Below are 115343 nucleotides of genomic sequence, written 5' to 3' on the forward strand. Positions count from 1 at the left end.
CGTACTACCAGGTCATCAACCGCGCTTGGGGCGGCTACGGCTTTTCACCGCGTCCGAACTTTGGCACCGGCAACGGCGGTGCGCCGCCGGGTGCGCACTACCGGGGCATCGGTATCGGTATCGAACACAGTTTTTAACGACCACTTATCGAATCACAGGAGACGAACTTGAGTACGACACAACCGGGCTTCGACAGCATTGTCGAGCGAGAAAAGGGGCTGCATCGCGGCCTGAGCAGCGGGCAGTTGTCGATGATCGCCATCGGTGGCGCCATTGGCACCGGCCTTTTTCTGGGAAGCGCGTTCGCGATCGGTTTTGCCGGCCCCAGCGTGCTCGTGAGCTACGCCATCGGCGGCGTCATCGCCCTGTTGCTCATGGGTTGCCTGGCCGAAATGACGGTGGCGCATCCGACGTCGGGCTCGTTCGGCGCGTACGCCGAGCACTACATCGGGCCGCTCGCCGGGTTTCTGGTGCGCTATGCCTACTGGTCGTCCATCGTCTTCGCCGTGGGCACCGAAGTCACGGCCATCGCCGTGTACATGAAGTACTGGTTTCCGGAAGTGCCGGGCTGGTACTGGATCGTCGGCTTCTCGGCCGGGCTCATCGCGATCAACGCGGCGAGCGTCAAGGTCTTCGGCGCGGTCGAATATGCGTTCTCGATGCTCAAGATCGTGGCCATCGTGTTGTTCCTCATGCTGGGCGCCTACATCGTGTGGCACGCGCCGCAGGGCAGCGGCATTGGACTGGCGAACTACACCGCGAACGGCGGATTCTTTCCCAAGGGCGCCTGGGGCATGTGGGTGGCCGTGATCGTGTCGATTTTCAGCTATCTGAGCATCGAGATGATCGCGGTGGCCGCGGGCGAGGCGCAGGACCCGCAGCGGGCGATTACGCGCGCCTTTCGCGCCACGATGTTCCGACTGGTGTTCTTCTATCTGCTCACGCTGGCCCTGACGCTGGCGATCGTGCCCTGGAACGCCGCCGGCGAGGACGGCAGCCCCTTCGTCAAGGTGATGGCGGCCACGCACATTCCCGGTGCAGCCGGGGTCATCAATCTGGTGATCCTGGTGGCCGCGCTCTCGGCCATGAACAGCCAGCTCTACATCACCACACGCATGATGTTCAGCCTGTCGCGCGCGGGCTATGCGCCCCGTCGTTTCGGCGAAGTGAGCCGCAACGGTGTTCCTGTCGCGGCGCTCATGCTCTCGACCATCGGTATCGCGCTGGCCGTGGCGCTCAACGTGATGGCGCCGCAGGCGTCGTTCACGCTGATGATGTCGGTATCGATGTTCGGTGCGATGTTCACGTGGCTGATGATCTTCGTCACCCATCTGTATTTCCGACGCGCGCACGACGCAAAGTCCCTGACTTTTCGCATGTGGGGATATCCGTATGCGAGTCTCGCAGGCGCGCTGCTCATGCTTGCCACCCTGGTCACCACCTATTTCACCGGTGCGTTTCGCATGACGTTGGTCTACGGTGTGCCGTTCGTGGTGGCGCTCTCGGTCGTGTACGCGGTGTGGTATCGGCAGCGTGCCGCTGTCGCGACCGCCGGGGCGCACGGTTCGAGTCGCTGAGTCGGTGAGTCCATCAATGGTCGTCGGGCGGCGAAGCCGAGAGTGGCGCGGCGACGGCTTCAAGCGGTCGCCGTTGCGCTGCAACGCCCCATCGCGCGGCGACGATCGCCGCGCAAAGCATGAGCGTCGCGCCGATCAGATAGCCGATGAACACGTCGGCGCGGCGCTGCGTGTCGATGAGCCAGCCGAAGAGGGCGGGCCCGGCGACGCCGCCAAGCAGCGTGCCGACGGCATAGAACACCGCGATGGCGAGCGCCCGGATCTCGAGCGGAAAGGTCTCGCTGACGGTGAGGTACGCGGAGCTCGCGGCCGCCGAGGCAAAGAAGAAGATGACCGACCACGCCAGCGTTTGCGTGAGCGTGCTCAGCAGACCTTGCGCGAAGCCCCAGCCGCACAGCGCCAGCAGCACGCCGGCGATGGCGTACGTAAGGCTGATCATCACGCGCCGCCCCACCGCGTCGAAGAAGTGGCCGAGCACGATCGGGCCAAGGACGTTGCCGGCCGCGAACGGCAGGAGGTACCAGCCGACGCGCGCCGCGCTCACCCCATAGAAGTCGGTGAGCACCAGCGCATAGGTGAAGAAGATGGCGTTGTAACAAAAGGCCTGCGCGGTCATGAGGGTCAGGCCAACCAGCGAGCGTTGCCGATAGGTGTGAATCAACGTGTGCCAGACCTCGCGAAGCGGCGTGGCCTGCCGCACGCGAAGTCGCAGTCGTGGGCCGTCGGGGTGTGCGAGCGCGTGCCCACGCTCGCGAAGCGACCTTTCGATACCGCCGACGATCGATTCGGCGTCGGACGCGCGTCCGCGAAGGATGAGCCAGCGTGGGCTTTCGGGCACCCACATACGCATTAACAGAATGCCGAGTCCCAATGCGGCGCCGATGAAAAAACACGCGCGCCATCCCCAGTCCGGTGGCAACGTGCCGGGCGCGAGCAGCACGATCGAACCCGCGGCGCCCAGGGCCGCACCCGCCCAGAATGTGCCGTTGATGATCAGGTCCGTCCAGCCGCGTACGCGCGCCGGCGTGAACTCCTGGATCGTCGAGTTGATGGCGGTGTACTCGCCGCCGATGCCTGCGCCTGTCAGGAAACGGAATACGACAAAGCTTGCGAAGCTCCACGAAAAACCGGTGGCGGCGGTGGCGACGACATACAGCAGCAAAGTGATGAAGAAGAGCTTGCGGCGTCCGAGCCGGTCGGTGAGCCAACCGAAGCCGAGCGCACCGAGCACCGCACCGGCGATGTAGGCGCTGCCCGCGAGGCCGACTTGCGCGTTGGTAAGGGCAAGCGCGGGACTGGTTCTGAGGGCACCGGCCACTGCGCCGGCCAGCGTGACTTCAAGGCCGTCGAGCAGCCAGGTGATGCCCAGGGCGATGACGATCAGCGTATGGAATCGTCCCCATGGCAGGCGGTCGAGGCGAGCGGGCAGGTCGGTGTCGACGACGTTCGCCGCTGCGGGACGAAGGGTTCGGTGGGCGTCGGTCGCGTCTGTCGTCTCTGACATCGGGCGGTCGAGAACTCCGGAAATCCCCGTGGTTCATCAATGTTTGCCCACCATCTTACTCCGCGACCGCAAGCGCGCGTCGCGGATCACCTCTCACGACGACGCGGAGCCGAGCCGCGCCGGATCGATTTCGAGCGCGGTCCGGCGGCGAATCTCGGCGCGGGCGGCGTCGTCGACTTCGGCGTCATCGCTGCCGGCGGGCGGTGCCGGGTGAGCAACGTCGTTGCGCAGCACCGAAGCGAGCAGGGTGGTCAAGTCGCTGCGCTGCGACATCGCTTGCGGCGTGATGACGTCGCTGACCAGCCGGGCCATCTCGAAGCGCTGCACCTCGGTGGACTGGTCCGCGCTGCGGTGCACCGCGGCGCGGACCGGCAGGCCGTCCCGATAGCCGACCTGGATGTCGGTGTTTGCCGAGTCGCGCACTTTCACGTATTCATAATTCTGCGATTTCGGATCGGTCGTCAGATTCAACGGCACGCCGGCCCAGAGTGATCGGTGATAGCTCGCCGTGAGCGTCGCCTCGGCTTGTTGCGCGACCGTGCGGTTGAGCGTGTCCTTGCCGCCGATATCCGTATGCTGCGAGATCCGGTAATCGAACCCGTCGACTTCCGATGGGCGCAGCGGGTTGGATGCCGAGGTCGTTTGCGAGATCGACGCGCTGAAGTCGGCCAGACCGCTCAGCACGGACTTGTCGGCGCTGCTCAGGGCGATGCGCGGCAAGGCCGGCGCCGGCGGGTAGTGGCCGTTGAGCCCGGTGAAGGCGCCCTTGAACATTTGCATCAGCGAGGCGTCCCCGTTACCGCGTGTCCGGGCGATATCGAACCGGGCGAGCCAGGCGTCGAGCGCCGCGGCCTGTGCTTTCGGGCTGCCGACGGCCTGCATGGACTGCAGGTCGACGTTGACCTCGAATCGGCCGCTCGCGCCGTCGACGTGGACGTTACGTTGCGTCGCGTCGGCGTGGAATGCGATGGTTTGCGCAGATGTCCCGTTGGCGCCGAGCGTCGCCGACAGGTCGACGGACGAGAGTAGGGCGGTGTCGAAGCCGGTGAGCGCGCCGAAATCCACGACGGGCGGCTGCTTGGCCAGGCCATCGACGGCGCGTTGGAAGGCGTCTGCGAGCTTGCCGAGCTGATCGCGCTCGGCATCCGTCAACGTGCCCTTGGTGACGGCGACCTCGGCCGACAGCCCATCGTCGCTGCTGCCCAGACGCACGCTCACCTGTGCGCCTGAGGCGGTCTTGATCGTCAGCGCGAAGCGATTGTCCGCATCGGTCTGGAGTTGCGTGCGCTGCACCGCGAGCGCGTCGGCGGACGGTGCGACGACGGTGCTCGAGCGAAGCACGCTTTGTGAATATGCCGTGGCGCCGCCCGCGATGACATCCAGCAGCTTTCGGCCGAGACTGTCGAGACGGTTGCCCAGCGCATGGGTGCTGGCGTTGCCAGACATCAGCAACGACAGAGGATCCGAAGGCGGTGTCTGCCAATACAACGTCGCACCGTTGGCGACTGGCTGGGTATAGGTTGGCCAGTTGGCAAGGGGCGGCGCAGTCGTGAGCGTGACCCACGTGGATGCGGATGGGCCCGTCGCGACAGGTGGCGCGTCGGCGGCGCTCGCGCTGGCGGCGCGCGAGGCGATTTCCGCGCTTGCCAGCGTTACAGAACGGGAGAGGGCGTTGATGGCCGTCATCGGGGGAGGGCTGTCGTCAAAGACACCAGGTTATCCGCAAGCATCGGCAGGCGTTGCCGAAGGTCTGTAAGGACCGGTAAGGAAGCCAGCGGGTTCATGAGGAATAACGACTCCCGGACGCCAATATTTAGGGCCGCCTCTCATTTTCGGTGGGCGACTCGAATAACGACGGCCTGGCATGGCATTTTGAAACATCAAAAGTTACTTGATTGGACATGTCATGCAGTGAGCGACGATAGCGATGTTCGACCAGCACGCGGCGATAACGCCGGCGGATCCGGCGCAGAACTTCGACGTGCTGTGCCGCGAGCCGGCGCGGAGCGCGGGGCGCGGCGTGAGCCGACGCCTGTGGGCCCGATGGTGAGCCGCGCGCATTACCGTGCCGTTGCCAACTGCGCCTTGATCGCGGCCTCGGTCTTCTCGTAGTCGCCTTCGCCGAAGTGCGTGTAGACGATCTTTCCGGACCGGTCGACGAGATAGAACGCGGGCCAGTACAGGTTGCCGTAGGCCTTCCATGTGGCGTACCGGTTGTCCTGCGCGATGGGATAGGTGAGCCCGAATCGGCGGACGGCGTCACGGACATTGCCGGTGTCGCGCTCGAAGGCGTATTCGGGGGTGTGCACGCCCACCACGACCAATCCCTGGTCCGTGTACTTCCGGTGCCACTGTTGCACGTACGGGAGCGTGTGGATGCAGTTGATGCACGAGTAGGTCCAGAAATCGACCAGCACAACCTTGCCGCGAAGTTGCCGAAGCGTGAGCGGCGGGCTTTTCAGCCAGTTGTCGATGCCGGTCAGCTCCGGGGCGGCGCCGCCGGTCGTCGGGCGAGCCTGGGATGGGCCGCAGGCGGCAAGCCCGGCGATCGCAAGCGCGATGAAAGCACTTCTGAGGATGGTTAACATGACGGTGTTCTCCTGTGGGCGTGCAAGGTCGGCGAGGATCGCCGCGAAAGCGGCATCCGTCCTGGGGTGCCGGTAGTCGTATTGCATCGCCCGGGCGTATCCGCCATGTGTTCGGAACCCCTCATTTCGGCAACGTCGTGTATCCGCGCGGCGTCCGGATACACAGTGATACAAACGCGTTCGACATTTGCTCTATAAAGCATTCAGCGATCGCGCCGTCGGCGCGGGCCAACCCGGGAGTCACGAGATGTCGTCCGACCTGCTGCAAGGTTCCTGCCACTGTGGAGCCGTCCGTTTCGAAGTCAGAGCGCCCGTCGAACCGGCCGCACGCTGCAATTGCAGCCTCTGCCGTCGCAAGGGGGCGTTGATGACGCCGGCTTTTCCCGCGTCGCAACTGCATCTCCTGTCGGGCGAAGGCGACCTGGCGTGCTATCAATTCAACACGCGCGTCGCACGCCACTATTTTTGCCGGCATTGCGGCATTTACACGTTCCACGAGACCCGTACGGCACCAGGCATGTGGCGTGCGAACATCGGCTGTCTGGAGGGTATCGATCCGTATGCCATGACGGCATCGGTGGCCGATGGCCAACGGCTTTCCGTGGTGGAGGACGCATGAGACGCCTGCTTGGCATCGTCGCCTTTCTGGCGGGCGGCTTCAGCGTGGAAGCCTTGCATCCGCTGCAATGCGAGCTGGCGTCCACCCTCCGCGGCGTGACCCTGGAGCCCGAGCGCGCACGCAGGCGCGCCATGCCGGACCCGTTGGTCGCCGGCAGGGCCCGTGTGCCGACTTCCCCGTCGCTATAATCGCCCGCATGGACAAAATCGATCATGTGCTGATCGTCGACGACGATCGCGGAATTCGCGAACTGCTCGCCGACTATCTCGAGAAGAACGGCATGCGGGTCAGCGTGGCGGCGAACGGTCGGGAGATGCGCTCGGTGCTCGCCGATGGCGCCCCCGATCTCATCGTGCTCGACCTCATGCTGCCCGGCGACGACGGCCTCGTCTTGTGCCGGGAGCTGCGCGCGGGCAAGTTTCGAACCGTGCCGGTGCTCATGCTCACCGCTCGCAGCGAGGAGACCGACCGGATCGTTGGTCTGGAAATGGGCGCCGACGACTATCTCGCCAAACCGTTCGCGGTGCGCGAGTTGCTCGCCCGGATCAAGTCGGTGCTGCGCCGCACTCGCATGCTGCCACCCGGCATGCAGGTCACCGAGACCGCCGAGGTGCTCGCCTTCGGTGACTGGCGGCTCGACACCACCGCGCGGCACCTGCTCGACGTTGACGGCACGGAAGTGGCGCTCAGCGGCGCGGAGTATCGACTGCTGCGCGTGTTGCTCGATCACCCGCAACGGGTACTGACGCGGGACCAACTGCTCAATCTCACGCAAGGGCGGCAGGCCGATGCCTTCGACCGCTCCATCGACCTGCTCGTGAGCCGTTTGCGGCAGCGCCTGCGCGATGGCGCGCGCGAACCGCGTTACATCAAGACGCTGCGCAACGAAGGATATGTGTTTTGCGCGGTCGTAACGGTCGTGGCGCCGCCAGCATGACACCCGTGCCGACCGTGCCTCCCAGTCCGTCGCCGCGGGGAGCATGGCGCCAATGGCGCTGGCGCCATTGGCCACGCTCGCTGTTTGCGCGCCTCGCGCTCATCCTCGTGGTCGGGCTCACGCTTGCCCAGGCGCTGTCGTTCTGGCTCACCATGACCGAGCGCAACCGCGTCACGTCGAACATGATGAGCGTCTACATCGAGAGCGAGGTCGCCAGTTCGGTGGCGCTGCTCGATCATCTGCCGGCGAGTGAACGTGCACAGTGGCTGCCGCGTCTGGCACGTCGCAGCTACCGCTTCGAACTGGGGCCGGGCGCGAGCGGCGGCACGCCCGATGCGGGACTCGCCGCGCAGGTCGCGGCGGTGATTCGGGACGCCATCGGCGTGACCTATCCGCTGACGGTGAGCAGCGTGCCCGGTGACGCCGACCGGCTCCAGGTGCATCTGCGCCTGAGTGACGGCTCGCCGCTGACCATCGACGTGTTCCCGACGCCGACACTGCCGCTCTCCGGCTGGCTGCCCGTGGTGCTCGTCATGCAATTGCTGCTCATCGCCGGATGCTGCTGGCTGGCCGTGCGCGTGGCGACACGTCCGTTGAATGCGCTGGCGAATGCCGCCGATACGCTCGGTCCCGACTTGCGTGCCGAGCGCCTGAATGAAGAGGGACCGTCCGAAGTGGCGCGCGCCGCGAGGGCGTTCAATGCGATGCAGGATCGCATCGGCGGCTACATGACCGAGCGCATGCAGATACTCGCGGCCATCTCGCACGATTTGCAGACGCCGATCACGCGCATGCGCTTGCGCGTCGACACCATGGAAGACGAATCCTCTGCCGAGCGCCTGCAACAGGACCTGCGCGAGATGGAGTCGCTGGTCAAGGAAGGGGTGACGTATGCGCGCACGCTCCACGGCGCCGTCGAAGCGCCACGCAAGGTGGATCTCGATGCGTTGCTCGACACACTGGTGTGCGACTACGCGGACGCCGGTCAACCCGTTGCCTTGACGGGAACAGTCGGGCATCCGGTGGTCACGCGCCCGCAGGCGTTGCGCCGCATCGTGGGCAATCTGATCGACAACGCGCTGAAGTACGGGGGCGATGCCAATCTGTCGGTCGTGCGATGCGACGAGGGCATCGACATCGTGGTGACCGATCACGGCCCAGGCATTCCGGAGGACAAACTCGAAGCGGTGTTCGCGCCGTTCGTGCGGCTGGAGACCTCGCGCAATCGTCACACCGGTGGGACCGGATTGGGGCTTGCGATCGCGAAGCAGCTCGCACAGGCGATGGACGCGCGACTGACACTGCGCAACCGCGACGGTGGCGGGCTCGAAGCCCGCCTTCGCCTGATGTGACGTCGTCGACCGCGATTCATGGCAATTCACCGCCAGTTGCGACGATTTGCAGCGCATCGCGGTGCTTCAGGCCGCTTTACCGCTCGAGTCCCGCGCGGTGCTTCTGGTATTGAATGGCCGACACGATCGCCATGCGGCGAATCGGCTCGGGCGGCAGCCACGTCGGTCGCTCGAAGCCCAGCGCATCCGTGAGTTCGGGCGACTTCAGGCCGCAAGCCATCTCGCCGAGCAGTTTGCCGAACATGCTGCCCTTGAGCACGCCCGCGCCGTTGCAACCCAGCGAGGCGAACAGGTCCTTGCGGATCTCGCCGAAGTACAGCGCGCCGTTACGGGTCAGCGCCGTTACGCCGCCCCACACATATTCGAACCGATGTGACGCGAGGTGTGGATAGCGGCGCTGATAGGCGTCGCGCAGCATGGCGCTCACCTCAGCCAGCGGCCGTTCCTTCTCGTATGAATAGGCGCTGCGTACGACAAAGCGCCCACCGAGCGTCTTGCGCAGCGTCGTGCCAAGCCGGTTCGCGGGGATGACGCCCCATTCGCTGGCCGGGCCGAGCCTGGCCAGTTCGTCGGCCGGCAGTACCGGCGTCATTGCCGCGTACGTGTAGATCGTGAAGACGCGGTCGCGGGCCAGGCCGAGTTTTCGCGCGAAGCCGTTGTTTGCCACGATCACCTGTCCCGCCCGGAGACGCGCCGTAGCCGTGGTCACCGTGTACGGTCCGGTGCCGTCGAGCGAGACAACCGGTTCGTTTTCCCACAGGCGAACATTGGCGGGCAGGCTGTCCGCCAGCCCGCGCACCAGGGCGGCCGGCTGTACGAAAACATTATTGTCGGAGTGATATCCGTAGCCGTAGTAGCGCGTGCCGATCTCGCTTTGCAGGGCGTCTCGCGAGAGCTCGCGATACGACACCCCCCATTCACGGTATTGCGCCAGCGTGTCGCGAAGCCGCTTCTCCCCGTCGGGGGTGGCCGCCGCGTGATACTTTCCGACCGGGTTCCATCCGCAATCGATGCCATGCGTGGTGACCAGATCGTGAAGCCACTTCAACCCGATGTCATAGAGGCGAATCTGCTTGCGCGCCACTTCGACCGGACTGCCGTGCCCCCCCATGCCGGTGTTGTGCGGCAAGTTGATCAGGAAGCCCGAGTTGCGTCCCGCCGAGCCGTTGCCTACGGTGGTGGCGTCGATCACAAGCACCGTGGCTTCGGGGCGTAATTCGGCAATGCGCCGCGCCGCGGCCAGTCCGGTGAAGCCGGCGCCGATCACGATGACATCGTAGCTTCGCACCGATGGCGGGTGCGTGTGCGGCACGCGCGCGGGCAAGAGGGCATTCCAGCCGGCGCCCGCCTGATAGGCGGGGAATGTGCCCCGCCCGGGGCGGGGCGGGAGAGAGGGCGTAACTTGATTGGGCATGACGATAGAAGGGCGGGGGCTTTGCCGAAACGTGCCTCGGGAAAATTACGCGGCCTGGCTTTCCAGACTGCGCATGACCTCGGTTTGCACGGTGTTCCAGATTTGCGATTTGAGTTCGTTGTAGCGTGCCGAGAGCTGGACTTGCGCGTCGCGCGGCATTGGCAGGTCGTTCGGCAGGTCGCAGGCCACGCGGCCAGGCCGTGCGCTCATGATGACCATACGCGTCGAGAGCATCAGGGCCTCGTCGATCGAGTGCGTAATGAAGACGATCGTCTTGCCGCTCTTTTGATAGATCTGCAGCAGTTCCTCCTGCAACACCTGGCGCGTCATCGCGTCGAGTGCGGCAAACGGTTCGTCGAGCAGTATCACGTCCGGGTCGTTGGCGAGCACGCGCGCGATCGACACCCGCTGGCGCATGCCGCCCGAAAGCGCCTTCGGATAGCGGTCCTCGAAACCCTTCAGGCCGACCATATCGATGTAGCGGCGCGCGGTTGCATAGCGCGTGGCCTTGTCCACACCTTTCATCTTCAGGCCGAACGCCACGTTGTCGAGCACACTCAGCCACGGGAAAAGCGCGTACTGCTGGAAGACCATGCCGCAGTGCGGGTCGATGCCCTTGACCTCGCGACCGTTCACGAGAATCTTGCCCGTGGTGGGTTCGTCGAAGCCTGTGATGAGATTGAGCAGCGTCGACTTGCCACAGCCCGAGGCGCCGAGCAACACCACGAATTCGCCGCGGGCGATATTCATGTCCACCCGCTCGAGCGCCTGAAAGTCGCCGTAACGCTTGGACACGCCGTCGATGGCGATCATCGCCGCGGCGTTCGTGGCGAGATCCGTGGAAGCGGCGTTCTGGCCGCCAGCGTGAGAATCCATGCGATCGTTCATGCTTGCCACCTCAACACCTTGCGCTCGATGGCGCGAAATACGATATCCGTCACCAGCACGGTGACACTGATCATCACCATGCCGAGCACCACGACTTCTGTCTGGAAGAACTCCTTGCCGTTCATGATGAGGAAGCCGAGACCTTCGCGTGCAGCGACGAGTTCGGCGGAAATCACGCACGTCCAGGACAGGCCGAGAATGATCTTCAGACCCGACAGGATCTGCGGCAGACTCGCGGGAAGAATCACTTCGCGCATCACCTGCCAGTTGCTGGCACCCAGATTCTTCGCGGCGCGAATGAGCAGCGGGTCCACGTTGCGCGTGGCTTCGATCACATACACCAATGCGGGGGCGAATGTCCCCATGAACACGATGCTGTACTTCTGCGTCTCGGAAATGCCGAACCACAGCAGTGAGAGCGGAATCCAGCTCATCGACGGCAGCGGACGCAGGAACGACAGGATCGGATCGAATGCCGCGCGGGCGTAGCTCGACGTGCCCAGCACGATACCCAGCGGAATGGCCACGATCGTGGCGGCGATGAAACCCGTCATCACGCGGCGGGTCGAGGCGAGCACATTCGAGAGCAGCGAGCCGTCTGCCATCATGGACACGATGCGCTCCGCAACGGCAGACGGCGGCGGCAGGAACAGCGGGTCGATGACCCCGGTGCGGCAGGCCATCTCCCATACCATCAGGAACACGACCACGGACGCGAATCCCACACCCAGCAGCGTGGCGCGGGACGGTTGGCGATGATTCACAATCAGACTCCTCAGGCGAGCGCCGGCGCGTCGTCAACGCGTGATCGGACGAACCGGCGCACAGGGGGCTTACAGGTACGACGTGTTGATCCACTGGCGCACGGCCGGGGCCTTGTCGATCTGCTTGTACGTCACGAGCATTTCCGCGAGGCGTTGCAGGCCGTCAACATAGCTGCCCGGCGACTTGAGCAGTTGCGACTGCTGCGCGAGCGAATACCATTCCGCGCCCTTGATCGTCTCGATCTGATCGAGCGCCGACATCCCCGTGAGACCGATCAGCGTGCGGGCGGCCTCGTCCGGCTTGCCGTGCAGCGTCTGGCAGGCGTCGAAATACACCTTCAGATACTTGCGCACCACGTCGGCGTTCTTCTCGGCCCAGGCATTGCGCACGATCAATACGTCCGGGCCCGGCGTCACGTTGTACTTCTTGTAGAGCGAGAACTGCGTGTCATCGGCCAGCAGCTTCATGCCGGACATGGCGCGAATGCGGTTGAATTGAGGTGTCCAGGCCGCGGCGGCGTCGATCTGCCCCGACTGAATCGCGCCGGGCAACTCCGGTGCGGGCACGTTGAGCACCGTCACATCGTTGGACAGGCCGGCATTGCCCAGCAGATCCAGCACCAGCAGGTGCGCGCTCGACGCAAAGGTCACGCCCAGCTTCTTGCCCTTGAGGTCCTGCAGCGAATTCACGCCGTCGCGCACGAACAGACCTTCCACGCGACCGAAGCTCTCCGGTACGGCCACGATCGAAAAGTGCTTCGAGCCGCGGGCCATCAGCGCGAGTGCCGACACGATGCCGGTGCAGGCAATGTCGATGCCGCCAGAGAGCACCGCGCTCATGCGTGCCGACGACGTGCCGAACGCCTGCCATTGCTGATCGATGCCGGCCGCCGCGAAGGCGCCCGACTTCATCGCCAGATACGCCGGATAGTGGCCCAGCCATGCCGATCCGCCGTACTGCACTGTCGTGGCGTCCGCGGCCAGGGCCGAGCCCGGCAGCGCCAGGGTACCGGTTGCCGCGGCGGCCGATATGGCCGCGCCGGTGTGAAGGAACTTGCGTCGAGAGAGGTTCATGCGTGTCTCCTTTAATGGGTCTGTGTTATTCGCGTTGAACGGATGGCGCGCTTCGGGCGAACGTTGCCCGGCCCCGCGCCCGGGGCGTTGACGGCAAGGCATTGCCGGCGATCAGCAAAGCGCCAGTCGTTCCCCCAGCCAGGGCATCAGCCGGCGCAGTTCCGGAAACGCCTCTTGCGCGAGCGCGAGACGGCCGGCGAGGAAACATTGCGACGCCATCTCCGAAACCTCACCTTCGCGCGAGACCTGATAGATCGTGCGCGAGAGGGCGGGGCCGGGCAGGGGCAACGCGGCGAGTTGGGGCAGCGAGGCGCGCCCCTGCAGCAGGCAGAGCGGCGTGGCGATCGTGAAACCCAGATCGGCGGCGACCATCGACATCACAATGTCCGACGTATCGATCTCGAGATGCATGCGGGGCGAATGACCGGTGCGGCGCAGGTGGCGTTCGATCACCGCCCCGAAGTGAGACCGGCCCGAAAAGCGGATCAGCGGCAACGAGCGGATCAACTCGCTCAGATCGGCCTGGGCCAGATCTGCGGCCCGCGCCTTCGGGAGTACCACGATGAACGGTTCCGTGAAAATCGGGCGGCGCACCAGTCGCTCCATGTCGTGCATCGGGTCGCTCGTCACGATCAGGTCGAGTTGGCGTGCCAGCAGGGCTTGCGCGTGGCCGTTGGCCAGTCCGGACCAGAGGAGCAATTCGCTGGTGCTGCCGGACATCTGGCGAACGATGGACGGTCCGACCGTGGCGGCGAACGAGTCGATCATGCCCACGCGCACGGCGGCACGGCTGGCCACGTCGGCGTCTTGCACCTGAGCGATCAGCCGATCCATGTCGTCGACGATCTGACGCGCGTGGCGAGAGAGCGCGAGTCCGGCAGGGGTCAGCTTCAGTGGGCGTCGGGAGCGGTCGAGCACGCGCGTGCCGACGGTCTGCTCAATCTGGGCGATGGCCTGGGAGATCGCGGACTGCGTGATGCCCAGCGTCGTGGCGGCGCCGGACAGGGAGCCTGCCGAAGCGACGGCCTCGAAGATCCGCAACGATCTGACGTCGAGGTCTGCGCGCTTTTTCATCGGCGTGTCTCCAGGGCTGCGGTGAGGTGTCGAAGGACCGGGAAGGCCGAGCCTGTTTCACCGCGATGATCGGTATAAGAATTTCTGAGAATTGTAGGTATATGGGGGGTAAAACAGAAAACAAATTAAGAAAAACTAATACTTTGTATTAGGGCGCGAGAATGCGAAGGGAACAAATTGCCTGGACGGGGCGGCGTCAGACTGAGGGGGTGGGAATGGGGCGAGCGTTCGCGGTGTGTCGTACGTGTCTGACGGGAAGGCCGGAGGGTAGGGAGAGAACTGGACCTGCGCGGGCGCGTTGGCGGATGGCGGCTCGCCGATCGGCTCGAGCCGCCGAAAGGCGATTTCGATCGCCTGACGTGGCGTCGTGCCGCGGCGTCACGCCGAGGCGGGATCGCGCCACTCGCCGTTGCGAACCGTGCGCGACGGCAGCGCGCCGCCGAGCCAGTACGTGAGTTCCGCCGGTCGTTCGATCTCCCATGCCACGAAATCCGCTGACTTCCCGGCCTCGATCGTGCCATGCGTCTCCAGCATGCCGAGCGCCTTCGCCGCGTTGCGCGTAACGCCGGCCAGCGCCTCCTCGGGAGTCAGGCCGAACAGCGTGCAAGCCATGTTGAGCATCAGGCGCAGCGACAGCGCGGGCGACGTTCCCGGATTCAGGTCCGACGCCACCGCGATGTCCACGCCATGCCGGCGCAGCAGGTCAACCGGCGGGCGGCGCGTCTCCTGCAACATGTGGAAGGCACCGGGCAACAGCACCGCCACCGTGCCGGCGCGTCCCATCGCGGCGGCGTCTTCCGGCGTCATATACTCCAGATGATCGGCCGACAGCGCCCCGAGTTCGGCTGCCATGCTCGAGCCGCCCAGCGGCGACAACTGCTCGGCGTGCAGCTTCACCGGCAACTTCAGCTTCTGTGCACGCAACAGTACGCGCATGACCTGTGCCGGCGTGAACGCGATCGTCTCGCAAAACGCATCCACCGCGTCCACCAGCCGCTCCTCGGCCAACGTCGGCAAAATCTCCGAGCAGACATAATTCACGTACTCGTCCGCCTTGCCGGCAAACTCCATCGGGACCGTGTGGGCGGCCAGGCAGGTTGTCTTTACCGTCACGGGCAGCGATTCGCCCAGGCGCCGCGCCACGCGCAGCATCTTGCGCTCGCTGTTCAGATCCAGGCCGTAGCCCGACTTGATCTCGACCGTCGTCACGCCGTCGCGCATCAACGCCAGCAGGCGCTTGCGGGCCGAGACGAAGAGCGCGTCCTCGGTGGCGTCGCGCGTATGGCGCACCGTGTGCCGGATTCCGCCGCCTGCCGCCGATATCTCGGCGTAGCTCACGCCTTGCAGGCGTTGTTCGAACTCCTGGCTGCGGTTGCCGCCAAAGACCAGGTGCGTGTGGCAGTCAATCAACCCGGGGGTGACCCACGCGCCTTGCAGGTCGATGCAAAGATCCGAGCCCGAGGCCGATCGCTCGCCGCGCGGACCCACCCACTCGATGTGCTTGCCTCGCGTGACGATCACGGCGTCTTCGATGGCGTTGTAGCGACCGTCGCGCATGGTCGCGACGTGACAGTGCTTCCAGTAGGTACGTTTCATAAGAGACTCATTCCATGCGCATCTGGCTGCGCAGTTGCGCTTGCTTGGGTTTGACACCGAACTGGTAGGCGAGCGACATCAACAGGATCCAGCCCGCGCCGACGTACAGTGCGACGCGCGTGTCGTCCCGATAGCCCAGCACGCCGATCACGAACAACATGAAGGCGATGGCCAGCGCAGGGCCGACCGGCCAAAGCGGGACCTTGAACTTCAGGGCGGCGACTTCCCGCGCAGGCAGACGCCGACGCATGGCGACCTGCGAGAGCAGGATCATCAGCCAGACCCATACCGTGGCGAACGTGGCGATCGATGCAATGATCAGGAACACGCCTTCCGGAATCAGGTAATTGAGGACGACGCCGCCGAGCAATGCGGCCGTCATGACGAGCACCGTGACCCACGGAACGCCGTGGCGCGACGTCGCCGAAAAGGCCGCGGGCGCCTGTCCTTGCCCGGCCATGCCGAACATCATGCGGCCCGCGCCGAAAATGTTGCTGTTGATGGCCGAGATCGCCGCGGAGATCACGATCACGTTCAGAATCGCGGCTGCCGAGCGGATTCCGAGTCCGGAGAAGATCTGCACGAACGGACTTCCCTGGCTGCCGATGCCGGTCCAGGGAAAGATCGCCATCAGCACGCACATCGTGAGCACGTAGAACAGCAGGATGCGCGCCGGCACGGCGTTGATGGCACGCGGGATCACCGTCTCGGGATTCCTCGCCTCGCCGCCCGTGATGCCGATGATCTCGATACCGCCGTACGCGAACATCACCACCGCCAGCGATGCGACGAGACCGCCCCAGCCGTTGGGCAGAAAGCCGCCGTGCGACCAAAGATTACTCAGCGCCGGTGCGTGCTCGCCATGCAATTGAACACCCGCGAACAGAATCACGCTGCCGCCGACGATCATCGCCGCGATCGCGAGAATCTTCACCAGCGCCAGCCAGAACTCCATCTCGCCGTAGACCTTCACGTTGCACAGGTTCAGGCCACAGATCAGCATCACGATGCCGAGCACCCAGAGCCACTGCGGTACGTCCGGAAACCAGAAGCCCATGTAGATGCCGAACGCCGTCACGTCCGCCAGGCAGACGATCACCATCTCGAGGATGTACGTCCAGCCGGTGAGAAACCCCGCCAGCGGGCCGAGATTGTCGCGGGCATAGCGCCCGAAGGAGCCGGATACCGGCTCCCGTACGGCCATCTCCCCGAGGGCGCGCATGACCATGTAGACGGCGGCGCCGCCGAGGATGTACGCGAGGATGACCGCGGGACCGGCGAGTTGGATGGCGGACGCCGAGCCGTAGAACAGGCCCGTACCGATGGCGGAGCCGAGCGCCAGGAAGCGGATGTGCCGCGCGCTCAGATTGCGTTGCAGGTTTTTCAAGCTGTCTCCTGAAAGCATGATTCGCCGGCCCGCGAGCGCGAGCGGCAGAGGAAGTCGGTGTGTCGGGGCGGTGCTCGTGACACCCGGTGCACGACCGCCGCACGAAAGACACCCGTGCGCCATGAGGCCGGAGCGCGAATCGCTGTTCGTTTCGCCCCGGCAGGGCGGAATCAAACGCGACTCAAAGGCTTGGCAACGTACCGGCCGGCAGGAGTGGACTCAGTTGACGCCGGGCGATCAATTCGCTCGCGCCTTCGATGTCCGGCGCGAAATAACGGTCCTTATCGTAGAACGGAACCGACTGCCGCAGCAGGGCGCGCGCGCGCTCGAGCACCGGCGTCGTGCGCACGCCTTCGCGGAAGTCCAGCCCCTGACAGGCGCCGAGCCATTCGATCGCGACGATGCCCTTGACGTTATCGGCCATCTCCCAAAGCCGCTTGCCGGCGTTGGGCGCCATCGATACGTGGTCTTCCTGGTTGGCCGAGGTCGGGAGACTGTCGACGCTCGCCGGATGCGCCAGGGCCTTGTTGTCCGACGCCAGGGCGGCCGCCGTGACCTGCGCGATCATGAAGCCCGAGTTCACGCCCCCGTTGGCCACGAGAAACGCGGGCAACTGCGACATGTGCTTGTCCATCATCAGCGAGATGCGGCGCTCGCTTAGCGAGCCGATTTCGGCCAGCGCCAGCGCGAGATTGTCCGCCGCCATGGCGACCGGTTCTGCATGGAAATTGCCCCCGGAGATCACGTCGCCCTGTTCCCAGAACACGAGCGGATTGTCCGAGACGGCGTTGGCCTCGACGGCGAGCACCTCGGCCGCCTGACGGATCTGCGTGAGGCACGCGCCCATGACTTGGGGCTGGCAGCGCAGCGAGTACGGGTCCTGAACCTTGTCGCAGTTGGCGTGCGATTGACCGACTTCGCTCGTCTCGCCGAGCAGATATCGATAAAGCGCCGCCGCGTCGATCTGGCCGCGCTGACCGCGGGCGTCATGAATTCGAGCATCGAACGGCGCACGCGAGCCGAGCATGGCTTCGACGGTCAGGGCGCCACAGACGCTGGCCGCCGCGAACAGATCTTCCGCTTCGAAGAGGCCACGCAGCGCGTAGGCCGTGGAGACCTGCGTGCCGTTCAGGAGCGCGAGGCCCTCCTTGGCCGCCAGTGTGAGCGGCGCCAGTCCGGCCACGGCGAGCGCTTCGCGCGCGCTCATCCATTGGCCGCGATGACGTGCCTGTCCTTCGCCGAGCAACAGCAGCGACATGTGGGCAAGCGGGGCGAGGTCTCCCGAGGCACCGACCGAGCCCTTGAGCGGAATGCGAGGGTACACCTGCGCGTTCACCAGCGCGACGAGGGCGTCGATCACCTTGCTGCGGATGCCGGAAAAGCCGCGTGCAAGGCTGTTGATCTTGAGCACCATGATCAGGCGCACGAGCGCGTCGTCGAGCGGGGCGCCAACGCCGGCCGCGTGCGAGAGCACCAGCGAGCGCTGCAGGTTCTCCAGGTCTTCGTGGGCGATGCGGGTCGACGCGAGCAGTCCGAACCCGGTATTGATGCCGTAAGCGGTGCGGCCTTCGCTCACGATGTTCTCGACGCAGGCCACGCTCCGGTCGATGGCAGCATAAGCCGATTCGTCGAGCGCGAGGGTGGTCGGGTTCTGATAGACGTCGCGCAGTTGCGCCAGCGTGAGCGCACCGGGCGTCACAAAGAGTTTTGCCATGGACGGAATTCCTTGATTCGGCATAGTCGGGGATGTCTTGCTATTGGGCTGTCGTGGTGCGCGCTCACCTGGCGGCGTTCAGCATCGGCAGGTTCAGGCCCTGATCGCGAGCGCAGTCGATGGCGATGTCGTATCCGGCGTCGGCGTGGCGCATCACGCCGGTTGCCGGATCGTTATGCAGCACGCGGGCGATGCGCGCGGCGGCGGCGTCGGTGCCGTCACACACGATGACCACGCCGGAATGCTGCGAAAAGCCCATGCCCACGCCGCCGCCGTGATGCAGCGAGACCCACGTCGCGCCGCTGGCCGTGTTGAGCAGGGCGTTGAGCAACGGCCAGTCCGAGACGGCATCGGAGCCATCGCGCATGGCTTCCGTTTCGCGATTCGGGCTGGCGACCGAGCCGGAGTCGAGGTGATCGCGGCCGATCACGACCGGGGCCGACAATTCTCCCGAGCGTACCATCTCATTGAACGCCAGTCCGAGCTTCGCCCGCAGGCCGAGACCGACCCAGCAGATGCGCGCCGGAAGGCCCTGGAAGCGGATGCGCTCGCGCGCCATGTCGAGCCAGCGGTGCAGATGGGCGTCGTCGGGAATCAGTTCCTTGACCTTGGCATCGGTCTTGTAGATGTCTTGCGGATCGCCGGAGAGGGCCGCCCAGCGAAACGGTCCCACGCCCCGGCAGAACAGCGGCCGGATATATGCCGGCACGAAGCCCGGGAAGTCGAACGCGTTGGCGACGCCTTCCTCCTTGGCCATCTGCCGGATGTTGTTCCCGTAGTCGAACGTGGGCACGCCCATGGCCTGGAACGCGAGCATGGCTTTCACGTGCACGGCCATCGATTGCCTCGCCGCCCTGACGACTTCGGCGGGGCTGGAGCGCGCGCGTTCCCGGTACTGGTCCCACGTCCAGCCGATCGGCAGGTAGCCGTTGAGCGGATCGTGCGCACTGGTCTGGTCGGTCACCATGTCCGGGCGAACGCCGCGGCGCACCAGCTCGGGCAGGATTTCGGCGGCGTTGCCGCACAGGGCGATCGAGACGGCCTGGCCGGCGGCGGTGTACTTCGCAATGCGTGCGAGTGCGTCGTCGAGATCGGCCGCTTGCTCATCGACATAGCGCGTGCGCAGACGGAAGTCGATGCGACTCTGCTGGCACTCGACGTTCAGCGAGCACGCACCGGCCAGCGTGGCGGCGAGCGGTTGCGCGCCGCCCATGCCGCCGAGCCCGGCGGTGAGCACCCAGCGACCCTTCAAATTGCCGCCGTAATGCTGACGGCCGGCTTCGACGAACGTCTCGTAGGTGCCTTGCACGATGCCCTGGCTGCCGATGTAGATCCACGAGCCGGCGGTCATCTGGCCGTACATGGCGAGCCCCTTGGCGTCGAGCTCGTTGAAATGCTCCCAGTTGGCCCAGTGGGGGACCAGGTTCGAGTTGGCGATGAGCACTCGCGGGGCGTCGGCATGCGTCTTGAAGACGCCGACCGGTTTGCCCGACTGGACCAGCAGCGTTTCGTCGTCGCCCAGCGTCTTGAGCGTTTCGACGATCTTGTCGTAACACTCCCAGTTGCGCGCCGCGCGGCCGATGCCGCCATAGACCACCAGCGCGTTTGGATTTTCGGCAACGTCCGGGTCGAGATTGTTCATCAACATGCGCAGCGGCGCTTCGGTGAGCCAGCTGCGGGCATTGAGTTCGGTGCCGCGCGGGGCGCGGATGGTGACGTCGCGATATCGGGTGAATTGGCTCACGGCATTCCTCAGGGTCTGAGCGTTGAATGACTTGTACAGTATTGTATATACAAGTTAGCGTGAACTAGGGTTTTCACGAGGGACGCCCGGGGGGAGGGCGCCTTAGACCGTGTCGCCGAAGCGGCCTTCGAGACGGTGGCGCGAGCCGGGGTGAAGCAGCCGGGCGACGGAGACGACACGCTTGCCCGTCCACGTACGGCGGCGGATAAGCAGGCACGGTTCGGTGCGCGCGATCTGCAGCATGTGTGCTTCTTCAGGCGTGGCGGTCACGGCTTCGACGACGTGCTCGCCTGACGTCAGCGGCGAAATGCGCTGCAAGTAGGCATTCGGCGTGAGTTGGGTGAAATCCTGCGCGAGGTAATTCGAGGCGAGGGCGGGATTGACGAAGCGATCCTCGATCTGCACGGGAACGTTGTCCTGGTAATGGACGATGACCGAGTGAAACAGCTTTTCGCGTTCGTGCAGACCCATCGCAAGCGCCCGTTCCGGCCCGGCCAGTTCCTCGCGCAGCAGCTTGACCTCAGCGCGGTGCCGGTGGCCGAGTCCGGAGATTTCGTCCGCAATGTTGTTGACGGCGAGCAGCGGCGAGTGCGATTTGGGCTCGGCCACGAACGTGCCCACGCCCTGCATGCGCACGAGACGTCCTTCGGCGGTGAGTTCGCGCAGTGCCCGGTTGACCGTCATGCGGCTCACACCACAGAGATCGACGAGTTCGTTCTCGGAAGGCACGCGATGGTGCGGCGGCCAGGCGCCACTGTCGATCTGGCGGCAAATGAACTGCTTGAGTTGCAGATACCGGGGCGCGGGCCCTTGCTCATTGAGCGCTTCGACGGTGGGCTGGGCGGTTTGACGTGACACCTTGAGGAACTCTCCGGACACGGGCGTGCAGGTGGAAAGCCTGAAGGATAAGCCAATCGTCTGCCGGAGACGAGAAAAAACCGACCCGCGCGCTGCCGCCGCCGCAAGTGTTGTCACCAGCCGTGCAGGCGCGGCCAGACTGCGATGTCGCGCTCGGGGTCCAGCGCGTGGTACTCGGGAAATTGTGCGCCGGTCGCGCAGGCGTGATTGGGCATGACGCGCAGCAGTGTGCCGATGGGAAAGCGGCCCACGATGTCGTCGTCCGGTTCGCCCTCCCGCGCCAGGATACCGTGCTCCTGGTTCGCGCCTTCTAACCGGTAGCCGGCCACCGGGCTGCCGTCGATGCGGCACACCTGGCCGTAGCCGAAGTCATGTTTTTGCTTTTGCGTTCCGCGATCCCGGCTCATCGCCATCCAGCCGGCGTCAACGATGGCCCAGCCCTTGTCAGGTTGATGGCCGATGACGGTGGTGAGCACGCTGAGCGCGAGGTCGTCCGTCGTGCAGACCCCGACGTTGTGCATCACGAGATCGAAGAACACGTACACGCCCGCGCGCACCTCCGTCACGCCGTCGAGATGTACGGCGGCAAGCGCGGTGGGCGTGGAGCCCACGCTCACGACCGGGCAAGGCAAACCCGCGTCGCGCAGGCGCGTTGCGGCCAGCACGCAGCCGGCGCGTTCCTGCTCGGCGATGGCGGCCAGCGCGTCGGGTGTGTCGAAGTCGTAGCTGGAGCCCGCGTGTGTCATGACGCCGCCGAGTGTGGCGCCGCCGTCGTGGATGACGCGCGCGACCTCAAGGAGTGCCGGCGCGTCGGGGCGAATGCCCGAACGGTGCCCGTCGGTGTCGACCTCGATCCACACCTCGAAGGTTTCACCGAATTGCGCGCCGAACGCCGAAATGGCCCGGGCGGATGTCACGCAGTCCGTGACGATCTTCAGGTCGCAGCCCCGGCGCCGCAACGCGAGCGCGGCGGGCAGTTTGCGCTCGACCATCGCGACCGCATACAGGATGTCGGTCACGCCCGCCTCGAAGAAACACGCGGCTTCCTTGAGCGTCGAGACCGTGATGCCCGAGGCGCCGGCTTGCATCTGCGCGCGAGCCACGTCCACGCACTTGCTGGTCTTGACGTGCGGGCGGAAACGCACCCCGAGGTTGTCCATGCGCGACTGCATGCGCTGGATATTGCGCCGCATGCGCGGCACGTCGATGATGGCGGCCGGGGTCTCCAGCGATTGCAGCGTTTGCCATGAGCGGGGTGGCACTTGGTGGATCGGTGACATGTCGGCAGTCCTCAGGCGGTCGTGTGAAAGTGGCGCAGCCAGTCGAGCGCCGGGGCAAGCGAGGGCGCTTCGCGCTCCGGCGAGGGCGCTCCCTCGGGGCGTGCAAGACCGACGCGGTTATGCCAGAACGTGCGCAAGCCGACAGCGGCTGTGCCAAACAGGTCGTAGCCCGAACCGGCGACAAAGGCGGCATCGGCGGCGGGCACGCCGAGCCTGTCGAGCGCCATGCGATACGGGCGCGGGTCGGGTTTGTAGAAGCCGGCTTCTTCCGATGTCACCACCGCGTCCCAGTCCACCCCAAGCAATGCCGCGGCCTGATGGCCCAGCGTCGCTGAGCAATTCGTGACCACCGCCAGCTTGCAGTGTGGGCGCAGCGCCGCAAGCAGCTCCCGCGCACCGTCCCAGACCGGAAGCGTGCACCATTCGTCGGACAGCGCCTGCGGGGCGGACGACGGCAGGCCGACCTGATCCGCCGCCATTCGCACCAGTTGCTCATAGCTCACGTAGGCGCCGCAACCGTAGGTTCGCCGCAGGTATTCGGCGCGCCAGGCGCGGCCGGCGTTCTCGCTACCGGCTGCGCGGTTCCACACCGTCCACGAGTCGAGCAAGGCCGTCAGCAGGTCGAACAGCACGGCGCGGGGCCAGGCCGGAACTTGCCGTGCGGGGGTGTCGGACATGGGCGTCTCCTTGAAGGGGCAACGTATGGCGCGGCGGTGTGCCGCCAAGCCGATGATCGGCAGTGTAGGAACGATTGGGGGGGGCGTGGTTAAATGACGCGACATCCAACATTAAGCTCAGGTGAATGATCCAGATCGAGGACCTGCGTCTGATTGAGGCGCTGGCGCAGGCGCCGTCACTCAGCGCGGCCGCCCGGATGCTCAACGTCACGCCCCCGGCACTGTCGGCGCGGCTTCGCAAGCTCGAGTCGACGCTGGGGCTGGCGCTGGCCTCGCGAACTTCGCGGCAGTTGACGCTGACGGCCGAAGGCGAGCGTCTCGCCCGCGAGGGGGCGGCGCTGCTTGCACAGCTCGACGCGTTGCCCGAGTCGTTTCGACGCGAGGACAAACGTTTGACCGGCACGTTGCGCATTGCGGCCCCGTTCGGTTATGGGCGGCATCATGTGGCGCCCGTCCTGGCGCGGTTTGCCGCGTTGCATCCGGAGTTGCAGCTCGAACTGGATCTGCGCGAGACGCCGTGGCCGGACAGGCGCGATTCCGATGCGGTCATCCATGTGGGCGCGGTAAGGGACTCGTCGTGGATCGCGCGGTCGCTGTCGCCAAATGAGCGATGGGTATGTGCGAGCCCCGAATATCTGAAGCGACATGGCACGCCGACGGATCCGCGCGACCTGTTGCAGCATCGCTGCATCTGCATTCGGGAGAACGACGAAGACGTGACGCTATGGCGTTTTCGACTCCGTATGGCGGACGGCGCCGCGCCGGCGACCCGGCGTTCCGCTTCGCGCGAGAGCGTGCGGGTGTCGGCGGCTTATACGTGCAACGACGGCAGCGTGGCCCGCGAGTGGGCGGAACAGGGCATGGGCCTTGTGCTGCGCTCCGAGTGGGACACGCGCGACGCCGTGGCGGCGGGCAGGTTGACGCGCGTGTTGTCCGACTGGGCGTTTGACAGCGCCCCGGTCACGCTCCTCGTCCCGATCCGGCGCGGGCGAACTACGCGGTTGCAGGCGCTCATGGCATTTCTGGAACAGTCGCTCGGTATCTCCGCGCCGCAGCGCCAGGGCAGGCGGCGCACGCCCTGAATGCCATCATGGGCACACTGCAGGCCGCCTTCGAGTGAGGCGTTCGCGCGCGCAAACGTTCAAGGGGCCGGTGCCGACAATGCGCGTTCGATCGCCTGCCCGAGCAGCGACACACCGAGATCGATTTCCTCGTCGCTCACGGTGAGCGGTGGCGCGATACGGAACACGCCTCCCATGCCGGGCAACTGCACGATGTTCATGCTCAGCCCGAGGTTCATGCATTCGCGCGTGATTCGTGCACCCAACCCGTCGGCAGGGGCCTTGCTCACCCGATCTTTCACGATCTCCATGCCGAGCAGCAAGCCGCGGCCGCGCACGTCTCCCACGCAGTCGAAGCGCTCCATCAAGCCCAGCAGACCGTTTCGAAGCCGCTCGCCCATGAGGTTGGCCCGCGCGACCAGGCCGTCGCGCGCCACCACGTCAAGGACTCGCAGGCCGACGGCAGCCGGCAGCGGGTCGGAGACGTGCGTGGTGTAGAAGAGATAGCCGCGTTCGTGTGCGCGCTCCTCGATTTCGGCGGAGGTCACCACCGCGGCCAGCGGCAGACCGGCGCCCAACGTCTTCGACAGCGTGAGGATGTCCGGCGTCACGCCATCGCGCTCGAATGCGAACATCGTGCCCGTGCGGCCGATGCCGGTCTGCGCTTCGTCCAGGATCAGCAACATGCCGCGCGCCTCGCACTTGCGCTTGAGCGCCGCAAGGTAGCCCGGCGGCAGTTCGATGATGCCGCCCGAGCTGAGGATAGGCTCGGCGATGAAGGCCGCGAGATTGCCGCTGGACTGCCGGTCGATCAGGTCGAACGCGTAGTCCAGCTCCGCCAGATAGTCGTAATCTCCCCCGGTGCCAAAGCGCGGCCGGTACGTAAATGGCGCCGGAATCGCAAATGATCCGGCCGCGGCGGGACCCACGCCCTTGCGCCCGGCGCTGTAGGTCGCCGATGCGGCGGCACCGGTCATGCCGTGCCACGACTGCGCGAAGCCCACGATTTCGTATTTTCCCGTAACGAGCTTGGCCATGCGAATGGCGGCCTCGTTCGACTCCGCGCCGGTACTCAGCAGCAGGACCCGGTCCAGGCCGGCCGGCGTGATATCCGCAAGCCGCGTGGCCAGATCCACCACCGGGCGGGACAACATGCCGCTGAACAGATGGTCGAGCTTGCCGATGGATTCGGTCACCACGGACACGATGTCGGGATGGCTGTGGCCAAGCACGGCGCTCATTTGACCCGACGTGAAGTCGAGGATTGCGCGGCCGTCGGCATCGTAGACGAAGCTGCCTTGCGCGCGTTCGATGATCATCGGCTCGAACGTACCGCCATACCGGATCAGATGTTGCCGGGCATTGCGCCAGAAGTCGGCATCCAGGTTTTTCGTCACGCGGGAATCTCCAAGGAATGGGAAAAGCAGGGCATTCACCGCTTGCAGTCTAGGCATCGCTCTGATTTCATAAAAGCGAATAATGCTTAATCAAGATAGAAGTGAGGCTAATATCGTGAGCGTGTGTCTCGAGATCGATCTGTTGCGCTCGTTCGTCGCGATCGCCCAAGCCGGGTCGCTCAGCCGCGCGGCGCAGCGGGTGGCCCGTACCCAATCGGCGCTGAGTCAGCAAATGAAGCGATTGGAGGAAGTCGTCGACCAACCATTGTTCCAGCGCACTGGACGGGGCGTGGTCGTCACGAATTCCGGCGAACGTCTGCTCGGACATGCCGAGCGGATCTTGCGCGCGCACGACGAGGCCATCGCGGACATGTCCGGCGGTGGTCTGAGCGGCACGCTGCGCTTCGGCTGTCCCGACGACTATGCGGCCGCTTTCCTGCCGCCACTGCTGCGCGATTTCGCTGTCATGCATCCGCAGGCACAGGTCGAAGTCATTTGCGAGCCGACGCCGCGATTGCAGGCGCAATTGGCGCGACACGCGCTCGATCTTGCGCTGATTTCCGTGCCGGAGGGGGTGGACGAGAGTCACGTGATCCGGCGTGAACCGCTCGTATGGATCGGCAGCCCGGGGCTGGAAACGGTGCTCGCCAACCGCGACGCGCCGCTGCCGCTGGCATTGTCGGATCCCGACACGCTCGACCACATGGCGGCGTGCGAGGCGCTCACGCGTGCGGGACGCGCTTATCGGCTCGCCTATGCGAGCAGCAACCTCGCGGGCCTGACGGCACTCGCGCGCTCCGGACAGGCGGTCGCGGTCATGACCCAGACGGCGGTCCCGGCGGACTTACGCATTGTTACAGGTGATACGCTGCCGCTATTGCCCTCGGTCGGGATTACGGTAAAGTTCGATCGCGCGCGCCCAAACCACCTGAGCATGGCGTTCGCCGAGCACATTCGGCAAACGCTGGCGGCGGTGTAAGCGGCAAGGTGTTCGGATTCGCCCGTTCCCGGCGAATTTGACGCACAATGGCGCGTTGCGTCGAGACGCGGGCAGAAGCATCCGCGTTGTTCAACAAGAAGCCGGGTACCGTGCCGTCGGCGCGTCCAAGGCACGGAAACCCGGGGTTATTCAGCTTATTTGTATCGAGGTCGATATGTTGGCGCGTTTCGTGGCGTTTTTGCTGGTGGTCGGTTCGCTGCTGTCACTGGCAGGTTGCAATACCGTCGACGGCGTGGGGCAGGATATTTCGGGCGCCGCGCGCACCGTCAAGCGCGCCCTGTGATGGCGCCTTCGGCCGGGCGGTACGACCGCCCGGCGTTGCACTTCAACTTCACGCCCGCGCCAGGGCGCCGTTGACGCTGAGCGATTTGCCGTGGGGCAACCGGTGTTCGTCGAACAAGAACGACTTCAGCACACGCGGTTCGAAGACAAGGCAATACGTCGATCCACCATACTGGAAATAGCCCAGCTCCTCTCCCTTGCTCACGTGCTGTGCGCGCTCCACGCCGAGCATGCACGATGACACGTCCCCCATGCCGACGAACAGGCATCCCAGCGTGCCGAGTGCGGGATCATCTGCCTTGATCACCACGATCGCTCGTGTGGCCGTTGCCGTGAGATAGCCCTGCGAGTCGTTGAGCCCCGCCTGATCCTCCCCCTGTGATTCGCTTTCGGAAAAGTACGTGCCCGGCACCCGATAGGCCGCGACGACGGCACCATCGACCGGAGCGTGCCAGCGGTGGTAGTCGTATGCGCTCAGGTAAGCCTGGTACACCGTGCCACCGGCAAACGGCGCGGCCAGCGCCTTGTGCGAGGCGCCGAACATGTCGAGAAGGGAGTACGGCTGCGACTTGATCCAGAACGTGTCGCGCATGCGTACGTCGTGCCGCACGTGGTAGGGGGTGCTTTCGCACGCGTTCACGATGACCCGGGAATCGTCGGCTGCGGCCACCGGCCGAGCGCCGGGCCTGAACCGGCGCGTGAAGAAATCGTTCCATGAAGCGAAACCGCCATACGGCTGGGCGAGATCCATTTCGAACTGGTCCAGACCCAGCCGGGCATTTGCCGCCTCGCAGAACCATCCGTCCGGTGCACGTGTGTTGAGAAAAGTGCGCGAGTCGGGGCCGCTCAGGAAACGGCACCAGGCAACGAGCACGTCGCGCAGACATCGGTTGAGTTCCGGGTCGCGAAACAACGCGTATCCCGACGGCACGCACATGACCCAGTCGAGCAGCGCATTGAGCGGGCATACGATGAGACTCTCGTGATCGAAGGACGGGGCAATGGTGATGACGTAGTCGATCGTCTGCATCAGCGTCTCGACATCGTCGTAGCCGAGGCGGTGTCCGTCGCGCAGCGCCTGGGAAATCGCCAGATTCAGATCCATTCGACGAACCGGGTCGTCCATCACGCAGGAACGGAGTCGAGCGACCGGCGGGCTCAACGGCTCGGTCAGGGCGCGATGCCGGGCCTTGCGCACGAGCGACGCACGCAGTTCGGCGATGGCGTCCTCGTTCTCGGTGATCCACGCGCCAAGCCGATGGCGCGAACGTAAGCCTGGCGTGCGTGTTGACGGCAGTCGCGAATTCGTCCTCATGACCGGAATGTCCTCGTCGTTGTCGGCGGATTCATTTCAGGCGTCGGCGCGCGCGCGGTTGTCGCGGTGCCATGTCGGACGCTTCGTCGAGCGGCGCGCCGGGGTCCTCGTCCTCCCGATCCGGCAGGATGTCGTTGTTCGGTCGAAGGTTGGCGTCGCCGTCGGCACTGGCGCGCTCTCCAGTGCCCGCGCGATCGGTATCGCTATCGAGCGCGTCTTCGCCCAGCGTCTCGGCGTGCTGGTCGAGCTCGCCGTTGTCGACAGCGGTGCGGCGCACATGCTGGACGTCGCTGCCGGAATCCGAGGAGTCGCTTGGGCCGAGCGAGCCGGTATTGCCGGGATCGGTGGGTTTCGCGCCTGGCCGACGCTGAAGGTTGAGATCGAGATCGGGGTCGAGGGTGCTGCGCGCCATGAGCTTGCCTCCGGTTAGTGGGCCACATGCGTGGCGGACCGTTGGGTTCATGCAATTTTCGTGCACACCGTTGCGCTGCGCGCAAGGGGGCCGTGGCGCGCGACCCTTGGGGCAGATCGTACAAATCGTTGTAGATAGCGCATGGACCCGTCGGCGCGCGCCGCGCGGGCATGACCGAAGAGATGTTCGGCGAACGGCTCGCCGTGGTCGGCATGGCCAACGAGACGAACCGGCTGGCCGTGGGTTATCGGGTGCCGATCGATCCCGCGTTTGAATAGCGCCTGTATCCGCAAAGCCTTGCGCGAACGGCTGGCGGAGCCGACAGGCGGCGACATGGATTGCGCCATGCCGGTCGCGGATTGTCCCCGCGGCTCATTCCGCCCAGACCCAGCATTCGTTGCGATTCTTGTCGTACTGCACGTCATGTCCGCGGTACTCGATGGCGCATGCCGTGCCGCGAAAGCGAACCTCAGAGCGCGAATGTGCCACCATCCAGCTCTCTTCCTTTTCCCCCGCGCCGATGTCTGCCGCGCGATCCGTGGGCTTGCATCCCTTTCCCTCACACCAATGCGCCTGGACGCTTTGGCCGCAGGTATTGACGATGTTGTACCAGTACATGTCCTTCACGTCGTGATCGAGCCTGACGTCGTTCACCCTCAGGCAGTTCGGATACTGCGTGAGCACCAGGCGCTTCTTGCCGCTGCCATTGTCGCGTTCGGCGATCGACCGCGATACGATCGCGTCGAACTTTGATTTGTGGTCCGTCGCGATGGTTTGCGGACTCCAACCCAACGCTCGGAGGCTGGCCGTGAGGGCTTCGGACAGACAGTGGTCGGCCAGTTCGTCATTTGTTTGGACAAGCTCCGCGCGCACCGCTCGCGCGTTGTTCGAGCTGATAATCCGATACTCCTTCTCCCAGTAGGCTCGCGCGGCAATGGCGCTCTGTTCGGGGGTGAAATTCGGATTGGTACGGGAAATCGAATTGCGCAGCGAGTCTTCGCAGTTGTACCCGTTACTGGTGACGAGTGCCTCGGGCTGCGCCGCGACGGGCGTTTGATAGGTCGGCTCCGGACGTTGAGGCGCCGGTGCCTCGTACGAAGTGTCCGATGGCGTGGCGGTATTTTGCTGGCTGGACAACGCGTTGAGCGTGTTGATCAGGATCTGCGCATTGACGTTGTTGGTGCTGGCGTTCGCACCGGTCCTGCCAGGGCTTTGGGTGGGCGATGAGCGTGCGGTGGCACCCGTTACGAGGCCGCCGGCCGCGAGAGCGACCGACGATACGGCGAGTGCAATGGCGAACATCGCCGTTGCGGCGAACTTTGGCGACGTGAGCATCGCACCTCCCATTTGATGTTGTTGTTTCGACGCTGCGACCCCGCACGCATCGGTCGGCAGCATTACATCACGGACACGGCCGGATTCCATCCATCAAATGAGGGATTTCGCTTCAAAAGATGTGGGGCCGCCTGGCGCGCCGAAGGTTCGTCAGCGGCTGGCGAGAATCTCACGGGCTTTGGCAATGACTGGTGCGTCGATCATCTTGCCATCGAGCGCCACGGCGGCGCCACCGCTTGCCCGGGCGGCGGCCACCACGCGCTCGGCCCACGCGCACTCGTCGTCGCGCCATGCGAACGCGGCATGAATCGCCGGCACCTGCCGCGGATGGATGCACAGCTTGCCGCGAAATCCGAGAGCGCGAGCGCGGCGCGCGTCCGCTTCGATTTCCGGGGCGGCGTCCAGCGCGGTGCTAATGCCGTCGACGGGGGCGTCGATCCCCGCGAGGCGCGACGCGAGCGTCAGTTGCGAGCGGAAGAAAAGCAATTCGTCGCCATCGCCCTCGATCCCGATGTCCAGCTGAAAGTCGATGGTGCCGAACATCAGGCAGCGCACGCGCGGTGCGCGGGCAATTTCGTCGAGCGCCGCGAATGCCTGCGCCGTTTCGATCAGCGGCACCAGTTGCAGGCCGGGCGATGCACCCCCAGCCGCACGGGCCAGGGTGGCCGCGGTTTCCGCTTTCGGCACGACCAGGCCGTCGAGCGGTTCCAGGCCGTTCAGGGCGGCGACATCGTCGTCGAACCAGGGCGTGGACGCCGCATTGATGCGTACGTACGTCGGCACGCTTGCATCACGCCGGGGCTCCTTGAGCCATCGACACACCGCCTCGCGTGCCGTGGACTTGTCGGCGGGTGGCACGGCATCCTCGAGGTCGAGGATGATCGCATGCGCGCCGCTGGTGCGTGCCTTCTCGAAGCGCTCGGGGCGGTTGCCGGGAACGAAAAGCCAACTGCGAATGACGGGGCGGTTCGCCATGGCTTACACCGCCTTCGCTGCACGCAGCGCTTCGATCTGTGAAGTCGTCCGACCGAGCTCAGCCAGGATGGCGTCGGTGTGTTGGCCGAGCGCGGGGATCGGATCCATGCGTGGAGCGAAGTCCGGGCCGGCGCTAGGCATGCCCGGGGGAATGGGCGCCCTGATCGTGCCCTCGGGGGTCTGCACGTTGGCCCAGCGCTCGCGCGCATCGAGTTGTGCGTGTTGCCACACGTCGTGCATGTCGTTCAGGTTGGCGTTCGCAACACCCACGGCGTCGAGTCGGCTCACCAGTTGAGGGGCGTCGAGCTGTATGAAGACCTCGCGAATGATGGCGCGCAGGGCGTCGCGGTTCTCAAGGCGCCGAGGATTCGACGAGAAGCGCGGATCATCGGCCAGCGCCGGGCGCTCGAGCACGCGGTCGCAGAATGTTTTCCACTCCCGCTCGTTCTGCAGCCCGAGCATGACGGTCTTGCCGTCGCCCGTTTCGAACGGACCATAGGGAAAAATCGTGGCATGCGCCGCGCCGGCACGGGGCGGCGGCGGCTGATCGTCCACTGCATAGTAAAGGGGAAAGCCCATCCACTCGACCATGCATTCGAGCATGGAGATGTCGATGCGGCTGCCCCGGCCGGTCTTGCCACGGGCAATGAGCGCCGACAGGATGTTCGTGTAGGCATACATGCCGGCGGCGATGTCGGCGATGGAGCAGCCGGCCTTGGCAGACGCCTCCGGCGAGCCGGTCACGGACAGGAAGCCCGACTCGCTCTGGATGAGCAGGTCGTAGGCCTTTTTGTCGCGGTAGGGCCCGTCCGGCCCGTAGCCGGAAATGCCACAGACGATGATTTGCGGATAGCGGGCCGACAGAACGTCGTAGCTCAGACCGAGCCGATCCGCCGCGCCGGGGGCGAGGTTCTGCACGAGCACGTCGGCGTCGGCGAGCAGATCGTGCAGCACCGATTGCGCGGCATCCTGCTTCAGGTCCAGCGTCAGGCTTTCCTTCGAACGGTTGGTCCACACGAAGTGCGACGACATGCCGTTCACGCGCGTGTCGTAGGCGCGGGCGAAGTCGCCGACGCCGGGGCGCTCGATCTTGATCACGCGTGCGCCGAGGTCGGCCAGCTGGCGGGTGCAGAACGGCGCCGCGATGGCGTGTTCGAGTGCGATGACCTTGATGCCGTCCAAGGGCCTCATGAAAGAAATCTCCGAATTGCGTAGGCGCGGATTGCGCGCGTGGTAACGAGGGGGATGCGTCCTTGTCAGACGATCTTCGTCAGGACGATCAGGGCCAGCGTGATCGTGATGGCGCCACCGATGCGGGTCGCGATTTGCGCGAACGGCATCAGCCGCATGCGGTTGGCCGCCGTGAGAATGGCCACGTCGCCGGTGCCGCCCATGCCGCTGTGCGTGCCCACGACGATGGCGGCGTCGATCGGGTGCATGTTCATGCGCCGTGCCACGACGAAGGCGGTTGCCATGAGCGTCACGACTGTCGCGACGATGGTCACCAGCGTGGGCACGTTGAACGAGTCCACGACCTTCTGCCAGGGCGTGATCACGACGCCGATGGCGAACAACAGCGGATAGGTCACGGCGGTGGCGAAGAACTTGTAGACGACGCCCGCGCCAGCTTCGAGCTTCGGCGAGAAGACGAAGCCGATCTTGGCGGCGACGGCAAGCACCAGCATCATCACCGGGCCGGGCAGGCCGAGCGTGTTCTGCGCGAGCATGCCGACGAAGTACAGGCATACGGCAATCATGCCGGCGGCGGCGATGTCGGTGGCGTCGACCGGTGCGCCGGGCTTCGCATGGGGGTGGTGCGGGTCGTGCGCCCCGATGTCATCGTCGCCCGATCGCATGAGCTGGCCGTTGCCGGTCAACGCGGGATAGCGTTTGCCGATCGCGTTGAGCACGCCCGAGAAGACGATGGCGCACACGTTGCCCAGCATGACGGCCGGCAGCGCCTGGGCGAGCAGATCGCCGGGGCTTTGGTGCATGACTTCCGAGTAGCCGAGGGTCAGGGGGATCACGCCCTCGCCCAGACCGCCTGACATCACCGGAATCACGACGAAGAACACCGTGTGGAAGAGCCCCATCCCCAGCAGCGTGCCTACCGCGGTGCCCACAATGCCGGCGAGGACAGAGCCCACCGCGAGCGGCACGAAAATCCGCAGGAAGCCGCCGATCAGGACCTTGCGGTCCATGCTCAGGATACTGCCGACGATGATGCCCGGAATGAACAGGTACAGGAAGTTGCTCTGCTTCCAGAAGCTGACGATGGGGGCGACCATCGACGGCGGCAGGGCATGCGTGAAGACGAGGTAGGAGGGCAGGAATGTCACCAGGATGACCGGCCCCCCAATGCTTCGAAACACGGGAATGCGCTGGCCGATCTCCATGCAGGTAAAGCTGCACACGGCGAGTAGCGCAATGATGGGCGAGAGTTCGGCCGAGAGCTTGCCGGTGGTGAGTACCGTGATGATGATCGCCGCGATCAGCACCAGATGCACCGGCAGCGGCACGATGCCCACGCGCATGTCCATGAGCCGCCACCAGGCGTCGCGCAGCGGGTGATGCGCGCGCGACGTGGGCGTGTTTGCGTCAACGCCCGCGCTGCCGCGCGCGGTCGTGGCAGAAAGACCGTCTCGCATTCTGTTGTCTCCGTGTAGGGATTCGAATTGATTTGATGACGCGACTATAGGCCCGCACCCGTCGGGGGAGGAAATATGGATTTTGGATGTGGGTATAGGGTGAAACTATCGCTTCTGGGCGGATTCGATTCCCGATAGGCGGGAATCGCCCATGTGGGCGGATCGATCCGCGAAATGCCCGAGTTTTGCCGGTGGCGATATAGGGGTACGCTATGGCTTTCCGAAACTGGAGCGCGTCGCCAATCGGCGGCGCGGGTCGTCATGGACGTGAGGCAGCTTCGAAATTTTGTCGCGATCGTCGACAGTGGAAGCGTATCGAAGGCCGCGGATCGCCTGCACATCGCGCAGCCGTCGTTGAGTGCGCAACTGCGCGGGCTGGAGGAGGAGCTGCAGACGCAATTGCTTTTGCGCAGTGCCCAGGGCGTCACACCGACCGAGGCGGGCAAGGCGTTGTATCGACATGCGCGCGTGGTGATGCGTCAGATGGAGCAGATTCGCCAGGAAGTGCGTGAAGGCGGTGGCAGCGAATCGGGGCCGGTGGCCGTGGGATTCCCCACGACGATTGCCGCGATTCTGGCGGTGCCGTTGTTCACGCGGGTACGCGAACAGTATCCGGGTATCCGGCTCCAGATTTTCGAGAGCATGAGCGGTTACATCGGCGAATTGCTCGCGAACGGACGTCTCGATCTGGCCATGCTGTTTCGCGACTCGGAGACGCGCGGCATTTCGGTGATGCCGTTGTTCGACGAAGCGCTGTATGTGCTCGGCGGGCATCGCGTTTGCCCGGCGATCTACGAGGGCGACCCGCAGCGCCCATGTGCGTTGTCCGCGCTGGCCAACGTGCCGATCGTGGCGCCGAGCGGCACGAACGGTCTTCGCCTGCTCATCGAACGAAGCTTCGCACAGGCCGACGTGGAGTTGAACATCGTGGCTGACATCGACTCGTTGCCGACGCTCATCGACATCGCGCGTTCGGGCGATGCCTGCTCGATCCTGCCGGCGTCGGCGCTTGCGTCGCGAGATCCGGCGTTGCGCCCGCCGTCCCGGCGAATCGTCTCGCCGCCGTTGCAACGCCCGGCCAGCGTGTGCTGGTCGAACTCACTTCCCGTGGGGTCCGCCACACTGGCCGTGCGTCAATGCATCGCCGACCTGATCCGCGAACTCCAGGCCGACGGACACTGGACCGGGATTGCGCTCCGGCCGGCAGAGCGCCACGTCGCCACCGGCATGGCGTCGGACCCGCCGGCGTCGGGTCGCGCCCGATAACCACGTCGCGACTGTTGGCTTGGAAACCCGCTATCCTTCTGGCAACGACGCGATTTGCGTCCCCCCTTAGTTCGCCATGTCCGGTCACGACGTCGTTATCCGGGCATTCGCTTTTCAGGAGTTCGTTCAGTGGCTGCGTTCGACATCGACGATATCGTGACTTCCCTGCATTCGGCGCGTTTGCGTTGGCGCGACGGCCAGCGGCGCCTGCTGGAATCGGGGGGGCGCGACCTGCCTTCGCGCGAGCGCCTTGCCGGCATCGTCGTGCAACTCAAGGGCGTGCTGTTTCCCATGCGCCTCGGGCCGCTGGATCTGCATCAGCAGGGCGAAAACTATTACGTCGGCCACACACTCACCAGCGCGCTGAACGGCCTGGCCGAGCAGGCGCGTCTCGAATGGCGCTACAAGTCGCGTCACGACACCGCCATCACCAGCGACCTGATCGAAGCGCGCACGCATTCGGCGATCCAGCAATTCGCCGCCAAACTCCCGGAAATTCGGGAATTGCTCGACGCCGACGTGCTGGCCGCCTATCAAGGCGACCCGGCCGCCGGCAGCGTGGACGAAGTGCTGATCTGCTACCCCGGCATTCACGCGATGATTCACCACCGGATCGCGCACGAGCTTTACCGGCTCGAACTGCCGCTGCTCGCCCGCATCATCGCCGAGCAGGCGCACTCCGACACCGGCATCGACATTCATCCCGGCGCCCGGATCGGTGCGGGCTTCTTCATCGATCACGGCACGGGTGTCGTGATTGGCGAGACGGCCATCCTCGGACAGCGGGTTCGGGTGTATCAGGCCGTCACGCTGGGCGCCAAGCGCTTTCCGGCCGACGACGAGGGCAACCCGCGCAAGGGGCTGCCGCGCCACCCGATCGTCGAGGACAACGTCGTCATCTACGCAGGCGCGACGATTCTCGGGCGCGTCACCATCGGTCAGGGGTCGGTCATTGGCGGTAACGTCTGGCTGACGCAGGACGTGCCGCCGTACAGCAACATCACGCAGGCGCGATCGCGCACCGAAGCCGGTTCGCCGCCGGTGTCCGGGTGCGACAACGACGCCGCCTGATGCGCACTATGCCGTGTCAGCCCGCAGGGGCTCGCTCGAGTCGCCGCGTCGTGGCGTGAGGGACGACGGTGGCGCAACGGCCACCCGCTCGCGCACGTCGGGCGATGCCAGACACGTTGCCACCGCTTCGAATCCCGGTGCCCCCGGATACGGCGCGACACGCACCGGCACGCTGTGATTGGCCGGACACAGCAAGATGGCTTCGTGCGGCCCGACGGCCGTCAGATCCAGAATGGCGGACGAGCGCGTCATGATGAACAGGGGATGGGCGCGCGTCGCGCGGGCTTGTTGGCGCAAGTAGCGGATCAACGCTTCCTGAGTCGCTTGCGTCAGGTTCTGCTCGATCATGTCGATGACCAGCGCTCCGTTGCGCTCGGCCGTGAGCGAGGCGAGAAGCACGGTCAATGCGTCTGACGCGTGGGCGCCTTCGTCGCGGAGCCACGCCATCGCGCGATCGACCCTGTCCTGCCAGGCGGTGTCCTGCGACAGTGCGCCAAGGAGGGTGGCGCGGCATTCGCTCAGGCGGTCGAGCCCGAGAAAGATGCCGTTCGGCAATGCCTGTGCAAGGTGTATCGCGAGCCGGGTCTTGCCACTGCCAAGCGATCCGATCAGGTAGTTCAGCGCTCGAATGTCCTGCATTTCGAACCATTCGCCGCCCCACGGCCACGGTAACGCAAATGCCACGCTCGGCGCGGCTCGCTCGATGAGATGCCCCAATTCGCCGGCGGCCGGCATCTTGCCCACCGCAAGTCCGGCGCGCAGGGTGCGCACGCGTTCGAGCCGCTGGAGTCGCTCCCGAATGTCCCGATCCAGCGCGTTTTCATGTGCCGAGAGCGCGCATGCGAGTGTCTGCGGATCGCCGCCAAGCACACGCGCCGCGTCGGCGAGACTCAGTCCAAGCGCGCGCAAGGCGACAACCTCGGACGCACGTGCCATCGCGTCGACCCCGTAGATGCGATAGCCGGCCGGTGTCCGTCCGGGCGTGACGAGACGATGCTGCTCGTATAGTCGGAGCGCCTTGGTGGAGACGCCCAACCTCCGTGCGGCTTCGGACGCTGTCAATGGCCGAGAGGGTGTCTTCATCGATGACCTCATGGTGTGAGCCAGGTTGACGCCATCGTCAGGCCGGCCCTGGGGGACAGGTCAACCGCGAACCACCTTAGCGAACATATCAACGTCTGTCGAATTAATTAACCGACCGGTCGGTTTTGTCATGTTAGGCTGTCAGCGCTTCCCTCGATAACAATTACGGAGACGTTGATGACTTTGATTTCTCGTTGGCCCGACGCGGTGAATTCGACCGGCATGCCTACCATGAACAAGCGGGTTCTGGCGGGCGTGGCTGCCTCGCTGGTGAGCGTGACGCTGGTCATGCCGGTGACGGGCATGGCAGCAACCGGGGGAGGTGCCGCCGGCACGACGGCGTCGTCGCCAGCGACGCAAAAGACGCCCGGTCGCGTGGAGGTGACGATCAAGCGCGACGAGTTTGGCGTACCCCACATCTACGCATCGACGACCTACGCGCTGTTTTACGGTTACGGTTACGCGATCGCGCAGGACCGCCTGTTCCAGATGGAAATGGCGCGACGCAGCACGCAGGGCACCGTGGCCGAAGTGCTCGGCGAGAAGTTCGTCGATTTCGACAAGTCGATTCGCGGAAATTACTGGCCGGCGTCCATTCGCCGCCAACTGGCCGACCTGCCGCAACGCGAGCGCGACATTCTCGATGGCTATGCCGCGGGGATGAACGCGTGGATCGCACAGATTCGCGCGCAACCCGACAAGCGCATGCCCAAACAATTCAACGATTACGGGTTCCAGCCGCCGAACTGGGACGCGTTCGACGTGGCGATGGTTTTCGTCGGCACCATGGCCAATCGTTTTTCGGACGCGACGAGCGAGATCGACAATCTCGCGCTGGTCACCGCGCTCAAGGACAAGTACGGCGCCGAGAAGGGCATGGCCCTGTTCAACGAACTGAAGTGGATCAGCAATCCCGATTCCCCCTCTACGGTGCCGGCATCCGAGGGCGTGTATCCGGTGAAGGTCGGCCCGGAAAGCGGCGCGCCCATGCAGCCGCTTGCCCGCTATGATGGTCCGGCGCCGATGTTCGCGCGTCTGGCGCGCGGCAGCGACGGCGCCTTGCTGCATCAGGACGCGCAGACCAATGCCGCAACCATGCTGGCGCAATTTGCCGACGCCGGGCAGCCAGGTCTGGCAGGCTTTCCGACCACGAGCAACATGTGGATCGTCGGCAAGGCGAAGGCGCGCGACGCGCGCGCCATCATGCTCAACGGCCCGCAGTTCGGATGGTTCGCCCCCGCGTACACCTATGGCATCGGCCTGCACGGCGCGGGCTTCGATCTTGTCGGCAACACGCCGTTCGGATACCCCTGCATCCTGTTCGGCCATAACGGCAAGATCTCGTGGGGCTCGACGGCGGGCTTCGGCGACGACATCGACATCTATGCGGAAAAACTCGATCCGGCCAATCCCAACCGCTATTTCCACAACGGTCGATGGCACGACATGGAAAAGCGCGTGGAGATCATTCGCGTGAAGGGTGGGGCACCCGTGGTGCAGGAGGTCTTTCGCACGGTACACGGCATCGTCATGCAGCGCGACGCCAGGCGCCCGGTGGCCTACGCCAAGGCGCGCGCCTGGGACGGCCTGGAGGTTCAGTCGCTGCTTGCCTGGACGCATCAGGCGCAGGCGCACGACTGGAAGTCCTGGACTGCGCAGGCGGCGCGTCATGCCCTGACGATCAACTGGTACTACGCCGACGTGGCGGGCAACATCGGTTACGTTCACACTGGCGCCTATCCGGCTCGCCGGCCGGGGCACGATCCGCGTTTGCCAGTGCCGGGCACGGGCGAGTGGGACTGGAAGGGATTGTTGCCGTTCTCGACGAATCCCAAGGTCTACAACCCCAAACAGGGCTGGATCGCCAACTGGAACAATTCGCCGCAGAAGGGCTACCCGGCGAGCGATCTGTTCGCCTTCGTCTGGGGCGGGGCCGATCGCGTGGTCGAGATCGACTCGCGCGTCGAGGCGCACGACAAGCTCGGCGTCGACGACATGTGGCAGATCCTGAAAGATACGAGCTCGGTCGATGTCAATCGGCGCCACTTCCTGCCGTTCATCGAACGCGCCACCGCAGGGCTGCCGGCGAGCGATGCGCGACGCCAGCTCGCCTTGCAACTGTCCGAATGGAATGGCCTGAGCCTCGATCCGAAACACAAGGGCCACTACGATACGGCTGGCCCGGCCATCATGGATGCCTGGCTGAGCGCCATGCTCAGGCGCACGCTCGGACAGGTGGTGCCCGCGCCTTATGACAAGTGGTTCCTCGCGAGCGGTTACGCCGCGCCGCAAGACGGGCCGACCGGATCGCTCAACATCGGCAACGGTAGCAAGGTGCTTTACGAAGCGCTGCTCGGCGAGCACGCCGGCGTGCCGCAGACGTTCGACATCTTCGGCGGCCAACGTCGTGACGACGTGGTGCTGGCGGCGCTCGACGACACGGTCGCCGCGCTCAGGGCGAAGCTCGGGCCCGACATGTCGGCCTGGCGCGCGCCGACCGTGCCGCTCACGTTCCGCGCCAACAACTTCTTCGGTGTGCCGCAGGCCAATGCCGACGAAGCCGTGCGCACGCCCGTCTACATGAATCGCGGCACCGAGAATGATTTGATCGTGTTCGGTCCGACCGGGGGGAAGCCAGGGAGCCAGGGCAAGCCCGGGAAGGGCGCCGTGACCCGGAGCGACGTGCTGGCGTACGACGTGGTGGCGCCGGGACAAAGTGGCTTCGTCGCGCCGGACGGCACACGCTCCCCCCACTACGCCGATCAGGTGGAGATGTACACGACGTTCGGGCGCAAGCCCCTGTGGCACGACGCCGATGACGTGAACCGGGCGGCCACGTCCGTCGAGCGCCTGCACATCGAGCGAGGGGCTTACGCGCAATGACCGGGCGCGGCGGCGGCAAGGGCGCCGCCGCGATCCGGCAAGCGTTCGGCAGTCCACGACGGGCAAGCTGGCCCGTCAGGCAAGCCCCGTCGCGCCCGCCAGCGCGCACATCGCCACCACGGCGAGCGGCGGGGCTTTCCACCGGACCAGCAGCGCGAACGCGACCGCCGCCACGGCGAAATCGGCGGCGCCATGCACGGCGCTCGTCCATACGGGCGAGTACAACGCCGAAGCCAGAATCCCGACCACGGCGGCATTCACGCCCGCGAGCATCGCGGCCGTCGACGCGCGCTGCCGCAATGCCTGCCAATGCGGCAGCGCGGCAACGACGAGCAACAGCCCGGGCAGGAAGATCGCCATCGTCGCGAGCGTGGCACCCAGCACGGAATGCGCGGGGCCGCCCGAGAGCCAGCCGAGATAGGCGGCAAACGTGAATAGTGGCCCGGGAACGGCCTGCGCCGCACCGTAACCCGCGAGAAAGTCGTTCGGCGACACCCATCCCGTGGTCACCGTCTGCGCCTGGAGCAGCGGCAACACGACATGCCCGCCCCGAACACCAGCGCCCCGGAACGGTAAAACCCGTCGAAGATCGCGAGCATGCGCCCGCCCACGAACTGTTGCAGGGCCGGCAGCCCGGCCAGCAGGGCGCAGAAAAGCAGGAGCGCGCCAGCGCCGCTTGCTCGCGAGATGCGAAATTCGATCGTGGCGGGCAATGGCAGTGGCGCGGTCAGCTCGCGCGAGCGTAGCAACCAGAGCCCCAGCAACGCCCCGAGGCCGATGACCATTAGTTGCGCGTAGACCGTTGTCGTCAGGGCGAGCACGACGAGGGCGGCCAGGGCGATGCCCGCCCGGCGCGTGTCGGGGCAGAGGCGTCGCGCCATATCCCAGACCGCTTGTGCCACGACGGCCACGGCGACGAGTTTGAGTCCATGCAACACGCCGTTGCCGATGGGCCCGCCGAGATGCGGCGCCACGATCGCGAACGCGAGCAGCAGCAATACCGATGGCAGCGTGAATCCACACCACGCCGCGAGGCCACCCAGCCAGCCCGCGCGCAGCAACCCGATGGAGAAGCCGACCTGGCTGCTCGCCGGCCCCGGCAGGAACTGGCACAAACCGACCAGGTCGCCAAAGGCGGCATCGTCCAGCCAGCGGCGTCGTTCCACGAATTCACGGCGGAAGTAGCCGATGTGCGCGACCGGCCCGCCAAAGCTCGTCAGGCCGAGCGTGATGAAGACGCGCAAGACCTCCCAGGCGTGGCGCGTCCTGGCAGCCGGATCGCCGGCAACGGTTTCGATATTCGATTTCAAGGTGACCAACGCGTATTCGGCGGAAGACGAAATTCCGTAAGCATAGCCCTTGTGCAGTGACGTGGGCGTGAAGCCTTGCCGGCATGCCGGCTCACACGCGTTTGCCGCGGTTCCCGGGCAGGACACCTGATCCGTTTTCCCCTATATTGGTCCCTCCCGCGCCGATCCCCTTGAAGGATCGTGCGCGCGAAGCCCGAGCGCCCGGTTGCCGCGCGCCGGTGCGCATGTGGGGCAACAGAACCGCAAGACATTCTCAGGAGCGATGAGCGCATGACGGTGTCCGAATCCGCCGCGCGCGGGCGAGCCATCGGGCTCGGCAGTGCCGCGCGCGACCTTTACCGCGCGTTGTGGCGCCATGCGCGGGGCGTACGAAGTCACTTGCTGGGCGCCGCCGGCCTGCTGTCGCTCGCCCAGGTGTTGCGGCTTACGATGCCGTGGCTCGCGGCGCAGGCCATCAATGCGCTTCAGCAGGGCAACATGTCGACGGCGGGTCGTTGGATCGGCTATCTCGTCGGCATCTATCTGCTGTCGTGGCTGTTGCATGGCCCCGGGCGGATTCTCGAGCGCAACGTGGGCGTACGTGTGCGTGTGCGGCTCGCGGATCAACTGTATGCGCGCATCGCCGCCGCACCGCTGGCATGGCGTGACGGCCGCCACTCCGGCGAGCTTCAGCATCGTGTGGTGCAGGCGAGCCGCGCGCTGTCCGACTTCGCGCAGAACCAGTTCGGCTATCTGCAAAGCGCATTCAACTTCGTCGGGCCGCTGATCGCGCTGGCTTTGCTCTCGCGCACGAGCGGTGCGATTGCGGTGACCGGCTATGTCGTCATCGCCGTCATCATTCTTCGATTCGACCGCGTGCTGATGCAACTCGCCCGTGCGGAGAACGATGCCGAGCGGCGATATGCCGCCGCGCTGCTCGACTTCGTCGGAAATGCGGGTACCGTGATTGGCCTGCGTCTGCAGGCGGCATCGCGCAGGGTGCTTGGGCGCCGCATGGAGGCGGTCATGGCGCCGCTGCGGCGTACCGTCACGGTCAACGAGGGCAAGTGGTTCGCCGTCGACATCCTCGGCATGGGGCTGACCTGGATTCTCGTGATCGTCTACGTGCTGCAATCGCGTGAGCCGGGGCAGGCAGTCATGCTCGGCACCGTGTTCATGATCTATCAGTACGCGCAACAGGCCGCCACGGTCGTCGGGGCAATGGCGTCGAACTTCCAGAGTTTCGCGCGCATGCATACCGACTACGGCAGCGCCGAACCGATCTGGGATGCGCCGGGCGATCCGGACGCCGCGGTGTCCGCCATCACGCCGGACTCGCCATGGGACACGCTGTCGCTGCGCGGCGTGACGTGGCGATACAGCGACGACGCGCGTGGCGGACTGCATGGCGTCGACCTGACGTTGCGCCGCGGTGCACGCGTCGCCCTTATCGGCCCCAGCGGCGGTGGAAAGAGCACTTTGCTGCGCACGCTGGCGGGCCTGTATCTCCCCCAGCACGGCACGCTGATGCGCGACGGCAAGGCGATCGACTTCGCGGCGTTGCGCGCGCTGGCCACCCTGATTCCGCAGGAGGCGGAAGTGTTCGAGGCGAGCGTTGAAGAAAACCTCACGTTCGGCGAGGCGGCCGATGCGAAGTCACTGCACGACGCCGTGCACGCCGGTGCTTTCGACGAGGTGCTCGCCGGCTTGCCGGACGGCCTCGCGAGCGCACTCAACGAGCGCGGCGGCAACCTCTCCGGCGGACAGCGGCAGCGGCTCGCGCTCGCGCGCGGCGCGCTGGCGGCGCAAGGCAGTTCGCTGCTGTTGCTCGACGAGCCGACGAGTGCCCTCGATCCCGCCGCTGAGGCCCGTGTGTTCGAGCGCATGTATGAGGCGTTTCCGAGCGCATGTATCGTGGCCTCGGTACACCGGCCGAGCCTTCTGTCGCGCTTCGACATCATCGTGGTGATGGAGAGCGGGCGCGTCGTGGACGCCGGTCCCCGCGACGATGTGTTGTCGCGCCGCACATAGCACCGTAACCCGTTGCCGCGTGTGGCGATGTCCGCAAACGCGAAATTTCACGTCAGAAAAATACCGACGCCTTCAATTCAACGCTCGTATCGATCCAATGCATCGTGCGCAATAGGCATCGTCGTGAGTTGCACACGAATGCGTTGTGATTGTGCGGATATAGCGGTGCGAAATTGAAGACGGTGCGGCAGGTGCCCATGGGCGTGACGAGGCTCGCACGCCATGTCGCAATACCTCCGAAAGCCAGGCGGGGCGGGGCTTTGCATACGTAGCAGTACGTGAAATATCGACACTTGTTGAGCAAGCGCAAACCTTCGGTTGGACGCGCTTTACATGACATTGGCGAAAGGCAATAATCGCTCCGTACTCGAAGACCCGACTGCGCAGTCGTTACCAAAAAAGTCAGCGGGAACCGCCCCCCGAAACATTGGAAACGTTGGCGTTCCTGCTTTCGCTCGCCCGCCGGTGCCCGCGTGTACCGGCCTAAAGCCAGGGAAACGCCATGAGTCACTTCGTTGACCGCCTTCGTTTTTTCACTTCGTCGCGGCCGCAGTTCTCCGAGGGGCACGGTGCCACGACAGACGAAGACCGACGCTGGGAAGACGCTTATCGTCAACGTTGGCAATTCGACAAGATCGTGCGCTCCACGCACGGCGTGAATTGCACCGGGTCCTGCTCCTGGAAGGTGTATGTCAAAGGGGGCATCGTCACCTGGGAAACTCAGCAGACCGACTATCCCCGCACCCGTCCCGACATGCCGAACCACGAGCCGCGTGGCTGCTCGCGCGGCGCGTCGTACTCGTGGTACCTCTACAGTGCCAACCGGCTCAAATACCCGCTCGTGCGCAGTGCGCTCGTGTCGCGCTGGCGCGAAGCGCGCAAGTCGCTCGCGCCGGTCGACGCGTGGGCATCGATCGTCCAGGACGACACCGCACGCCGCGCGTATCAGGCGCGTCGCGGCCTGGGCGGATTCGTGCGCGCTTCCTGGGACGAGGTCAACGAGATCGTGGCGGCGGCGAACGTCTACACGGTCAAGCGTTACGGCCCCGACCGCGTCACCGGCTTTTCGCCGATTCCCGCCATGTCGATGGTGTCCTACGCCGCCGGGGCACGCTATCTCTCGCTCATCGGTGGCGTGTGCCTGAGCTTTTACGACTGGTATTGCGATTTGCCGCCGGCCTCGCCGCAAACCTGGGGCGAGCAGACGGACGTGCCCGAGTCGGCCGACTGGTACAACTCGACATTCATCGTGATGTGGGGCTCGAACGTGCCGCAAACGCGCACGCCTGACGCGCACTTCATGACGGAGGTGCGCTACAAGGGCACGAAGATCGTGTCGATATTCCCGGACTATGCGGAAGGGGCGAAGTTCGGCGACCTGTGGCTGCATCCGAAGCAGGGCACCGACGCCGCGCTGGCGCTTGCGATGGGACACGTGATCCTCAACGAGTTCCACCTGGCCGGCAAGAGCGATTACTTCATCGACTACTGCCGTCGCTTCACCGACATGCCGTGCCTGGTGCGCATGGTGCCGCATGGCGACGGCTACGTGCCCGAGCGCCAGTTGCGCGCGGCTGACTTCGACGGCGCGCTGGGCCAGCCACACAACGCCGACTGGAAGACAGTCGTGATCGACGACCTGAGCGGCGATTTCGTGGCGCCGGTCGGGTCGATCGGCTATCGCTGGTCGCAGGGCGACGCGCCGAACCAGGGCAAGTGGAACCTGCGCGAGGAGGGCCCGGACGGCCAGGCCATCAAGCCCAGGCTGTCGCTGGTCGAGGGCCACGATGAGGTCGTGCCCGTGCTGTTTCCGTACTTCGGCAATCAACCGCACGCGCACTTTACCTGCACGGCGCATGCATCGACACAGCGTCGCAATGTGGGCGTGCGTCGCGTGAAGACGAATGACGGGGAGGTGCTCGTCGCCACCGTCTACGATTTGTTCATCGCCAACTATGGGCTCGACCAGGGGCTGGGCGGCGAGCACATTGCGCACACCTACGACGACGATGTGCCGTATACGCCGGCGTGGCAGGAAGCGATTACCGGTGTGAAGCGCGAGGACGTGATTTCGGTCGCCCGCCAGTTCGCCGAGAATGCGCACAAGACGCAGGGCAAGTCGATGGTCATCATCGGCGCCGGGATCAACCATTGGTTCCACATGGACATGTCGTACCGCGCCATCATCAACATGCTGGTGATGTGCGGATGCATCGGCAAGTCGGGCGGGGGCTGGTCGCATTACGTGGGGCAGGAGAAGCTGCGTCCGCAAACCGGCTGGACGCCGCTCGCATTCGGTCTGGACTGGCACCGCCCGCCGCGCCAGATGAACGCGACATCGTACTTTTACGCCCATACGGATCAGTGGCGCTATGACAACAGCGACCCGTCCGGGCTGCTCTCGCCGCTGGCCGACAAGACGCCGTTCCACGGCCGGCCCATCGACTACAACGTGCGCGCCGAGCGCATGGGGTGGCTGCCCACGGCGCCGCAGTTGCAGACCAATCCGCTCGACGTGGGCCGCTCGCTCCCCGACCCGGCGAACGCCGCTCAGCATGTGGCCAACGCGCTGAAGGACGGGTCGCTGCGCATGTCGTGTACCGATCCCGATCATCCCGACAACTTTCCTCGCAACCTGTTCGTATGGCGCTCGAACCTGCTGGGCTCATCGGGCAAGGGGCATGAGTACTTCCTGAAGCATTTGCTGGGCACCACACACGGCGTGCAGGGCGAGGACATCGGCAAGCAGCACGGTGCGCGCCCCGAGGAAGTGAAATGGCGCGACGAGGCGCCCAAGGGCAAGCTCGACCTGCTCGTGACGCTGGACTTCCGGATGTCGACGACCTGCATGTACTCCGACATCGTGCTGCCGACCGCCACGTGGTACGAGAAGGACGATCTGAATACGTCCGATATGCATCCGTTCATTCACCCGTTGTCGGCCGCCGTCGATCCTGCGTGGCAGGCGCGTAGCGACTGGGACATCTTCAAGGGCATCGCCAGGCGCTTCTCGGAACTTTGCGAAGGTCACCTGGGCGAGGAGACCGACGTCGTGCTCGCGCCGATCGCCCACGACGCGCCGGGCGAGTTGGCCCAACCGTATGACGTGAAGGACTGGGGCGCGGGGCAATGCGAACCGGTGCCGGGCAAGACCGCCCAGGGCGTGGTGGTCGTCAAGCGCGACTATCCGAACACGTACAAGAAGTTCACCTCGCTCGGGCCGCTGATGGACAAGATCGGCAACGGCGGCAAGGGGATCAACTGGCAGACCCACGAAGAGGTCGACCTGCTGGGACAACTCAACTACAAGGTGGAAGCGCCGGGGGTGTCGCAGGGGCGTCCGCGTATCGATTCGGCGCTCGATGCGGCTGAGGTCATCCTTACGCTCGCGCCCGAAACCAACGGCGAGGTCGCCGTACGTGCGTGGCAGGCGCTGTCCAAGGCGACCGGCCTGCCGCACGATCATCTGGCACAGGCACGCGCCGACGAGAAGATCCGGTTCCGCGACATTCAGGCACAGCCGCGCAAGATCATCTCGTCGCCGACGTGGAGCGGGATCGAGTCGGAACACGTCTCGTACAACGCAGGCTACGTCAACGTGCACGAGCTGGTGCCCTGGCGCACGCTCAGCGGACGCCAGCAGTTGTATCAGGATCATCCGTGGATGCGGGCGTTCGGCGAGTCGCTGTGTGTCTACAAGCCGCCCATCGATACCGGCAGCTACGCGCACATGCTCAACCAGCGCAGCAACGGCAATCGGGAGAAGGTGCTCAACTTCCTCACGCCGCACCAGAAGTGGGGCATCCACAGCACCTACACCGACAATCTGTTGATGCTGACCATGTCGCGCGGAGGTCCGATCGTGTGGATGTCCGAGGACGACGCGCGCGAGCTCGACATCGTCGACAACGACTGGATCGAATGTTTCAACGCGAACGGCGCGCTGTGTGCCCGCGCGGTGGTCAGCCAGCGTATCCCGAGCGGGGCGGTGATGATGTACCACGCTCAGGAGAAGATCGTGAACACCCCCGGCTCGGAAATCACCGGCACGCGTGGCGGGATTCACAACTCGGTGACCCGCATCAGCGTGAAGCCGACGCACATGATCGGCGGCTACGCCCAGCTTTCGTATGGATTCAACTACTACGGCACCGTCGGCTCGAACCGCGACGAGTTCCTGGTAGTGCGCAAGATGAGTCGTATCGACTGGCTCGACGATACCGCCGACCAGGTGCTTGTGCCCCCGACCGGAGAACGCCAATGAAAGTGCGCGCACAGATTGCGATGGTGCTGAATCTGGACAAGTGCATCGGTTGTCATACCTGTTCGATCACATGCAAGAACGTGTGGACGAGCCGCGAAGGCATGGAGTACGCGTGGTTCAACAACGTGGAGACCAAACCGGGCATCGGCTATCCCAAGGACTGGGAGAACCAGAAGCGCTGGCGCGGTGGCTGGACGCGCAAGGCCAACGGCAAGCTCGAACCGCTGCAGGGAGGCAAGCTGAAGTTGCTGGCCAGCATTTTCGCCAACCCGCACCTGCCGGAAATCGACGATTACTACGAGCCGTTCACGTATGACTACGCGCACCTGCAGACCGCCTCCGACGCGAAGGCCATGCCGGTTGCCCGCCCGCGTTCGCTGGTGACCGGCGAGCGCATGGAGAAGATCGAGTGGGGGCCGAACTGGGAAGAGATTCTCGGCGGCGAGTTCGCCAAGCGCTCTCAGGACTACAACTTCGAGGCCGTGCAGAAGGACATCTACGGGCAGTTCGAGAACACCTTCATGATGTACTTGCCACGCCTGTGCGAGCACTGCCTGAACCCGGCGTGCGTCGCGTCGTGCCCATCGGGCTCGATCTACAAGCGAGAGGAAGACGGCATCGTGCTCGTCGACCAGGACAAGTGCCGCGGTTGGCGCATGTGCGTCTCGGGCTGTCCGTACAAGAAGATTTATTACAACTGGCACAGCGGCAAGGCGGAGAAGTGCATCTTCTGCTATCCGCGCATCGAGGCCGGGCAACCGACCGTGTGTTCGGAGACCTGCGTCGGCCGGATTCGCTATCTCGGCGTGCTGCTTTACGACGCGGACCGGATCAGCGAGGCCGCGGGCGTTGCCGACGAGAAGGATCTCTACGAGGCGCAGTTGTCGGTGTTCCTCGACCCGAACGATCCGGCCGTCATTGCACAGGCGCGCCTCGACGGCGTGCCGGAAGCGTGGATCGAAGGCGCGAAGGCCTCGCCGGTGTACAAGATGGCGGTCGACTGGCGCATCGCATTCCCGCTGCATCCGGAATATCGCACGCTGCCCATGGTCTGGTACGTCCCGCCGCTCTCGCCGATCAACGCGGCCGCCAACAGCGGCGATCTGGGCATGAACGGCTCGCTGCCCGACGTCGGGTCGCTGCGCATTCCGCTGCGATACCTCGCCAACCTGCTGACGGCCGGCGATGAAGCGCCGGTCAAGCTTGCGCTCGAGCGCCTGCTCGCCATGCGGGCGTTCATGCGCGCACGCCACGTCGATGGCGTTCAGGCCGACGATGTGCTGCGCCAGACGGGACTGAGCGTGGCGCAGGTGGAGTCGATGTATCGGTATCTTGCGATTGCCAACTACGAGGATCGGTTCGTCATTCCGACGGCACATCGCGAGTACGCGGAAAACGCATTCGAGCTGCACTCGGAGTGCGGTTTCTCGTTCGGCAACGGGTGCTCGCCGGGACACGACACGGGCAATCTTTTCAACCCGGTCAAGAAGCACCAGCGGACCATCCCGATCCAGGAGATTTGACATGGCCGCATCCGACATCACACCCGGCGTGCCGTGCCGGTTGCTGGGCGCGCTGCTGCATTACCCGGGCGAAGAGGTGAGCGAGGCGCTTGCGGAGATCGAAAGCACGCTGTTCGACACAGCGCGCATCGATGGCCCCGCACGCCGGGAGCTGGCGGTCTTTTTCGCCTATTGGCGCGAGCGCGACCTGCTCACGCTCCAGGAGAACTACGTTGCGCAGTTCGACCGGGGCCGTGTGACATCGCTCTACCTGTTCGAGCACGTCTACGGCGAGTCGCGCGACCGTGGGCAGGCGATGGTGGACCTCATGCAGACGTACGAGCGCAGCGGCATCTATCTTGCGCCCGGTGAGCTGCCCGACTATCTGCCGGCGTTTCTCGAGTACGTCTCGGTGTTGCCGGCATCCGAAGGCGTGGCGCGCCTGAAGGACATCGAGCATTTGTTGCAGGCGATCGACGCCGGGCTTGCGAAGCGGGGCTCGCCATACGCGGGGCTCACGCGGGCGCTGCTGTGCCTTGCGGGGGCGGCGGCACAGCGCCAGACGCAGGCGACTTCCGCCCACGTGGACGATGCCGCACTGATTCCCGAGGCGAAGGACTACGAGGCCATCGACGCCACCTATCAGGACGCCCCGGTGCGCTTCATGGGCGCGGGGCATCCCGGCGCCCAGGGCAGCACGGTGGGCGAACCGATCCAGTTCCACGCGCGCCGTCCCGGGCGCTGAGTCCGGAAAGCAAGGAGTGTGACCATGCAAGCTTTCTTTCATCAGTTCGTGTTCGGCATCTATCCGTACATCTGTCTGACGGTGTTGCTCGTGGGCAGCCTGATTCGCTTCGACCGCGAGCAGTACTCGTGGAAGAGCGACTCGTCGCAGTTGCTCAAGCACGGCATGCTGCGTCTGGGCAGCAACATGTTCCACTGGGGCATTCTGGTGGTCGTGGCCGGACACTTCGTCGGTTTCCTCGCGCCGCACTGGCTGGTTTCGCCGTTCCTTTCCGCTTCGCAGCACCAGTTGCTGGCAATGGTCGGCGGCGGGGCGGCGGGCGTTGTGGCGATCATCGGTCTGACGATTCTCATCGTCCGGCGCATCGGCACCCCGCGCGTGCGCGCCACCAGCCGCGCCTGGGACATCGTGATCGTATTCATGCTCTGGTTCCAGCTCGCCCTCGGGCTGGGCACGGTACTGCTCTCGATGCGGCACATGGACGGCGCCATGTTCGAGCAACTGACCGACTACGTGAAGGGCATCGTCACGTTCCAGCCAGGCGTTGCCGCGCTGCTCGAAGGCGTGCCGCTGACGTATCGCGTGCACATCGCGCTGGGCTTCACGATCTTCCTCGTGTCGCCGTTCACGCGCATGGTCCATATCTGGAGCGGCCTGGCGTCGGTCGTGTATCTCATTCGCCCGTATCAATTGGTGCGCAAGCGCTGAGCGCGCCGTGCGCGACAGGTCATCACACCAGGAACGCTGACCATGCAAACTGTGACGACAGATGCCCGCGCGCCGCTGCGCGTGAACGGCGTCGAGATACTTCCGCAGGCCATCGACGAGGCCATCGCCGAGCTGGCCGATGCGTCTCCGGCCGTGGGCGAAGATTCGCCATCCGGTGTCGAGCAGACCGCTCGCTACGCGCTGGCCATTCGCGAACTGCTTCGCCAACGCGCACTCGAGCTGGACCTGACGTTCGACCCCGGGCGGCCCGAGGCCATGGCCGATGCGGTCTTCGCCAGGGACGTCGTGACGCCAGTGGCGAGCGTCGAGGAATCGCGCCGCTATTACGAACAACACCCGGAGCGCTTCACGAGCGGCGAACTCGTCCACGCCAGCCACATCCTGTTCGGCGTGACGGGACGTGCGCCGCTCGCGCTGATACGTGCCAAGGCGGAAGAGACCCTGAACGACATACTGAAGGCGCCCGATCGGTTCGAGGCCATGGCGCGCGAACGGTCGAACTGTCCATCGGGACAGGTTGGCGGCAGCCTCGGACAGCTCGAACGCGACAGCGTCGTGCCCGAGTTCGCGCAAGGCATCTTCGGCACGGACGAGACTGGCGTACTGCCGCGCCTCATCAAAACGCGCTTCGGATTTCATCTGGTGCGCATCGATCACCGGGTGCCCGGCACACGGATTCCGTTCGAGGCGGTGCAGGACGACATCGCCACGATGCTCACGGAGCAGGTGCGCCTGCGCGCGACGCGACAGTACGTGCTGCTGCTGGCCTCGCAGGCGGCGCTCGAAGGTGTGACGTTCGCGCCGGCCGATGGGCCGCTGGTCCAATAAAGGAGACGGCATGGACACTGCACGCGTTGCCGCTGCACCCACGCTCACCGAGGGCTCGCCTGCGCCGGGGGCGCGCGCCTATTCGGTACTGTTCGCCAGCACGCTGGCGTTTCTCGTGTGCTTCGTGGTCTGGATGATGTTCGGGGTGTTGGGCATCCAACTGCGCGAGGACCTCGGGCTCAACAGCACGGAGTTCGGCCTGCTCACGGCGACCCCCGTGCTCACGGGCGCCGTGATGCGTCTGCCGCTCGGCATCTGGACCGATCGCTTCGGCGGCCGCATCGTGATGACCGTATTGCTCGTCGCATGTGCGATTCCGGTATTCATCGTGAGCTACGCCACGCAATTGTGGCAGTTCCTCGTCATCGGGCTGTTCCTGGGGTGTGTCGGGGCGTCGTTCGCGGTGGGCACGCCCTATGTCGCCCGGTTCTTCCCCCCGGCCCGGCGCGGCTTCGCGATGGGCTTCTTCGGTGCCGGTACCGTGGGCGCCGCCGTCAATCTGTTCATCACGCCGAGTCTGCAGGCGGCTTACGGCTGGCGCATGGTGCCGCGCATCTACGCGCTCGCGCTGATCGTGACCGCGGTGATCTTCTGGCTGGCGTCCGCCCCCGACCCTGGCGCAGGGAAGAAGGGGGGCTCGATTCTGGCATCGTTCAAGGTGTTGGGGAACGTGCGTGTCTGGCGGCTGTGTCAGTACTACTCGATCACCTTCGGCGGCTTCACCGCGCTTTCGCTGTGGATTCCGCAGTACCTGAAGGCCGAATACGGCATGACCGTGGTGATGGCCGCCGCCGTGGCGGCGGGCTTCTCGCTGCCCGGATCGGTGTTGCGCGCGGTGGGCGGCGTGCTTGCGGACAAGTTCGGGGCGCACGCCGTGACCTGGTGGTGTTTGTGGGTCGCGTGGATCTGCCTGTTCCTGCTGTCCTACCCGAAGACCGACTTCGTTATTTATACGATCGATGGACCGCAGACTTTCCACATCAGTGTGACGGTCGTGGCATTCGTGCTGCTCGCGTTCGTTCTCGGCGCCGTGTTCGCATTCGGCATGGCCTCCACGTTCAAGTACGTCGCCGACGAGTTTCCCGAGAACCTTGGCGTGGTAACCGGCATCGTCGGCCTGGCGGGCGGGCTGGGCGGGTTCCTGTTGCCGATTCTGTTCGGTGCGCTGCTCGACATTCTCAAGATCCGGTCGAGCTGCTTCATGCTGATGTACGGCATTGTCTGGGTCTCGCTGATCGTGATCTATCTGTCGGAAGTGCGGCGTGCCCGGGTGATGTGAAGCGTCGCGCGGGGCGGGCCGGTTACCCGGGGGGCAAAGAAAATCTTTGCGCAAGCCCTCGGCGCAGGCTATCGTGGCGCTGGAGGCCGGTTGGCGGGGGCTACGGCCGGGAGCGGTTTAAAGGTTTGCTTTGAACGGCCGTTTACCAAATCAATTACTCGTTGGGCGTTCATGTCGATTCCGGCCGTTTTTCTCAGCATCGCCATTTTGTCCTGTGTCATGGGCGTGGCGGTGCTGGGTTCATTGTTCAAGGCGGAGGTGCCGGGCATCCGCCTGTGGTGTGTCGCGAGCGGGCTGCTTGCGCTGGTTGCGGCGCTGCTGCTGACCAGCAAGAGCAATGCCGTGGTGGTGGTGGCGACCGGTCTGCTGATGGTCGCCTCGATGCTGGGCTTGCGCGGCTTTCGTCAGTTCCTGAGGGCGCGTGTGGCCGTGCCCGCCGAATATGTCGCGTTCGGCGTCATCCTCGGCATGCTGGTTTACTGGACGTTCGTCTCACCGCACGTCAACGCCCGCAGCGCGATGGTGTCGGCCTTCATTGCCTACGTCCGCTTCCAGATCGGTTGGGAGGTCCTGAAGTTCCGACCGGCGGGACGCCCCAAATATGCCTACTATTTCGTCTCGATCGCGGCCATCTCGGGCGCGGTGATCCACGCAATTCGGGCGCTCGCCTATGCGTTCGGTCTGGCAAACGAAACCGAGTTTCTTCAGCCGACCCCCCTGAACATCGTATTTCTCGGCATGGCCACGTTGACCTTGCCCTGTCTGTCCGTGGGCATGGTGTTGCTCGCGCACGACAGGCTGGCCGACCGCATGGAGCGTCTCGCAACGTTCGACGACCTGACCGGTGTGCTGGCACGCCGCGCGTTCATTGCGCGCGCCGAGGCGGTCGCGGCGGCGGCGGCGGCCGGCGGCCCGACGTTTTCCCTTGCCATTCTGGATATCGACAATTTCAAGAGCATCAATGACCGATACGGACATGCCGCGGGCGATTGCGCGCTGGCGCACGTGGCGTCGGTGATCTCCAGGGCCGTGCGCGACACCGACATCGTTGGCCGCATCGGCGGCGAGGAGTTTGCGCTGCTGTTGCCCTCGGAAACGAAGGAGGAGGCCGGTCGGGTGGTCGACCGGCTACGTGCGATAGTCGCCGCGTCAGGCACCTGTGTGCCCGGCCGCGAGGCGGTGGCGACCCTCAGCGCCGGCGTCGACGCATTCGTCGAGGGCGACACGCTTGCGACCGTCATGGGGCGTGCCGATGCGGCACTGTATGCCGCGAAGGCCAACGGCAGGAATTGTGTGGTGGTCGCGCCGGCGCACATCCTGACGGATCATCAGGACGCCGACGACCCCGACTGGCATTCCCAGCAACTGGCCTGAGCGGTCGGCGAGCGCTGCCCGCGACGCACTCGACGTCAGCGAGTCACAGATCGCCTGGACCCGACCCACGGGGCGACGCCGCATCGACGCAGCACACGATGGCATCGACGCCGTCGTCATCGCGACTCAGATAGACGTGTCCCACGCCGCTGTCGAAATAGAGGCTGTCACCGGGCGAGAGATCGAACCGCTCGCCGGTTTCGAATTGCAGACGCAACCGGCCCGACAGCACGAACACGAACTCCTCGCCGCCGTGGCGAATGTAATCGGGAAAGTCCTCGAGGCGGCGCGCCCTGATATGCGCCCGCATGGGCACCATGCGCTTGTGCGGCAGATCGCTGGCGATCATGCCGTAGCGATAATTCGGTGTCTCGTAGTTGGGTTGCGTGCCGGCGGCGGTGAACGACGGCGCCGTTGCCGAGTTCGGCTTCACGTGGCCTGCGCCGAAGATCGACGCATAGTCGAGTTCCAGTGCACGCCCCAGCGCACCGAACTTGTCGTAGGTGAGGGCGATGTCGCCCCGCTCCGCCTTGGAGATGGTCGACACCGCGATGCCCGACTGCTCGCTCAGGTCTCGCAACGTCCATCCCCGCGCCTTGCGAGCTTCGCGCAAACGCCGTCCCACCTCGCCGTGGCCGACTGGTGTGCTGCCGGCTTTTCGCGGCGATTTCGCGAGCGAGCGCTTTCGGGGAGACGAATCGGCCATGGGGTGTCGTGCCAGGAAAGATGTCAAAAATTCTCGTATACGAGAAACTTGGTTCTCATATATGATAATTGCGTTGCGCGAGCATACCTGACGCGTCACCCATTCGTGAAGGGGTTTCCATGAAATTCGATGTTCTGGTGCTGGGCGGCGGCATCGTGGGGGTGTCGACGGCCGTCCATCTGCGACAACGTGGGCTGAGCGTGGCGCTCGTCGACCGTCAGGCACCGGGGCGCGAAACGTCGTATGGCAATGCAGGGCTGATTCAGCGCGAAGGCGTCTATCCGTATGCTTTTCCTCGCGACGTTCCGACCTTGCTGCGATACGCCCGCAATCGTTCACCGGATGTTCGGTATCACCCTTCGGCGCTGCCCACGATTGCGCCATTCCTCGCCCGATACTGGTTTCATTCCGCGCCGGTCCGGCACGCCGCCATTGCCCGGCATTACAGCACCCTGATCGAGCATTGTGTTTCCGAGCATCGTGCATTGATCGAACGCGCAGGGGCGGGGGGGTGGCTCCGGGAGGGCGGTTGGCTGAAGATTTTTCATCGCCAGGGGGCGTGGGAAGCGGCGCAACGAGAAGCCGAGCGCTGGCAGCGGGAGTATGGCGTGCCGTTCGTGTCGCTCGACGCCCGGCAACTGCAGCGCGACGAGCCGTCGCTCAGTGCGTCGCTCGTGGGCGCCTTGCGCTACACGGCGTCGGATTCGGTGAGCGACCCGGGGGCGCTGGTTCAGGCGTACGCGGCATATTTTCAGTCGCTCGGTGGGCACGTGCTGATTGGCGATGCGACCACGCTCGCGCCACAGTGGACGGTGAAAACCGGCGAAGGCGAAATTGAAGGGCGTCATGCCGTGGTCGCGATGGGGCCCTGGTCGGATACGGTGACGCGGCCGCTCGGCTATCGGTTGCCGCTCGCCGTGAAACGGGGCTACCACATGCATTACGCCTCGCAGCCCGGCGCGAAGCTGAACCAGCCGGTGCTCGACGCCGAAAACGGCTTTCTCATCACCCCGATGACGCGCGGCATTCGGTTGACCACGGGCGTCGAACTGGCGCTGCGCGACAGCCCTCGCACGCCTGTGCAACTCGACGCCGTCGAGCCGATGGCGCGCGCGCTTTATCCCCTCGCACAGCGTGTCGACGACACCCCTTGGATGGGGGCTCGCCCGTGTACGCCCGACATGATGCCGGTGATCGGCCCGGCGCCCCACCATCGCGATTTGTGGTTCGCTTTCGGCCACGCGCATCATGGGCTGACGCTGGGTCCGATTACGGGGCGCCTGATCGCGGAGATGATCACCGGCGCGCCGCCGTGCGTCGATCCCGGGCCGTTCAGCGCCGCGCGATTCTGACATCCCGCGACGCACGGTCCTCAGGCCAGCGTCCTAGGTCGACGCGCGCTTGCGGGGCGTCGGCGCCGCAAGTCTTTCTGCTTCCGATGGGAAATGAGGGGCCTAGCGCTTGCGCAATCGCAGTTGTGGCCCGCCTAAGCAGAAACCCTGAGTCGCAATCGACTTGACAGCGACAATTTGTCCATCGATGGTATACAGAATACTGAAAAAGAGTGTTCCATCATGACAAACCCCACAGTCGAGATGCTCGGCGACGACATCGGGTCGCCGAAGTCGTCAGATACGACACCGTGGCAATACGCTACGGTGAGCGCCGCACAGGCGGCGCTGCGGCGCCGGGAAGTCACATCGGAGTCGCTGGTGGCGGCGTGTGAAGCGGCCTGGCGCAGGTCCAATCCGGCGCTCAACGCCATTGTGGTGAGCGACTTCGCGCGAGCTCGCGAGACGGCGAGTCGACGCGATGCCGAATTGCGCGCGGGACTCGTTCGCGGCCCGCTGCATGGTGTGCCGTTCACGATCAAGGAGTCGTTCGACGTGAAGGACTGGCCGACCACGGTAGGCGATCCGGCGTTCGCGAACAATATCGCGGGCCGGCACGCCAGCGTGGTACAGCGACTGACCGACGCCGGCGCGGTGCTGTTGGGCAAGACCAATGTGCCGTTGTGGCTGCGCGACTGGCAGAGCTACAACGAGGTCTATGGCACCACGCGCAATCCGCACGACCTGCTGCGTACGCCTGGCGGATCGTCGGGAGGCAGCGCCGCGGCGGTCTCGAGCGGGATGGCGTTCTTCGATGTGGGATCCGACATCGGATCCTCGATCCGTAATCCCGCGCATTACTGCGGCATCTTCTCTCACAAGAGCACGCACGGGCTCGTGCCGCTCGACGGCCACGGGCTGCCGGGCGGTGTGACGTTCCCCGACATCAATGTGGCGGGGCCGCTCGCGCGGAGCGCGGCGGATCTCGAGGCGGTGCTGTCGGCCATTGCCGGACCGTCGGCCGAGGCAGCCTGCGCGGTACGTTTCGAATTGCCGCGCTGCCACGCCACCGATCTGCGCGAGATCCGTTTCGGCATCCTGCCGAATCATCCGATTGCCGAGGTCGACGCCGAGGTGGAGCAATGCCTGGTGAGCCTCGGGCAGGACCTGGAACGGCGGGGTGCGCGGGTGCTGTGGAACGCACGGCCATCGCTCGACGCCGCGGAGTTGATGCGCGTCTACACGCTGATGTTGCGGGCGTCGACCTGCGGCTACCTTGGTGACGACGCCTTCGCGTCGGCGATCGCAGCAGCGCAGCAGACGCCGGCCGACGACACGCGTTACGCGTCGCTCCAATACGTGGGCGCGGTCATGCGACACCGCGATTGGCTGCGTCTGCAACCGTTGCGCGAGCGCTTCGCGGCGGCCTGGCGCGAGTTGTTCGAGCGCGTCGATGTGCTGCTGTGTCCCGTGGCGGCAACGCCCGCGTTCGTGCTCAACGAGGCGGGAGCGCCGTGGCAGCGCACGCTGGACGTCAACGGGCGGGCGCAGCCGCTGACGACGCAGCTTTTCTGGGCCGGCCACTCCGGCTTGTGCGGCTTGCCCTCCAGCGTCGCCCCCGCAGGGCGCACGGCGCAAGGGCTCCCCGTGGGCGTTCAGATCGTGGCGCCGCTGTATCACGATCTGCGCTCGATCCACGTAGCCAGATTGCTCGAAGCCGCCGGCTACGCCTTCGTTCCACCCGCCTGACCTTTTTTCACAACACCCACGACCCACCAAGGAGGACACCTTCATGTCCTGGCTCAATTCGCTATCGAGAAACGAGAAGTGCGCCTTCGCCGGCACGTTCATCGGCCATACGGTCGATGTGTACGACTTCATGATCTATTCCTTCCTCATACCGGTGCTGCTCACGAGCTGGAACATGAGCAAGGCCACCGCGGGCAGCATCGTGACTTACACGCTGATCGCCTCGCTGGTGGGCGCCATCGGCGCGGGCCTGCTGGCCGACCGCTACGGGCGCGTGCGTATCCTGAGATGGACCATCGCCATCTTCGCACTGGCCTGCTTCGGTTGCGGCCTGACCAATTCGCCCACGCAACTGGCCGTGATGCGCATCATCCAGGGCCTGGGGTTCGGCGGTGAATCATCGCTGTGCATGGTGCTGGTCATGGAGACGATCCGCAATCCAGCCCACCGCGGCAAGTTCTCGGGCTTCACCGCAAGCAGTTATTCGTTCGGATGGGCGCTGGCCGCGCTCGCATACAGCGCGATCTTCAGTTGGCTGCCCCCCGAAACGGCATGGCGCGTCTGCCTGTTCGTCGGCGTGGCGCCGGCGCTGATGGTCGTCTGGCTGCGTCGCAATCTGGAAGAGCCCGAAGCGTTCACGCGCACGATGTCGGAACGGCGTCAGACGAGCCCGCTCAAGACGATGCGCGGCGTATTCAGCGGACACCTCGCGGCCCGCACGCTGTGGTGCAGCCTGCTCTCGGGCGGCATGCTCGGCTCCTACTACGCGATCGCCACCTGGATGCCGACCTGGCTCAAGACGGAACGCGGATTGTCGGTGACGGGCACGGGCCTGTGGCTGGCGATTACCATCGGCGGCTCGCTCGTCGGCTACGCCGTGGGCTCCTGGGCGACCGACAGGCTCGGCCGGCGGCCCACTTACATTCTGTTTGCCATCGGCGCATTCGCGATGAGCATCGCATATATGCTGGTGCCGGCGCCCATGCCGGTGATGATGGTGCTCGGCTTCCTGATGGGCGTACTGATGCAGGGCACGTTCGCCGGCGTGGCCGCCACGATCTCAGAGACGTATCCACACGAAGTGCGCGCCACGGGCTATGGGGTGGCCTACAACACAGGCCGGGTCATCGGCTCGGTGTTTCCTTTCATGGCCGGCTGGCTGGCGAGCGGTCATACCACGCTCACGCTCGCCATCCCGATCGTTGCGGCCGTGGGCTATGGACTGGTCATTGTCGCCGCCCTGATGTTGCCCGAGACGAACGGCATCCCGCTCGACGCCATTGATCCCGTGAACGTCGGCGAAGGTGCTTCGCAGGGTGCCCACGCGTCGGTCCCTGGCGCGATCGGCCGGGCGGCGGACTGAAATCACCGTCTGTCGCATCGTATGCTTCGCAGCGTTTCTTCCGTTATCTGAGATCCGAGGCGCGGGCCGTCCCGCACGGGCAATTTTGTTGTATTGGCATTTTCGGAAAAACTGTATACAGTGTACCGAAATAACCTATCTATCCGCTTCGGGCGCCGCTTGGGGCTCGCAGCGGGTCATCCACTCAAAATCAAGGAGCAAGTCATGGCTGAACTGATGGACCGCGAAACCTTCCGCGCGGCACTCGAGGACGCAATCAAGGGCAAGAGCGCGAACAAGGCGCCGTTCAGCGTCGCGTGGGCGAGCGGCAAGCTCACGCGCGCGCATCTCGCACGCTGGGCGGAAAACCACTATCACTACGTGGGGCCTTTCGCCGACTACCTCGGCTACCTGTATGCCCGCACGCCGGACCACATGACCGAGGCCAAGGACTTCCTGCTGGCGAACATGTACGAAGAGGAGATCGGCGGCGATCGCCATACCGACCTGTTGATCCGCTTTGCCGAGGCGTGCGGCACGACCCGCGAGCGCGTCGTCGACCCGGACAATATGTCGCCGACCACGCGCGGGCTGCAAAGCTGGTGCTACGCGGTGGCCATGCGTGAAGATCCGGTCGTGGCAGTCGCCGGACTCGTGGTCGGCCTGGAGTCGCAAGTGCCGTCGATCTATCGCAAGCAGACGCCGACGCTTCGCGACAAGTACCAGTTCACCGACGAGGAAGTCGAGTTCTTCGATCTGCACATCGTCTCGGATGAGATCCACGGCGAGCGTGGCTATCAGATCGTGCTGGAGAACGCGAACACGCCGGAGTTGCAACAGCGCTGCCTCAAGATCTGCGAGATCGGCGCGCAAATGCGGTTGCTGTACACGACCGCGCTCTACTACGACTACGTGGCGAACGAAGTGTCGTTGCCCGAGCTTGGGCTCGCCGCCTGAGCGGTGTCCTGCCGCGCCGTCGCTCGCCGGCGGCGCGGGTGTCGAAGACCGCATGACTTCCTGCAGGACACTGCCTTCATGACGACTGTTCCCACATTCCTGAACTACATCGACGGCGAGTGGTGCGCGAGCCGATCGGGCGCGACCTTCGCGAATCTGAATCCCGCCGACACGCGCGACGTCGTTGGCCACTTCCAGGCGTCGGACGCCGCCGATGCGAAAGCCGCGGTGCTCGCGGCCGCCAAGGCGTTTGACGCCTGGAAACGCCTCTCCATGAGCGCACGCGCGAAAATCCTGATCGATGCCGCCGCTTATCTCGAGCGTCACGCCCAGCCATTCGGCGAGGAGCTCACGCGCGAGGAGGGCAAGCAAAAGGCACTTGCGAAGGACGAATTCCTGCGCGCGGCGCAGACGCTGCGGTACTACGCCGTCGAAGCGCAGTCGTATGGCGGCGAGACATTTCCGAACGACGATGCCGGAATGACCGTATATACGCAGCGCGAGCCGCTGGGTGTCGTCACGGTGATCTCGCCCTGGAACTTCCCTGTCTCGATACCGGCGCGCAAGATCGCGCCGGCCCTGGTGTGTGGCAACACGGTGGTATTCAAGCCTGCCTCGGATGCGCCGCTGAGCGGCTTGCGCCTGACTGAAGCGTTTGTCGAAGCCGGCATTCCGAAAGGCGTGCTGAATTTCGTCACCGGCAGCGCCTCCGCAGTGGGCCCGACGCTCGTCGGCGCGCGCGAAGTTCGGGCCATTTCCTTTACCGGTTCGACGACCGCCGGCGAGCAGATTCACCGGGCGGCGTCGATGTCGACGCGCACGCAGATGGAACTCGGCGGCAAGAATCCGTTGATCGTGCTCGATGCGCGAGATATCGATCGCGCGGTCGACCTGACCGTCAAGGGCGGATTCTCGCTGACGGGCCAGGCATGCACGGGGACCAGCCGCGTGTTGGTCGCCCGCGACATCCGCGCCGTCTTCGTCGAGCGACTGGCGGCGAAGACCGCGACGCTCAAGGTCGGCAATGGCATGGACACGGGCACCGACATCGGCCCGCTGGCCACCGCGGGACAACTGCAAACGGTGCTCGAATACATCGAGATCGGAAAGCGGGAGGCCACGCTCGTGTGCGGCGGCGAGCGGCTCTCGCATGGACCCTTCGCCAACGGCTTTTTCGTCACGCCGGCGATTTTCTGCGATGTGCCGCGCAATGCCCGCATCGCAAGGGAAGAAATCTTCGGCCCCGTGATCGCCGTGATCGACGTCGACGACTACGCGGACGCGATTTCCGTGGCGAACGACAGCGACTACGGCCTCGCGGCTTCGCTTGTCACGCAGGACGCAAGCCTGATGCACCGGTTCGCCAGCGACATCGAGGCCGGTACGGTCAAGATCAATCGCACGACGACGGGCAATCTCGTGAACGCACCGTTCGGCGGTCTCAAGCAATCGAGTACGGCCACGTTCCGGGAGTCCGGTCGTGACGGCCTCGAGTTTTACCTCCAGATCAAGACGGTGTATCGCGGCGTTTGACGCCCGGTCCGCCAACAACTCATCTCATACGCCATGAAACCCTTTTTCAAGCTCGAACTCGCCGAGGCCCGTCAAATGATCGCCGCGGCCATCGCCCGCTCTCAGGAAATCGGTGTCCTCGAATCGATCTGCGTGGTCGATGAAGGCGGATTTCCGCTCGCCCTCGAACGCATGGATGGCGGGCGTATCACCGGACCGCAGATTGCCTGGAACAAGGCGTTCACCGCCGCGGGGCACAAGCGCTCCACGCACCTGTTCACCACGCCGCCCAATGGTCCTGCGCTGCCGGGCAACGAAGCCTTCGGCATTCAATGGAGCTTCGAGGGACGCTTTGCCGCGTTTGTCGGGGGGTTCCCGATCGTGGTCGATGGCCAGGTCGTCGGCGGCATCGGTCTGTCGGGGGGCAATGGCGAGCAGGACACCAAGGCCGGTCTTGCCGGGCTCGCGGCGTTGCAGACGCTGCTGCGCGAGAGCGGACGCGAAGTCCTGGTGCAGCCCGACATCAAGCTCTGACGGAGGGCGGCCCGTGAGCTATCGAATCACATGGATCGAGGCCCAGTGCAGCTTCGAGGCAACGCCCGACGAATCCGTGCTCGATGCCGCACGACGCGCAGGCGTCGTGTTGCCCTCGGCGTGTGAGTTCGGCGGCTGCGGGACGTGCCGCGTGAAGCTCTCGCAGGGGCGGGTGCGCTACGAGGCCATGCCGGACGCGTTGTCACAGGAGGAGGCGGACGCAGGCTACGCGTTGCTGTGCCAGGCACGGGCATGCTCGGACCTGCTGCTCAGCACGGAACGCGTGCTTGACGCCCCGGCGCCGGTGCGCCGTCGCCAAGTGCGCGTGGTGCGTACGCAAGCGTTGAGCCCGGACGTCACGCGCCTGGTGCTCGCGTTCGATGACGGCGAGCCCTGGGTATTTCGCCCCGGGCAATACCTCAACGTGTTGACCGGCGATGCCGGCCCGCGCAGTTTCTCGATGGCCTGTCTGCCGGATCAACGCGCTGGCGAGGTCGAACTGCACATCCGGCGGATCGACGGTGGGCATTTCACTCACATGCGTTTGAGCCGCCTGCATCCCGGCGACCGGCTCGAAGTGGAGGCGCCAATGGGCGGCTTCGGCTATCACGAGGAGGATTACCGCCCGGTTGTGATGGTGGCGACCGGCACGGGCATCGCCCCGCTGCGTAGCATGCTCGGGCAGATGCTGGCGAGCGCAGACGCGCCGCCCGTCGAGTTGTACTGGGGCGGGCGCACCCACGCGTCGCTCTACTTGCATGACGAACTGACGGCGCTCGCGAGCCGGCATGACGATTTTCGCTATGTTCCGGTCCTCTCCCGGCCCGAAGGCGTGTGGAACGGCGTGCGCGGCTATGTACAGGATGCCGTGCTCGCCGACCATCCCGACCTGTCCGAACATGCGCTTTACCTCTGCGGCTCGCCGGTCATGATTGCGGATGCGCGTCGTGCGTTTCTCGCGAATGGCGCCAGCGTGCGTTACCTTTATGCCGACAGTTTTACGTTCCAGCATCACATGCCGGTGGTCGCGGCGGCCTGACGCGGGATCGCCTCGCGACGGGACGTGGGACGTGGGGCGATTTAACGGGCCGGATCGGTTGAGGGGGCGGGGTTCGCCCCCGCTTCCTTCTGCCGTGTATGGCCGCTCAGCGCGCGCGCTCGATGTGAGTGCGGTAGGCGAGGGCGGCCAGCGCCACGTCCTGCAAACCGAAGCCCACGGCCTTGTAGACGATGATGTCGTCGCGATGCCGGCGGCCCGTCGTCAGGCCCTCCATCACGTCGCCCAACTCGGCAACGTCGTGCCAGTTCACCAGCCCCGGCGCGGCCATCAGTAAGTCGCCTGCCTCCTCGCGCGCCTGATCGCGCAACTCCACCACGATTCGTGCGGCGCGGGCCAACGTTGCATCGTCTGTCTCGCGTGTGTGCGGCAGGCTCGAGCCGATGGCGGCGACAAATGCGCCCGGCGACAGCGCGCGACCGTCGAACAGCGGAGTGCTCGCCCGTGTCGCGGTGACAATGATGTCGGCGCCATCGAGTGCCTCGTCGGTCGATACGGCGCTTGCCGTGACGCCCATCGCGCGGTATGCCTCGTCGACTGAGGCAGCCAGTGCGACGTCGCCTTCGATGCCGACGATGCGCAACGCTTGCACGCCGGCGAACCGGGCCAGTGCATGCGCGTGCGCCGCGCCTTGGACACCCGAGCCGAAAATCGCGGCCGTGCGCGCACCGGGCCGCGCCAGCGCGCGCACCGCGAGTATGGTCGTCGCGGCCGTGCGCAAGCGCGTGATCGCATTCGCGTCCAGCGTGGCAAGGCAGGCGCCGTCCGACGCGCGGAACAACACGATCACGAAATTGAACTGGCCGCGAAGGGTGGTGTAGACCTTGGCGCCGGCAACGTCCGCGCCGGGCAGTACGGCACCGAGCGTAGAGAGCTTCGTGCCCTGGGCTTCGGTGCGAACGCGGCGCTGGACCGCCGCCGCGCCGCGTGCGAGTTCGCGAAACGCGCTCTCCAGCGCGGCAATGGCTTGCGGGAAGTCAATCAGGTTGTCGATCTGTGCGTCGGTCAGATGGATCATCGGAGTCGGGAGAGTCAAGAGTGAATAACGAGTATACGGTATACGATTGATTCAATTTCCTCAAATCTCATGGCGGAGGAGGCGCATCAATTCGGGGGTTGTCGCGTGATCCACGACAGAATTTTCTTAAATTATTTATTTTGGTATACAGTATCTACTAATGCGCTACACTCTTGCAAAGACCGCGCTTCGCAGCGCGCAGCGGTCGTCCTGGTGAAAGGAGGATGCATGCCAGTCGTCGTATTTCGCAGTAACGGGCAGACGTATCGGGAAGAGGTGAAGGTCAATACCAATCTCGTCGTCCGCGCAGGTATCAAGCAGTTTCCGTTTCCGCATTTGCGCTACGAGTGCGGCATGGGCAAGTGCGCACGGTGCGCTTGTCGGGTGCTCGCCGGCGGCGAGCATCTGCCGGCCCCGAACTGGAAAGAGAAGAAGCAACTGGGAGAGCGGCTTGACGCCGGGTATCGGCTGGCGTGCCAGTTGTGGATCGAACACGACATCGAGCTTGCGCAGGACGAAGCGCCGGCGACGCTCTGACATCCGGGCAGCGAGGAAAACGCATGTATATCGTACTTACCAGCCGCCCGGGGCAGTACCGCAGCGAACCGACTCCGGGCATCACCCCGGTCGAGACACATGACTACTTCTACGGCGCGCGCCACGTGGCGGCGTTTGTCGTGGCCAAACTCGACGGTACGTCGCGCGTGCGCATTGTCGATGAGGCCGACCCGGACCGCGCGAATCTCGTGCCAACGAAGTTTTTCGAATCCTTCGACAGCGTGTCCGAGGCCGTCGCATCGCTCGAAGCGCTGGTCGGGCGCGATCACGCACAAGCGCGGCTCAGCCGCCGAGACAAGGAGACCTCCCATAGCACCATGGTTCAGATCACGTTCATCACTAACGGCGGCAAGACGGTGGAGGCGGCACCCAACAGTAATCTGCTTCGCGTTTCGCTTCGGGAGAAGGGCGGCATTCCCTTCAAGTGCGGCGGCGGGCTGTGCGGCACTTGCCGTTGTCGCGTGGAAGCCGGACGCGAGCATACCGACGACGTGAAGCCCAAAGAGCGCCGTCATCTCAGTCCGGAGGACCTCGCGAACGGTTACCGAATGGCCTGTCAGACGTTCGTCAATGGCGATGTGAGCGTGTCATGGTGAGCGAATCCTGCGTCATGGGCGCGCCGTTCGGCGCATTGTCGCCGGACTGGCAACGTCGGATGCTGGCGCTCGGCCCACGCTGGAACGACGACATCATCGCCCACCGCAAGGCGGTCATCGATTGTTACACGCCGATATTGGCGGTCGCGCCCAAGAGTCCGCACGTGGAGCGCAACGTGGCATACGGCGGGCATGCCCGTCAGGTGCTCGACATTTTCGCGCCGGTCGCCGCGTCCCCGGGCACGCCTGCGCCGGCCTTGCGCGAAGCGGTCGTGTTCGTGCACGGCGGCGCGTTCGTGCGAGGCAACAAGAGCGTCAATGGCGAGATTTACGATAACGTGTGCCACTGGTTCGCACGGCAGGGAAAGCTTGCCATCAACGTCGAATACCGTCTGGCCGACGAAGCACCGTGGCCGGGCGGGGCGCGGGACGTGGCGCAGGCGATTGCTTGGGTGCGCGAACACGCCGACGAACTGCAAATCGACACGTCGCGGATTTTTCTCATCGGCCATTCGGCAGGCGGTACCCACGCGGCCAGTTGTCTGTTCGATCCTGCGCTGAGCGGGGCGTGCGGCGGCAACGGGCATGGTGTTGCAGGACTGATTCTCGTGAGCGCTCGCCTGTTTGCCGATGTCGACCCACGCAATCCGAATGCGGCGCCCGTGCGTGCGTATTTCGGCGCCGATGAGACCCGGTATGTCGAGCGCTCACCGCTGACCCACGCGGCGCGCGACCCGGTGCCGACGATGATCGCCATTGCCGAGTATGAAAACCGCTTCCTCGACGAGTACGGTGCGGCGCTCTTCCTGACGTTGTCGCGCGCGCGTGGCGTGGCGCCACGCTTCGTGCAGATGCGCGGGCACAATCACACGTCGATCGTCGCGCATTTCAACTCCGGAGAGGATTGGCTCGGACAGGAGATGCTCGCCTTCATGGCATCGGTGCCGCGTTGATTCCGGGCGGCGAAAGTGGCCGCCAAATCGTGTACAGTCTACAAAAAGCCGTCGCTGCTATAAAATGCGGCGTTTGTCGTGGCGCCACGGGCCTTGGAATGACCGTCCGTCGGCGCGGAACTGTCGGTTTTTGGAGATTGGAATTATGGTGCGGGGAGCCACAGGCGCAAACGGTCGCGAGCCGATCATGCACCAACAGCTGTCGGACCTGGTGATTGCCCGACTGCGCGAGTCGATCACGTCGGGGGTATACAAGCCCGGGGACCGTCTCGTGGAGGGGCGAATTGCCCAGGAGCTCGATGTATCGCGCGTGCCGGTGCGCGAGGCGCTGCGCGCGCTTGCCGTCGAGGGGCTGGTGGAAGTGCGGCCCCGCCACGGCGCCGTCGTCGCGTCGTTCGATCCGGCAACGGCGCGCGAACTGGTGCAGATTCGCGCCACGCTCGAAGGGCTCAATGCGCGTCTGGCTGCCGAACATTGCACGCCGGAGTTGGTCCGGCGCATCGAAAAAGTGCTGCAGGAAGGCAACGCCAAGGTCGCCGCGGGCGAGACGTCCGGCCTGCTCGAGCTGAACGCCCGCTTTCACGACTTGCTCTATTCGGCCGGCGCCAATGCGATGCTCGCCGAGCTCATGCGCTCGATGCGGGACCGCTCCCGCATGTTGTTCGTCAATGCCAGCGACGAGGAAGTGCGCATTACGTGGGAAGAGCACGCCGCGATCTTGAGAGCCGTTCAATCCGGCGATGCGGCGTTTGCCGCGTTGCTCGCCGAGCGCCACGTCACCCGCGCCGCACAGTACTATCTCGACAATATCGCACGCTGACACGCTCACACGCGTGCGTTCGGAATCCCTACATCATCGAGAGAATTTCCACGGCCGGCGGCACATTCGCGCCGCCACGGCGACAATCGTGTCAACGGGACTGGCGATTGGCGCCGGACTCCGAAGCGTCGGTCAAGCGGCGGGCCCGGGCGCGCTCCGCCTACCACCGAATATGGTAAGAAGTCCAGTCGGCTCGTCCTTGACCAATGCGTGTCAACGGCGATAGCATCGATTCCGCTTGCTGGTGCTACCTGTTTTCCCTACATAAATGGTTCAGCGCACTGCCGGATGGCGCTCGCGCGGAGTCTTCATTTTCGACGGGTATCATCGCGATCGATGTGGGCAGTCGATTCGTTAGGACTGTTACCGACGTACGTTCCCGTCGAAAGAGGGGCGCGAGCCATTGGCTACCGGCGAACTCGCCCGATGCCAGCGCACAATGGTCGCATTGCGTGGGGGTGCCCGGCCGTCCCGAAAAACAACCAATAATTCTGACTCCCCGGGGATGTTCGTGAAAAGTGTGCGGGCGAAATGTTGAAGATAAGGGTTTGGGCCATTTGCCTGGGGCTGGTGCTCTGCGGCCCCGTCACGGCTGTGCAGGCCGTGCGTGACCGTCTCGAGCTCGACGTGTCGTGTGACGGCTGCAAGCAGGTGGGCCGCAAGGGCGCCAACGCCGACGTGCGCCGCATCGTCCACTTCTCGCGCACGGCGTTGCTCTCGCTGCCCATGCATACGATCGACACGTCAACGCTCTGGACCACTTCGGCCCGCTGGGAGGGGCCTCGTCTGGCGGATGTCCTCGCCCGGGCCGGTTTCAAGGGCCGAACGCTTCGCGTCTACAGCTACGATGGTTCGGTGCAGGACATCCCCATTGCCTTTGTTCATCGCTATGAGCCGATTCTCGCGTACCGTGAGAATGGCGTAGAGCTGTCCCTTCGCAACTTCGGTCCGCTGTTTCTGATCTTCCCGCGCGACCAGCATCCCGATGTACTCGCCTCCGAAGTCGGCTCGCGCCGTTTCGTCTATCAGATCAAGCATATCGAGGTTCGATGATGGCTTCGGACGGCGTGTCACGACGCATTCGGATCTTCATATACACGCTGCTCTTCGTGCAGCTCGTCGGCTTGTGGGCGTTCTCCGGCTACCTTTTCATTGCGTCCCGCACCCAGTCGGAGTCTGCCGGGCCCGTAGGCGCGGAGGCCAGTTTCGCCTCGGTCATCGGTACGGAGCAGGCCGTCGACCGCACGCAGATCGACATGCTCAAGGTCGCCAACGGGCTCGCGAGCGCCGACGACATCGACGCCTCGCTACAGATACTCGAGTCTCGAATCGCGCAGATTTCGGGGCGCGGCGCCATGTCGCGCTTCATGGAATATCCGCAGTATGTCGCGAGTGTCGACAAGGTCAAGACCATATATGCCGAAATCGAGGCCATGCGCAACCAGGCGGGCAACGCCGATACCTGGATCACGCCGGGGATTGCGAAATTCGACGAGATGCGCACGCCACTCTCGGAACTCGAGATGGTCGTCGGTGAAATCAACGCCCGTCGGCGCGACGAGGTCCGCGAAGACTACGAGCATCGCCGCAGCATGCTCATGGGGTCGAGCATCGGCGCGACGATTGTGCTGCTCACGCTCGCCTACCTGTTTGCGTCGAACGCGCGCAAGTTGCGCGATGTCAGCGCGAAGCAGAAAGAAGCGCTGCAACGGGAGACGGCCGCCGCATTGTCCGCCGCGAACGCCGTGAATGCGCGCAACGCCTTCCTGGGCATGATCGGGCACGAGCTGCGCACACCATTGCAGAGCATCATGGCGGCCACGGATGTACTCGTTGAACGCAACTTCACCGGCACGGACAAGCTGCTTATCGACCAGTTGGCACGCGCGGCCAACGTGCTTGAGGCGCAGATGAAGGATCTGACGGATTTCTCGCGGATGGAGGCGGGACAACTCGCGCTGCGCAAACGCATCTTCAATCCCTATGGGGTTCTGAATGCCGCGGTGGAGTCGGTTTCCGAGCGGGCGCGTCGCAAATCGCTGGCGCTTCGTCTGGAGTTCGACGACTGGCAGGTCAAGGTGCTTTCGGACCCATTCCGGATTCAGCAGATCGTCACCAACCTGCTCGACAATGCCATCAAGTATGCCGACCGCGGCAGCGTTACCCTACGGGCGAGTCTCGAGCGGCTCCCCGGGATCGACCGTCTCAGCGTCGACGTGATCGATACGGGGCGCGGCATCGACCGCGTGAGCCAGGAGCAGATCTTCCAACCCTTCACGCAGATCGACACACCGGAGAGCAAGCGCGTCGACGGCATCGGCATGGGACTCACGATCGTTCGCGGCCTCGTCGAACTGCTTGGCGCGAAGCTCTCGCTGGAGAGCGAAGTCGGCAAGGGGTCGAAGTTTACCGTTGTGTTCGATCTGGAGCATGTCACCAGCGAGATGGAGACGCCTGGCACAGAGCCGGGCGCGACGGCCGTCACCGCGCCTTTGGAGGCGGCCGCCATGGCCGGCTCGCCGGCCATGGCAACGGCGCGCACTTCGGGGGCGCCGGCCGCGGTGGAGGCCGAGCCGGACGTCAGCGCGGTGGTGGTGCCTGCCGGCCAGACGCCACGCCGCGTGCTGGTGATCGACGATCAGGCCGACGTGCGACATACCATCGAGATGCTGCTTCGCGTGAACGGCATCGAGTGTGAGAGCGTATCCAACGCTCGCGAGGCGTATCGCCTCGTCGAACGTACCCCGTACGATGCCATCATGCTCGACCTGAACATGCCCGAGGTCGACGGCGTGTCGGCCGCCATGGAAATTCGTCGCATGGGCGGCATCAACGCGGATGTGCCGCTCATTGCCTTCAGCGCCCAGGCACCGGAGGTCATTCCCGCGCATCACCTCAGTCTGTTCGAGCATTACCTCATGAAGCCCGTGCGCGGCGATATTCTGCGCGTGGTGCTCGAGAGCATCTGGGCGACCCGCGGCGTCGGGCTGTAGCGCCCGTGGCGCCGCACAAGGGCGCGTAGAAGGGCGAGAGGAAGGGCGCGCTCAGCGCTGCGCCAGGCGCTTGTTGAGCTCGGCGACGAGCAGCGGCAATCGCGCGGGCTTCTCCAGCACGTCGACGTCGAACGCGGTAATCGCACGGGCGATATCGGACTCGTTGACGTTGCCGGCCTGCATCTGTCCGGTCAGGATGAAAACCGGGGCGTCGGGGTTGTCGGAGGTGCGAATCTCCGAGAGCGCGGTCTCCGCTGTCTCGTGATCGAGCATCCAGTCGACGACGTAGGCGTCGAACACCGTCTGTTTCAGTGCTTCGCGAAATGCCGCGGCGCTGTAAAACGCGCGGGCGTCATATCCTTTGCTGTTGAGATACATGCACACCGTGTCGGCCGTGCGTAATCCGCCTTGCGCGTCGCTGCCGCCATCGTCGTCCACCACCGCCACGGTGAGGCGCGTCGGCACGAGCGACTTCGGTCGGATCTCGATCAGCTCCACCACGAACTTCTTGCCACGCGGCGCCATGTCCGACGGATAGAGGCGCCAGCTCCCCGCCGTCGACATCGCGACATACTCGGACCCCTGACCGGTCAGGATCTCCGGCCCTATCCACGCCTGGCACGGCACCAGGTGGTTGCCGAAGTCGAGCAGCGCAGGCACGCCCTGCGCGTGTTCGGATGTCTCGGGGTCGAGCAGTGCGGTAATGGAAGCGTTGAATGCGGCCGCCACGTCGCGCAGCTCGCCGTAAGTCCAGTTGCTCTGTCCGCGCATTTTCCGATGCGCCTGCGCGGGACTCAGGCCGAGCGTCTTCGCGAGCGCGCCCGTCTGCTTCGATTTAGGGATGGCGTGACGTTCCATCAATTGGCCCACCCGCTGGGCCATCAACAGGTTGTCGTCCGAACTTTGCATGTGCGTTATGTCGTCCTGAATGAAGGGGAGGCGTTCCGCGTGCGGCCACGCACCTCACAACGGTTGTCTCCGGGTCTTGTGTACTTCGTGGAACCGGCGCCTAACGCTAGCGCAAGTCCGAGCTATCAGAAATGATGGGGTTGTTTCAATGTGTTACAAAAATGAAAGCGAAAAGCGATTGAAAGACAAAATTCGCTTCGTATAATCTCGCAAAACGCAATTCAGTTTGCATTAAACGAGAAAATTTAGGACTTCTCTCTCTCATTTGATGCCAAGGTGTAGCGTGTCGCTGCCGGTGGACGCCGGTGCCGTGATACGCGAATCCGTTGACCGGGGCAATCCCGGCCGTCTTTTTCCAGAAACCGAAATATGTTGTAACGCGAGGCTCTGCGCCCGGTCGCGTGGGGCCTTCTTTTGCCCGTAGCACCCTGCCGTACTTCTTACCAACGAGGAGCGTATCATGCTGCAACCCAAGACTGTTCGCAAATTTCGTCCCCGTCACCAGCGTGGTCAAGGGATGACCGAATACATCATTATCGTCGCGCTGATTGCCGTGGCCGCCATTGGCGTCTACGCCGCTTTCGGCAAGACCATCCGCAACCAGACAGCCGGTCTGGCGCTGGAAATGGCGGGCGACTCGAACTCCAAGAAAGCCATCAAGAATGCGGGTGACGCTGCCCAGGATTCCAGCAGCAAGGCGAATCAGCAGAAGAACCTGAGCAACTACGCCGACGGTAACCAGTAACGACCACTGGGCCGGCACGGCGGAGGATGCATCATGGACGTTCGATTCCGACGGCAGGGTCGCCGCGCTCGCGAGCGCGGCCAGGCACTGCCACTCGCAGCGGTACTGATGGCGGCCGGGGCTGCCGCCATGTATCTGGCGTTCAATGCATCGCAGCTGGTGCATGCAAAGACGAAACTCCAGGACACGGCCGACGCTGCAGCGTACAGCGTCGGCGTGCTCCAGGCGCGCGATCTCAATTTCGCCGCCTATACCAATCGGGCAATGATCGCCAATCAGGTGGCCACTGCCCAGATGATCAGTATCAAGTCGTGGATCGATGAGGTCGACGGCACCTATAAGAACGATCACTGGTTCGACACGCTGATCCAGAGCACGGTCACGCCGAACCAGCTTTGGACCATTCCCAAGAAGACGCTCGGCAGAGAAGTCAGCCTCGCCAAGCGCGTGCTTGACCGGGCGACCACGATCGCCACGCTGGGACTGGACCAGCTCGAGTCCGTGCTGAGTCTCGAGCAGTCCGCATATCACGGCGCCATTGCGCTACAGATTCCGCTCGTGGCCGAAGAGATCGCGCAGGCCAACGAGCCGAACACGCACGTCAGCAAGACCTATTTCGCAACACGTGGCGCGTTGTCGCTCTCGTCGGCGCTAGGTTTCCTGTCCAAGAACACACCGCAAGGCAAGACCGGCAAGGACCGCTTCGCCGACGTGCTGACGGACAAGGCCACGCTCGACGAGTTCGTCAAGCAGCGCGGCGTCAACATCCGCACGCCCATGGTGCCTGTCGGCATGGTGCAGGGTTGTCCCGAGAGCTTCGTGACCGCCACCAACTGGCACGCCGGGGGAACGCAACTCCGTCAGGACAAGAAGGGATGGGAAGGGCTTGACGCCACCGACGTGAATGGGGTGTGGATCTGTGTGGTCGAGGTCTTTCCGATCATCATTCCGCTCAAGTGGACGGCCGGTTCGGGCGGCGCGGCCAACGGTCCGGGAGGACGCTATTCCGGGCGCACCGGTTATGGCGGCTACAAGGATTACGGCGGCTCGCTGACCAATATGCTGACGACGCTCGCCGCCAATTCCCAGTACAAGTCGGGGCCGGGCAAGTCGCTCTCGCGCAGCGGCGGCCTCCAGCCGTATCTGGAACTCAAGACGCAATCGACGCCGGCGAACGGCGCCGACTTCAATCGCGCCCCGACGCTCGTCATAGAGGCGCAGCGCGCGTCGCCGTCGATCAATACAACGGACCGGCTCCAGATCGCGCAAGGCTCGCTGGCCGTGTCCGACGGCACCGCGTCCCAACAGATGCGAGCGATGTCCAGCGCCAGCGCCTACTTCATTCGCCCGGGCGACAGTGGTGGCGTGGCCGGCGCGCTGCGCAATGCCGCGAACTGGCGGCGTGGCGACAACAAATGGGAGTACCCCAGCGTGTTCAATCCCTATTGGCAGTCGTCGCTCGTGGAGACGAGCACGCTCGCGCTCACGGCTGGCGATGCGGCCCAGGCTTCGGGGGCGCCATGACGCACCGCCAGCTCAGTCCCAGGCGCGTGCGGCGCGCCATGCCCCGCGCGCAACGTGGCCAGGCGATGGCCGAGACGGTCGTCATCGTCGGCAGCGCGCTGCTCTTCGCATTCTGGGCGATCAACATGATCGGCCATCTGTCGGATGTGCGCGACCGCACCGAAGCGGCGGCGCGCTATGCCGCGTGGGAGCGAACCGTCTACTACGACGACAACGGCTGGGCGCCGAAGTACGGCAACGCCGCCACCAAGTCCGACGCCGCGATTCGAAGCGAGATTGCGCAACGCGTGCTGGGCCGTGGCACGAAGATCGACCGGGCCGACGGCACTCGCAATCAGCTGCCGTCGTCGGAAGAGCCCATGTGGCGAGACATCGCGGGCAACACGATCCTGCAGAAGTATGGCGACCTGCAGGTCTCGCACACCGTGGGCGGCACCGGCACGGTTGCCGACAAGGCCCTCAATGCGCTCGGCTCGCTCAGTGGCATTGGCGCCGGGTTCGACCTGCCGACGAAGAACCAGCAAAGCGCCAGCGTCTCGCTGCGCGTGGCCGGAGACAGCCCAAGCCTGGTGGCGCTCTGGCCCAACTGGGCCGGCGTGACGTTCAGCGACAAGCACGTCCTCCTGACTAACACCTGGACCCCCGACGGCAGCAACAACGCCAAATCGGTCATCGCGGGCGCAGTGCCGACCGCCAAGGGGGCCGTGCTCGATTACGCCCTGGACGTGCTCGCCCCGGCGGCGATCGATATCACCACCCTCGACCTCGGACGCATCCAGCCCGACGTCGTACCTGCCGACCGCCTGGGGAACAAATGAAACGTGTCTTTGCAGTGATTGCGCTCGGTCTGGCCTGCATCGGCACACCGGCGTGGGCGGACAGTGCTTGCGACGACGTGCCGGTCAAGGCGAAACAGGTGTCGTGGGCCGGCGAGGACATGGTCGTGAATGGCCTGAAGATGCGGGCCGCGGTCATGACTTTTTCCGAGCCCGTGAGTGCCGTGCGCGAGGCCTTTCTCGCGTACTGGCGCGCACGCAATGCGTCGATGCGCGCCGCGGACGACGGCGAGACCCTCACGCTCTCGGCCATCGACGGACAGTGCAGCTACACGCTGCAGGTGCTCTCGAACGCCCAGGCGGACTACGCGGGCATCTTCAGCGTGGCGCATCTGGATCCGGAAGCGGCCAGGACGCCCCGCGTACTCCAGCCATCGAATTACCCGTTGCCCGAAGGGCGGGTCGTATTCGACATGCAGTCGCAGGACGGCGGCAACGTTGCGCGCACCGTCCAGCTGGCGTTGACGGCGGTCTCGGCGCGCCAGGCGATGGGACGTTACGCGCAGACGCTGCGTCAGCGTGGTTGGCGAACCCTGGCCGCGGGCGCATCGAGCTATCGGCGAGCGAACCCGCAGGGATACGCGCTTGCCATGCAGAAGGATGGCTACCGCCTCGACGCGTCGTTTACCGACGCTACGGGCAAAACCATGGTGATCGTCAATGTTGCCTTTACCAACGGATAAGTCGCGCCGGGCACGGCGCGCGGGCCTCAAGTCGCAACGCGGACAGGCCTATGTGGAGTACGTCGTGGTCGTGTTGCTGGTGGTGGTCGTCTTGCTCGCGGGCAATGGCTCCGTCATGACGCAACTGCTCGCGGCGTTCAAGTCGTTCTATTCGGCGTTTTCGTACGCCCTTTCGCTGCCCTGACACACGGGCAGGGCGATCAACCGACTGATGGATAAACAGAAATGATGTTCAAGAGAATCAAGACACAGGCGTTGATTCACAATCCGTGGGTCATGCTCGGGGTGGCGGTATTCGCGGCGGCGCTGCTGACCTTGTGGATATACAAGTACATGTCCGGCCGCGAAGCCGCGATGCGTCAGTCGCTCATGGAATCGATGAACGCGAACACCCGCGTTTCGGTGCTCGTGCCGACGTCGGACCTGAAAGCCGGCGCGACCGTGACCACGGGCAATTTCGCCGCGCGTCAGGTGCCTGTCGACTTTGTCTACGACGACACCGTGCGTGCCGACGAATTCGACGCCGTCGAGAACCAGACGCTCGTGCGCGCGGTGCATCGAGGTTCGCCGATTCGCCGGGCGGACATTTCCGCCATGCAGGCGCGGGACTTCTCCGACATGCTCAAGGCGGGCACGCGCGCCCTGACCATCGACATCGACGCGACGAACTCGGCGGACAACATGCTCAAGCCGGGCAACCACATCGACCTGTTCCTGATCGCCAATCCGCCGTCGAGCGCGCCGGGCACGAGCAACGGCGGATCGGGCGGCAATGCGCAATCCGCCCAGCTGCTGCTCTCCGATCTCACGGTGCTGGCTACCGGTCGCGACGTGCGCCCGCGCGACTACGGCGAGCAGATGTCGCGTGATCGCAGCGAAGACGCGCCCAGCGACGAATACGGCAGCCTGACCTTGCAGGTCACGCCGGAGCAGGCCGGCAAGATCGCGCTGGCGCAGAAGATCGGCAGCCTGCGCGCGGTGCTGCGCAACCGCTCCGACAAGGCCGCCACGCCCGATGTGGTGGTGCATCAGTCGGCGCTGTTCGGCGACGCGGGCGCCGACGGCATCCAGTACATCATCGGCGGATCGCACGACAGTTCCGTGTCGGTGCGTCCCGAACTGGCGATGCCCGGGATGCGCACACCGATCGCCGACGCGGCTGCGCCCCGCCCGGCACTCACGCCGAGCGATGCGCAGCGTCGGGTCATGGAGCAGGTTCAGTCCGCACTGGCAGGGCGACGGGGGCAGTAACGCGCCAGTCAGGCACACGGGGGCACACGCATTCGCCCAAGGCGCGGCGCGCATGAGACGACACGACCGCGCGCCCACTCAAACGTAAGAATACGACACGCACGACAATGAAAACCGAACTTCAGGGAGTGCCTTCGCGAGCGAAGCGAGGGGTTTGCTTGTTCACCGCGGTGAGCTTCGCATGGCTGAACATGACGACCCCGGTCCTCGCGCAGCAGGCGCCCGCCGCCGCACAAAAGGCACCGGGCCAGCAGACGCCGGCCACGGCGCCGAAAGCTCCCGCACAGCAACTCGCCGCTCGCAGCGCGTCGGTCAACGACGCTGCGGCCGTGATCTACGAAAACCGTAACGCCCGCTCGGCCGCGAGCGCGCCCATGTTCATGTACAAGGGCGAAGTGCGCGTGATCCCGATCGAGGGCAAGGTCAAGCGTGTGGCCGTCGGGAACGGCGACCTCATCAATGCTTCCGTCGTCGACCATCAGTTGCTGCTGCTGGCGCAGGCCCCGGGAGAGACGTCGCTGGTCGTATGGACCGACCAGGGCATGGCGATCAACACGAAGGTCTCCGTCTCCACGCTCGATCGCAACGCCACGCTCGCGCGGCTGCAACGCTCGCTCGGCTTCGTCGAAGGACTTAGCATCGACGCAAATGGCGGTCATTTCATCGTCCACGGCAAGGTTCACGCGGAGCAGGCCAAGATGCTCTCGAATGCGCTCGACGGCCTGCCGGACGTGATCAACCTGATCGAGACCGACGAGGGCTCGTCGCTCAAGAAGACGGTGCACTTCAAGGTCGACATCCTCGAGATATCGAAGACCGCCGAGCGTAATCTCGGCATCAAATGGGACTCGCAGATCAACGGCCCGCAGGGATCGCTCGCCGGCAACGCCGTGCGCACCGGCCGCTATCGTCCGTTCCCCGATACCGGCACCGCAGTCTTCGACAATGCACCGAGCTCCGCCGGCGGCTCCGTGGGCGGCGCCTTCCTCGGCATTGCCACGAGCATCACGTCGAAGATCAACATTCTTGCGGCGAACGGCGACGCGTTCGTGCTCGCCCAGCCCGAACTGAACTCGCGCAGCGGCGGCAAGGCGACGTTCCTGTCCGGCGGCGAAGTGCCGATTCCGGTGTCGGCGGGCTTCGGCGCGCAGGACGTCATCTACAAGGAATACGGCATCCGCCTGGAGATCGCGCCGACGGTCGATGCGACGAACACGATCAGCGCCGATCTCATGACCGAAATCAGCCAGATCGATCCGTCGATGAACGTCAACGGCTACCCGGCATTCCTGACACGCCGATCGACGACACAGGTCTCGGTGCGCCCGGGCGAGACGTTCGCTATCGCGGGTCTGGTCAATGCCGACGCGTCGAAGGCAGTCGACAAGGTGCCGGCGCTCGGCGACATTCCGATTCTCGGCCACCTGTTCAAGTCGACCGACTTCCGCAACAACAAGAGCGATCTCGTCTTCCTCGTCACGCCGTACGTGGTCGATGCGAGCAGCCCGACGAACACGAGCCTGATCAATCGCGGCGCGGACGTGGACGCGAACTACCGCCACTCGTTCGGCGATCCGAGCCCGCTGCCCGAAGCAAACGCGCGGCGCGAGGAAGAGGTCCGCGAGCAGAACGCTCCGACGCCGCAACTGCCGAAGGCCGATCCCCAGGACCGTCCTTGAAGCTTGTCGATATCACGGCGACCCGCCAACGTCTGGAGATGGCCATGAGCACCGAGAACGAAGTGCTTCCTTTGAAAATCCGTGTGCATGACCGCGCGGGCAAGGAGGCCGAGTACACCTTCGCCGGGCGCGCGTCGCTCGGCAAGGACCCCGGCTGCGATGTCGTCCTCAAGGGACTGCTCATCGGCAAGACGCAGGCCACGCTCGAACCGCGCAACGGTCATTGGTACATCGAGGATCAGGGCGGACTGGCCTCGACGCTCGTCAACGGCGAGCAGATCACGTCGTATGGCCCGCTCACGAGTGGCGACCGCATCGAGATCGGCGCGTTCCGGATCAGCGTGCACAGCGATACCGTCCACCGGCAACCGGCCACGGTGCAGCCAACGGTGCGCGCCGATGCCAGCAACGATGCTCTCCAGGCCGGGCAGGGCAGGGTCCAGGTGGCCCCCGCGGTTGCGTTGCGCGAAGAGGCGCCGAAGGTCGTCAACGGGCTGAACCCCGTGCGTGCCGACGCCACCGACGGCGCACCGAAATCGTCGCAGGGGCGGCAAGCGTCGAGTGGCGGTGGCGCTGCGGTCCCGGTTCGCGCGGGACAGGTGAGCGCACCGGCCGCGCCATCCGACGCCGCGTCGCGACACCATGACGCGACAGTCCGCCCGGAGCCCGTGCGCGCCGCGCCAATCACGCTCACGCCGTCGCGCCCCGCGTCGCCGCCGCCAGCCGCACCCGCGGTCGTTCAGGCCCAGCCGCCGGCCGCACATCCCGACGCGGCCGGACTGAACTCGCCGGAGGGCATCGAACTGCGCAAGACCGCGCACGACCGCCTGATCGCGGCGATGGATCTGCGTCGTGTCAACGTGGCCCGCATGAGCGAAGCCGAGCTCTCCGAGACGGTCGGCTCGCTGCTGCGCTCGGTGCTCGCCGCCGACCCGATCTTCAAGACGACCAGGATTTCGCACGATGCGCTCTTCAAGAGCATCTTCGACGAAGTGATCGGCCTTGGGCCGCTCGAGTCGTTGCTGGCCGACGATTCGATCACGGAAATCATGGTCAATCGCTACAACGAAATCTTCATCGAGCGCGGCGGTCGCCTGAGTCGCACCGAGACGACGTTTACCGACGATCAGGCCGTGCTCGGCGCTATCGAGCGTATCGTCGCGCCGCTCGGGCGCCGTATCGACGAGAGTTCACCGATGGTCGATGCGCGCCTGAAAGACGGTTCGCGTGTGAATGCGGTGATTCCGCCGCTCGCGCTCAAAGGGCCGAACATCACGATCCGAAAGTTCGCCAAGCAGAAGCTGCAGGGCGACGATCTGGTACGTTTCGGCTCCATCTCGCCTGCGATGATCGCATTCCTGCGCGTGGCCGTGGAGCAGCGCGCGAACATCGTGATTTCCGGGGGGACGGGCTCGGGCAAGACAACCCTGCTCAACGTGCTGTCGAACTTCATTCCCGACAATGAGCGCATCGTGACGGTCGAGGACGCGGCCGAACTCAAGCTGGTGCAGAGCAATCTGGTGTCGCTCGAGGCGCGCCCGGCGAACATGGAAGGCAAGGGTGCGATCCACATTCGCGATCTCGTCAAGAACACGCTGCGTATGCGACCGGACCGGATCGTCGTGGGCGAATGCCGCGGCGGCGAGGCACTCGACATGTTGCAGGCCATGAATACCGGGCACGACGGCTCGCTCACCACGGCACACGCCAACTCGCCGCGCGACTGCCTGTCGCGACTCGAAGTGATGACGCTCATGGCGGGGCTGGATCTGCCGGTGAACGCGATTCGCGAACAGATCGTGTCGGCTGTGGACCTGATCGTTCAGCAAACGCGTTTCTCGTGCGGCACGCGGCGCGTGACGCACGTCACGGAAGTGAGCGGCATCGAGTCTGGCACCGTGCAGTTGCAGGATGTGTTCGTGTTCAAGCAATCCGGCTACGGCGAAGACGGCCGGGTCCAGGGGACGTTCCATTCGACCGGCTACGTGCCGGACTTCTATCAGGATCTGATTCGGCGCGGCATTCCGGTCGATACGTCGATCTTCGCCGATTGAGGCGGGCGGGGTGCGCCGGCACCCGCCCCGGGACTTGCATCAAGGAATATCGTCATGATGACCGCAGTGGTACTGGCTTCGTCATTCATCGTGCTCACGCTAGTGGGGTGGGCGCTCATCTTTCAGGGCAAGACGTGGTTCGTGCGTCGCTCCGCGCGCGTGGCGGACGAAGTCGGCACGGGGCTCGCCGACCTCTTCATTTTCATCAACACCAGCCAGGTAGCCATGCTCAGCGCGGTGGCGGTGGTGGCCATCCCGCTGGTGGTGTTCGCGATTTCGGGCAACGTCGTGCTCACTGTCGTAACCATTCCGTTGAGCCTGCTGGCCCCGCGCTTTCTGGTGCGCCGGATGCAGCGAAAGCGCCTGCTCGCCATCGAGAAGCAGTTGCCTGACGCATTGCTGATGGTGTCCGGCGCGCTGCGCGCCGGCGCGAGCTTCCCGGTCGCGCTCGAGAGCGCCGCTCAGGAGGTGCCGCCGCCGATCTCGCAGGAGCTCGCGCTCCTCATTCGCGAGGTGCGGCTCGGGGTGGACATGGCCGATGCCCTCCAGCACATGGAGAAACGCCTGCCAATGCAGGACTTCCTGATGGCGACGGCCGCGATCTCGATCGCGCGCGAAGTCGGCGGCAATCTCGCCGAGACGCTCGAGACGGTGGCGCGCACCCTGCGCGACAAGCAGCAGATGGAAGGCAAGATTCGCTCGCTCACGGCCCAGGGCAAGGCGCAAGGCCTGGTGATGACGCTGCTGCCCGTATTCCTGATCGTGGTGCTCGCGCAGATGGAGCCGGTCGCCATGGCGCCGTTGTTCGACAAACCCATCGGCTGGGCCACGCTCACCGTGATCTTCATCATGGAATTGCTCGGCTACCGCTCCATCAGCAAGATCACCAATATCGACGTCTAAGCCATGTTCATCGCCATCGCCTTCATTCTCTCGCTCGGGCTGATCATCGTCGTGGGCGTGATCGTGCGCTCGCTCACCACCCTCAGCGGCAGCGTTCCGAGCGAGGACCGTGAATTTCTCGATCCACTGTCGCGCCCACTTCGCATGCTCTGGCCGCTGGTGCGATTCGCCGAGCACCACTTCGGCAAGTACTACCCCGCGAAGCTCGTCGAGCGCACGCAGAATCAGTTGCAATTGACGGGGCGAAGCTTCCTGATGTCGGCCACGCAGTTTCTGTCGCTGTCGATCGTCGTGATGCTGATCGCGCTTGTGCTGGGCTCGCTCGTCAACCACTGGCTGGAGCTCAACACGATCCTGTTGCCGCTGGCCGCGGCCGTGCTGGGTTTCTTGCTGCCTCGGATGTGGTTGCGCGACATTCGTGCCCGGACCGTCAAGCAAGTGACGCGTCAGTTGCCGGTCTACCTCGACTTCCTGACGCTCTCGATCGAGGCGGGCCTGAACATCAACGGTGCCATGACGCAGGCGGTGAGCAAGGGGCCGGCCGGCGCGCTCAAGCGCGAGTTCGAGCACGTGCTGCGCGACCTGAAATCCGGTTTGACGCGCGCCGACGCCCTGCGGCGAATGGATAACCGGTTGCAGGTCAAGGAAGTGACAAACTTCGTGGGTGCCGTGGTACAGGCCGAGCGCATGGGAGGCGGGCTCGCAACCACGCTGCGATTCCAGTCGGAGCAGCGTCGTACCGAGCGCTTCCAGCGCGCCGAGAAGCAGGCGATGGAGGCGCCGGTGAAATTGATCTTCCCGCTGGTGATCTTCATCTTTCCCGTGACGTTCATCGTGCTGGGCTTCCCGATCGTCATGAAGTTCATGCAGGAGGGCCTGTTGTGAAAGCTGTCAGCCTGTATCTCGGCGCGCAACCGCTGGCGCTGGCGGCGCAACTGACGACACGGGCGCACGAGCGCATGCGGGGCTGGCTGGGCAAGCGTCACGTGGCCCCGGGCGATGCGCTGTTGATCTCGCCATGCAACGCCGTGCACACATGCTTCATGCGAACGCCCATCGACGTGGTGTTCATCGACAGGCAAGGGCGGGTGCTGGCCGTGCACGCCAACGTGGGCGCCTGGCGCTATCGCATGCACTGGCGCGCGCGCATGGCGCTGGAGCTCGCGCCAGGGCGCAGTCGTGCGCTCGGCATCGAGCGCGGCAAGGCGCTCAGCGTGCGCCCCATCGGATCTTAAGGAGAACGGAATGCGAGCCAGGCGTCGGCCCAACGCGCGCAACGGCAATGCGCCCATGTCAGGCGCAACCCGCGCCCAGCGGGGACAGGCCGCCACGGAGTTCATTATCGTGGCGCCCATCGTCCTGTTGCTTTGTCTTGGATTGATACAATTTGGTCTGCTATATCAGGCAAAGAGTACGCTAAACTACGCGGCACTCATGGCAGCACGCGCCGGCGCCGTCAATCATGGCACCAAGAGCGCGATGCTCTCCGGGCTCGCGCGCGGACTGGCGCCGTTGTTTACCCATCAGACGGGGCTCAGCGCTCAACAGATGGCGATCCTGAGCGCGCAGACCGAGGCGCGCAACCCGGGCATTACGAAACTGACCGTGGTCAGCCCGACGGCGGCCGCTTTCTCCGACTTTGCCCGCACGAACTATTACGCCGGCAAGACGGTTCGCGAGATTCCGAACGACACGTTGATGTATCGGGACAACACGCCCGGCAACGGATCGCGTATCTCGATCCAGGATGCCAATCTGCTGAAGATCAGTGTGCAGTACTGCTATGAGTTGTACGTGCCGTTCATCAACCGGGTGATCTATTCGCTGGTCAACGGCACAAGCGATATTTTTTCGACCGGTTCGGTCGATGGTTCGCTCGATTTCAGTACCGACGGCAATAGCTGTCGCGCGTATTCGGCGATCTCGGGCGGATATCGCATACCGATTCAGGCCGAAGCGGTGGTGCGCATGCAGTCGCCGTTTCGTGGAGGGTGAGGGATGCGGCTGCGTGAAGGATTCGTGACACATGTCGTCGTCATGCTGGTCGCCGCATACGGCTCCGGGGCGGCGACGAGCGCCGACGCGGCATCGGTCGTGTCGACGCGCAAGGAAGGCGGCGTCGAGATCATTTCCTCCCGGAGCGTGCCGACGATTGCGCCGATGCCGGTCGCGCCCGGCGTGCCCGCGTCGTCCGCCGCGGCGTCCGCATCACCGAACGTGGGGCAGCCCGCACCTGCGCAGATGGCGCCTTCCGCGACGCCGGCCGGTTCGCCGGGCACGGTGGTGACGGTCGAGCCCGACGCGGCGATACCCGAGGGGCGCGAGGCGATGAAGGGCCTGAAGGCAACGAAGCCCTCAGGGCCGAAGACCCGCATCGACGAGACCGCGATTCGTGGCGACCACCGGTTGCGTGCCAATCTGCTCACGCGCAACGGCACGCCCAACGAGGAGGCGGACAACGAAGCGCACCGGCTGGTGCGGGAGCATCGCGCGAAGGTCGAGGCCGACCTCAAGGCGACGCTCATGGCATATGACGAAGGCAAGCGCAACGGCGCCAGCCGTGAGAAGTTGAACAAGTTACAGGAACGTATTCGCGCGGATCTGGATCTCGTGTCCACGTTGTCCCGCGCGGAACAAAACTAGGAGCCAGTCTGCAGTGATGCATTCGAATTCCCGCCCGGCGCGCAAAGCGCTCGCATGCACGATCCTCGCGCTGGGATGCGCGCTGGCGCTCGCCGGTTGCCACAAGAAAGCGCCCGAGAAAACCTCGGAGCCGTCACTCGATTCGAACGCCGCCTCCGCGCCGGCCTCGCCGCAGTCCAGCGCATCGAGTGCGCTGGGTGCCACGCCTGCCGCGGCGGCGCCGGCCACGCGTGAGGCCGGCGATGTCAATGTCGCATCGCTGCCTCAGGGCGCCTTCGCGCTGAACCAGAAAAGCGACGACGACGCCTGGTTCCGTCTGCTCAATGACGTCCCCGATTCGACCGGCATTCAGGACAGCCGGAATCCGTACACGATCTCGATCGCGCTGCCCGGCAACGCCACCATTCACGCCTTTCGCTTCGTGGCGAGCAATCAGGTCAAGGTCACGCCGAACCACCTGAAGGTCGAGACGTCGGGGGCCTCGGCCGACGGCCCGTGGACCGTTGCATATGATCAGGATGTGCCGGGCGCTGCCGATATCGCGCCGGGCAAGGTCATCGAGGCGGAGATGGCGGCGCCCGTCACGGCCCGCTGGCTGCGTTTGACGCTGTCGTCGCCGCCGGGGGCCGCGCCCTATGGCATCGGCCTCACGCAGTTCGCCGCACTCGGAAAGTTCGACAATGCCGAAGCCTCGGTGCGCAATGTCGCCGGGCTATATCACTTTCCGCTGAATTTCGGCTCTGACGGTTACGTGCTGCTCAAGCAACAAGGCGCCGGTATCGACGGCTGCTATTTCGAAGCCGTGCGCGGCGGCGGCAACGGCGTGCGCATCGGCAAGCTGCTGGGTACGATCTCCGGCGGCATCGAGCACGGCGGCGTGCTGCGCTTTACCCGGACCGAAGCCGACAGCAACACGGTCACGCCGGGCATCATGACGTTCGAGCCCAATGGCAAGCACGTCTATACGGCGCTCATGCTGGGCGACACGCGGGACTTCGATCACGTCAAGGAAGTCGGTGGCAATCGCATCGGCGACAGCGCGCTGGAGTGCAAGGTCGGCAATGCGTCGCCCGCCGAAGCGCAGCTCGAGAAGACGGGCAAGCTGGCGCTCTACGGCGTGAACTTCGATCTCGACAAGGCGACCTTGCGTGCCGATGCGAAGCCGGTGCTCGACAATGTGGCCGGCATTCTCAAGGCACACCCGGACTGGAAGATCGAGATCGGCGGCCATACCGACTCGACCGGTTCATCGGGACACAATCAGACGCTCTCGACGCAACGCGCCGAGGCCGTGCAGCAATACCTGACGGCGGCGGGCGTGAAGGCCGATGGATTGAGTGCGAAGGGGTACGGCGACACGCGCCCGATGGCACCGAACAGCAGTGAGCTCGGCCGGTCCCAGAACCGTCGCGTGGAACTGGTTCGGCAATGAGGCGAGATAACCCGCGACGTTGGCACGATGCTCTGCGGATGGCGGGCGTGGCCTGGCTGCTCTCGCTCCCGGCATTGGCAACCGCGGGAGGGGTCGTTTATATTGTCGGCGGTTCGGGCGCAGGCGCGGGGGCGCCAGCCCGGAACGTGACGAAAGCCGTAACGGCGAGCGGCATGGCCGGAACTGCCACGCCTGCGGGAAGGGCACGCGGGGTACTCTTGAGCGGTGCGGCATTGCAAACCGGATCTTCGGCGTCGAACGGCATCTTCGTTGCGCCGTCTTCCGCGCGCAATGCCTGCGAGGGTTGCGATTACCGTGCGTTTTCCGCATTGATCGGCGCGGCCGCCAACGCAACGCGCATCGATCCCGCGCTGGTCGCGGCGGTGATCGACGTGGAATCGGGTTTCGATCGTTCCGCGCGCTCGCATGCCGGTGCCGGCGGGTTGATGCAACTCATGCCGGGCACCGCAACGAGCCTCGGGGTGGCGGATGTCACGGACCCGATGCAGAACGTGGTGGGCGGCACGCGGTATCTTGCCCAGTTGCTCGACCGGTTCGGTGGCAACGTACCTTATGCGTTGGCGGCGTACAACGCCGGGCAGGGGGCGGTGATCCGCCACGGCGGCATTCCGCCTTACGCCGAAACTCGGGCGTACGTCCCGAAGGTGCTGGCGCGCTACCAGCATTACACCCGTTTGAACGCGGAAGGTAGCACGGAGATGCCCCGTGCGCAGAACGCAATGAGAGCGCCGACAAGTGCGCTCCGTAAATTCCAACCAGATGACGGATCGGCTTTCCGGGGTGAACGAGCGCACGCGCAATTGATCGATTACCGCCGCTGACGCAACGCGCCGGCGGCGTAACGAAATTTGCCGTGCATGCCCACCATTTTGGAGAACGTTCGACATGAGTTCGACAACCCGTCTTCGACGCAAGGCACTACTGGGCCTCTGTCTCGGCACGCTCGCATCGGCCGCCTGGGCAGGCGCATGCGACGCCCCATGGATGCATGAGGGTGGCGGCTTCACGCTCAGCGCGCAACCCGGCGCGCGCGCCACGCGCACCACGCGCACCACGCGCTTCACGCTCACTCAATTCAAGAAGGACAACGGCGACCGATGCAGCGGCAAGCTCACGGCGCGCACTTCGATGACCGTGGGCGGGCGCAACTTCGACAGCGAAAGCGCAGTCGATCTGAGCATCGACCACGGCAAGGTCCAGGCGCGCGGCACGACGGGCAGCAAGCTCCCGGGCGACAAGCACGGCAAGGGGGTGGACTCGCTGGCCGGATCGACGTCCGTCGAAGGCAGCGGGCTGATGAACTACATCGGCCAGGTCTCCGCGCCCGGCCAGCGCCTGCCTGCCATGAAGATGACGCACAACATCAACGCGCAGATGGCCGCCATGGGCGCCAACATGGGCCAGGTGCGCATCCCGCAAATGACCACGCAGACCTCGGAACGCTCGGTAGGTGCCTCCGAAACGCTTCAGACGGCGGGCGGGCGCCTGTCGTGCTGGCCGATCAGCTATGAGCGGTCGACTGACACCGGCAACGTTCAAATGCCCGGCATGACGCGCCGGGGCAACACCACGACACGTATCGTCGACCATTTCTGTCCCGCGACGGGACTGGTGATGCGCCAGGACATCGAGCAGGGCGGCGAACGCTCGTCGCTGGTCGTCACCGATATTCACTAACCCACGACGGAGTCTCATGACGATGATGCAAAAGACGACCGCGCGCGCATGGCTCGCAGCGGCGGCCTCTGCCCTGGCAATGGCGGCACAGATGGCGCACGCGCAAACCGCGGAACAGACGAAAAAGCTGGTCGCGACGGGCGTACAATTCGCGGCGAGCGACGCGCACGTATCGATGGCGCTTTGCGGCGCCGATGCCAAACGCGTTGAGGAAATGAAGGCGAATGCCAAGCGCGAATTCGCCGACGACCCGAATTTCGAAGCCGACTGGGCTCGCGGCTGGCAAGCGGCTCAGCGTACGATCACGGGAGCCAACGAAGTCAAGGCCAAGAACCCGTCGGAGTACGCCAGTACGCGTGAGGACATCTGTCGCGACGCGATGGCACCCAAGTCCTGAGACGGAGGTCGGCGCGGTCGCGCATCGCGAGCGCGCGTCAGACGACGGGCAGCGCCAGCGGCCCGACAAGCAGCGAGACCACGCCGGCGATGGCAAGAAATGGACCGAAGGGGAAGGGATTCTCCCGGTCCATTTTTTTGAGCGCGATCAGGGCGAGGGTCGTGACTGCCGCGACGACCGACGAAACCAGGATCATCTCCAGCAGATGGCCGGTACCAAGCCAGGCGCCCAGCGCCGCGAGCAGCTTGAAGTCGCCGAATCCCATGCCTTCCTTTCGTGCCAGCAGGCGAAACGCCCAGTACAGGACCCAGAGCACGCCGTAACCCGCTGCCGCGCCGAGCACGGCCGATGCGAGCGGAGCGAACGTGCCTTGCACGTTGACGAGCAGGCCTGCCCAGAGCAATGGCAATGTCAACACGTCTGGGAGCAACTGGTGCTCCAGATCGATCATGGCCAGTGCCACGAGCAGGACACATAATCCCGCCGCCGCCGCCCCCTTGAAGTTGATACCGAATACCGCCAACGACGCGCCAATCAGAGCGATGCACATCACGATCACCCACCAGAGCCTCGCAGTGCCCAGCGAGGCGCGCAGCGTGATCGGCGGCGCCGGAGCGAGCACCGGTGTCTGCACCGACGTGTGCCCGAAAGTGCCGAGGTAGTCCTCAACGTCCGCGTGAAGGCGTCGCTCGACGGCCCAGGGAACGTGACGAATGAGCGCGTCGGCGCTCAGACCGGCCACCAGGCCGGTTGGAATGGCGATGAAGGGGATCGAAAATTCCACGCGAGCGTGTCTGCGATTGAGTGAATGGGGGGGAGGAGCACGCCTGGCATCGAGATCCGCGGGGGCGCAATGTGCCGTGTTCAAGCCAAATGCGTGTCGATCGGAATACCGGACTTCAACGTGAGCGTCACGGGCGTGCGCTCTGCAATCTCGGCCAGGCGTGCCTTGCCGGCGTCGTCCAGCCCTTCGATCGCCAGTGTGCGCTCGATTCGACGCTCGTCGCCGCCGACGATGCGTAACGACACGTCAAGCGACGTCAACGGCCAGCCTTTACGCTGCGCATACATCTTGAGCGTGATCGCGGTGCAGGCGCCGAGGCTGGCAAGCAGCAGGTCGTACGGTGCAGGACCGACGCCCTGGCCACCGAGTGCCGGTGGCTCGTCGGCCGTCAGGGAATGACCACCGACGACGATGTCGGTGCGGTATGGCGTCGATCCGATGTGGGCAGTGCCGTGCGTCATGGGGTGGGTTTCCTTGGGCGGAGAGAGCGGGAGAATCCGAGACCGTATGCGACATTGTAAGAGCCGTCGCACGAATCATCGCAGAAGTAATCATCTGAAATCTACCTGCCCCCGCCCGTTACGGATCGTTACCCGATTTCCCTGGCTTCGCGCAAGCCGATTTCCTATAGTCTCGACAGTGGCAGCCAGCGTTTTCCGGCGCTGCCGTGCGGCCCCGAAGGGGCATACGATTCCCCACTTGCAGGAAGGTGTTCCATGGATGTTCAGCAACTTGTTTCCGAATTTCTGGCCTCGGAGCATGGCGATCAGGCGACCCAGGCGCTTGCGGCCCAGGGCATTAGCGGCGATGACGCCCAGCAGATGTTGAGCGAGGCGACGCAAGCCGCTCACGCCAATGCGGAAGAGCAGGGGGCGGGCCTGATGGGCGAGCATGCCGGAAAGAGTTTCTTCGCCGCGTTCGCCGCCGGTCTCGTGCGTGGTGACGGCTTCCTCAAGTCGCTGGGGGAAGGCGGCGAAGGCGTGTTGACGGGCCGCGTTGCCGAGTCGCTTGCCGCCCGCATGGGGATCGACCCGGCGACGGCATCCACTGTCGCCGCGGCGGCCACCCCCTATATCGTGTCGTTCCTCAAGGAGAAGTTCGCCTGAGCCGAACATCGGCTAGCGCTCTCGGCGTCATCCGGGAGCATGATGCAAAAAGGGCTGCCATATGTCGCCATATGCAGCCCTTTTCGCATGCCCCCGGCTCTGCTCAGCCCGGCGACGCGCGCCAGATCTGTTTGCGGTTGGCCAGCAGCGGAATGACCCCGATGGCGATGCCGCCCATGCCCACGACATTGGTCACCCAGTCGAATGTCGGAATACTGTAGAGCGCAATGAAGAAAAGGAACAGGCCGCTGGCCACCGGCCAGATCACGTGGGTCACGGCTGTCCACGGCCCCTTCGTGATCGTCTTGCGGTAGTACCACCCGCAGGCAAGCCCGGTCAGCCCCAGGTAGAAACAGATCTGGAAACCAATGGCGGTGATCGAATCCTGCAGGATCACGTTGATCGTCGGCAGGTACGAGGACATCAGCAACAGCGCCATGCCCGCGACCCAGATGAAGAAGATGGCAATGTGGGGCGTTTGCCAGCGCGCGTGCAGGCGCGCATAGCGGTGGTGGAGCGCGCCGTCGCGGCTCTTGGCGAACAGCGTGCGCGTGAACTGCAGGACCTGCGTCTCGACCGTGCCCACGGTGCTCAGCAGCACCGCGACAATGGCCACGTAGCCCCACGTTTGACCAAAGAGCTTTTCCGAAATGGCGAAGATGATATTCGTGTTGTAGTGCTGGATCTCGGCGTCGGACAGGCCAAGCAGCGTGATGACGATGAAGACGAGGAAAAACACCATGAGGAAAACCATCGACCAGAAGGCCGCGCGCCCGGGGGTGCGGTTCGAGTCTCGCGTCTCCTCGCTGAGGTTCATCGTCACGTCCCAGCCGTAGAAGAAGAAAATCGCCACCAGCGCGCCGTTGGCGAACTGCGCGGGCGTGAACGCCAACGGCGAGAACCAGTGCAGTTCGAACGGATGTTGGGGGGCGTGCGGGAAGACCAGGAAGCTCGCCACGATAATCGCCAGCAGGATCACGCCTTCGACGATCGTCATGAGCACCTGCACATAACTGGTGAGCTTGATTCCCTTGACGACCACGGCACTCACGACGGTGAGCCACGCGGCGGCGATCAGCGTCACGTAATGGACGTTGTTCATCATCGGCCGATCGAAGATGAGCAGCGTGGCGTTGGCCGCCGGAATCATCGCGGACACCATGAACACGCAGCAAAGCACCAGCAACGCCCACCCGGCAAAGAAGCCGAGCGTGCGGCCGAATACCATGCTGACCCATGAGTAGGAGGTGCCGGCACTCGCCACGGCGCGGTTCATATTGATGAACGCGAAGGCGATACCGAACATGATGAGCCCGCACACCAGAATACTTGCGGCAGAGAGCGTGCCGGACGTGCCGATGATGGTCGACGTCGTGATCTCGATGCTGTAGGCCGGCGCCGTGCCGGCAATGCCCATGATCACTGACTCCACGAGGCCCAGCGAATTGGCGTTGAGCTTGACGGGCTGATCCATGGGTGTTCGACTCGGCGTAGTTGACGATGGCTCCTTTTACTCTCACCTGAACCCGCACGCAAGTAGGGACTTGCCAGACTATCGACGCTTTCTCCACGCGGCCCCGTTCAACGGCGCGGGGCGCACGCCGGCGTGCGGGCGAGGCGGGTCAGCGCCCCCGGATCATCGCGAGAATCGCCGTCGAAAGATCGCTGCCGGATTCTCCGACACGGTCGACGGCGTCGAAATGGTGGCCGTCACGCTGGCGCACGACCTTGACGTCGAGCCCATGATCGTCGAGCCGCGTCTGGAATTGCGCCTGAAGCCGGTGAAATTCGTCGGATTCGTCGCCACCCACACTGAGAATATAAGGCAGCGGCACGGGGGGAAGATGATGGATGGGACTGAAGTCGGCCACTTCGGACGGATCGAGCCGAACCGCCTGGTTCAGGTAGCACAGGCGGATCGGCTCGAGGTCGTAGAGCCCGCTGATGGCACACGCCCCCTTGATCAGGTTCGCGGGGGCATCGTAGACCGTCCAGTCGGTGCCGGTCAGCACCGCTGTGAGATGCCCGCCCGCCGAACTGCCGCATACGTACAGCGCATCGCGGTCGATGCCGAGCGCGGTCGCGTTGCGATACAGGTGCAGTAGCGCCTGGCGATTGTCCTCGACGATGTCGCCCATGCGCACGTTCGGTGCAAGGCGATAGTTCACCACGGCGAAGTTGATGTCGTTGGCCTGATACAGGCCTGCGAGCGCGCTGAAATCGGACTTGTCGAGCGACTGCCAGTACCCGCCGTGAATGAACACCAGCGTTGGCCTCCCGGTGCGCTGCGCGGGGAACAGGTCGTAGGTCTGCTTCGCGTCGTCGCCATAGGCGACATCTTCCCTGAACGTCGTGGCGCGGCGGAAGGTTTCCCCCGTGCGAGCCCAACGCGAGAATATCTCGAGATGATCGGGAATTCCTGCGCGTACGTTGTACTGAAGGTCGAGCGCCTCTTGATCAAACGAACGGTAAACCGGCATGCTAGCCTCACTCATCGAAATGGAAGTCGAATTCGCGCCGCGTGGTGGCGACGCAATGTCCGAATCTAAGAGAGGTGCGCCCCAGCCGCGCGCGAACAAGTGTCAATCGATGCCGAGGTTACGCCATGTTTGGAAAAAGTGAGAACCGGGACGACTATCAGCGAATTCCGCGCCCGGTGGGCGGCATGGCGCGCGACTTGCCCGATCGGTTCTTCATCGACGATCACGAGCACGTGCGTGGGCAACTGATCTACGCAAGCTCAGGCTCCATCGTTGTCACCACGTCCAAGGGGACGTGGGTCGTGCCGCCGCTTCGTGCCGTCTGGGTGCCGCCCGGCGTTCGCCATTGCATGCAGGCCGTCGGCGCCATCGAAATGCGGACGCTGTACTTCGACCCGGCGCACTCGCCGCTTGCGACGGGCGACTGCTGTGTCGTGTCGGTCTCGGCGCTGCTGCGCGAGCTCATCGCGGCGGTCACGCGCATGCCGCTCGATTACGCGCTCACAGGCCGCGATGCCGCCGTCGTGGATCTGTTGTTTCACGAGATTCGACCCGTGGGCGTCGAGCCGTTGCATCTGCCGATGCCGTCGGACGAGCGCATTGCGCGCATCTGCCGGTGGATCCTCGCCAATCCGGCGGAAGAGACTTCCGTGGCGGCCTGGAGCAAAGTCGTCGGAGCTAGCGAGCGGACCATCATCCGCCTGTTTCCCGAGCAGACGGGCATGACCTTCACACGCTGGCGGCAACAGGCCCGGCTGCTCGAGGCGGTGCAGATGCTCAGCGCCAATCGCCCGGTCACCGACATTGCCTCGTCGCTGGGCTATGACAGCACCAGCGCTTTCAGCGCCATGTTCCGAAAGGCGCTCGGCTGCACGCCGACGGAATTCTTCCGCATCGACGCCGCCTGACGCCAATCGGCGTCGGCGCGACAAACGTCGGCGTTGGCGCGACATTTTCCGTAGACCGGATCGCCCAGAATGAATGGCCGCCGTTGCGGCGCCATTCAGGAGATCCCATGAACGTCTACGAACGCATCACCGCCGCCGGGCTCGAGCTGCCGAAACTCACGCTCGCACCGGCCCCTTTCAAACCCTTCAAGCTGCATGGCGATACGCTGATCGTCTCGGGACAACTGCCGGTGCGCGACGGTGCGCCGGTCTGCGTTGGCAAGGTGCCGTCGGACGTCTGCGTCGACGACGCGCGACTCGCCGCGCGCCTGTGCGTCATGAACGTGCTGGGCTGGGCCCACGTGGCAACAGACGGCCGGCTCGAGCGCGTCGCAGGCGTGTTGCGGGTGGGGGGCTTCGTCGCGACCTCGGAAGGCTTTGCCGACGCGCCGTCGGTCATCAATGCCGCGTCGGATCTGCTGACGCACATTTTTGGGCACGCGGGCGAGCACGCGCGCATTGCCATCGGGGTGGCCAGCCTGCCGCTGAATGCCCCCGTCGAAGTCGAAGCGACCTTCGCGCTGGCGTCATGAAGACACGCACGGGGTTTGCCGACGTGCTGGTCGGCATGCAGTACGGCGACGAAGGAAAGGCCAAGATCGTCGACCGGATCGCCGGCGACTATGACATCGTGGCGCGCTTCAACGGTGGCGCGAACGCCGGGCATACGGTGCAAACGCCGCAAGGACAGGCACGGCTTGCGCAGATCCCCTCCGGCGTGTTTCATCCGGGCCTCTCGCTCTACATCGGCTCCGGATGCGTCGTGAACCTGATAAAACTGGCCGATGAAATCGCATCGCTCCGGGACGCGGGGACACGCATCGACGGGCGGCTTTACGTCAATGAACGCTGTGCGGTCATCCAGCCGATGCACCTCGACTTCGACGCCAGGCACGGTGCGGGCATCGGAACGACGGGCAACGGCATTGGCCCGTGCTATGCCGACCTGGCACTGCGATGGCACCGCGGGATGCGCTCGGTCGTGCAGGTTCGCGATCTCGTGGCCGATGACGCCGGCGCCTTCGAGCAGATGCTTCGATACGCGGCGCAGTTCGACGACGCACCGGCCGCACGCGCCGCCACGGCAGACAGGCTCGCGCGCATGCGCGCCGCCTGGCGAACATTGCGGGAGACGATTGTCGTGACCGACACGCTCTGGCTGACGCACCGGGTCAAAGCCGGGGCGCGCGTGTTGTTCGAAGGGGCGCAGTCGGTCATGCTCGATGTCGCGGGAGGTGAACAGCCCTACGTCACATCGAGCCATACGGCGCCGGCGTTCGCATTCGTGGGGGGCGACCTGTCCAACCGTTATCACCGCAAAACGATCGGCGTGGCAAAAGCGATCGTCTCGCGTGTGGGCGAGGGGCCGTTTCCCACCGAATTCGGCGGCGAGCGCTCCGCCCGGTACTGCGCGGACGCGGCGCTACGCGGCACGGGCTGGCGCGAGGAGCGCGACCGCTTCGACGCGGCGTCGATGCTCGCGTCGGAAGACGACTTCGACATGGGAATCGGGCTGCGCATGCTGACCGGCGAATACGGCACGGGCAGCGGGCGGCCACGGCGCCTGGGGTACCTCGACCTTGCGGCGCTCGCGAACGCGGTTGAGCGCCATGCGGTGGACGAGCTCTATCTGAACAAATGCGATTGTCTTTCGTGGTTTGCGAAGACGCATGCGGGAGAGGTGCCGGTCCTGGGCATCGCCCTATCCGAGGGCGGCCGAAGTGTCCCCGCGATTCGCCGTTTCACGGCGTTCGAAGCATTGCCGCGAAATGTCCGCCGCCCGGAAGATCTGCCGGGCGCACTCCAGGCACTGCTGCAAGCCGTGGAACAAGCCACGTCATGCCGCATTGCCGGGATCGGCCTGGGCCCGGGCCGCGACCAATTGCTCACCCTTTCAGAAGGAGACGGCGCTCATGACGCCTGACTATCTCGATCCCGAAATGCGCCGCACCGATCTCGCGTGGACCGACTGGCCCGCCATCGAAGCGTTCCTGCGCGACGAACTGATCTGCCGGGTGGCAGTCAACGACTCACCGCATCCGTATGTCGTCCCGCAGAGCTTCACGTTTGCCGGCGATGCCTTCCTGATTCACTGTTCGCGCTTCGGAAAATTCGCAAAATTGCTCGCCGAGAATCCCCGCGTTACCCTGGTGGTCGACCGTCCGGTCGCGTTGCTCAAAGCGCCAAAAGGGCAGAACACGAGCCTGGAGTATTACAGCGTCATTGCGCGATGCAAGGCGATCATGCGCGAGCAAACGCAAGACGTCATTTCGCATCAGAATGCCGCGCTCGATAAATTCCGGCCGGAGAAGGATTACACGCCGATCGAGTCCGGTGCGGCGAATCAGATCGTGGCCATCCGCTGCGAAATCGAACGGCTGAGCGCCAAGAAGCGCATCCTCGCCGACGGCCAGTATTCGCCGCCGGGACAGCCTCAGGCGCCGTACATGCGCTTTCCCTTCGAGCGCGGCGCGTCACTGTCCGGCCTCGCAGACGACGCGTTTGATCCGGACCGATTTCGTCCTGCGAAGTAGCCGTATGCGAGCGCTCCGATGAATCGGTCCGCAGGGGCTCGGCATGCACATGGTCGGGGCGGCATACCCCTTGCCATCGTGCAGCGGGCCGCCGGATTGCTGATAAGATCGCCCGCATGGATTTACTGGCCGCCATGCGCATCTTTGTTCGGGTTGTCGAGCGGGGCAGCATGTCCGGTGCGGCACGCGATCTCGGCATCGGACAGCCCGCCGTCAGCGAACGCATTGAACGACTGGAACAGTACCTCGGGGTACAGTTGCTTCGTCGCAACTCGCGCGCGCTCGCCTGCACGGATGAAGGGCTGTTGTTTCATACGAGGTGCCAGCATGTGCTGGACGCTGCCGAGGAGGCTTGCGCGGCCGTCGCCAAAGGTGCGGACGGGATCTTCGGCACGGTGCGCATTGCGGCGCCGCAATGCTTCGGGGGCGTCGTGCTTCCCCGGGCGCTCCTGCGCATCCGGGAGCTGCACCCGCGATTGTGCATCGAGCTCGTCCTGAACGATCTCGTGGTCGACCCGGTGACCGAGGGCGTGGACATGTCGCTACGGCTGGGGGCTACGGGCGAGGGAAACTTCATAGCGCACCCCCTCGGCCACGTGCGTCGAATGCTGGTATGCGCGCCGGACTACCTCGCCCGCCATGGCGACATCGCGTCCCCCAGGGATCTGGCAAACCATCCGTTCATTCACGTCAAAGGGCAGTTCAATAACGAGCACCTGCCGCTGATCGGTGCACGACAAAGCGAAATGCTCGTCCCCATTCGCCCGTGCATCGTCGTCAGTCACTGGCGGCCGATGTACGAAATGTTGCTGGCCGGCGCCGGGGTGGGAGTGGTTCAGGAACCTGCTTGCGCGGACGCCCTTGCCGTCGGCCGTCTCGTTCGGCTGCTTCCATCGCACGCCGTGCCCGCCGTTGAACTCAATGCTCTCGTCCCCGCCGCGCGGCCCGTGCCATTGAAAACGCAAGCGGTCGTGGCGATCCTCAAGGCGCACTTGCCCGGGGCTGCCGCGCTGGGAACCGGCCCGTTAACCGGGCCGGGCCAGCCCATCTGAGCCGGGCGCAACGCTCGCGCCGCACCAGCGCCGACCGGCGTTTTCAACGATCTCTTGGTTTTTCCAATACGTGTCATCGGTCGCGTCGGCCAGCCACGCCTTCCGCTTCGACACTAGCCTCATGTTGGCCAACGCCTTCCGTCTGGTGCCCATCCGAACAAGGGTGCAGGGGGGCAATTTCACATCAACGATGGGGATCGAGAACGATGGGAAAACCAATCAAGATTGTGAGAAGCGAGCGGTTCGGAGCGCATGGGACGGCCGCCAAGCAAATCACTTACCGGGAAGTGCCCGCGCGCAGCACTCGTCATCGTTTGCTGCACGCTGTCCTGGGGACCGCTGCGTTCGGCTGGCTCGCAGCGTCGTCCTGCGTCCAGGCCACCACTTATACCACTTACTGCCCGTCAGTTACGCCCGGTGCAGGCCCGGACGGCATCGTTCGAGGCGATTCCGCCAAACCTGTCGACGGCACGGGCATTTGGTCGAACGTGATCGGATGCTCGGCCAGTGCCAGCGGCAAACTGGGCGTTCAGGTGATGGGCCCATTTTCGACTGCCACGGGTAACGGTGCCGTTGTGATCGGGTTCAGCACGACCGGCGCGCAACGGGCTACGGCCGTGGGGATGGCGGCGCGCGCCACTGGCATGGGGTCGACGGCACTCGGGCAATGGGCGAGCGCGACCGGCACCGGAAGCATCGCGATCGGTGGAAGCGACGCCTCCAACACGGCGGCGGCGGGTGCACAGGCCCCGGGCACGAATGCGATTGCGATCGGCGGGGAGTCTCGTGCGGCCGGTGCCAGCGCCATCGCGCTGGGCAGAAATGCCATCGCCACCAATGCGGGTGACGTGGCCCTCGGTGCTGGCGCCAGGACCGCCGTGGCCGTCGGCACGAGCGGCACGACGCTCGGTGGCAAGACATACACGTTCGCGGGCGCAACACCATCGGGCACGGTCAGCGTCGGCGATACCGGCAAGGAGCGGACCATCACCAACGTCGCAGCCGGTCGGGTCGACGGCACCAGCACCGATGCGATCAACGGCTCGCAATTGTTCGCGACATATCAGGCGCTGCTGTCTGCGTCACCCGCCGCAGGCGCCGTCGAGTACGACAAGACGCCTGAGGGCACCATCAACTTCAGTCGCGTGACGATGAATCCGGCCGGATCCCCCACGACCGTTACCAATGTCGCGCCCGGCAAACTGAGTCCCTCGAGTACCGATGTCGTTAACGGGGCGCAGCTCTACGAGACTAACCAGAATCTGCGAAACATTGCCGGCGATGCAGGACAAGCCGGCACAGACGCCAACGGTGTCGGTATTCGCTATGTGCGCACAAACGACACGGGGCTCGATCGCAAGGACGCGTCGGCACGGGGGCAGGGCAGCACCGCAGTCGGGTACAACGCCCTGGCGGGTGCGGCGAGCGCCCTCGCCGTCGGAAGGGAGGCTCAGGCGACCGGTGCGCAAGCGATTAGCCTGGGCAATGGCAGTGTCGTAAGCGGTGCGCAGGCGGTGAGCCTGGGGGGATCGAACATCGTCAGCGGCGATGGCGCAATCGCGATCGGGAGTCGGAATGTCCTGGTACCGGCGAACGTCCTCGCACTGGGTAACGGCATCGCGGTACGCGACGCGACTCTTGCCGGCGCGGTCGTCCTGGGCAACGGATCGACCGCGACCGCTGCGGTGCCGATTCAGGGGCTCGTCGTCGACGGGATGGTCCATTCGTTTGCGGGCGGCCACCCGGCGCCCGGCGATGTGCTGAGCATCGGCAGTGTCACCGCGCCGCGCCAGATCCAGAACGTCGCGGCTGGCCGCCTGACGCAGGACAGCATCGACGCGGTCAATGGGTCGCAGCTGTACGTGACCAATCAACTGGTGCGGGCGCTTGACGAGGCTGTGAAAAATATCGGCGAAGGCGGCAATCGCGCCAAGTACTTCAATGCGAATGGCGGCGTGGCTCCGCCGCTTCCCGATTCACTTGCCGCGGGTCCCGGCAGCGTGGCCGCCGGGCCGATGGCGCTCGCCAAAGGCGTCGATTCCACCGCCGTCGGCAACGGTGCAATTGCCGGCGAGGATGGCGACGTTGCGCTGGGCGCGGGTGCCCTCGCGGCCCAGGGCAGACAACGCTATGTCGGTGACTATTCCGGCGCGATGAACGACACCGTGGGCTCGGTCGCGGTGGGCGCCGCGGGCGCGGAGCGGACCATCAGTCATACCGCCGACGGCCGCTTCGATACCGACGCGGTGAACAAGCGGCAACTGGACGGCGCCGTCAGTCGAGCCGTCGCGCTGGCCATCGGCCTTACCAATCAGACGCTGGTCAAGAGCAGCAACTCGCCCGTCAGCCCGGCCCCCCCCTCACGCGGCGCGACGGCAGCCTGAACGAGATTCGGCACGATATCGCGCATCGCATGGATGGCAACGGCGAGATGTTCAAGATCAATCCGGGCAAGACGATCCAGCCGCCAACCAGGGCGTCCGGCGAAAACTCGATGGCCGTTGGCACCGGCGCCGAGGCGTCCGGCGAGAACAGCGTCGCTGTCGGCAATGGCGCAAAGGCGAGCGGCAACCATTCGACGGCGCTGGGCAATGGAAGTCGCGCGTCGGCGACGCAATCCGTTGCGCTCGGCGCGGGCTCGGTGGCGACCCGCGACAACACGGTTTCGATAGGCATCGCAGGCGGGGAGCGGCAAATCGCCAACGTTCGGCCGGGAACCGCCGGAACGGATGCCGTCAACGTCAACCAGCTTCGCGCCATTCACCGCGACTTCAGTCAGCAACTCGCCGGCGTGCGAGGGGACATGCAGCATCTGGAGGGAGAACTCAGCGCCGGCATTGCGGCCGCGATGGCCATGGCAGGACTGCCTCAGGCAACCGAACCAGGCAAACACATGTTCAGTTTCAGCGGCGCCACCTGGCGGGGAGAAGGCGGTCTGGCGATGGCATTGTCGTCGGTTTCCGCGGATGGCCGGTGGGTGCTGAAGGGCGTGGCGAACACGTCATCGCGCGGGGACGTTGGCGCGTCGGTGGGCGTGGGCTTCCTGTGGTGAGTCGCATTGGGAGACGGCGCTCGTATTAATCCGTGTTCACTTTTGGGGGCACCCAAAAATAGCATCTTGGCGTAACTTCGATTGCGCACGACATTTTCCAGCGCGCCCCTCCGCTTTTGGCGTCCGATATTGATGTAGGCGGTGCCGATCCCGGGACCGACCGACGAACAAAACGGCTCGGACCGAAACGGAGGAGGGCGTATGAAAATGAATTCGATTGAAGTAGGCCGCATCACGGCAGCGCAGCGCCTGGAGCGACTGCCGGTATGCGGGTACCACCGATGGTTGTTTCTCGTGATTGCGCTGGCGTTCTTCTTCGACAACATCGATCTGGCAACGATGACATTCGTGCTGGGCTCGATCAAGACGGAATTCGGGTTGTCGAACGTGCATGCGGGGATGATCGGCAGCGCGAGTTTCGTCGGCATGGCGATCGGCGCGGTGTGCTCGGGCATGGCCGCCGATCGTTTCGGGCGCAAGCCGGTGTTCCAGATCAGCATGGTGGTATGGGGGGCGGGCAGCCTGCTGTGCGCGAGCGCTTCCGGCCCGGTCGAACTGGGCGTGTTCCGGCTGCTGCTTGGCGTTGGCATGGGCATGGAATTGCCGCTTGCCCAGACGCTGCTGTCGGAGTTCATTCCGACCGCGCGTCGCGGCAAGTACCTGGCGCTGATGGACGGCAATTGGCCACTCGCGTTCATCACGGCCGGGTTGCTCTCGTATGCGGTACTGGCACACCACAACTGGCGTGTTCTGTTCGCGCTGGAAGCCATTCCCGCCTTGTTCCTGTTCGTGATTCGGCGGTACGTGCCGGAATCGCCGCGATGGCTGGAGTCGCAGGGACGCCATGCGCAGGCCGACGCCGTCGTGGGCGCGGTCGAGACTTCGGTGATGCGCCGTCTCAAGCTCGATGTGCTGCCGCCGATCTCTCCTGCCAGCCCCGACGCCCAGACGCAGGCGCGGGGCATGCGGGTCATCTGGTCGCCGAGCTACCGGCGGCGCACGGTGGTCGTGGGCACGCTCTGGTTCTTCGCGTTGCTGGGATTTTACGGACTGAATACGTGGCTCGGCGCACTTCAGCAGGCGGCGGGCGCCGTGGTGACGCAATCCGTGCTCTTCACGGTGTACATCTCGCTGGGCGGCATTCCCGGATTTCTCGCCGCCGCCTGGGCCGTGGAGCGTCTCGGACGAAAAGCGACCTGTGTCGGGACGCTCGTGGGCGGCGCGTGTGCGACGTATGCGTTCGGTCAGGTCCTGGTGACCGGTGCGGCGCCCTGGTCGGTCTATGCGGCAGGCGCGAGCATGCAGTTCTTCGCGTTCGGCATGTGGGCGGTCCTTTACGCCTACACGCCGGAGCTGTTTCCCTCGCGAGCTCGCGCCACCGGTTGCGGGTATGCGTCGTTCTGCGGACGCATCGGGGCGCTGCTCGGGCCTACGCTCGTGGGCGCGCTCGTGACCTGGTCGACAAGCGGCATGGTGTTTGCCTTCGGCGCCGCGTGTTTCGGCGTCGCCGCCGTGTGCGTCTGGTGCTTTGGCGTGGAAACGCGGGGCGTTCAGTTGGAGGCGGTGTCGCAGTGATACCGCACGCGTCGCGCGCCGTTATCTGATCTCGCCCGCGATGCGCGTCGCACCGGTCGCCCGCCCACCAGAGCTCATCATCCGTCCCGGCAAGGCGGGCACTCCATGCCCCAACGGAAGTGGCCGCTTCGCAGCAGGATCGGCGCGCCCTGACAGAGCTTGAGATAACGCGCCGTCATTTTCTCGATCGACGGGCGGTGGGCGCGGAAGGCAACCATCAGGTCTTCGGCATTGATGGACTTGGCGTCGCAGTGGTCTTCGAGCGCCTCGGCAGAAATGGCACACACGATCCGCTTGCCGTCGCAGTCGACGGCAAACTCGATGGTCATGTCGTCGGCGTTGTAGACGGCGGCGACGCGGGGGAACTCAATCTTCACGGCCAGGCTCCTGTGGCGGGGGACGATGCGCCGACGCGAGGCCCGCGTCGGACAGGCTCACCTGCTCCATGAACTCCACGACATGGCACGGCCAATCGAAGCGTTCGGCGATGCGTCTGCGCAAACTGTCGGACGCCGCCGGCTCCCCGTGATTGACAAAAATGTGACGCACAGGCCGGTCGAACTTCGCGAGCCAGTTGAGCGTCTCGGCATAGTCGGCATGCGCCGACAGTGTATCGAGCTGTACGACTTCGGCCGTCACATGAACATACTCACCGAAGATCTTCACCTCGCTTGCGCCGTCGACCAACGTCGATCCGCGTGTGCCGGGCGCCTGGAATCCGGTAAACAGGATGGTGTTGCGCCAGTTGCCCGCCATCGCCTTGAGATGGTGCAACACCCGGCCGCCCGTGGCCATGCCGCTTCCCGCGATGATGACCGACGGCATGGCCCGCGTATCGAGCCACTTCGATTGGTCGACGCTCGTGACAAAGGTGGCCGCGCCACACATTTGCGCGCATTGCGCCTGGTCCAGTCGCTGGTCAGCCAGATGCGCCGAATAGACGCGGGTCACGTCGATCGCCATCGGGCTGTCGAGAAACACCGGTATGTCCGGGATCTCGCCGGCCGCCTTCAGTCGGGCGATCCAGTACATGAGGCTTTGCACCCGGCCCACGGCGAACGCCGGCACGATCACGGTGCCACCGCGTGCGAACGTCCGGTGCAGAATCTCGGCGAGTTGTCCACCAGGATCGGTGCGGTCGTGCAGACGATCGCCGTAAGTGGACTCCAGCACCAGATAGTCGGGCGTCTCCGGATTCGCCGGCGCCGGCATGATCGGGTCGTCGGCCCGGCCAAGGTCGCCCGAGAAAAGGATCTTTGTCGCGCCGACGTCGAACTGCGCCATGGCCGCGCCGAGAATATGACCCGCGTGGCGGAAGGTGACCTCGATGTCGGGGGAAACGGCGAACGGCGTGTCGAATGCCCTCGGCTTGAGCAGCCCGATGGCCCGCCTGGCATCGGCAGTCGTGAAGAGCGGAAGGGCGGGGTGATGCTTCGATTTGCCGTGCCGATTCAGAAAGTCGGCCTGCTCCTCTTCCAGATGGGCACTGTCGAGCAACATGATCTCGCACAGATCGCGCGTGGCCGCCGTGCAGTACACCGGGCCCTGGAATCCATAGCGAGCCAGCACCGGCAGGTATCCGCTGTGATCGATGTGGGCGTGAGTGAGCACGACGGCATCGAGACGATGCAGATCGAATGCCGGCGGCGCCCAATTGCGCGCTCGAAGGTTCTTGATGCCCTGAAACGCGCCGCAATCGACCAGCAACTGCTTGCCCGCCGCCGAAAGCAGGGTTTTCGATCCCGTGACCGTTCCGGCCGCGCCCAGAAAACTCATCTGCATGGGAACACCTCCGACAGGGACCGGAGCGAATATCGTCTCCGGCACTGAGAGCATAGCCGTCCTGGAGCGAATCGCCCGGTCACGCGCGGCGCGACGTTGATGTGAGTCAATGCCGCGTCGCGTGCCGACACACGGCGGGTGCGCGTGGCGCTACTGTCTAATCGCCAGCGTAACGTCAGCACAACGCCGGGTGAATCACGTCACCGGCGAGCGTCACGCGTATTCACTGAACTCTTCCTGTGAGGACGACGCAATGTCTCATCGAATCCTGCTTGCCACGGACGGCAGCGAGACCTCATGGCACGCCCTGCACGAAGCGATCCGGTTTGCCATGCCAGACGATGTCGTGCGAGTGGTCAACGTCATCGACGATCCGTTCACCCATTACCAGGCGGCGTTTGCCGCCTACATCGACCTTGAAGCGATTCGGGAGGGTCTGATCGCCGAGGGCCAACTCACCCTGGCCGACAGTTACAGGAAACTGCACGACGAAGGCCTGCAGGCCGACACGCGTTCGATCGATCTGCGCACCTGGGGCGGCACGGTCGCCGATGCCATTTTGCGTGAAGCCCAGCGATGGCAAGCCGATCTGCTGATCCTGGGCACGCACGGGCGCAGGGGCTTTCGGCGTCTGATGATCGGCAGTGTCGCCGAGCAGGTGCTGCGCCGCGCGCATCGCCCCGTCATGCTGGTCACGGGAGCGGATGGCGCGACGCCACGCGCGGCGGGCCTGCCGACGGTCACCGAGGAGGGCGGACATCATGTATGAACGAATCCTGGTCGCTATTGACGGCAGTCCGACCGCTGACGCCGCGTTCGATTACGCATTGACCATGGCAAAGGCACGCCGGGCGCGGCTGCACGTGCTGTTCGTGGTGGACATTCCCGTTGCCTATGTCACTGACGCCGATCCGTTTCCCTTTATCGAAGCGCTCCGGATGCAAGGGGAGAGCATGCGTGAACTGGCCACGAAGCGGCTCAACGAGGAAGGCGTGAGCGGGGACGTGGAGATTCGCGACCTGCTGCCGCTGGGCGGAGACGTGGCGGTGCAGATCAACGCCGCCGCCGACGAGTGGCAAGCCGACCTGATCGTGATCGGCACGCACGGTCGACGGGGCTTCCGACGATTGGCGCTGGGCAGCGTTGCGGAAAACTGCGCACGGCAGGCGCACCGTCCGGTGCTTCTGATCCCACCCACAGGTGTCGAGTCTCCCGAAGTCCCCGGAAATGCGCTATAGACGCCACCTGTCGAACGCGTCGGCCAGAGGCGCCACGCCGCGTGTAGAATCGTTTTCATGGACGCCCGGGCACGGGCGTACGTGGGTATTGCACATGCAATACATCGAACGGGGTATACGACAGAAAGGCGGGCAAATGACTCGCATCATCGTTGCGGACGATCACACGCTGGTACGGGCAGGATTGCAACGCATCCTGGCCGGCAATGAGGCGCTGGAAATTGTGGGCGAAGCATCGAACGGCGCCGAGGCGATGTCGCTGCTTCAGACCACGCCATGCGATGTGCTGCTGCTCGATCTTTCGATGCCCGGGCGCAGCGGCGTCGACCTGATCGCCCACATCAAGGCCACGTTCCCCCGGCTCGCCGTGCTCGTGTTGACCATGCACGGCGAAGAGCAGTATGCGGTGAGGGCGCTCAAGGCCGGCGCCGCGGGTTACCTGACCAAGGAGAGCGCGCCGGCGGAACTGGTGAGCGCCGTGCGCAAGGTGCATGACGGCGGGGTGTACCTGAGCCCATCGATGGCCGAACGAATCGCCAGGGATCTGGCGAGCACGATCGACGAAGGCCCGAGCTTCCGGCGCCTGTCCGACCGGGAATTCGATGTCTTCCTGATGCTCGCACGCGGCCTGTCGCTTTCAGACATCGCGGACAGCCTGTGCGTGAGCGCCAAGACCGTGAGCACCTACAAGGCCCGCGTCCTCCAGAAGCTCCAGCTCAGAAGTCAGACGGAACTGGTGCATTACGCGATCCGGCACGATCTGCTTCGCGACAATCCCTGAACGCACCGTTTGTAGTCCAATGCCTACAAGCTGTCATCGCGGCTGACACGACGTCGCGCCACGCGCTTATTTTTTTTCTGCCTGCTCTCTCCAATACTTCAAGCGTGATGACTTGACTTGAGGCCGTTGCGACGGAGTTGCCATGTACGCCCCATCTTCCCTTTCGAACCTTTCGCCCATCTCCCCGATTTCGCCGTTCGCACCCGGTCCCCGCGAGCCGGCCGAACCCGCCGAAATCGCTGCGCGAACCATCCGGATCCATCGCGCCTTCGATGACGTCGATGCCAGCGCCCCCCGTTGCAGCACTTGCCTGCTTCGGCAGTTCTGCCTGGCCGAAGGCCTCTCCGACGAGTCGGCCCGCCGGCTTGACTGCGTGACGCGGGTGCGCCGCACAGTCCGGCGCGGCGAGGTGCTGTTTCGACCGGGCGACACGCTGGAGTACATATACGCGGTGCGTGCAGGTTCGTTCAAGACCGTGCTGACGCACCCCGACGGGCGCGAACAGGTCACGGGCTACCTGATGGGCGGCGAGCTGCTCGGCCTGGCCGGGATTGCCGGCGGCCGGTATGTCTCCGAGGCCGTTGCCCTCGAAGACAGCCAGGTATGCGCCATCCAGTTCGCCGAGCTGGAATCGATCGGCACGCAGGCGCCTGCCGTACAGCACCAGCTTCACCGCCTTATCGCCGCCGGCATCGTACGGGAACAGCAGCAGTTGCTGCGCCTGGGCACCGCCCGCGGCGAGGCCCGACTGGCGAGCTTTTTGCTGGATGTGTCCGCCCGGCTGGCCGCGCGGGGCTACTCGCCGAACGCCTTCCTGCTGCGCATGACGCGTGAAGAGATCGGCAGTTTCCTCGGGCTGCAACTGGAGACCGTCAGCCGGATGCTCTCCCGAATGCAGGCACAGAACGCGCTTCGCGTTCGCCAGCGCGAGATTACGCTGCTCGATATCCGGCAGTTGACCCTCATGGCGAACGCAACGCAGTCCTGACGGCGGAACGGGACGGGCCGCGTATGCGGCACGAGACATAAGCACACGTACGGTACGTACGAGACTTGGCGAGGCGCGGCCGCGCGAACCGGTATGCGAGCGATGCAACTCTCCAGGACAGACCACACGTTGCGGCTGGTGGACATCCCGGTCCCCACGCCAAGTCCCACCCAGGTCCTCATCCGGGTGAGCGTGTGTGGCGTGTGCCGTACCGATCTGCACGTCGTCGACGGCGACCTTCCCGACGTTCCCGACAAGATCATCCCGGGGCATGAGATCGTCGGCACGGTCACGGCGCTGGGGGATCGCGTGCAGGATTTTCGGATTGGCGACCGTGTCGGTGTCCCGTGGCTCGGGGCGACGTGCGGGTCCTGCCGGTTCTGCCTGAGCGGGCGCGAGAATCTGTGCGACGACGCACGCTTCACCGGCTACACCCTTAACGGCGGCTATGCGGAGTACGCGGTAGCCGAGTCCCGGTTCACGTTCCGTCTGCCTGATCGCTACGATGACGCCACCGCGGCGCCGCTGTTATGCGCCGGCCTGATCGGCTATCGCTCGCTTTCGATGACCGGCGATGCCCGCCGGCTCGGCATTTATGGATTCGGCGCGGCGGCGCACCTGATCGCGCAGATTGCCAGCGCGCAGTCCCGCGAGGTCTACGCCTTCACACGCCCCGGCGACGTACAGGGGCAGGCGTTTGCACTGGCCCACGGCGCCGACTGGGCCGGGCCGAGCGATGCGCCGGCGCCGCGGTTGCTCGATGCCGCCATCCTCTTCGCCCCTGTCGGCGAACTGGTTCCCCAGGCGCTCGCTTCGATGGACAAGGCAGGCGTCGTCGTCTGCGCAGGCATCCACATGAGCGATATTCCGTCGTTTCCGTACCGTCTGATCTGGGGGGAACGTCAGGTTCGCTCGGTGGCGAATCTGACCCGAGACGACGGGCTCGAATTTCTCAAACTTGCCGACACGATCGGGCTGAAGGTGACAACGCGCGAATACCCGCTGGAGCGGGCCGGCGAGGCGCTCGACGATCTACGCCGAGGTGCATTCTCCGGCGCGGCGGTGTTGCGGGTCGGGGCGTCGTGAGACCGGGACAGGCACGTTCGTTTGTCTCTTCGGGCCTGGCAAAGCGGGGGATGCCCTCAAACCGGCGGGGCGCCGGGTGAGGGCGGCTTCTCCAGCGGAATCACGGAGGTAACGACGGTGCCGCCCTCGGAAGGACTGCGGACTTCGAGCGATCCGCCGAGCAGGCGAGCTCGCTCGCGCATGCTGATCAGTCCCAGCGCGTCGGGCTTGGGCCGGGTGGGAGGCAGGCCCCGGCCATTGTCGGAGATGCGCAGCCGGCATTCCCGATCGCAGGACAGTTCGATCGTGATGGACGTCGCTCGCGCGTGTTTTGCCACGTTGTTCATCGCTTCCTGAACGATTCGGAACAACGCCGTCGCCACGGCAGGCGGAACGGGCGGCAGGCCCCGCGCGCCCGTGACATCGACGGCGACGCCGTAACGCCGCGCGAAATCCTGTGCGTACCACTCGATCGCCGGACCGAGCCCGAGATCGTCGAGCATCGGCGGGCGCAGCTCGGCGGCCATCTGTCGCACGGCGCTGATCATCCCGTCGATCGCCAGCTCGATGCGTTTCACATCGGCGCTTGCCGGGGCATGGCCGTCGAGCGTGCGCTTGAGCATTGCGGCGTCCATTTTCAGCGCGGTGAGCCGCTGGCCAAGATCGTCGTGGAGTTCTCGCGCGATGCGCAGCTTTTCGTCCTCACGCACTTCAAGCAAGCGGGCGTTGAGCTTTTCCAGTTCGATCCGGGAGTTCTGCAGGGCGTTCGCCATCTGGCGCTGTTCGGTCACGTCGCGCAGCACCACCGTGTAGAACTTCCCGGCCGCGTCGGCGCTCTGGGAAATGGACGCCTCCATCGGAAACTCCTCGCCGTCGGAGCGCAGCCCCCACAGCGGCCTGCCGCGCCCCATGAGGCGCTCCGATACGCCGGTCGCCCCGAATCGCTCGATGTGCCTGAAGTGAGCATCGCGGAACCGCTCCGGGATGAAACGCCCCAGCGGCTCGCCAATGGCTTCCATGGCGCTGCACCGGAAAACGCTCTCGGCCGTCGGGTTGAAGATTTGGATGCGCTGCCATTCGTCGATGGTAATGATCGCCTCGCGCACCGACTGGATGACGCTGAACAGCCGGCCGTCGGAGCGCCGCTTGTCGAGTCCCTCACGCTCGGCCACCGCCCGGGCATGCCGTCGTGACATCAGCGCGACCGCCCAGGCGAACAGCGTGGCGGCACTCATGATGATGCCGAAAACGAGCGCCCAACTGGCCATGCCCGCGCCTCGCAATGCGGCAAATTCGCCGGATGCCGTGTAGGTGAGGTCCAGACCCGCCCTGTTGGCGTAAGGCAGGTGCGTCGTCGCGCGATAGGTGGCGGACGGCCGCGGCTCAGTCGGCGGGCGAGGGGCCAGACTGTCGAATACCGGCTGGGGCTGATCCGTCGCCCCGGCCGCGGCAATGGTCAGCGTCAGGTCGTGCAGGAGCGGGCCGATCGACGCGTGCACCAGCATGTCGATGTCGGCGATGGCGTAGGCGCATGACGGCGGCGCGCTGGCGTTGGCGAGGAAAACGAGATACGTGCGCCCGGTCGACGGCGACTGGCGCGAGAACATGCGCTCCCCCGCGCCGGCCCCACCCGACAGATCCAATGCCGGTATCGCGCCTCCCATGGGGGAATACGCGGCCACCCGACGGATGCGGTCGCCGCTGCGCTCGCACTCGCCCACGCTGACCAGGCCGGGCAGGCGCTCCGCGAGCCGCATACGCTGTGCGTACGTCGTCAATATCGTGTCGGTGGGCGCGGGCAAGTCCGCCAGATAATCCGATGCCCCATGGACCGCGTCGCGGTAGGCGCTCAACGCGCTCGCGAGCTTGTCGGTGGCGGTGCTGGTCCGTTGCGAGAAGCGTGCGTCGACATTGCTGTGCAATACGGAGCGCACCGTCAGCCAGTTAGCGGTCGCAACGCCTACGCAAAGCAGGCACACGGCAGCGAATAGCAGTCCGTCGGATTGTCGAATGGATCGAAGCATGCCAAGCAGCGTTTTGGCCATCATGTCGCCCGAATTCGATGCAACGGCATCGGATGGTGCCGTTGTATCACCGTTTGTCCGAATTTCCCATACGCGTCATTCCGCAAATCGTCCCGCCGGTGCAACAGCGGGCAATCCGTGGTCCATCCTCCGGGCAGTGGGCGCCGCTTCGACGCGACGCCTCGGGGGCGGCCTTGATCCGCGTCAATCGACATGCGCCAACGCCGTACTAGGCTGGAAACAGATCCTCTCGCCCTGGAGTGACGCCATGACCTATCGGACCTTGCTGGTACACGTCGACAACAGCGCGCGCTGCCGCGCACGCGTCGAACTCGCGGCGGACTTTGCCTTTCGGTTGCCCGCGCACCTCACGGGGATCTACCTGCCGTTCCATCCACCCGGATTTCCCGATGTCACGGGTCTGGCCGGGGCAGGCCTGCCGCCGCCGCCCGTTCCCCTGAGCGATCCCGAACGCCTTGCGAACGCCGAACGGATGTTCATGGACGTCTGTCGTCGTCAGGCGCTGAGTCCCGAGTGGCTCACCCCGAAATACGATGAGATCCGCGAGATGCGCACGCACGCGCGCTACGCGGACCTCGTGATCATGGGGCAGGAGGACGTCACCGATCCGGAATCCTCGCCGACTGTGGGCTTCGTCGCTTCGGTCGTGCTCGGTGGCGGCAGGCCTGTCCTGATCGTGCCTTACGCCGGCAAGCTCCCCAAGGCGTTCAACACCGTGCTGCTCGCCTGGGATGGCGGACGTGAAGCAGCTCGCGCGGCCGTCGACGCCATGCCGTTTCTGCGCGCGGCCAAGCGTGTCGATGTCATGCATGTGAGCCGCGGCGATCGCGCCGACGGACTCGGTCCGATTCCCGGACTGGACATCGGCATGTTCTTCGCCCGTCATGGCGTTCAGGTCAATGTCACACCGGAGCGCGGCGCCAACGACGTCGCCGTGGCCGAGGCACTGCTCTCGCGCGCCGCGGACATGAACACCGACTTGATCGTGATGGGGGGATACGGTCACTCGCGCATGCAGGAATGGGTGCTGGGCGGCGTGACCCGCACCATGCTCGAGAGCATGACCGTGCCCGTTCTGATGTCGCATTGAATCCGTCTTGCAAGGAGCCATGCCATGAAAGCGCTCGTATTTCACGGTCCCCAACAGATATCGCTCGAAGATCGGCCCATGCCGGAAATCCAGGACCCGACCGACGCCATCGTGCGCGTTCTGAAAACGACGATATGCGGCACCGACCTGCACATCCTGAAGGGCGACGTGCCGACGGTCGAGCCGGGCCGGATCCTGGGCCACGAAGGGGTCGGGGAGGTCGTGCAAACGGGCAACGCCGTCACAGCCTTCAAGCCCGGCGACCGGGTGTTGATCTCATGCATCTCGTCGTGCGGCAAGTGCGCGGCCTGCCGGCGCGGCATGTATTCGCATTGCGCCGCCGGAGGATGGATTCTCGGCAATCGCATCGACGGCACCCAGGCCGAATACGTCAGAACCCCGCACGCCGACACCAGCCTTTACCACGCGCCGGACGGCGTGGACGACGACGCGCTGGTCATGCTGAGCGACATTCTGCCCACGGGCTTCGAATGTGGCGTGCTCAACGGCAAGGTGCAACCGGGCAGCAGCGTGGCCATCGTCGGGGCGGGACCGATCGGGCTCGCCGCGTTGCTCACGGCGCAGTTCTTCAGCCCGGCCCAGATCATCGTCGTCGATCCCGACCTCGCGCGGCTGGAGGTGGCCACCCGATTCGGCGCCACCTCCGTGATCTCGCCCACAAGGGAAGATGCGGCCGAGGCCGTCAGGCGTCTGACCGGCGGGCAGGGCGTCGACACGGCCATCGAGGCGGTGGGCGTACCCGCGACATTCGAACTTTGCGAGGCGATCGTCGCCGCCGGGGGCATCATCGCCAACGTGGGCGTGCACGGCCGCAAGGTCGACCTGCATCTCGAATCGCTGTGGGACAGGAACATCAGCATCACGACCCGTCTGGTCGATACCGCGGCAACGCCGATGCTGCTCAAGACCGTGGCCTCGGGGCGTCTGACGCCGGGTGCACTGATCACTCACCACTTCTCGCTTGCCGATATCCTGAATGCCTACCGGACGTTCGGCGATGCGGCCAATACACATGCGTTGAAGGTCATCATCGCGCCATAGTGCCGTGCAGGGTCGGTCGGAGGCGCGCAGGAGCGCAGGGACGTTCCCCGACGCGCCGCCGGCGGTCGGGGCTCATTGCACCTCATGGCGTCTCAGGCAGGCTGTCGAGCAGGTCGCGAACGGCGTCGGCCAACAGCGGGGTCACATCGATCGCGTTCGTGGCGTGCGCGACCGAATTGCAGGTCACGACACGACCGGCGCCCGCGGCAATGAGTTCGTCGACGCTCACGCCGTCGAACAGACCGTGCACCGCAACGCATACGGGACTTCCGAACCCCGCTTTCACTAGCGCGCCGACGGTAGCCAGCATGGTTTGGCCGCTGGCGAGAATGTCATCGACGATCACCGGGTTCCGGTGCGCGAACTTCGCCGGCACGTGCAGGCTCACGTCCACTTTCCTGTCCGCCTCGCGTGTCTTGCGGGCCACGACCGACGGGGCACCGATGCGGCTGGCGATCTGGGCGATCCAGGCCTCGCTTTCCTCGTCGGGGCCCACGATCAGCGGATCGGCTACGTTTTGCACGATCCAGCTGGCCGTGGCGGCAACACTGTGCGGCGCACGCACCGGGATCGGGTAGACGACCGACAGCGAGGGGAGCCTGTGCAGGTGAGGCTCGATCGTCACCAATCCGTCGAACTGCGCGCCGAGCAATCGGCCGAAACTGTAGGCGGAGATCGATTCGCCCGCATGAAAGCGGGCGTCCTGTCGCAGATAGCACAGGTACGGCGCGACGAGAATGACGTGCCGCGCGCCGAGGTCTCGCGCCGTGTCCGCCGCGAAGATCAAGGGCAGCAGCTTCGCGTCCGGCCGGTTCAGCGAGCACACGATGACGATGGCTTTTCCGCTCAGCGGTCCCTCCATCGACACCATCTGTTCCCCGTCGGGGAAGCGATGGACCTCGAGCCGCTGCATGGGAGACTCGATCTGCGCGGCAAGCGAGCGGGCCAGCGTCTCGTTGCCGGGCAACGCGTAGAGCGCGACGTCTTTCATGATTCCCTCACTGCGACAATGCCGGGGAAGCGGCAGGCGTATTCGAATGCGTATTCGAGCTCGCCACGGCTTTCGGCGTAAATGGTGAAGAGCGGCTGGCCGGTTGCGACCATGGCGCCGATCGGCGCCTCGTAGACGACCCCGGCGCGCGCGGCTGTCGGCGCGCCGGCGAGCTTTGCCAGGCGCGACAGATGCCGGTTGTCGACGGCGGTGACGGTACCGTTGTGTCGAGCGGTCACCGGCCGGCTGTGGCGTCCGACGACCGGCTCACGCATGCCGCCCTGCGCTTCGCAGATCCGCTGGAACTGCTGCCAGGCGAGCCCGCTGGTCAGCGTGCGACGGGCGCTGACCAGTCCGTCGCCGGGTAGGGCCTTGCCGCCGATTTCGAGCAATCGGCCGGAAATCTCGAGGCTCTTGTTCATCAAGTCGGACGGCGCACGGCTGAGGTTCTGAAGCACCGCGAGCACGTCGCGTGCCTCGAGGCTCGGCCCGATGCCCCGGCCGACCGGTTGTTCGCCCTGACAGACGTAGGTGTCGATCTCGAGCCCCAGGGCGCGGCCGATTGCGCGCAGGCGCTCGGAAAAGAGCGCGCTCGCGTAACGCGTGCGGATTTTCGCGGTCTCGCCGACCGGAATGTCGATCAGGGCATGGGTCGCGCCGACAGCCAGCTTCTTCGACAGGATCGACGCCATCATCTGGGCCTCGCTGTCGAGATCGAGCGGGCGCTCCACCTGAATCAGAATGTCGTCGGCGGGACTCAGGCCCGCGGCGCCCCCGAACACGATGCAGCCCCCCACCTTGTCGACGACCTGGCGCATCTCCTGCGCGCTGAGGTCGACTGGCGCGAGCGTCTCCATCGTATCGGCCGTGCCGGCGGGCGAAGTGATGGCGCGAGACGATGTCTTGGGCATGACCAGTCCCTGCGAGGTCACGATCGCCACGACGATCGGGGTCGTCCGGTTGCCAGGCAGTCCGCCGATGCTGTGTTTGTCTATGACCGTATCGGCTTGCCATTGCAGCGTTTTTCCGGTGGCCACCATCGCGCGCGTGAGCGCGATGATCTCGTCGTCGTCGAGCCGGTTGCCGGTGCAGGCGGTCAAAAACGCGGAAATGTGAATCGACGAGTAACGGCCCGCCGCAATATCGCCGATCACTTCGTCAAGTGCGGCGGGGGTGAACGCCTCGCCGAACATCCGGCCCCGGACGTGCCGAAACGATTCGACCGGTGGCATATGCCGCACCCGAACCCATTCGCCTTCGTCCACTTCCAATGCCAGCAGGGCCGCCTCGCTCAAACCGATTTCGTCGAGCTCCAGCCAGTCGCCGATGACCGTCTGAAGCGTGGCAACGACGGTCACGTCGCGGAAATCCAGTTGCAGGCGGGTCTGGGCCGCAAATCCTTCGGAGCGACAGATCAGGCTGTCGCGACGAAGGTACGCCACCGCTTCGCGCAGCGTATCGACCTGCATGCGTCTCGCACGCAGGCGGCGTCCGGTCAGCGGCGCGCCGTCTTTCGATGCCGCATCACGATCCTCGGCGGCAGCGCGATGCGCATGGACCGCGACGTCGGGCGTTCGTTCAAAGTCGTCTGGCACGGTGAGTGGTCCTTGCAAGTGACGGAGGAGGGCGCCCGGCAGGCATCCTTCGATACGATGCCCGACACGTGCCTGTCTGCAAGACTAGTTCCGATTCCGCGTGGGGCCCGCGTTGTTCGTTCCGGGCTTGATGCGTATCAAGCCCCGCAGCGCGCGGCGAAACATTCAGGGAGACAGTGCACGGCAATCCGGGACAACCTCGCGGACGTTGAGATATGTCAAACACGGCTATGCGCGGCGGCGCTAAGGTGGAGTCGTCGTCGGTGCGGGTTGGCCGATGCGTCGATTGCCCGATATTGCCGTGTGGTTGGCACTTGCGCCCGGATACGGCCCCGTTCAGGGCGCAAGCAAGTTGGGTCTGTGCCCGCTACGGCGGGCATTTTTTTACTTCGGACAGGCGCGCGAGACGCGACGTTGACATGGCGCAAACGGCCCGCACGGGGTGCCATTATGCTGAAACCTGCCGCACCACGATTGCGCTTCGCCCGCCAGAAGGCAGAAGGCGCCTCGCCTTCGTCCCGTGTGACCGGCACTTGTCATGGGAGTCGTGAAGATGGCTACGGAACCGAATCCAATGCTAGGCCTGTGCAAGGCACAGATGCTTGCGCTGGTCGAAGCCCATCGGCACTGGGTTGAAGATCTGCTGTGCCTGCGACAGGTGCAGTTGCGCACCGACGAAGGCTTGCTAGAAGCCGACAGGACTTTCGGCGCGGAATTGGCGAGCGCCCCGGATTTCAACGCGGTTCTGAACAGCCAGCTCGCCTTCATCAACCGACAACTGGCGATGCAGCATCGCATTTGGCAGGGGTGGATGCAGATCGGCGCACGTGGCCCCGCGGTGTGGGCCGAACAGTACCAAGGTGCGCAAATGGCGTGGCAACATGTGTTCTCCGACTCGGCGGCCACCACGTCCTCCGCCTCGGCCGAGAGCGGTTGGCAGGCCTGGGGCGATGTCACCCGATCGGCGATGGACGCCCTGAGCGCCATGTCGAGCGAGGCCAATCGGGCCGTAGCGCAGCAGTTGGCCTGGCTTCAGGGTTCCGCGGCAGCCGGCCGGGCGAAGGTGAAGCCGGCCAGGGCCGGGCGCGCGGCGAATAGCGAAGGATGATGTCAATCATGCGTTCGAGCCCGCCGCGAGCGTCGGCCACGGCGGTCGGCATAAGGAGGTTTTCGTGAGCCACGTCCAAAACGATTTGCTGCGGGTATGGTCGGTCGACGAACACGGGTTTCCCGAACGGGCGGCGGCGCGGGACAAACTGCGGTTCTGCCTCCAATATGCGATCCTTGCGCCCTCCACGCACAATACCCAGCCCTGGCGTTTCGTATTGGGCGACGACACCGTGCTGGTATGCGCCGATCGCGCACGCGGATTGCCGGTGAGCGACACCTACGATCGCGAACTGATTATCAGTTGCGGCGCGGCCCTGTTCAATCTGCGAGTCGCGCTCAGCCATTTCGGCTGCCCGTATGTGATTCGGGTATTGCCGACATCCGCCGAGCCCGACGTACTTGCCAGCGTTCAACTGTCCGAAGACGGGTTCGTCGACAAGGACATTGCGCCGCTGTTCGGCGCGATTCCCGAGCGCGTCACGAATCGTCAGGTGTTCGACGACGGGCCGATATCGCCGGTCGTGTTCGATCGGTTACATGCCGCGGCGCAAGCCGAGGGTGCCCGGCTCGGCCTTGTCACCGCGCACGGCGAACGCCTGCATCTGGCCGAACTCATCGATCAGGCGGACCGGATTCAACTTGGCGATCCTCGCTTTCGCCGCGAACTGGCGTCCTGGATCAGCGCGTCGCGTCGGGACGACGGCATGGCCGGCTACTCGGCCAATGCCGGCCACTTGCTCGACTTCGCGGCGCCAATCGTGACTTCCGTCATTCGCACGTTCGACATCGGTGGGGGTATCGCAGCCAGCCATCACCGACTTGCCGAAGGCTCGCCGTTGCTCCTGTGCCTGTCGACCGCCGCGGATCACCAGGAAAGCTGGTTGAGTGCGGGGCAGGCGATGCAGCGCGTCCTGCTGACACTGACCGCCAGCGGCCTTTGCGCCTCGTTTCTCAACCAGCCGATCGAAGTGGACGATTTGCGTCGCACGATTGCCCAAGCGATGGGCACGATGGATTATCCTCAGCTACTGCTGCGCGCTGGGCGCGGCCCCGATGTGGCACATACGCCTCGCCGAACACTCGCCTCGGTCGTTTCCTGATCGCGGCGCCCGACGAGCCGTCGCACGATGCCGCCCGACGTTCAACACTCACACCAAACGACACACGCGGACATGGGAATCGACCTGGGCGATCGACGGTCGCCGACCTTGCGCGAGGCTCTGCGCAAAAGACTCCGGGAGCATCCTCTCGCCCGGGTTGGGCCGGGACTGATTACCGGCGTGGCCGACGACGACCCCAGCGGCGTCGTAACCTATTCGCAGGCGGGCGCGCAGTATGGCTTCAACATGCTGTGGACGATGCCGCTGGCG

General features: G+C 65.0%; 104 protein-coding genes and 2 pseudogenes (2 of these 106 running past the window's edge). 70 read left to right on the top strand and 36 right to left on the bottom strand.

The window, feature by feature from the left end:
* Window positions 1-171 carry the final stretch of a porin gene (locus LV28_RS35510; protein WP_069106831.1) on the top strand. It extends 1143 nt beyond the left edge of the window, so the window shows 171 of its 1314 coding nt (coding positions 1144-1314); its start codon lies off the left edge, out of view; it ends in the stop codon at window positions 169-171.
* Window positions 168-1577, top strand: coding sequence for an amino acid permease (locus tag LV28_RS35515; RefSeq protein ID WP_023595893.1), 1410 nt, complete (start codon window positions 168-170; stop codon window positions 1575-1577). The genes LV28_RS35510 and LV28_RS35515 overlap by 4 nt, the downstream gene beginning before the upstream one ends.
* A gap of 13 nt (window positions 1578-1590) precedes the next feature.
* Here LV28_RS35515 and LV28_RS35520 read toward each other — a convergent pair whose 3' ends face one another.
* The 3 genes from LV28_RS35520 to LV28_RS35530 form a co-directional block, all read right to left on the bottom strand.
* Complete coding sequence (locus LV28_RS35520; RefSeq protein WP_038617625.1) at window positions 1591-3081, bottom strand: MFS transporter; 1491 nt, start codon at window positions 3079-3081, stop codon at window positions 1591-1593.
* A 93-nt stretch (window positions 3082-3174) separates the two neighbouring features.
* Window positions 3175-4767: a hypothetical protein gene (locus LV28_RS35525; RefSeq protein ID WP_023595895.1), complete on the bottom strand. Its 1593-nt coding sequence runs from the start codon at window positions 4765-4767 to the stop codon at window positions 3175-3177.
* Window positions 4768-5141: 374 nt separating this feature from the next.
* Window positions 5142-5669: a thioredoxin family protein gene (locus LV28_RS35530; protein ID WP_038621105.1), complete on the bottom strand. Its 528-nt coding sequence runs from the start codon at window positions 5667-5669 to the stop codon at window positions 5142-5144.
* A 247-nt stretch (window positions 5670-5916) separates the two neighbouring features.
* On the opposite strand from LV28_RS35530, the gene LV28_RS35535 reads away from it, so the two are divergent.
* Genes LV28_RS35535 through LV28_RS35550 form a run of 4 tightly spaced genes read left to right on the top strand, consistent with a single transcriptional unit; the run spans window position 5917 to window position 8577 of the window.
* Complete coding sequence (locus tag LV28_RS35535) at window positions 5917-6288, top strand: GFA family protein (protein ID WP_025249126.1); 372 nt, start codon at window positions 5917-5919, stop codon at window positions 6286-6288.
* Window positions 6285-6476 carry a hypothetical protein gene (locus LV28_RS35540; RefSeq protein WP_023595899.1) on the top strand — a complete coding sequence of 64 codons (192 nt, stop codon included), beginning with the start codon at window positions 6285-6287 and terminating at the stop codon, window positions 6474-6476. The genes LV28_RS35535 and LV28_RS35540 overlap by 4 nt, the downstream gene beginning before the upstream one ends.
* An 8-nt stretch (window positions 6477-6484) precedes the next feature.
* Entirely contained in the window at window positions 6485-7225 is a 741-nt protein-coding gene (locus tag LV28_RS35545; RefSeq protein ID WP_038617622.1) for a response regulator, read from the top strand.
* On the top strand, window positions 7222-8577 hold the full coding sequence (locus LV28_RS35550) for an ATP-binding protein (protein WP_048806652.1): 1356 nt from the start codon (window positions 7222-7224) through the stop codon (window positions 8575-8577). The genes LV28_RS35545 and LV28_RS35550 overlap by 4 nt, the downstream gene beginning before the upstream one ends.
* Window positions 8578-8653: 76 nt before the next feature.
* On the opposite strand, the gene LV28_RS35555 is transcribed toward LV28_RS35550, so the two are convergent.
* The 12 genes from LV28_RS35555 to LV28_RS35610 form a co-directional block, all read right to left on the bottom strand.
* On the bottom strand, window positions 8654-9991 hold the full coding sequence (locus tag LV28_RS35555; RefSeq protein WP_038617619.1) for an NAD(P)/FAD-dependent oxidoreductase: 1338 nt from the start codon (window positions 9989-9991) through the stop codon (window positions 8654-8656).
* A 45-nt stretch (window positions 9992-10036) separates the two neighbouring features.
* Entirely contained in the window at window positions 10037-10804 is a 768-nt protein-coding gene (locus LV28_RS35560; protein WP_023874400.1) for an ABC transporter ATP-binding protein, read from the bottom strand.
* A 71-nt stretch (window positions 10805-10875) separates the two neighbouring features.
* Window positions 10876-11643, bottom strand: coding sequence for an ABC transporter permease (locus tag LV28_RS35565; protein ID WP_023595904.1), 768 nt, complete (start codon window positions 11641-11643; stop codon window positions 10876-10878).
* A gap of 69 nt (window positions 11644-11712) precedes the next feature.
* Window positions 11713-12717 carry an ABC transporter substrate-binding protein gene (locus LV28_RS35570; RefSeq protein WP_023874399.1) on the bottom strand — a complete coding sequence of 335 codons (1005 nt, stop codon included), beginning with the start codon at window positions 12715-12717 and terminating at the stop codon, window positions 11713-11715.
* Window positions 12718-12828: 111 nt separating this feature from the next.
* Window positions 12829-13791, bottom strand: a complete 963-nt coding sequence (locus LV28_RS35575) for a LysR family transcriptional regulator (protein ID WP_023595906.1) — start codon at window positions 13789-13791, stop codon at window positions 12829-12831.
* Between the two features lie 378 nt (window positions 13792-14169).
* Window positions 14170-15387 (bottom strand): imidazolonepropionase, encoded by a 1218-nt coding sequence (gene hutI / locus LV28_RS35580; protein WP_023595907.1) that lies wholly within the window; start codon window positions 15385-15387, stop codon window positions 14170-14172.
* Between the two features lie 7 nt (window positions 15388-15394).
* Window positions 15395-16774, bottom strand: coding sequence for an L-histidine transporter HutT (locus LV28_RS35585; RefSeq protein ID WP_023595908.1), 1380 nt, complete (start codon window positions 16772-16774; stop codon window positions 15395-15397).
* A 181-nt stretch (window positions 16775-16955) separates the two neighbouring features.
* Window positions 16956-18488 (bottom strand): histidine ammonia-lyase, encoded by a 1533-nt coding sequence (gene hutH / locus LV28_RS35590; protein WP_023595909.1) that lies wholly within the window; start codon window positions 18486-18488, stop codon window positions 16956-16958.
* A 64-nt stretch (window positions 18489-18552) separates the two neighbouring features.
* Window positions 18553-20232, bottom strand: a complete 1680-nt coding sequence (hutU, locus tag LV28_RS35595; RefSeq protein WP_038617614.1) for a urocanate hydratase — start codon at window positions 20230-20232, stop codon at window positions 18553-18555.
* 102 nt (window positions 20233-20334) lie between these two features.
* Complete coding sequence (hutC, locus tag LV28_RS35600; protein ID WP_023595911.1) at window positions 20335-21090, bottom strand: histidine utilization transcriptional repressor HutC; 756 nt, start codon at window positions 21088-21090, stop codon at window positions 20335-20337.
* A gap of 113 nt (window positions 21091-21203) precedes the next feature.
* Entirely contained in the window at window positions 21204-22370 is a 1167-nt protein-coding gene (locus tag LV28_RS35605) for a DSD1 family PLP-dependent enzyme (RefSeq protein WP_038617612.1), read from the bottom strand.
* Window positions 22371-22381: 11 nt separating this feature from the next.
* The gene (locus LV28_RS35610; protein ID WP_038617609.1) at window positions 22382-23047 is read right to left on the bottom strand and encodes an HAD family hydrolase; all 666 of its coding nucleotides are present in this window, start codon (window positions 23045-23047) and stop codon (window positions 22382-22384) included.
* A gap of 125 nt (window positions 23048-23172) precedes the next feature.
* On the opposite strand from LV28_RS35610, the gene LV28_RS35615 reads away from it, so the two are divergent.
* Window positions 23173-24129 carry a LysR family transcriptional regulator gene (locus tag LV28_RS35615; RefSeq protein WP_048806352.1) on the top strand — a complete coding sequence of 319 codons (957 nt, stop codon included), beginning with the start codon at window positions 23173-23175 and terminating at the stop codon, window positions 24127-24129.
* A gap of 59 nt (window positions 24130-24188) precedes the next feature.
* Here LV28_RS35615 and LV28_RS35620 read toward each other — a convergent pair whose 3' ends face one another.
* The gene (locus tag LV28_RS35620; protein WP_038617607.1) at window positions 24189-25505 is read right to left on the bottom strand and encodes an aspartate aminotransferase family protein; all 1317 of its coding nucleotides are present in this window, start codon (window positions 25503-25505) and stop codon (window positions 24189-24191) included.
* An 82-nt stretch (window positions 25506-25587) separates the two neighbouring features.
* Here LV28_RS35620 and LV28_RS35625 point away from each other — a divergent pair, with 82 nt between their 5' ends.
* Window positions 25588-26484 (top strand): LysR family transcriptional regulator, encoded by an 897-nt coding sequence (locus tag LV28_RS35625; protein WP_174234922.1) that lies wholly within the window; start codon window positions 25588-25590, stop codon window positions 26482-26484.
* A gap of 175 nt (window positions 26485-26659) precedes the next feature.
* Window positions 26660-26788, top strand: a complete 129-nt coding sequence (locus LV28_RS49370; RefSeq protein WP_255315163.1) for a hypothetical protein — start codon at window positions 26660-26662, stop codon at window positions 26786-26788.
* Window positions 26789-26836: 48 nt separating this feature from the next.
* Here the strand turns inward: LV28_RS49370 and LV28_RS35630 are convergent, their stop codons facing one another.
* Window positions 26837-28102 (bottom strand): phosphatidylserine decarboxylase family protein, encoded by a 1266-nt coding sequence (locus LV28_RS35630; RefSeq protein WP_048806351.1) that lies wholly within the window; start codon window positions 28100-28102, stop codon window positions 26837-26839.
* A gap of 31 nt (window positions 28103-28133) precedes the next feature.
* Window positions 28134-28514, bottom strand: a complete 381-nt coding sequence (locus LV28_RS35635; RefSeq protein WP_048806350.1) for a hypothetical protein — start codon at window positions 28512-28514, stop codon at window positions 28134-28136.
* Window positions 28515-28666: 152 nt separating this feature from the next.
* On the opposite strand from LV28_RS35635, the pseudogene LV28_RS49510 reads away from it, so the two are divergent.
* Window positions 28667-28792, top strand: a pseudogene (locus tag LV28_RS49510) (carboxymuconolactone decarboxylase family protein); the annotation flags it as partial.
* A 94-nt stretch (window positions 28793-28886) separates the two neighbouring features.
* Here the strand turns inward: LV28_RS49510 and LV28_RS35645 are convergent.
* From LV28_RS35645 to LV28_RS35660, 4 genes are all read right to left on the bottom strand, one after another.
* Window positions 28887-29849: a hypothetical protein gene (locus LV28_RS35645; RefSeq protein ID WP_147291566.1), complete on the bottom strand. Its 963-nt coding sequence runs from the start codon at window positions 29847-29849 to the stop codon at window positions 28887-28889.
* Between the two features lie 150 nt (window positions 29850-29999).
* Window positions 30000-30824, bottom strand: coding sequence for an HpcH/HpaI aldolase/citrate lyase family protein (locus LV28_RS35650; protein ID WP_038617598.1), 825 nt, complete (start codon window positions 30822-30824; stop codon window positions 30000-30002).
* 3 nt (window positions 30825-30827) lie between these two features.
* Window positions 30828-32015: a CaiB/BaiF CoA transferase family protein gene (locus tag LV28_RS35655; RefSeq protein ID WP_038617596.1), complete on the bottom strand. Its 1188-nt coding sequence runs from the start codon at window positions 32013-32015 to the stop codon at window positions 30828-30830.
* 65 nt (window positions 32016-32080) lie between these two features.
* On the bottom strand, window positions 32081-33472 hold the full coding sequence (locus LV28_RS35660) for a 2-hydroxycarboxylate transporter family protein (RefSeq protein ID WP_038617593.1): 1392 nt from the start codon (window positions 33470-33472) through the stop codon (window positions 32081-32083).
* 261 nt (window positions 33473-33733) lie between these two features.
* Here LV28_RS35660 and LV28_RS35665 point away from each other — a divergent pair, with 261 nt between their 5' ends.
* Window positions 33734-34738: a LysR substrate-binding domain-containing protein gene (locus LV28_RS35665; RefSeq protein WP_023595926.1), complete on the top strand. Its 1005-nt coding sequence runs from the start codon at window positions 33734-33736 to the stop codon at window positions 34736-34738.
* A 129-nt stretch (window positions 34739-34867) separates the two neighbouring features.
* Window positions 34868-35809, top strand: coding sequence for a serine O-acetyltransferase EpsC (gene epsC / locus LV28_RS35670; RefSeq protein ID WP_038617590.1), 942 nt, complete (start codon window positions 34868-34870; stop codon window positions 35807-35809).
* Between the two features lie 6 nt (window positions 35810-35815).
* Here epsC and LV28_RS35675 read toward each other — a convergent pair whose 3' ends face one another.
* Window positions 35816-36892, bottom strand: coding sequence for a MerR family transcriptional regulator (locus LV28_RS35675; protein WP_023874386.1), 1077 nt, complete (start codon window positions 36890-36892; stop codon window positions 35816-35818).
* 177 nt (window positions 36893-37069) lie between these two features.
* On the opposite strand from LV28_RS35675, the gene LV28_RS35680 reads away from it, so the two are divergent.
* Window positions 37070-39775, top strand: a complete 2706-nt coding sequence (locus LV28_RS35680; protein ID WP_255315162.1) for a penicillin acylase family protein — start codon at window positions 37070-37072, stop codon at window positions 39773-39775.
* Window positions 39776-39850: 75 nt separating this feature from the next.
* On the opposite strand, the pseudogene chrA reads toward LV28_RS35680, so the two are convergent.
* Window positions 39851-41073: pseudogene (gene chrA, locus LV28_RS35685) on the bottom strand (chromate efflux transporter).
* Window positions 41074-41355: 282 nt separating this feature from the next.
* On the opposite strand from chrA, the gene LV28_RS35690 reads away from it, so the two are divergent.
* From LV28_RS35690 to LV28_RS35725, 8 genes are all read left to right on the top strand, one after another.
* Window positions 41356-43095, top strand: coding sequence for an ATP-binding cassette domain-containing protein (locus LV28_RS35690; RefSeq protein ID WP_081326870.1), 1740 nt, complete (start codon window positions 41356-41358; stop codon window positions 43093-43095).
* A gap of 502 nt (window positions 43096-43597) precedes the next feature.
* Window positions 43598-47359 carry a nitrate reductase subunit alpha gene (locus tag LV28_RS35695; protein ID WP_038617584.1) on the top strand — a complete coding sequence of 1254 codons (3762 nt, stop codon included), beginning with the start codon at window positions 43598-43600 and terminating at the stop codon, window positions 47357-47359.
* A complete protein-coding gene (narH, locus tag LV28_RS35700; RefSeq protein WP_023595934.1) occupies window positions 47356-48882 on the top strand; it encodes a nitrate reductase subunit beta in 1527 nt (508 codons plus the stop codon). Before LV28_RS35695 ends, narH begins: the two co-directional genes overlap by 4 nt.
* 1 nt (window position 48883) lies before the next feature.
* Window positions 48884-49606, top strand: coding sequence for a nitrate reductase molybdenum cofactor assembly chaperone (narJ, locus tag LV28_RS35705; protein WP_023595935.1), 723 nt, complete (start codon window positions 48884-48886; stop codon window positions 49604-49606).
* A 24-nt stretch (window positions 49607-49630) separates the two neighbouring features.
* The gene (gene narI, locus LV28_RS35710; RefSeq protein WP_023595936.1) at window positions 49631-50314 is read left to right on the top strand and encodes a respiratory nitrate reductase subunit gamma; all 684 of its coding nucleotides are present in this window, start codon (window positions 49631-49633) and stop codon (window positions 50312-50314) included.
* Between the two features lie 42 nt (window positions 50315-50356).
* Entirely contained in the window at window positions 50357-51163 is an 807-nt protein-coding gene (locus LV28_RS35715) for a peptidylprolyl isomerase (protein ID WP_023595937.1), read from the top strand.
* Window positions 51164-51173: 10 nt separating this feature from the next.
* Window positions 51174-52442 (top strand): MFS transporter, encoded by a 1269-nt coding sequence (locus LV28_RS35720; protein ID WP_023874381.1) that lies wholly within the window; start codon window positions 51174-51176, stop codon window positions 52440-52442.
* A gap of 171 nt (window positions 52443-52613) precedes the next feature.
* A complete protein-coding gene (locus tag LV28_RS35725) occupies window positions 52614-53816 on the top strand; it encodes a GGDEF domain-containing protein (RefSeq protein WP_048806349.1) in 1203 nt (400 codons plus the stop codon).
* Between the two features lie 43 nt (window positions 53817-53859).
* Here LV28_RS35725 and LV28_RS35730 read toward each other — a convergent pair whose 3' ends face one another.
* Window positions 53860-54522 carry a helix-turn-helix domain-containing protein gene (locus LV28_RS35730; RefSeq protein WP_038617581.1) on the bottom strand — a complete coding sequence of 221 codons (663 nt, stop codon included), beginning with the start codon at window positions 54520-54522 and terminating at the stop codon, window positions 53860-53862.
* Window positions 54523-54641: 119 nt separating this feature from the next.
* Here LV28_RS35730 and LV28_RS35735 point away from each other — a divergent pair, with 119 nt between their 5' ends.
* The 7 genes from LV28_RS35735 to LV28_RS35765 all read left to right on the top strand — a co-directional run bounded on the left by LV28_RS35735 (window position 54642) and on the right by LV28_RS35765 (window position 62986).
* Entirely contained in the window at window positions 54642-55874 is a 1233-nt protein-coding gene (locus LV28_RS35735) for an NAD(P)/FAD-dependent oxidoreductase (protein WP_025249146.1), read from the top strand.
* Between the two features lie 222 nt (window positions 55875-56096).
* Window positions 56097-57602: an amidase gene (locus LV28_RS35740; RefSeq protein ID WP_038617578.1), complete on the top strand. Its 1506-nt coding sequence runs from the start codon at window positions 56097-56099 to the stop codon at window positions 57600-57602.
* Window positions 57603-57645: 43 nt separating this feature from the next.
* On the top strand, window positions 57646-58965 hold the full coding sequence (locus tag LV28_RS35745) for an MFS transporter (protein ID WP_052408602.1): 1320 nt from the start codon (window positions 57646-57648) through the stop codon (window positions 58963-58965).
* A gap of 204 nt (window positions 58966-59169) precedes the next feature.
* A complete protein-coding gene (locus LV28_RS35750; RefSeq protein WP_023595944.1) occupies window positions 59170-59901 on the top strand; it encodes an iron-containing redox enzyme family protein in 732 nt (243 codons plus the stop codon).
* 78 nt (window positions 59902-59979) lie between these two features.
* Window positions 59980-61434: an aldehyde dehydrogenase family protein gene (locus LV28_RS35755; protein ID WP_023595945.1), complete on the top strand. Its 1455-nt coding sequence runs from the start codon at window positions 59980-59982 to the stop codon at window positions 61432-61434.
* 33 nt (window positions 61435-61467) lie between these two features.
* Window positions 61468-61947 (top strand): GlcG/HbpS family heme-binding protein, encoded by a 480-nt coding sequence (locus tag LV28_RS35760; protein WP_038617575.1) that lies wholly within the window; start codon window positions 61468-61470, stop codon window positions 61945-61947.
* Between the two features lie 13 nt (window positions 61948-61960).
* Entirely contained in the window at window positions 61961-62986 is a 1026-nt protein-coding gene (locus LV28_RS35765; protein WP_038617572.1) for a 2Fe-2S iron-sulfur cluster-binding protein, read from the top strand.
* 106 nt (window positions 62987-63092) lie between these two features.
* On the opposite strand, the gene LV28_RS35770 is transcribed toward LV28_RS35765, so the two are convergent.
* Complete coding sequence (locus LV28_RS35770) at window positions 63093-64022, bottom strand: ornithine cyclodeaminase family protein (protein ID WP_038617569.1); 930 nt, start codon at window positions 64020-64022, stop codon at window positions 63093-63095.
* 228 nt (window positions 64023-64250) lie between these two features.
* Here LV28_RS35770 and LV28_RS35775 point away from each other — a divergent pair, with 228 nt between their 5' ends.
* From LV28_RS35775 to LV28_RS35800, 6 genes are all read left to right on the top strand, one after another.
* A complete protein-coding gene (locus LV28_RS35775) occupies window positions 64251-64559 on the top strand; it encodes a 2Fe-2S iron-sulfur cluster-binding protein (RefSeq protein ID WP_023595949.1) in 309 nt (102 codons plus the stop codon).
* A 338-nt stretch (window positions 64560-64897) separates the two neighbouring features.
* A complete protein-coding gene (locus tag LV28_RS35780; protein ID WP_023874373.1) occupies window positions 64898-65176 on the top strand; it encodes a 2Fe-2S iron-sulfur cluster-binding protein in 279 nt (92 codons plus the stop codon).
* On the top strand, window positions 65170-66129 hold the full coding sequence (locus LV28_RS35785; protein ID WP_025249150.1) for an alpha/beta hydrolase: 960 nt from the start codon (window positions 65170-65172) through the stop codon (window positions 66127-66129). The genes LV28_RS35780 and LV28_RS35785 overlap by 7 nt, the downstream gene beginning before the upstream one ends.
* Window positions 66130-66274: 145 nt before the next feature.
* Window positions 66275-66949 carry a GntR family transcriptional regulator gene (locus tag LV28_RS35790; protein ID WP_023595952.1) on the top strand — a complete coding sequence of 225 codons (675 nt, stop codon included), beginning with the start codon at window positions 66275-66277 and terminating at the stop codon, window positions 66947-66949.
* A 531-nt stretch (window positions 66950-67480) separates the two neighbouring features.
* Window positions 67481-68002, top strand: a complete 522-nt coding sequence (locus tag LV28_RS35795; RefSeq protein ID WP_051610634.1) for a putative pterin-binding protein — start codon at window positions 67481-67483, stop codon at window positions 68000-68002.
* Window positions 67999-69942 (top strand): hybrid sensor histidine kinase/response regulator, encoded by a 1944-nt coding sequence (locus LV28_RS35800; protein ID WP_038617566.1) that lies wholly within the window; start codon window positions 67999-68001, stop codon window positions 69940-69942. Before LV28_RS35795 ends, LV28_RS35800 begins: the two co-directional genes overlap by 4 nt.
* Before the next feature lie 51 nt (window positions 69943-69993).
* Here the strand turns inward: LV28_RS35800 and LV28_RS35805 are convergent, their stop codons facing one another.
* Entirely contained in the window at window positions 69994-70851 is an 858-nt protein-coding gene (locus tag LV28_RS35805; protein ID WP_023595955.1) for a response regulator, read from the bottom strand.
* A gap of 460 nt (window positions 70852-71311) precedes the next feature.
* On the opposite strand from LV28_RS35805, the gene LV28_RS35810 reads away from it, so the two are divergent.
* The 17 genes from LV28_RS35810 to LV28_RS35890 all read left to right on the top strand — a co-directional run bounded on the left by LV28_RS35810 (window position 71312) and on the right by LV28_RS35890 (window position 86696).
* On the top strand, window positions 71312-71596 hold the full coding sequence (locus LV28_RS35810; RefSeq protein ID WP_023595956.1) for a Flp family type IVb pilin: 285 nt from the start codon (window positions 71312-71314) through the stop codon (window positions 71594-71596).
* Between the two features lie 33 nt (window positions 71597-71629).
* A complete protein-coding gene (locus tag LV28_RS35815) occupies window positions 71630-73120 on the top strand; it encodes a pilus assembly protein TadG-related protein (protein WP_023595957.1) in 1491 nt (496 codons plus the stop codon).
* A complete protein-coding gene (locus LV28_RS35820) occupies window positions 73117-73938 on the top strand; it encodes a hypothetical protein (RefSeq protein ID WP_023595958.1) in 822 nt (273 codons plus the stop codon). The genes LV28_RS35815 and LV28_RS35820 overlap by 4 nt, the downstream gene beginning before the upstream one ends.
* A complete protein-coding gene (locus tag LV28_RS35825; protein WP_048806348.1) occupies window positions 73935-74639 on the top strand; it encodes a hypothetical protein in 705 nt (234 codons plus the stop codon). Before LV28_RS35820 ends, LV28_RS35825 begins: the two co-directional genes overlap by 4 nt.
* Window positions 74617-74823 (top strand): hypothetical protein, encoded by a 207-nt coding sequence (locus LV28_RS35830; RefSeq protein ID WP_023595960.1) that lies wholly within the window; start codon window positions 74617-74619, stop codon window positions 74821-74823. Before LV28_RS35825 ends, LV28_RS35830 begins: the two co-directional genes overlap by 23 nt.
* A gap of 41 nt (window positions 74824-74864) precedes the next feature.
* A complete protein-coding gene (gene cpaB, locus LV28_RS35835) occupies window positions 74865-75890 on the top strand; it encodes a Flp pilus assembly protein CpaB (protein ID WP_023595961.1) in 1026 nt (341 codons plus the stop codon).
* A 191-nt stretch (window positions 75891-76081) separates the two neighbouring features.
* The gene (locus LV28_RS35840) at window positions 76082-77569 is read left to right on the top strand and encodes a type II and III secretion system protein family protein (RefSeq protein WP_158516336.1); all 1488 of its coding nucleotides are present in this window, start codon (window positions 76082-76084) and stop codon (window positions 77567-77569) included.
* Window positions 77566-79623, top strand: coding sequence for a TadA family conjugal transfer-associated ATPase (locus tag LV28_RS48385; protein ID WP_257125745.1), 2058 nt, complete (start codon window positions 77566-77568; stop codon window positions 79621-79623). The genes LV28_RS35840 and LV28_RS48385 overlap by 4 nt, the downstream gene beginning before the upstream one ends.
* A 54-nt stretch (window positions 79624-79677) precedes the next feature.
* Complete coding sequence (locus LV28_RS35850; protein WP_023595964.1) at window positions 79678-80526, top strand: type II secretion system F family protein; 849 nt, start codon at window positions 79678-79680, stop codon at window positions 80524-80526.
* A gap of 3 nt (window positions 80527-80529) precedes the next feature.
* Window positions 80530-81411: a type II secretion system F family protein gene (locus LV28_RS35855; protein WP_023595965.1), complete on the top strand. Its 882-nt coding sequence runs from the start codon at window positions 80530-80532 to the stop codon at window positions 81409-81411.
* Window positions 81408-81761, top strand: a complete 354-nt coding sequence (locus LV28_RS35860; RefSeq protein ID WP_052408601.1) for a DUF192 domain-containing protein — start codon at window positions 81408-81410, stop codon at window positions 81759-81761. The genes LV28_RS35855 and LV28_RS35860 overlap by 4 nt, the downstream gene beginning before the upstream one ends.
* 55 nt (window positions 81762-81816) lie before the next feature.
* Window positions 81817-82521: a TadE family protein gene (locus tag LV28_RS35865; protein WP_048806347.1), complete on the top strand. Its 705-nt coding sequence runs from the start codon at window positions 81817-81819 to the stop codon at window positions 82519-82521.
* 3 nt (window positions 82522-82524) lie between these two features.
* Window positions 82525-83169: a hypothetical protein gene (locus LV28_RS35870; RefSeq protein WP_038617560.1), complete on the top strand. Its 645-nt coding sequence runs from the start codon at window positions 82525-82527 to the stop codon at window positions 83167-83169.
* 16 nt (window positions 83170-83185) lie between these two features.
* The gene (locus tag LV28_RS35875) at window positions 83186-84601 is read left to right on the top strand and encodes an OmpA family protein (protein ID WP_025249157.1); all 1416 of its coding nucleotides are present in this window, start codon (window positions 83186-83188) and stop codon (window positions 84599-84601) included.
* Between the two features lie 173 nt (window positions 84602-84774).
* Window positions 84775-85443: a lytic transglycosylase domain-containing protein gene (locus LV28_RS49515; RefSeq protein WP_080738851.1), complete on the top strand. Its 669-nt coding sequence runs from the start codon at window positions 84775-84777 to the stop codon at window positions 85441-85443.
* Window positions 85444-85507: 64 nt separating this feature from the next.
* Entirely contained in the window at window positions 85508-86299 is a 792-nt protein-coding gene (locus LV28_RS35885; protein ID WP_051610633.1) for a hypothetical protein, read from the top strand.
* A 16-nt stretch (window positions 86300-86315) separates the two neighbouring features.
* Entirely contained in the window at window positions 86316-86696 is a 381-nt protein-coding gene (locus tag LV28_RS35890) for a hypothetical protein (RefSeq protein ID WP_023595972.1), read from the top strand.
* Between the two features lie 37 nt (window positions 86697-86733).
* On the opposite strand, the gene LV28_RS49520 is transcribed toward LV28_RS35890, so the two are convergent.
* Together LV28_RS49520 and LV28_RS35900 are read right to left on the bottom strand one after the other, a co-directional pair.
* Window positions 86734-87480, bottom strand: coding sequence for a prepilin peptidase (locus LV28_RS49520; RefSeq protein ID WP_023595973.1), 747 nt, complete (start codon window positions 87478-87480; stop codon window positions 86734-86736).
* An 80-nt stretch (window positions 87481-87560) separates the two neighbouring features.
* A complete protein-coding gene (locus tag LV28_RS35900; RefSeq protein ID WP_023595974.1) occupies window positions 87561-87941 on the bottom strand; it encodes an OsmC family protein in 381 nt (126 codons plus the stop codon).
* Between the two features lie 255 nt (window positions 87942-88196).
* Between LV28_RS35900 and LV28_RS35905 the strand changes: the two genes are divergently transcribed.
* Window positions 88197-88586 carry a hypothetical protein gene (locus LV28_RS35905; RefSeq protein WP_023595975.1) on the top strand — a complete coding sequence of 130 codons (390 nt, stop codon included), beginning with the start codon at window positions 88197-88199 and terminating at the stop codon, window positions 88584-88586.
* A gap of 103 nt (window positions 88587-88689) precedes the next feature.
* On the opposite strand, the gene LV28_RS35910 is transcribed toward LV28_RS35905, so the two are convergent.
* The gene (locus LV28_RS35910; RefSeq protein WP_038617555.1) at window positions 88690-90060 is read right to left on the bottom strand and encodes an APC family permease; all 1371 of its coding nucleotides are present in this window, start codon (window positions 90058-90060) and stop codon (window positions 88690-88692) included.
* A gap of 148 nt (window positions 90061-90208) precedes the next feature.
* The gene (locus LV28_RS35915; protein ID WP_038617553.1) at window positions 90209-91066 is read right to left on the bottom strand and encodes an alpha/beta hydrolase; all 858 of its coding nucleotides are present in this window, start codon (window positions 91064-91066) and stop codon (window positions 90209-90211) included.
* Between the two features lie 125 nt (window positions 91067-91191).
* Here LV28_RS35915 and LV28_RS35920 point away from each other — a divergent pair, with 125 nt between their 5' ends.
* From LV28_RS35920 to LV28_RS35960, 8 genes are all read left to right on the top strand, one after another.
* Complete coding sequence (locus LV28_RS35920) at window positions 91192-91974, top strand: AraC family transcriptional regulator (protein WP_023874356.1); 783 nt, start codon at window positions 91192-91194, stop codon at window positions 91972-91974.
* Window positions 91975-92081: 107 nt separating this feature from the next.
* A complete protein-coding gene (locus LV28_RS35925) occupies window positions 92082-92546 on the top strand; it encodes a RidA family protein (protein ID WP_023595979.1) in 465 nt (154 codons plus the stop codon).
* Entirely contained in the window at window positions 92543-93937 is a 1395-nt protein-coding gene (locus LV28_RS35930; protein ID WP_038617551.1) for an adenylosuccinate synthetase, read from the top strand. The genes LV28_RS35925 and LV28_RS35930 overlap by 4 nt, the downstream gene beginning before the upstream one ends.
* Window positions 93927-94547: a pyridoxamine 5'-phosphate oxidase family protein gene (locus LV28_RS35935; protein WP_174234921.1), complete on the top strand. Its 621-nt coding sequence runs from the start codon at window positions 93927-93929 to the stop codon at window positions 94545-94547. Before LV28_RS35930 ends, LV28_RS35935 begins: the two co-directional genes overlap by 11 nt.
* A gap of 116 nt (window positions 94548-94663) precedes the next feature.
* A complete protein-coding gene (locus LV28_RS35940) occupies window positions 94664-95599 on the top strand; it encodes a LysR family transcriptional regulator (protein ID WP_023595982.1) in 936 nt (311 codons plus the stop codon).
* A 536-nt stretch (window positions 95600-96135) separates the two neighbouring features.
* On the top strand, window positions 96136-97983 hold the full coding sequence (locus LV28_RS49155) for a YadA family autotransporter adhesin (protein WP_503423036.1): 1848 nt from the start codon (window positions 96136-96138) through the stop codon (window positions 97981-97983).
* A gap of 29 nt (window positions 97984-98012) precedes the next feature.
* Window positions 98013-98651, top strand: coding sequence for a YadA family autotransporter adhesin (locus LV28_RS35955; RefSeq protein WP_048806345.1), 639 nt, complete (start codon window positions 98013-98015; stop codon window positions 98649-98651).
* Between the two features lie 201 nt (window positions 98652-98852).
* Complete coding sequence (locus tag LV28_RS35960; RefSeq protein ID WP_038617546.1) at window positions 98853-100226, top strand: MFS transporter; 1374 nt, start codon at window positions 98853-98855, stop codon at window positions 100224-100226.
* A gap of 77 nt (window positions 100227-100303) precedes the next feature.
* On the opposite strand, the gene LV28_RS35965 is transcribed toward LV28_RS35960, so the two are convergent.
* Together LV28_RS35965 and LV28_RS35970 are read right to left on the bottom strand one after the other, a co-directional pair.
* Window positions 100304-100603, bottom strand: a complete 300-nt coding sequence (locus LV28_RS35965) for a DUF1488 family protein (RefSeq protein WP_023595986.1) — start codon at window positions 100601-100603, stop codon at window positions 100304-100306.
* Window positions 100593-102008: an MBL fold metallo-hydrolase RNA specificity domain-containing protein gene (locus LV28_RS35970; protein ID WP_023874349.1), complete on the bottom strand. Its 1416-nt coding sequence runs from the start codon at window positions 102006-102008 to the stop codon at window positions 100593-100595. Before LV28_RS35970 ends, LV28_RS35965 begins: the two co-directional genes overlap by 11 nt.
* A 253-nt stretch (window positions 102009-102261) precedes the next feature.
* Here LV28_RS35970 and LV28_RS35975 point away from each other — a divergent pair, with 253 nt between their 5' ends.
* The 5 genes from LV28_RS35975 to LV28_RS35995 all read left to right on the top strand — a co-directional run bounded on the left by LV28_RS35975 (window position 102262) and on the right by LV28_RS35995 (window position 106101).
* Window positions 102262-102777 carry a universal stress protein gene (locus LV28_RS35975; protein WP_023595988.1) on the top strand — a complete coding sequence of 172 codons (516 nt, stop codon included), beginning with the start codon at window positions 102262-102264 and terminating at the stop codon, window positions 102775-102777.
* Entirely contained in the window at window positions 102770-103246 is a 477-nt protein-coding gene (locus tag LV28_RS35980; protein WP_023595989.1) for a universal stress protein, read from the top strand. The genes LV28_RS35975 and LV28_RS35980 overlap by 8 nt, the downstream gene beginning before the upstream one ends.
* Before the next feature lie 136 nt (window positions 103247-103382).
* On the top strand, window positions 103383-104027 hold the full coding sequence (locus tag LV28_RS35985; RefSeq protein ID WP_023595990.1) for a response regulator: 645 nt from the start codon (window positions 103383-103385) through the stop codon (window positions 104025-104027).
* 142 nt (window positions 104028-104169) lie between these two features.
* Window positions 104170-105015: a cyclic nucleotide-binding domain-containing protein gene (locus tag LV28_RS35990; protein WP_023595991.1), complete on the top strand. Its 846-nt coding sequence runs from the start codon at window positions 104170-104172 to the stop codon at window positions 105013-105015.
* 93 nt (window positions 105016-105108) lie between these two features.
* Window positions 105109-106101, top strand: a complete 993-nt coding sequence (locus LV28_RS35995; RefSeq protein ID WP_038617544.1) for a zinc-dependent alcohol dehydrogenase family protein — start codon at window positions 105109-105111, stop codon at window positions 106099-106101.
* A gap of 56 nt (window positions 106102-106157) precedes the next feature.
* Here LV28_RS35995 and LV28_RS36000 read toward each other — a convergent pair whose 3' ends face one another.
* On the bottom strand, window positions 106158-108128 hold the full coding sequence (locus LV28_RS36000) for a PAS domain-containing sensor histidine kinase (protein ID WP_052408600.1): 1971 nt from the start codon (window positions 108126-108128) through the stop codon (window positions 106158-106160).
* A 244-nt stretch (window positions 108129-108372) separates the two neighbouring features.
* On the opposite strand from LV28_RS36000, the gene LV28_RS36005 reads away from it, so the two are divergent.
* Together LV28_RS36005 and LV28_RS36010 are read left to right on the top strand one after the other, a co-directional pair.
* On the top strand, window positions 108373-109215 hold the full coding sequence (locus tag LV28_RS36005; protein ID WP_038617541.1) for a universal stress protein: 843 nt from the start codon (window positions 108373-108375) through the stop codon (window positions 109213-109215).
* 24 nt (window positions 109216-109239) lie between these two features.
* Window positions 109240-110277 (top strand): zinc-dependent alcohol dehydrogenase family protein, encoded by a 1038-nt coding sequence (locus LV28_RS36010; protein ID WP_023595995.1) that lies wholly within the window; start codon window positions 109240-109242, stop codon window positions 110275-110277.
* A gap of 82 nt (window positions 110278-110359) precedes the next feature.
* Here LV28_RS36010 and LV28_RS36015 read toward each other — a convergent pair whose 3' ends face one another.
* Together LV28_RS36015 and LV28_RS36020 are read right to left on the bottom strand one after the other, a co-directional pair.
* Window positions 110360-111268 (bottom strand): ribose-phosphate diphosphokinase, encoded by a 909-nt coding sequence (locus LV28_RS36015; protein WP_038617539.1) that lies wholly within the window; start codon window positions 111266-111268, stop codon window positions 110360-110362.
* A complete protein-coding gene (locus LV28_RS36020; protein WP_038621077.1) occupies window positions 111265-112767 on the bottom strand; it encodes a thymidine phosphorylase family protein in 1503 nt (500 codons plus the stop codon). The genes LV28_RS36015 and LV28_RS36020 overlap by 4 nt, the downstream gene beginning before the upstream one ends.
* 649 nt (window positions 112768-113416) lie before the next feature.
* On the opposite strand from LV28_RS36020, the gene LV28_RS36025 reads away from it, so the two are divergent.
* The 3 genes from LV28_RS36025 to LV28_RS36035 all read left to right on the top strand — a co-directional run.
* Complete coding sequence (locus LV28_RS36025; protein WP_147291565.1) at window positions 113417-113971, top strand: hypothetical protein; 555 nt, start codon at window positions 113417-113419, stop codon at window positions 113969-113971.
* A gap of 64 nt (window positions 113972-114035) precedes the next feature.
* Complete coding sequence (locus tag LV28_RS36030; RefSeq protein ID WP_115344345.1) at window positions 114036-115073, top strand: Acg family FMN-binding oxidoreductase; 1038 nt, start codon at window positions 114036-114038, stop codon at window positions 115071-115073.
* Window positions 115074-115145: 72 nt separating this feature from the next.
* A protein-coding gene (locus LV28_RS36035) for an NRAMP family divalent metal transporter (protein ID WP_048806344.1) crosses the window boundary here: on the top strand, window positions 115146-115343 show its 5' end (the start). It continues 1110 nt past the right edge of the window; 198 of the gene's 1308 nt are visible here — the first part of the coding sequence; its start codon is at window positions 115146-115148; its stop codon lies off the right edge, out of view.

Source organism: Pandoraea pnomenusa (genome assembly GCF_000767615.3).
Classification (GTDB): Bacteria; Pseudomonadota; Gammaproteobacteria; order Burkholderiales; family Burkholderiaceae; genus Pandoraea; species Pandoraea pnomenusa.

Coding starts and splice junctions, on each gene's coding strand:
- LV28_RS35740 (WP_038617578.1), top strand. CDS start 56,097: ATGACAAACCCCACAGTCGAGATGCTCGGCGACGACATCGGGTCGCCG.
- LV28_RS35875 (WP_025249157.1), top strand. CDS start 83,186: ATGCATTCGAATTCCCGCCCGGCGCGCAAAGCGCTCGCATGCACGATC.
- LV28_RS35610 (WP_038617609.1), bottom strand. CDS start 23,047: ATGTCCGACACCCCCGCACGGCAAGTTCCGGCCTGGCCCCGCGCCGTG.
- LV28_RS35555 (WP_038617619.1), bottom strand. CDS start 9,991: ATGCCCAATCAAGTTACGCCCTCTCTCCCGCCCCGCCCCGGGCGGGGC.
- LV28_RS35960 (WP_038617546.1), top strand. CDS start 98,853: ATGAAAATGAATTCGATTGAAGTAGGCCGCATCACGGCAGCGCAGCGC.
- LV28_RS35625 (WP_174234922.1), top strand. CDS start 25,588: ATGCTTAATCAAGATAGAAGTGAGGCTAATATCGTGAGCGTGTGTCTC.
- LV28_RS35520 (WP_038617625.1), bottom strand. CDS start 3,081: ATGTCAGAGACGACAGACGCGACCGACGCCCACCGAACCCTTCGTCCC.
- LV28_RS35995 (WP_038617544.1), top strand. CDS start 105,109: ATGCGAGCGATGCAACTCTCCAGGACAGACCACACGTTGCGGCTGGTG.
- LV28_RS35755 (WP_023595945.1), top strand. CDS start 59,980: ATGACGACTGTTCCCACATTCCTGAACTACATCGACGGCGAGTGGTGC.
- cpaB (WP_023595961.1), top strand. CDS start 74,865: ATGATGTTCAAGAGAATCAAGACACAGGCGTTGATTCACAATCCGTGG.
- LV28_RS35990 (WP_023595991.1), top strand. CDS start 104,170: ATGTACGCCCCATCTTCCCTTTCGAACCTTTCGCCCATCTCCCCGATT.
- LV28_RS35605 (WP_038617612.1), bottom strand. CDS start 22,370: ATGTCACCGATCCACCAAGTGCCACCCCGCTCATGGCAAACGCTGCAA.
- LV28_RS35925 (WP_023595979.1), top strand. CDS start 92,082: ATGAACGTCTACGAACGCATCACCGCCGCCGGGCTCGAGCTGCCGAAA.
- LV28_RS35540 (WP_023595899.1), top strand. CDS start 6,285: ATGAGACGCCTGCTTGGCATCGTCGCCTTTCTGGCGGGCGGCTTCAGC.
- LV28_RS35660 (WP_038617593.1), bottom strand. CDS start 33,472: ATGCGAGACGGTCTTTCTGCCACGACCGCGCGCGGCAGCGCGGGCGTT.
- LV28_RS35795 (WP_051610634.1), top strand. CDS start 67,481: ATGTTGAAGATAAGGGTTTGGGCCATTTGCCTGGGGCTGGTGCTCTGC.
- LV28_RS35655 (WP_038617596.1), bottom strand. CDS start 32,015: ATGAGGCCCTTGGACGGCATCAAGGTCATCGCACTCGAACACGCCATC.
- LV28_RS35890 (WP_023595972.1), top strand. CDS start 86,316: ATGACGATGATGCAAAAGACGACCGCGCGCGCATGGCTCGCAGCGGCG.
- LV28_RS35760 (WP_038617575.1), top strand. CDS start 61,468: ATGAAACCCTTTTTCAAGCTCGAACTCGCCGAGGCCCGTCAAATGATC.
- LV28_RS35775 (WP_023595949.1), top strand. CDS start 64,251: ATGCCAGTCGTCGTATTTCGCAGTAACGGGCAGACGTATCGGGAAGAG.
- LV28_RS35850 (WP_023595964.1), top strand. CDS start 79,678: ATGATGACCGCAGTGGTACTGGCTTCGTCATTCATCGTGCTCACGCTA.
- LV28_RS35560 (WP_023874400.1), bottom strand. CDS start 10,804: ATGATCGCCATCGACGGCGTGTCCAAGCGTTACGGCGACTTTCAGGCG.
- LV28_RS35570 (WP_023874399.1), bottom strand. CDS start 12,717: ATGAACCTCTCTCGACGCAAGTTCCTTCACACCGGCGCGGCCATATCG.
- narI (WP_023595936.1), top strand. CDS start 49,631: ATGCAAGCTTTCTTTCATCAGTTCGTGTTCGGCATCTATCCGTACATC.
- narH (WP_023595934.1), top strand. CDS start 47,356: ATGAAAGTGCGCGCACAGATTGCGATGGTGCTGAATCTGGACAAGTGC.
- LV28_RS35825 (WP_048806348.1), top strand. CDS start 73,935: ATGAAACGTGTCTTTGCAGTGATTGCGCTCGGTCTGGCCTGCATCGGC.
- LV28_RS35940 (WP_023595982.1), top strand. CDS start 94,664: ATGGATTTACTGGCCGCCATGCGCATCTTTGTTCGGGTTGTCGAGCGG.
- LV28_RS36015 (WP_038617539.1), bottom strand. CDS start 111,268: ATGAAAGACGTCGCGCTCTACGCGTTGCCCGGCAACGAGACGCTGGCC.
- LV28_RS35725 (WP_048806349.1), top strand. CDS start 52,614: ATGTCGATTCCGGCCGTTTTTCTCAGCATCGCCATTTTGTCCTGTGTC.
- LV28_RS35805 (WP_023595955.1), bottom strand. CDS start 70,851: ATGCAAAGTTCGGACGACAACCTGTTGATGGCCCAGCGGGTGGGCCAA.
- LV28_RS35680 (WP_255315162.1), top strand. CDS start 37,070: ATGACTTTGATTTCTCGTTGGCCCGACGCGGTGAATTCGACCGGCATG.
- LV28_RS35815 (WP_023595957.1), top strand. CDS start 71,630: ATGGACGTTCGATTCCGACGGCAGGGTCGCCGCGCTCGCGAGCGCGGC.
- LV28_RS36010 (WP_023595995.1), top strand. CDS start 109,240: ATGAAAGCGCTCGTATTTCACGGTCCCCAACAGATATCGCTCGAAGAT.
- LV28_RS35635 (WP_048806350.1), bottom strand. CDS start 28,514: ATGGCGCGCAGCACCCTCGACCCCGATCTCGATCTCAACCTTCAGCGT.
- LV28_RS35790 (WP_023595952.1), top strand. CDS start 66,275: ATGGTGCGGGGAGCCACAGGCGCAAACGGTCGCGAGCCGATCATGCAC.
- LV28_RS35885 (WP_051610633.1), top strand. CDS start 85,508: ATGAGTTCGACAACCCGTCTTCGACGCAAGGCACTACTGGGCCTCTGT.
- LV28_RS35915 (WP_038617553.1), bottom strand. CDS start 91,066: ATGCCGGTTTACCGTTCGTTTGATCAAGAGGCGCTCGACCTTCAGTAC.
- LV28_RS35905 (WP_023595975.1), top strand. CDS start 88,197: ATGGATGTTCAGCAACTTGTTTCCGAATTTCTGGCCTCGGAGCATGGC.
- LV28_RS36000 (WP_052408600.1), bottom strand. CDS start 108,128: ATGATGGCCAAAACGCTGCTTGGCATGCTTCGATCCATTCGACAATCC.
- LV28_RS36025 (WP_147291565.1), top strand. CDS start 113,417: ATGGCTACGGAACCGAATCCAATGCTAGGCCTGTGCAAGGCACAGATG.
- LV28_RS35550 (WP_048806652.1), top strand. CDS start 7,222: ATGACACCCGTGCCGACCGTGCCTCCCAGTCCGTCGCCGCGGGGAGCA.
- LV28_RS35730 (WP_038617581.1), bottom strand. CDS start 54,522: ATGGCCGATTCGTCTCCCCGAAAGCGCTCGCTCGCGAAATCGCCGCGA.
- narJ (WP_023595935.1), top strand. CDS start 48,884: ATGGCCGCATCCGACATCACACCCGGCGTGCCGTGCCGGTTGCTGGGC.
- LV28_RS35745 (WP_052408602.1), top strand. CDS start 57,646: ATGTCCTGGCTCAATTCGCTATCGAGAAACGAGAAGTGCGCCTTCGCC.
- LV28_RS35665 (WP_023595926.1), top strand. CDS start 33,734: ATGGACGTGAGGCAGCTTCGAAATTTTGTCGCGATCGTCGACAGTGGA.
- LV28_RS35530 (WP_038621105.1), bottom strand. CDS start 5,669: ATGTTAACCATCCTCAGAAGTGCTTTCATCGCGCTTGCGATCGCCGGG.
- LV28_RS35695 (WP_038617584.1), top strand. CDS start 43,598: ATGAGTCACTTCGTTGACCGCCTTCGTTTTTTCACTTCGTCGCGGCCG.
- LV28_RS35715 (WP_023595937.1), top strand. CDS start 50,357: ATGCAAACTGTGACGACAGATGCCCGCGCGCCGCTGCGCGTGAACGGC.
- LV28_RS35770 (WP_038617569.1), bottom strand. CDS start 64,022: ATGATCCATCTGACCGACGCACAGATCGACAACCTGATTGACTTCCCG.
- LV28_RS35920 (WP_023874356.1), top strand. CDS start 91,192: ATGTTTGGAAAAAGTGAGAACCGGGACGACTATCAGCGAATTCCGCGC.
- LV28_RS35800 (WP_038617566.1), top strand. CDS start 67,999: ATGATGGCTTCGGACGGCGTGTCACGACGCATTCGGATCTTCATATAC.
- LV28_RS35535 (WP_025249126.1), top strand. CDS start 5,917: ATGTCGTCCGACCTGCTGCAAGGTTCCTGCCACTGTGGAGCCGTCCGT.
- LV28_RS35575 (WP_023595906.1), bottom strand. CDS start 13,791: ATGAAAAAGCGCGCAGACCTCGACGTCAGATCGTTGCGGATCTTCGAG.
- LV28_RS35970 (WP_023874349.1), bottom strand. CDS start 102,008: ATGCAGATGAGTTTTCTGGGCGCGGCCGGAACGGTCACGGGATCGAAA.
- LV28_RS35780 (WP_023874373.1), top strand. CDS start 64,898: ATGGTTCAGATCACGTTCATCACTAACGGCGGCAAGACGGTGGAGGCG.
- LV28_RS49515 (WP_080738851.1), top strand. CDS start 84,775: ATGGCCGGAACTGCCACGCCTGCGGGAAGGGCACGCGGGGTACTCTTG.
- LV28_RS35735 (WP_025249146.1), top strand. CDS start 54,642: ATGAAATTCGATGTTCTGGTGCTGGGCGGCGGCATCGTGGGGGTGTCG.
- LV28_RS35675 (WP_023874386.1), bottom strand. CDS start 36,892: ATGAAGACACCCTCTCGGCCATTGACAGCGTCCGAAGCCGCACGGAGG.
- LV28_RS35935 (WP_174234921.1), top strand. CDS start 93,927: ATGACGCCTGACTATCTCGATCCCGAAATGCGCCGCACCGATCTCGCG.
- LV28_RS49370 (WP_255315163.1), top strand. CDS start 26,660: ATGTTGGCGCGTTTCGTGGCGTTTTTGCTGGTGGTCGGTTCGCTGCTG.
- LV28_RS35820 (WP_023595958.1), top strand. CDS start 73,117: ATGACGCACCGCCAGCTCAGTCCCAGGCGCGTGCGGCGCGCCATGCCC.
- LV28_RS36005 (WP_038617541.1), top strand. CDS start 108,373: ATGACCTATCGGACCTTGCTGGTACACGTCGACAACAGCGCGCGCTGC.
- LV28_RS35840 (WP_158516336.1), top strand. CDS start 76,082: ATGACGACCCCGGTCCTCGCGCAGCAGGCGCCCGCCGCCGCACAAAAG.
- LV28_RS35650 (WP_038617598.1), bottom strand. CDS start 30,824: ATGGCGAACCGCCCCGTCATTCGCAGTTGGCTTTTCGTTCCCGGCAAC.
- LV28_RS35690 (WP_081326870.1), top strand. CDS start 41,356: ATGACGGTGTCCGAATCCGCCGCGCGCGGGCGAGCCATCGGGCTCGGC.
- LV28_RS35980 (WP_023595989.1), top strand. CDS start 102,770: ATGTATGAACGAATCCTGGTCGCTATTGACGGCAGTCCGACCGCTGAC.
- LV28_RS35615 (WP_048806352.1), top strand. CDS start 23,173: ATGATCCAGATCGAGGACCTGCGTCTGATTGAGGCGCTGGCGCAGGCG.
- LV28_RS35870 (WP_038617560.1), top strand. CDS start 82,525: ATGCGGCTGCGTGAAGGATTCGTGACACATGTCGTCGTCATGCTGGTC.
- LV28_RS35630 (WP_048806351.1), bottom strand. CDS start 28,102: ATGAGGACGAATTCGCGACTGCCGTCAACACGCACGCCAGGCTTACGT.
- LV28_RS35930 (WP_038617551.1), top strand. CDS start 92,543: ATGAAGACACGCACGGGGTTTGCCGACGTGCTGGTCGGCATGCAGTAC.
- LV28_RS35910 (WP_038617555.1), bottom strand. CDS start 90,060: ATGGATCAGCCCGTCAAGCTCAACGCCAATTCGCTGGGCCTCGTGGAG.
- LV28_RS35830 (WP_023595960.1), top strand. CDS start 74,617: ATGTTGCCTTTACCAACGGATAAGTCGCGCCGGGCACGGCGCGCGGGC.
- LV28_RS35545 (WP_038617622.1), top strand. CDS start 6,485: ATGGACAAAATCGATCATGTGCTGATCGTCGACGACGATCGCGGAATT.
- LV28_RS35975 (WP_023595988.1), top strand. CDS start 102,262: ATGTCTCATCGAATCCTGCTTGCCACGGACGGCAGCGAGACCTCATGG.
- LV28_RS35785 (WP_025249150.1), top strand. CDS start 65,170: ATGGTGAGCGAATCCTGCGTCATGGGCGCGCCGTTCGGCGCATTGTCG.
- LV28_RS35865 (WP_048806347.1), top strand. CDS start 81,817: ATGTCAGGCGCAACCCGCGCCCAGCGGGGACAGGCCGCCACGGAGTTC.
- LV28_RS49155 (WP_503423036.1), top strand. CDS start 96,136: ATGGGCCCATTTTCGACTGCCACGGGTAACGGTGCCGTTGTGATCGGG.
- LV28_RS35720 (WP_023874381.1), top strand. CDS start 51,174: ATGGACACTGCACGCGTTGCCGCTGCACCCACGCTCACCGAGGGCTCG.
- LV28_RS35750 (WP_023595944.1), top strand. CDS start 59,170: ATGGCTGAACTGATGGACCGCGAAACCTTCCGCGCGGCACTCGAGGAC.
- LV28_RS35900 (WP_023595974.1), bottom strand. CDS start 87,941: ATGACGCACGGCACTGCCCACATCGGATCGACGCCATACCGCACCGAC.
- LV28_RS35525 (WP_023595895.1), bottom strand. CDS start 4,767: ATGACGGCCATCAACGCCCTCTCCCGTTCTGTAACGCTGGCAAGCGCG.
- hutI (WP_023595907.1), bottom strand. CDS start 15,387: ATGAAACGTACCTACTGGAAGCACTGTCACGTCGCGACCATGCGCGAC.
- LV28_RS35955 (WP_048806345.1), top strand. CDS start 98,013: ATGGATGGCAACGGCGAGATGTTCAAGATCAATCCGGGCAAGACGATC.
- LV28_RS35645 (WP_147291566.1), bottom strand. CDS start 29,849: ATGCTCACGTCGCCAAAGTTCGCCGCAACGGCGATGTTCGCCATTGCA.
- LV28_RS35810 (WP_023595956.1), top strand. CDS start 71,312: ATGCTGCAACCCAAGACTGTTCGCAAATTTCGTCCCCGTCACCAGCGT.
- LV28_RS35855 (WP_023595965.1), top strand. CDS start 80,530: ATGTTCATCGCCATCGCCTTCATTCTCTCGCTCGGGCTGATCATCGTC.
- hutH (WP_023595909.1), bottom strand. CDS start 18,488: ATGGCAAAACTCTTTGTGACGCCCGGTGCGCTCACGCTGGCGCAACTG.
- LV28_RS35985 (WP_023595990.1), top strand. CDS start 103,383: ATGACTCGCATCATCGTTGCGGACGATCACACGCTGGTACGGGCAGGA.